The 115,343-nt window shown below is 55.6% G+C and carries 97 protein-coding genes, 1 tRNA gene, 2 pseudogenes and 1 CRISPR repeat array (1 of these 101 running past the window's edge); of the genes and pseudogenes, 50 read left to right on the top strand and 50 right to left on the bottom strand.

Translation table 11 applies throughout. From position 1 onward, the window contains the following. Positions 1–913, top strand: partial view of a helix-turn-helix domain-containing protein gene (locus tag H6G52_RS14490; protein ID WP_190529258.1) — the 3' portion only. 266 nt of this gene lie to the left of the window's left edge; the window shows 913 of its 1,179 coding nt (coding positions 267–1,179); its start codon lies off the left edge, out of view; its stop codon occupies positions 911–913. Between the two features lie 62 nt (positions 914–975). Here the strand turns inward: H6G52_RS14490 and H6G52_RS14485 are convergent, their stop codons facing one another. From H6G52_RS14485 to hemB, 8 genes are all read right to left on the bottom strand, one after another. Further along, the gene (locus H6G52_RS14485; RefSeq protein ID WP_190354517.1) at positions 976–1,662 is read right to left on the bottom strand and encodes a lecithin retinol acyltransferase family protein; all 687 of its coding nucleotides are present in this window, start codon (positions 1,660–1,662) and stop codon (positions 976–978) included. Between the two features lie 515 nt (positions 1,663–2,177). Continuing rightward, entirely contained in the window at positions 2,178–2,375 is a 198-nt protein-coding gene (locus tag H6G52_RS14480; protein ID WP_099533531.1) for an NblA/ycf18 family protein, read from the bottom strand. Between the two features lie 879 nt (positions 2,376–3,254). Beyond that, on the bottom strand, positions 3,255–4,157 hold the full coding sequence (crtR, locus tag H6G52_RS14475; protein ID WP_099533522.1) for a beta-carotene hydroxylase: 903 nt from the start codon (positions 4,155–4,157) through the stop codon (positions 3,255–3,257). Positions 4,158–4,465: 308 nt separating this feature from the next. Further along, a complete protein-coding gene (locus H6G52_RS14470; protein ID WP_190529234.1) occupies positions 4,466–5,473 on the bottom strand; it encodes a 2-hydroxyacid dehydrogenase in 1,008 nt (335 codons plus the stop codon). Between the two features lie 52 nt (positions 5,474–5,525). Continuing rightward, positions 5,526–6,761: a lipopolysaccharide assembly protein LapB gene (locus H6G52_RS14465; protein WP_190529232.1), complete on the bottom strand. Its 1,236-nt coding sequence runs from the start codon at positions 6,759–6,761 to the stop codon at positions 5,526–5,528. 25 nt (positions 6,762–6,786) lie between these two features. Further along, positions 6,787–7,545 carry a Uma2 family endonuclease gene (locus H6G52_RS14460; RefSeq protein WP_190529230.1) on the bottom strand — a complete coding sequence of 253 codons (759 nt, stop codon included), beginning with the start codon at positions 7,543–7,545 and terminating at the stop codon, positions 6,787–6,789. A gap of 86 nt (positions 7,546–7,631) precedes the next feature. After that, the gene (locus H6G52_RS14455; RefSeq protein WP_190529228.1) at positions 7,632–9,875 is read right to left on the bottom strand and encodes a choice-of-anchor Q domain-containing protein; all 2,244 of its coding nucleotides are present in this window, start codon (positions 9,873–9,875) and stop codon (positions 7,632–7,634) included. A 319-nt stretch (positions 9,876–10,194) separates the two neighbouring features. Further along, complete coding sequence (gene hemB, locus H6G52_RS14450; RefSeq protein WP_190529226.1) at positions 10,195–11,178, bottom strand: porphobilinogen synthase; 984 nt, start codon at positions 11,176–11,178, stop codon at positions 10,195–10,197. Between the two features lie 490 nt (positions 11,179–11,668). Here hemB and H6G52_RS14445 point away from each other — a divergent pair, with 490 nt between their 5' ends. The 7 genes from H6G52_RS14445 (at position 11,669) to lpxB (ending at position 19,374) form a co-directional block, all read left to right on the top strand. Then, positions 11,669–12,121, top strand: a complete 453-nt coding sequence (locus tag H6G52_RS14445) for a DUF4870 domain-containing protein (protein ID WP_190529224.1) — start codon at positions 11,669–11,671, stop codon at positions 12,119–12,121. A gap of 173 nt (positions 12,122–12,294) precedes the next feature. Beyond that, positions 12,295–13,017 (top strand): phosphoribosylaminoimidazolesuccinocarboxamide synthase, encoded by a 723-nt coding sequence (purC, locus tag H6G52_RS14440; RefSeq protein WP_099533515.1) that lies wholly within the window; start codon positions 12,295–12,297, stop codon positions 13,015–13,017. Between the two features lie 277 nt (positions 13,018–13,294). Continuing rightward, on the top strand, positions 13,295–15,511 hold the full coding sequence (locus H6G52_RS14435; RefSeq protein WP_199312433.1) for a BamA/TamA family outer membrane protein: 2,217 nt from the start codon (positions 13,295–13,297) through the stop codon (positions 15,509–15,511). A 95-nt stretch (positions 15,512–15,606) separates the two neighbouring features. Beyond that, entirely contained in the window at positions 15,607–16,554 is a 948-nt protein-coding gene (gene lpxC, locus H6G52_RS14430) for a UDP-3-O-acyl-N-acetylglucosamine deacetylase (protein WP_190529255.1), read from the top strand. Between the two features lie 220 nt (positions 16,555–16,774). Continuing rightward, positions 16,775–17,299 carry a 3-hydroxyacyl-ACP dehydratase FabZ gene (gene fabZ, locus H6G52_RS14425; protein WP_099533514.1) on the top strand — a complete coding sequence of 175 codons (525 nt, stop codon included), beginning with the start codon at positions 16,775–16,777 and terminating at the stop codon, positions 17,297–17,299. Between the two features lie 79 nt (positions 17,300–17,378). Beyond that, on the top strand, positions 17,379–18,203 hold the full coding sequence (lpxA, locus tag H6G52_RS14420; protein ID WP_190529253.1) for an acyl-ACP--UDP-N-acetylglucosamine O-acyltransferase: 825 nt from the start codon (positions 17,379–17,381) through the stop codon (positions 18,201–18,203). Continuing rightward, on the top strand, positions 18,196–19,374 hold the full coding sequence (lpxB, locus tag H6G52_RS14415) for a lipid-A-disaccharide synthase (RefSeq protein WP_190529222.1): 1,179 nt from the start codon (positions 18,196–18,198) through the stop codon (positions 19,372–19,374). The genes lpxA and lpxB overlap by 8 nt, the downstream gene beginning before the upstream one ends. A gap of 42 nt (positions 19,375–19,416) precedes the next feature. Here the strand turns inward: lpxB and H6G52_RS14410 are convergent, their stop codons facing one another. Beyond that, positions 19,417–20,043 (bottom strand): ribonuclease D, encoded by a 627-nt coding sequence (locus tag H6G52_RS14410; protein WP_190529220.1) that lies wholly within the window; start codon positions 20,041–20,043, stop codon positions 19,417–19,419. Positions 20,044–20,757: 714 nt separating this feature from the next. Here H6G52_RS14410 and H6G52_RS14405 point away from each other — a divergent pair. Continuing rightward, entirely contained in the window at positions 20,758–21,891 is a 1,134-nt protein-coding gene (locus H6G52_RS14405; protein ID WP_242026398.1) for a D-alanyl-D-alanine carboxypeptidase family protein, read from the top strand. On the opposite strand, the gene hpsE is transcribed toward H6G52_RS14405, so the two are convergent. The 4 genes and pseudogenes from hpsE to H6G52_RS14390 form a co-directional block, all read right to left on the bottom strand. Continuing rightward, entirely contained in the window at positions 21,888–23,870 is a 1,983-nt protein-coding gene (gene hpsE, locus H6G52_RS14400; RefSeq protein WP_190529218.1) for a hormogonium polysaccharide biosynthesis glycosyltransferase HpsE, read from the bottom strand. The two genes, H6G52_RS14405 and hpsE, sit on opposite strands and share 4 nt — an antisense overlap. A 129-nt stretch (positions 23,871–23,999) precedes the next feature. After that, positions 24,000–24,368, bottom strand: a complete 369-nt coding sequence (locus H6G52_RS18605; RefSeq protein ID WP_242026397.1) for a hypothetical protein — start codon at positions 24,366–24,368, stop codon at positions 24,000–24,002. Positions 24,369–24,428: 60 nt separating this feature from the next. After that, positions 24,429–24,689: pseudogene (locus tag H6G52_RS19145) on the bottom strand (methyltransferase domain-containing protein); the annotation flags it as partial. A 413-nt stretch (positions 24,690–25,102) separates the two neighbouring features. After that, on the bottom strand, positions 25,103–26,047 hold the full coding sequence (locus H6G52_RS14390) for a phytanoyl-CoA dioxygenase family protein (RefSeq protein WP_190529214.1): 945 nt from the start codon (positions 26,045–26,047) through the stop codon (positions 25,103–25,105). 370 nt (positions 26,048–26,417) lie between these two features. Here H6G52_RS14390 and H6G52_RS14385 point away from each other — a divergent pair, with 370 nt between their 5' ends. Together H6G52_RS14385 and H6G52_RS14380 are read left to right on the top strand one after the other, a co-directional pair. Further along, positions 26,418–28,406, top strand: a complete 1,989-nt coding sequence (locus H6G52_RS14385) for a long-chain fatty acid--CoA ligase (RefSeq protein ID WP_190529212.1) — start codon at positions 26,418–26,420, stop codon at positions 28,404–28,406. A 118-nt stretch (positions 28,407–28,524) separates the two neighbouring features. Continuing rightward, the gene (locus H6G52_RS14380) at positions 28,525–29,133 is read left to right on the top strand and encodes a hypothetical protein (RefSeq protein WP_190529211.1); all 609 of its coding nucleotides are present in this window, start codon (positions 28,525–28,527) and stop codon (positions 29,131–29,133) included. 123 nt (positions 29,134–29,256) lie between these two features. On the opposite strand, the gene H6G52_RS14375 is transcribed toward H6G52_RS14380, so the two are convergent. Continuing rightward, positions 29,257–30,441 (bottom strand): NAD(P)H-quinone oxidoreductase subunit H, encoded by a 1,185-nt coding sequence (locus H6G52_RS14375; RefSeq protein ID WP_099533504.1) that lies wholly within the window; start codon positions 30,439–30,441, stop codon positions 29,257–29,259. A 149-nt stretch (positions 30,442–30,590) separates the two neighbouring features. Next, positions 30,591–30,728: a hypothetical protein gene (locus H6G52_RS14370; RefSeq protein WP_190529209.1), complete on the bottom strand. Its 138-nt coding sequence runs from the start codon at positions 30,726–30,728 to the stop codon at positions 30,591–30,593. A 181-nt stretch (positions 30,729–30,909) separates the two neighbouring features. On the opposite strand from H6G52_RS14370, the gene prmA reads away from it, so the two are divergent. After that, on the top strand, positions 30,910–31,803 hold the full coding sequence (prmA, locus tag H6G52_RS14365) for a 50S ribosomal protein L11 methyltransferase (RefSeq protein WP_190529207.1): 894 nt from the start codon (positions 30,910–30,912) through the stop codon (positions 31,801–31,803). Positions 31,804–31,831: 28 nt separating this feature from the next. Here prmA and H6G52_RS14360 read toward each other — a convergent pair whose 3' ends face one another. The 4 genes from H6G52_RS14360 to H6G52_RS14345 form a co-directional block, all read right to left on the bottom strand. Next, complete coding sequence (locus tag H6G52_RS14360) at positions 31,832–32,083, bottom strand: hypothetical protein (RefSeq protein ID WP_099533502.1); 252 nt, start codon at positions 32,081–32,083, stop codon at positions 31,832–31,834. 319 nt (positions 32,084–32,402) lie between these two features. Next, entirely contained in the window at positions 32,403–33,605 is a 1,203-nt protein-coding gene (locus tag H6G52_RS14355) for a GNAT family N-acetyltransferase (RefSeq protein ID WP_190529204.1), read from the bottom strand. 262 nt (positions 33,606–33,867) lie between these two features. Continuing rightward, on the bottom strand, positions 33,868–34,470 hold the full coding sequence (locus H6G52_RS14350) for a cytochrome b (RefSeq protein ID WP_190529202.1): 603 nt from the start codon (positions 34,468–34,470) through the stop codon (positions 33,868–33,870). Positions 34,471–34,522: 52 nt separating this feature from the next. Beyond that, positions 34,523–34,666, bottom strand: a complete 144-nt coding sequence (locus H6G52_RS14345) for a hypothetical protein (RefSeq protein ID WP_190529200.1) — start codon at positions 34,664–34,666, stop codon at positions 34,523–34,525. Between the two features lie 40 nt (positions 34,667–34,706). Between H6G52_RS14345 and H6G52_RS14340 the strand changes: the two genes are divergently transcribed. Then, positions 34,707–35,306, top strand: a complete 600-nt coding sequence (locus H6G52_RS14340) for a DUF3177 family protein (RefSeq protein ID WP_190354500.1) — start codon at positions 34,707–34,709, stop codon at positions 35,304–35,306. A 271-nt stretch (positions 35,307–35,577) separates the two neighbouring features. Here H6G52_RS14340 and H6G52_RS14335 read toward each other — a convergent pair whose 3' ends face one another. The 3 genes from H6G52_RS14335 to H6G52_RS14325 all read right to left on the bottom strand — a co-directional run bounded on the left by H6G52_RS14335 (position 35,578) and on the right by H6G52_RS14325 (position 41,370). Continuing rightward, the gene (locus H6G52_RS14335; RefSeq protein WP_242026396.1) at positions 35,578–38,502 is read right to left on the bottom strand and encodes an ATP-binding protein; all 2,925 of its coding nucleotides are present in this window, start codon (positions 38,500–38,502) and stop codon (positions 35,578–35,580) included. Between the two features lie 594 nt (positions 38,503–39,096). Beyond that, complete coding sequence (locus H6G52_RS14330; protein WP_099533497.1) at positions 39,097–40,512, bottom strand: cell wall metabolism sensor histidine kinase WalK; 1,416 nt, start codon at positions 40,510–40,512, stop codon at positions 39,097–39,099. Between the two features lie 408 nt (positions 40,513–40,920). Further along, entirely contained in the window at positions 40,921–41,370 is a 450-nt protein-coding gene (locus tag H6G52_RS14325) for a YlqD family protein (RefSeq protein ID WP_099533527.1), read from the bottom strand. A gap of 371 nt (positions 41,371–41,741) precedes the next feature. On the opposite strand from H6G52_RS14325, the gene H6G52_RS14320 reads away from it, so the two are divergent. Then, positions 41,742–42,611: a DUF4114 domain-containing protein gene (locus H6G52_RS14320; RefSeq protein ID WP_190529198.1), complete on the top strand. Its 870-nt coding sequence runs from the start codon at positions 41,742–41,744 to the stop codon at positions 42,609–42,611. 283 nt (positions 42,612–42,894) lie between these two features. Here the strand turns inward: H6G52_RS14320 and H6G52_RS14315 are convergent, their stop codons facing one another. Continuing rightward, positions 42,895–43,179, bottom strand: a complete 285-nt coding sequence (locus H6G52_RS14315; protein WP_190354497.1) for a cupin domain-containing protein — start codon at positions 43,177–43,179, stop codon at positions 42,895–42,897. Positions 43,180–43,357: 178 nt separating this feature from the next. Between H6G52_RS14315 and H6G52_RS14310 the strand changes: the two genes are divergently transcribed. Next, positions 43,358–44,272: a DMT family transporter gene (locus H6G52_RS14310; RefSeq protein WP_199291456.1), complete on the top strand. Its 915-nt coding sequence runs from the start codon at positions 43,358–43,360 to the stop codon at positions 44,270–44,272. Positions 44,273–44,439: 167 nt separating this feature from the next. Continuing rightward, positions 44,440–47,091: a glycosyltransferase 61 family protein gene (locus H6G52_RS14305; protein WP_190529196.1), complete on the top strand. Its 2,652-nt coding sequence runs from the start codon at positions 44,440–44,442 to the stop codon at positions 47,089–47,091. Positions 47,092–47,105: 14 nt separating this feature from the next. On the opposite strand, the gene pgeF is transcribed toward H6G52_RS14305, so the two are convergent. Next, positions 47,106–47,894 carry a peptidoglycan editing factor PgeF gene (gene pgeF / locus H6G52_RS14300; protein WP_190529194.1) on the bottom strand — a complete coding sequence of 263 codons (789 nt, stop codon included), beginning with the start codon at positions 47,892–47,894 and terminating at the stop codon, positions 47,106–47,108. A gap of 142 nt (positions 47,895–48,036) precedes the next feature. Then, positions 48,037–48,942: a Uma2 family endonuclease gene (locus tag H6G52_RS14295; RefSeq protein WP_242026395.1), complete on the bottom strand. Its 906-nt coding sequence runs from the start codon at positions 48,940–48,942 to the stop codon at positions 48,037–48,039. 208 nt (positions 48,943–49,150) lie between these two features. On the opposite strand from H6G52_RS14295, the gene H6G52_RS14290 reads away from it, so the two are divergent. The 3 genes from H6G52_RS14290 (at position 49,151) to H6G52_RS14280 (ending at position 53,876) form a co-directional block, all read left to right on the top strand. Further along, positions 49,151–50,272, top strand: a complete 1,122-nt coding sequence (locus H6G52_RS14290; RefSeq protein WP_370567714.1) for a biotin--[acetyl-CoA-carboxylase] ligase — start codon at positions 49,151–49,153, stop codon at positions 50,270–50,272. Positions 50,273–50,442: 170 nt separating this feature from the next. Further along, positions 50,443–51,906, top strand: a complete 1,464-nt coding sequence (locus H6G52_RS19140) for a M23 family metallopeptidase (protein ID WP_370567713.1) — start codon at positions 50,443–50,445, stop codon at positions 51,904–51,906. A gap of 251 nt (positions 51,907–52,157) precedes the next feature. Further along, positions 52,158–53,876 (top strand): diflavin flavoprotein, encoded by a 1,719-nt coding sequence (locus H6G52_RS14280; RefSeq protein ID WP_099533097.1) that lies wholly within the window; start codon positions 52,158–52,160, stop codon positions 53,874–53,876. A 105-nt stretch (positions 53,877–53,981) separates the two neighbouring features. Here H6G52_RS14280 and H6G52_RS14275 read toward each other — a convergent pair whose 3' ends face one another. Continuing rightward, entirely contained in the window at positions 53,982–55,109 is a 1,128-nt protein-coding gene (locus H6G52_RS14275; protein ID WP_190529192.1) for a GAF domain-containing protein, read from the bottom strand. 4 nt (positions 55,110–55,113) lie between these two features. Between H6G52_RS14275 and H6G52_RS14270 the strand changes: the two genes are divergently transcribed. Both H6G52_RS14270 and H6G52_RS14265 read left to right on the top strand, forming a co-directional pair. Continuing rightward, entirely contained in the window at positions 55,114–55,365 is a 252-nt protein-coding gene (locus H6G52_RS14270) for a hypothetical protein (RefSeq protein WP_190529190.1), read from the top strand. A gap of 178 nt (positions 55,366–55,543) precedes the next feature. After that, positions 55,544–55,615, top strand: a tRNA-Lys gene (locus H6G52_RS14265). Between the two features lie 61 nt (positions 55,616–55,676). On the opposite strand, the gene H6G52_RS14260 is transcribed toward H6G52_RS14265, so the two are convergent. The 3 genes from H6G52_RS14260 to H6G52_RS14250 form a co-directional block, all read right to left on the bottom strand. Continuing rightward, positions 55,677–57,104: a cobyric acid synthase gene (locus tag H6G52_RS14260; RefSeq protein ID WP_190529188.1), complete on the bottom strand. Its 1,428-nt coding sequence runs from the start codon at positions 57,102–57,104 to the stop codon at positions 55,677–55,679. A gap of 189 nt (positions 57,105–57,293) precedes the next feature. Beyond that, entirely contained in the window at positions 57,294–57,716 is a 423-nt protein-coding gene (locus tag H6G52_RS14255; RefSeq protein WP_199291458.1) for an Npun_F0494 family protein, read from the bottom strand. 20 nt (positions 57,717–57,736) lie between these two features. Beyond that, complete coding sequence (locus H6G52_RS14250) at positions 57,737–57,973, bottom strand: hypothetical protein (RefSeq protein WP_143473001.1); 237 nt, start codon at positions 57,971–57,973, stop codon at positions 57,737–57,739. Between the two features lie 117 nt (positions 57,974–58,090). Between H6G52_RS14250 and H6G52_RS14245 the strand changes: the two genes are divergently transcribed. Beyond that, positions 58,091–58,924, top strand: a complete 834-nt coding sequence (locus H6G52_RS14245; protein ID WP_099533093.1) for a M48 family metallopeptidase — start codon at positions 58,091–58,093, stop codon at positions 58,922–58,924. 43 nt (positions 58,925–58,967) lie between these two features. Here H6G52_RS14245 and H6G52_RS14240 read toward each other — a convergent pair whose 3' ends face one another. Both H6G52_RS14240 and H6G52_RS14235 read right to left on the bottom strand, forming a co-directional pair. Continuing rightward, entirely contained in the window at positions 58,968–59,726 is a 759-nt protein-coding gene (locus H6G52_RS14240) for a metallophosphoesterase family protein (RefSeq protein WP_099533092.1), read from the bottom strand. A gap of 416 nt (positions 59,727–60,142) precedes the next feature. After that, positions 60,143–60,898 carry a DUF1995 family protein gene (locus H6G52_RS14235; protein WP_190354491.1) on the bottom strand — a complete coding sequence of 252 codons (756 nt, stop codon included), beginning with the start codon at positions 60,896–60,898 and terminating at the stop codon, positions 60,143–60,145. An 80-nt stretch (positions 60,899–60,978) separates the two neighbouring features. Here H6G52_RS14235 and H6G52_RS14230 point away from each other — a divergent pair, with 80 nt between their 5' ends. Continuing rightward, positions 60,979–61,701 (top strand): ATP-dependent Zn protease, encoded by a 723-nt coding sequence (locus H6G52_RS14230; protein WP_099533090.1) that lies wholly within the window; start codon positions 60,979–60,981, stop codon positions 61,699–61,701. A gap of 176 nt (positions 61,702–61,877) precedes the next feature. Here H6G52_RS14230 and H6G52_RS14225 read toward each other — a convergent pair whose 3' ends face one another. Beyond that, complete coding sequence (locus H6G52_RS14225; protein ID WP_190529186.1) at positions 61,878–62,963, bottom strand: ABC transporter ATP-binding protein; 1,086 nt, start codon at positions 62,961–62,963, stop codon at positions 61,878–61,880. 180 nt (positions 62,964–63,143) lie between these two features. After that, a complete protein-coding gene (locus H6G52_RS14220; RefSeq protein ID WP_199291470.1) occupies positions 63,144–64,796 on the bottom strand; it encodes a transglutaminase domain-containing protein in 1,653 nt (550 codons plus the stop codon). 606 nt (positions 64,797–65,402) lie between these two features. Here H6G52_RS14220 and H6G52_RS14215 point away from each other — a divergent pair. Continuing rightward, positions 65,403–65,849 carry a dTDP-4-dehydrorhamnose 3,5-epimerase gene (locus tag H6G52_RS14215; RefSeq protein WP_190529184.1) on the top strand — a complete coding sequence of 149 codons (447 nt, stop codon included), beginning with the start codon at positions 65,403–65,405 and terminating at the stop codon, positions 65,847–65,849. 134 nt (positions 65,850–65,983) lie between these two features. Here the strand turns inward: H6G52_RS14215 and H6G52_RS14210 are convergent, their stop codons facing one another. From H6G52_RS14210 to H6G52_RS14200, 3 genes are all read right to left on the bottom strand, one after another. Then, the gene (locus tag H6G52_RS14210; RefSeq protein ID WP_190529181.1) at positions 65,984–66,475 is read right to left on the bottom strand and encodes a DUF4168 domain-containing protein; all 492 of its coding nucleotides are present in this window, start codon (positions 66,473–66,475) and stop codon (positions 65,984–65,986) included. Positions 66,476–66,586: 111 nt separating this feature from the next. Next, positions 66,587–67,219: a tRNA (adenosine(37)-N6)-threonylcarbamoyltransferase complex dimerization subunit type 1 TsaB gene (tsaB, locus tag H6G52_RS14205; RefSeq protein ID WP_099533085.1), complete on the bottom strand. Its 633-nt coding sequence runs from the start codon at positions 67,217–67,219 to the stop codon at positions 66,587–66,589. A 69-nt stretch (positions 67,220–67,288) separates the two neighbouring features. Continuing rightward, the gene (locus H6G52_RS14200; RefSeq protein ID WP_190529179.1) at positions 67,289–67,630 is read right to left on the bottom strand and encodes a Dethiobiotin synthetase; all 342 of its coding nucleotides are present in this window, start codon (positions 67,628–67,630) and stop codon (positions 67,289–67,291) included. Between the two features lie 171 nt (positions 67,631–67,801). Between H6G52_RS14200 and serS the strand changes: the two genes are divergently transcribed. The 6 genes from serS to H6G52_RS14170 all read left to right on the top strand — a co-directional run bounded on the left by serS (position 67,802) and on the right by H6G52_RS14170 (position 74,496). After that, the gene (serS, locus tag H6G52_RS14195; RefSeq protein WP_190529177.1) at positions 67,802–69,097 is read left to right on the top strand and encodes a serine--tRNA ligase; all 1,296 of its coding nucleotides are present in this window, start codon (positions 67,802–67,804) and stop codon (positions 69,095–69,097) included. A gap of 216 nt (positions 69,098–69,313) precedes the next feature. Next, positions 69,314–69,742, top strand: a complete 429-nt coding sequence (locus tag H6G52_RS14190) for a J domain-containing protein (protein WP_242026394.1) — start codon at positions 69,314–69,316, stop codon at positions 69,740–69,742. Positions 69,743–70,155: 413 nt separating this feature from the next. Then, the gene (locus H6G52_RS14185; protein ID WP_158234415.1) at positions 70,156–70,326 is read left to right on the top strand and encodes a hypothetical protein; all 171 of its coding nucleotides are present in this window, start codon (positions 70,156–70,158) and stop codon (positions 70,324–70,326) included. Positions 70,327–70,703: 377 nt separating this feature from the next. After that, positions 70,704–71,213 carry an inorganic diphosphatase gene (locus H6G52_RS14180; RefSeq protein WP_099533103.1) on the top strand — a complete coding sequence of 170 codons (510 nt, stop codon included), beginning with the start codon at positions 70,704–70,706 and terminating at the stop codon, positions 71,211–71,213. A 358-nt stretch (positions 71,214–71,571) separates the two neighbouring features. Next, positions 71,572–73,065, top strand: coding sequence for a phosphatidylserine/phosphatidylglycerophosphate/cardiolipin synthase family protein (locus H6G52_RS14175; protein WP_190529176.1), 1,494 nt, complete (start codon positions 71,572–71,574; stop codon positions 73,063–73,065). Between the two features lie 306 nt (positions 73,066–73,371). After that, positions 73,372–74,496 (top strand): glycosyltransferase family 2 protein, encoded by a 1,125-nt coding sequence (locus H6G52_RS14170; protein ID WP_158234414.1) that lies wholly within the window; start codon positions 73,372–73,374, stop codon positions 74,494–74,496. Here H6G52_RS14170 and H6G52_RS14165 read toward each other — a convergent pair. Further along, positions 74,400–75,467 carry a serine/threonine-protein kinase gene (locus H6G52_RS14165; RefSeq protein ID WP_158234413.1) on the bottom strand — a complete coding sequence of 356 codons (1,068 nt, stop codon included), beginning with the start codon at positions 75,465–75,467 and terminating at the stop codon, positions 74,400–74,402. The genes H6G52_RS14170 and H6G52_RS14165 overlap by 97 nt on opposite strands. Before the next feature lie 338 nt (positions 75,468–75,805). Between H6G52_RS14165 and H6G52_RS14160 the strand changes: the two genes are divergently transcribed. Next, the gene (locus H6G52_RS14160; protein ID WP_099533078.1) at positions 75,806–76,525 is read left to right on the top strand and encodes a heme oxygenase (biliverdin-producing); all 720 of its coding nucleotides are present in this window, start codon (positions 75,806–75,808) and stop codon (positions 76,523–76,525) included. Positions 76,526–76,749: 224 nt separating this feature from the next. Here the strand turns inward: H6G52_RS14160 and H6G52_RS14155 are convergent, their stop codons facing one another. After that, on the bottom strand, positions 76,750–77,835 hold the full coding sequence (locus tag H6G52_RS14155; RefSeq protein WP_190529173.1) for a glycosyltransferase family 1 protein: 1,086 nt from the start codon (positions 77,833–77,835) through the stop codon (positions 76,750–76,752). Between the two features lie 315 nt (positions 77,836–78,150). Further along, positions 78,151–78,342, bottom strand: a complete 192-nt coding sequence (locus H6G52_RS14150; protein ID WP_099533076.1) for a hypothetical protein — start codon at positions 78,340–78,342, stop codon at positions 78,151–78,153. A 483-nt stretch (positions 78,343–78,825) separates the two neighbouring features. Between H6G52_RS14150 and H6G52_RS14145 the strand changes: the two genes are divergently transcribed. Further along, a complete protein-coding gene (locus H6G52_RS14145) occupies positions 78,826–80,055 on the top strand; it encodes an acyl-CoA dehydrogenase family protein (RefSeq protein ID WP_190529171.1) in 1,230 nt (409 codons plus the stop codon). 169 nt (positions 80,056–80,224) lie between these two features. Further along, the gene (cbiD, locus tag H6G52_RS14140) at positions 80,225–81,310 is read left to right on the top strand and encodes a cobalt-precorrin-5B (C(1))-methyltransferase CbiD (protein ID WP_190529170.1); all 1,086 of its coding nucleotides are present in this window, start codon (positions 80,225–80,227) and stop codon (positions 81,308–81,310) included. A 47-nt stretch (positions 81,311–81,357) separates the two neighbouring features. On the opposite strand, the gene H6G52_RS14135 is transcribed toward cbiD, so the two are convergent. Together H6G52_RS14135 and H6G52_RS14130 are read right to left on the bottom strand one after the other, a co-directional pair. Further along, positions 81,358–81,666 (bottom strand): DUF6464 family protein, encoded by a 309-nt coding sequence (locus H6G52_RS14135; RefSeq protein WP_190529168.1) that lies wholly within the window; start codon positions 81,664–81,666, stop codon positions 81,358–81,360. Positions 81,667–81,827: 161 nt separating this feature from the next. Then, positions 81,828–82,520: an SAM-dependent methyltransferase gene (locus H6G52_RS14130; protein ID WP_190529166.1), complete on the bottom strand. Its 693-nt coding sequence runs from the start codon at positions 82,518–82,520 to the stop codon at positions 81,828–81,830. 204 nt (positions 82,521–82,724) lie between these two features. On the opposite strand from H6G52_RS14130, the gene thrC reads away from it, so the two are divergent. Next, positions 82,725–83,828 (top strand): threonine synthase, encoded by a 1,104-nt coding sequence (gene thrC, locus H6G52_RS14125; protein ID WP_099533102.1) that lies wholly within the window; start codon positions 82,725–82,727, stop codon positions 83,826–83,828. A 116-nt stretch (positions 83,829–83,944) separates the two neighbouring features. Here thrC and H6G52_RS14120 read toward each other — a convergent pair whose 3' ends face one another. The 3 genes from H6G52_RS14120 to H6G52_RS14110 all read right to left on the bottom strand — a co-directional run bounded on the left by H6G52_RS14120 (position 83,945) and on the right by H6G52_RS14110 (position 87,644). Further along, complete coding sequence (locus H6G52_RS14120) at positions 83,945–85,426, bottom strand: tetratricopeptide repeat protein (RefSeq protein WP_190529163.1); 1,482 nt, start codon at positions 85,424–85,426, stop codon at positions 83,945–83,947. A gap of 129 nt (positions 85,427–85,555) precedes the next feature. Then, complete coding sequence (locus tag H6G52_RS14115) at positions 85,556–86,308, bottom strand: hypothetical protein (RefSeq protein ID WP_190354477.1); 753 nt, start codon at positions 86,306–86,308, stop codon at positions 85,556–85,558. 175 nt (positions 86,309–86,483) lie between these two features. Next, on the bottom strand, positions 86,484–87,644 hold the full coding sequence (locus tag H6G52_RS14110) for a sugar phosphate nucleotidyltransferase (RefSeq protein WP_099533069.1): 1,161 nt from the start codon (positions 87,642–87,644) through the stop codon (positions 86,484–86,486). 443 nt (positions 87,645–88,087) lie between these two features. On the opposite strand from H6G52_RS14110, the gene H6G52_RS14105 reads away from it, so the two are divergent. Further along, positions 88,088–89,008, top strand: coding sequence for an AEC family transporter (locus tag H6G52_RS14105; protein WP_190529161.1), 921 nt, complete (start codon positions 88,088–88,090; stop codon positions 89,006–89,008). Positions 89,009–89,015: 7 nt separating this feature from the next. Here the strand turns inward: H6G52_RS14105 and phoU are convergent, their stop codons facing one another. The 4 genes from phoU to H6G52_RS14085 all read right to left on the bottom strand — a co-directional run bounded on the left by phoU (position 89,016) and on the right by H6G52_RS14085 (position 94,413). Continuing rightward, positions 89,016–89,711 (bottom strand): phosphate signaling complex protein PhoU, encoded by a 696-nt coding sequence (gene phoU, locus H6G52_RS14100; RefSeq protein ID WP_190354475.1) that lies wholly within the window; start codon positions 89,709–89,711, stop codon positions 89,016–89,018. 1,090 nt (positions 89,712–90,801) lie between these two features. Next, on the bottom strand, positions 90,802–92,361 hold the full coding sequence (locus H6G52_RS18915) for a cell wall metabolism sensor histidine kinase WalK (RefSeq protein WP_190529159.1): 1,560 nt from the start codon (positions 92,359–92,361) through the stop codon (positions 90,802–90,804). After that, positions 92,342–93,091 (bottom strand): response regulator, encoded by a 750-nt coding sequence (locus tag H6G52_RS14090; RefSeq protein WP_190354540.1) that lies wholly within the window; start codon positions 93,089–93,091, stop codon positions 92,342–92,344. The genes H6G52_RS18915 and H6G52_RS14090 overlap by 20 nt, the downstream gene beginning before the upstream one ends. Positions 93,092–93,642: 551 nt before the next feature. Beyond that, positions 93,643–94,413 (bottom strand): DUF305 domain-containing protein, encoded by a 771-nt coding sequence (locus H6G52_RS14085; protein ID WP_190529157.1) that lies wholly within the window; start codon positions 94,411–94,413, stop codon positions 93,643–93,645. 238 nt (positions 94,414–94,651) lie between these two features. On the opposite strand from H6G52_RS14085, the gene H6G52_RS14080 reads away from it, so the two are divergent. Next, on the top strand, positions 94,652–94,921 hold the full coding sequence (locus H6G52_RS14080; protein WP_099531546.1) for a hypothetical protein: 270 nt from the start codon (positions 94,652–94,654) through the stop codon (positions 94,919–94,921). Between the two features lie 219 nt (positions 94,922–95,140). Further along, positions 95,141–95,572, top strand: coding sequence for a hypothetical protein (locus H6G52_RS14075; RefSeq protein WP_190529155.1), 432 nt, complete (start codon positions 95,141–95,143; stop codon positions 95,570–95,572). Here the strand turns inward: H6G52_RS14075 and H6G52_RS14070 are convergent. Beyond that, a complete protein-coding gene (locus H6G52_RS14070; RefSeq protein WP_190529153.1) occupies positions 95,542–96,708 on the bottom strand; it encodes a YafY family protein in 1,167 nt (388 codons plus the stop codon). The two genes, H6G52_RS14075 and H6G52_RS14070, sit on opposite strands and share 31 nt — an antisense overlap. A 185-nt stretch (positions 96,709–96,893) precedes the next feature. Between H6G52_RS14070 and H6G52_RS14065 the strand changes: the two genes are divergently transcribed. Genes H6G52_RS14065 through cas2 form a run of 11 tightly spaced genes read left to right on the top strand, consistent with a single transcriptional unit; the run spans position 96,894 to position 108,798 of the window. Continuing rightward, entirely contained in the window at positions 96,894–100,031 is a 3,138-nt protein-coding gene (locus H6G52_RS14065; RefSeq protein ID WP_199312427.1) for a type III-B CRISPR-associated protein Cas10/Cmr2, read from the top strand. A 15-nt stretch (positions 100,032–100,046) separates the two neighbouring features. Then, complete coding sequence (locus tag H6G52_RS14060) at positions 100,047–101,324, top strand: type III-B CRISPR module-associated Cmr3 family protein (protein ID WP_190529151.1); 1,278 nt, start codon at positions 100,047–100,049, stop codon at positions 101,322–101,324. Between the two features lie 47 nt (positions 101,325–101,371). Continuing rightward, entirely contained in the window at positions 101,372–102,202 is an 831-nt protein-coding gene (cmr4, locus tag H6G52_RS14055; protein WP_190529149.1) for a type III-B CRISPR module RAMP protein Cmr4, read from the top strand. A 10-nt stretch (positions 102,203–102,212) separates the two neighbouring features. Then, positions 102,213–102,599 (top strand): hypothetical protein, encoded by a 387-nt coding sequence (locus H6G52_RS14050; protein ID WP_370567712.1) that lies wholly within the window; start codon positions 102,213–102,215, stop codon positions 102,597–102,599. A 7-nt stretch (positions 102,600–102,606) separates the two neighbouring features. Continuing rightward, entirely contained in the window at positions 102,607–104,553 is a 1,947-nt protein-coding gene (locus H6G52_RS14045) for an RAMP superfamily CRISPR-associated protein (protein ID WP_190529147.1), read from the top strand. A gap of 35 nt (positions 104,554–104,588) precedes the next feature. Beyond that, complete coding sequence (locus H6G52_RS14040) at positions 104,589–105,269, top strand: GlsB/YeaQ/YmgE family stress response membrane protein (RefSeq protein WP_190529145.1); 681 nt, start codon at positions 104,589–104,591, stop codon at positions 105,267–105,269. A 38-nt stretch (positions 105,270–105,307) separates the two neighbouring features. After that, on the top strand, positions 105,308–105,913 hold the full coding sequence (locus tag H6G52_RS14035) for a hypothetical protein (RefSeq protein WP_190529143.1): 606 nt from the start codon (positions 105,308–105,310) through the stop codon (positions 105,911–105,913). Positions 105,914–105,933: 20 nt separating this feature from the next. Beyond that, a complete protein-coding gene (locus H6G52_RS14030) occupies positions 105,934–107,184 on the top strand; it encodes a hypothetical protein (protein ID WP_190529141.1) in 1,251 nt (416 codons plus the stop codon). Positions 107,185–107,227: 43 nt separating this feature from the next. Continuing rightward, positions 107,228–107,500: a CRISPR-associated protein Csx18 gene (gene csx18 / locus H6G52_RS14025; protein ID WP_190529139.1), complete on the top strand. Its 273-nt coding sequence runs from the start codon at positions 107,228–107,230 to the stop codon at positions 107,498–107,500. A 20-nt stretch (positions 107,501–107,520) separates the two neighbouring features. Then, positions 107,521–108,510, top strand: a complete 990-nt coding sequence (cas1, locus tag H6G52_RS14020; protein ID WP_190529137.1) for a CRISPR-associated endonuclease Cas1 — start codon at positions 107,521–107,523, stop codon at positions 108,508–108,510. A gap of 12 nt (positions 108,511–108,522) precedes the next feature. Then, complete coding sequence (gene cas2, locus H6G52_RS14015) at positions 108,523–108,798, top strand: CRISPR-associated endonuclease Cas2 (protein ID WP_190529135.1); 276 nt, start codon at positions 108,523–108,525, stop codon at positions 108,796–108,798. A 197-nt stretch (positions 108,799–108,995) separates the two neighbouring features. Beyond that, positions 108,996–114,000: a CRISPR direct-repeat array (repeat unit 36 nt; unit sequence GGCCCCACTCGCTGGGGCACCCACTTGATTGGAAAC). Between the two features lie 143 nt (positions 114,001–114,143). Here the strand turns inward: cas2 and H6G52_RS14010 are convergent. Next, entirely contained in the window at positions 114,144–114,350 is a 207-nt protein-coding gene (locus H6G52_RS14010; protein ID WP_190529133.1) for a hypothetical protein, read from the bottom strand. A 185-nt stretch (positions 114,351–114,535) separates the two neighbouring features. Between H6G52_RS14010 and H6G52_RS14005 the strand changes: the two genes are divergently transcribed. Beyond that, a complete protein-coding gene (locus H6G52_RS14005; protein WP_190529131.1) occupies positions 114,536–114,781 on the top strand; it encodes an antitoxin in 246 nt (81 codons plus the stop codon). After that, positions 114,769–115,175 (top strand): annotated as a pseudogene (locus H6G52_RS14000) (type II toxin-antitoxin system VapC family toxin). The gene H6G52_RS14005 and the pseudogene H6G52_RS14000 overlap by 13 nt, the downstream one beginning before the upstream one ends. Positions 115,176–115,343 lie beyond the last annotated feature (168 nt).

Raw genomic sequence — 115,343 nt, 5'->3', positions numbered from 1 at the left:
GATTGCGGTCAAAGATGCTTGCACGGCCGTTCGAGAAGCTAAAAAGGGCTTCAAAAAAGACGGGCAAATTCACAAGTGCCGTTTTCGTAGTCGCAAAGATCGACAACAAACGATCTACATCCCCAAATCAGCCATCAGTGAAAACGGTGTTTACCACACCATCTTGGGGAAAGCAGCTCTGAAAGAATCAATTCCTGATGGCTTCAGTGATGGTCGGTTGACACTTGCCTATGGTGAGTATTACCTGATCACCTCAACAGAGGTGCAACCCATGCAGTCCGAAAACCAAGGGCGAGTGGTTGCCTTAGATCCCGGTGTCCGCACATTCATGACCTTCTTTGCCGAATCCTCCTATGGATGGATTGGCAATGACTCGAACTTGTTGATTCAAAAGCTGTGCTTCAAGCTGGATCGCCTGATTTCCAAAATCACTAAGGCTAAATCAGCCCAGAAGTACCGCCTCAAGAAAGCCGCCGATCGCCTGCGTTCCAAGGTGCAACATCTGGTGAAAGAACTTCACCACAAAACCGCACGGTTCCTGACTGAAAACTTTGATGTGATTTTGTTGCCCAGCTTTGAATCTTCTCAAATGGTGAGCAAATCACGTCGCAAGATCAAGTCGAAAACCGTGCGGCAGATGTTGACCCTATCGCATTATCAGTTCAAGAAACATCTGGAGTGGAAAGCTTGGGAGTTGGGCAAGATTGCCTTGACCAACATCAATGAAGCCTACACATCTAAAACCGTTTCGTGGACAGGTGAAATCGTCAAGATTGGCGGCTCTCGGGTCATCAAGTCGAAAGTTGATGGGCGATCAATGAATCGGGATCTCAATGGTGCTCGTGGGATTTTCCTACGGGCATTGGTTGATACGCCTTGGTTGAGAGACCATCTCAACTTATGCATTTGTTAGCATCCGTTAGCAAAAAAGTATCGGCTTCAACACTCCAGAATTTAACGGAGTCGCGCAGTGGATTATGAGATTTTTTTAGCGTTCCGCAGCAATGTTTCAGTCATCTCCGCCAACCGATCGAGATCTGTCTTGAGGGTTTGGGCCCGCTCTTTGGCCGCCAACTTCCGGGCGATCGCCCGCCGCGCCACCGGCTCCCTCCCTTGCTGCATGGCCAACAACGCCACCTCATGCCAATCCCGCAGCTCATCCACAGCCCGGTTGTATTGCGGTTGCAAATTATTCCAAACCGGTTTGATATCCGCCAAGGCGCGATCGAGAATAGCCTGCACCTGGGCCTGCTCATCCCCCGACTCCGTAGGCTGATGCAGCACCTGATCAACCCAATCGGGATCCGCTTTTTCCAGAAAAGGCAAAAAGTCTTGTACTTGATGACTCACCGCCCGGCCCGTTTTGCACCAGGTGGCAAAATGCTCGCAATTATTCAGCAGCAGGCTATATTTTGTTTCCCCTAACCGACTGGCCGCGCGCTGGATCGTCGCATCGGGCAAATAGCAAGTGGCATAGCGCTTCACGGTGACCGGTTGCGTGCTGGCAAATTCCAGCAAGGATGTGCGCGTCACCTTGGGCACTTCACCGCGCTTGGAGTAATGGATCACGGTTCCATCACCACAATCAATCCCGTGATGCTCATAGGCACTTTGCAACCCGGCCAGAGATCGCATCACGTAAATTTGGTCGCCCCACGCCATGGGTCAAAATCCTCGTACCAAACCTTAAAACCAACTAACTACGAGTTAAGCGGATCACCACCGCTACAGCGATCGGGAGTGATCACCGACAGTGGCCAACGTAGCGATGATCAACGTAGCGATCGAGAACAGTTACCACCGCCCCTTAGCCCCTGAAGCCAAGAGGGGATCCGATCGAAATCGTATCCCCTCCAAGCTAGCGTTCTTTATGGACTTTCGGAATAACTTTCGGGTGCCGGGCCCGGTGTTCTCAGGAGGCAAACCATTCAACATGACATTGTGGGGTGGTGTTCGGAAGCGTTTGAACCAGAGGGCTGTGGGCAGGTCGGCGCACAGAGTCAGCAGCCAAGCTCAGCAATTCGATTCTCGGAACGGGGACAACCCTTTGGCCTTGGGTGGGAGAGCGTTACCCCAACACCCCCAGTTCGGTTCACAACGGGAACAGAGCAGGAGACGGAGGCAGCTCGCACCGAGTCGATCGGGTTGCAGCGGATGGGAACCGCTAGGGCGCTGGCCTAGGGCGCTTGAAAACGCTCGCCGAGACCCCACTCATGCTTCAGAAACTCCTTGTACATGGTTTCTTTGACGATCATTTGGCGATACAGCTCAACCAAGAATTGCTGGGCCTGCTCAAGGCTCATGTGGGCTACCTGACTTTCGAAGGAGCGGATGTTGAACTGCTGTTCGAGGCTCAATTCAAATGAATGATCCATGGTAGTCACCTCACTGGGTGTAGCGGTTGCGAAGTCCCGCGCGATCGCCGAGTTGTTGTGTCGTCGTAGGGATTCGGCTTGATCGCACCGCAGACGGTCGTTGGTTTCAGTCTTGATCCCCATGGGTGGGGCAACGTCAAGGTTGAATGACCTATCTGCCCTTTAGATTATGACATCTTGTAACGAGTGTTTGACAAAATGCATACAGTTTCATCCAGAGACTGATTGCATTTCCTCATGGTTCCCATCACGGCGGGCGGCCATCCGGATGGCTGGGCACGTTTTCCCGATCACCCTAACGGGAAGCCAAAACCTGTGACCGCGTAATGTTGGAGCGATTGGTTCCATTTTTCCCGGTTGCAATCATCGATCGCGCAGGTCTGAAAACGGCTTCGGGAGAAGAGGGCAAGGCAGCAGGACCCTGCGCCGGCCACTCAAGGCCACAGCCCGATCACAGGGGGCGATCGGGGAGGTGCTAATGATGTAGCGAATTTTTCCGAGGCAAAATGCTTGTGGCCAACAAAGAACACAGAGCCAGCAACCGATGGGTTGAGCCAACCCATCCGCCCAACAGCTCAGCCCCCGAGTCCGCCAGTGGGAGCGATCGGGCTAAAAAGCAACCCCTGCCTGGCATTGACGATCACCAGACAGGGGATTGATGCGGAACTGAGATTGAGCAATCGATCGGGAAGTCGTCAGGAATTAATCAGAAATTTATCGGGATCAAATCAGCAAATTAGTCATCAATCAGCGATGAATACCCGGGTTTCCTGACAAATCATGATGATTTGGGCCTGGCTCTTGTTTCCCGATCGCTCAATCTCGCTCAACATCGCTCAATACCGCCCGATGTTGCTCACCAACATGGCTCAACCTGACTCAGTGGCGATGGAAACGAATGCCCAAAAACACGTCATACATGAAATTCCAGAAATTTTTTTGGTCTCCCAGAATGCCCAGTGTCTGCGGCGATCCTTTCTGATCCAGCAACGGCTTCACCCGTTCATAAACCGTTTTGTAGTGATACCAAGGGATTGAGGGCCAAAGGTGGTGAATCAGGTGATAGTTTTGCCCCAAAATCAACCAATTCAGCAGAGCGCTCGGATAGACCCGTGCATTTTTCCAGCGATTGCGCTCTTCAAACGGCCGATGGGGTAAATAGTCAAAAAACAATCCCAGGGCCAACCCCACCACCAACGCGGGCGAGAACCAGAAATTCATCACATAGCCAATGAAGTCCCAATGGATGCCGGCCCACACAATGCCCACCAGCACCATCCGACTCAGAAACCATTCCAGCAACTCGTACTTGCGCCAGAGCTTGCGTTGGAAGAAGAAAATTTCGTGATAGAAAAATCGGGGTGCAATTAACCACAGGGGCCCGCAGGTGGAAACAAAGTGATCGGGGTCGTTTTTGGGGTCGTTGACATTGGCGTGATGTTGCAGGTGAACCCGTGTGAACACGGGAAAGGCAAACCCCAACATCAGGGCGCTGCTGTGGCCCAGGATGGCATTGACGATCGGGTATTTGTGGGCGGCGTTGTGGGATGCGTCGTGAATGACGGTTCCCGACAGGTGCATCGCCAGCACATTGGCACAAAAACAAATCCAGTCCGGCCAGTGCCATAGCCAATAGCCACAGACGGAGAGCACCACAATTGCGGTGGCGGCCACCATCATTAGCAGCGTGGGGTTAAACAGTTCCTGGGGTGGGTCGAGATATTCTCGCGGAACGTGCTGCACTGCGGTCGTGGGCTGCTCGGGGGCCACCGCGATCGTCATGGTCGCTCCTTGGCTGAGAAACGTTATGGTTTGTTAAAAATACTTCTAAGAATGATACGGCAACAACCCGCAATCCTTTTTAACCAATTGTTGTATTTCTCTAAAGCCTGGTCTTTCAAACCTGCAAAGTCCGGCAAGTTTCGGCCAACCGGTGCAGGGCAATGCTGATGGATCCGATTGCTCAGCATGGGCCAAATCCATGAGGGCGCAGAGGGCGCACAACTGCACGCCCCTGATCAATTAACACTGAAGGCAATGACTAAGAAGGGCAGAAAAGAACCCGAGTCGTGATCGATCAGCCGTGATCCCTAATCAGGAAGGCGCACCTCATTGGCGATCGGTTGGTGTTGCTCGAAGGCGGTGAGGTTTTCAATGGTGGTGCGAGCAATGTCCCCCAAGGCTTCGCGGGTAAAGAAGGCTTGGTGAGCGGTGATGATCACGTTCGGGAACGATTGCAGCAACTGGAAGGTATCGTCCTGAATCACGGTGTCGGACAGGTCACGGAAAAAGAGTTCGGCCTCTTGTTCATAGACATCGATGCCCAGATAGCCAATTTGACCCGATTTGATGCCCTCGATCGCGGCTTTGGTGTCCACCAATTGGCCGCGGCTGGTGTTAATTAGCATTACGCCGGACTTCATCTGATCGATCGCCTGTTTGCTAATCAGATGGTGCGTGTCGTGGGTCAGAGGGCAATGGAGGGAGATGATGTCTGACTGGGCAAACAGCTCCGGCAAGGAGACATAGCGGGCCGTCCCGATCGCTTCAAATTGGGCGTTGGGGTAGACATCATAGCCCAGCACTTTGCAGCCAAAGCCGGTCATGATTTGAGCCAAAATCAAACCGATTTTCCCCGTTCCCACAATCCCGATCGTCCGGCCGTGAAGATCAAAGCCCAACAGGCCATTGAGGGAAAAATTATCGTCCCGCACGCGGTTATAGGCTCGGTGCAGCTTGCGGTTGAGCGCTTGGATCAAACCCACCACATGCTCGGCCACGGAGTAGGGAGAATAGACCGCGACGCGAGCAACGGTGAGGCCAGAGTCTTGGGCGGCACGCAGATCAACGTTGTTGTAGCCCGTGCAGCGAAGGGTAATCAGTTTTGTGCCGTTGTCGGCCAGAAGTTTGAGGGTTTCGGGCCCTCCGTCATCGTTCACGAAAATGCAAGCGGCGGGAAATCCAACGGCGAGGGCGGCGGTGTGGGCTTCGAGGCGAGTATCAAAGTAAACCAGTTCGTGGGGATGACCGGCGTTGGCGTTGGCGGCATCCAAAAATTGGCGATCGTAGGGTTCCGTGCTGAAAACGGCAACTTTCATAGGTTTCCCCAAACTCTAAACGTCCCAAAACCCTTGAATAGGATAACCGACACTAGTGGGGCCGACTGTTGACATGCTCCCTTAATTTCTGAGCATCAGCAGAGTTGGGCCAACGCTGAAGAACGCTGTCTAGCTGGGCCCTGGCCTCGGCCCAACGATCCGACCAAACCAGGGCTTTGGCAATGCCCACTTCAGCCAGTTCCCGATCGGGATGGTCGGGCGGCAGTTGGGCCAGGGCAGCACGAAAGGAGTCGATCGCCCGTTGATGTTGGCCCCAAATCAGGCAGTTTTTCCCCAGCTTCAGGTAAAAACCCGGCCCCTGGGGAGCGAGGGCCAGGGCCCGTTGATAGGCGCGATCGGCCTCGGCCGAGTCTCCTCGGGATTGGTAGAGATCCCCCATTAGGTCTTCGACGATTGCCGCTTTAACCGCTTCTCCCAAGGAATCGAGACCCGTGTGGGCATCCACCACCCGCCGCAGGGCGGCCCGGGCCGCCGTTGGTTGATAGCGAATGGTGAGCAACGCGCCTAGGCGGTAATGCCCCCAAACCAAGTCTGGCTCCAGTTTGAGGACAGTTTGATAGGCTCGGATTGCGCCTTCGTAGTCCATTTGTCGCTCCAGAACCATGCCTAGCCCTAAGTGGGCCTGGGCAAAGTTGGGCCGCAGTTGCAAGGCGGTGCGATAGGCCTGAAGGGCGGCGGTGATTTGCCCAAGGCGATAGGAGTCGTAGGCCAGCTCAAACTGGGCGCTGGCGGCGATCGAGGGTTCCGCTCGGGTGGGGCCGCTGTAGCCATTGCCCCGCAATCCAGAGTCCGTGACCGGTTCTCCTAGGGGCGAAACCTGCCGTTCCAGGAATAAATCCAAGAAGCCATAGATCGGATCTCGCTCGATCGCTTGGTGGTAGTAATCCAGAGCAGCGGTGGGCTGTTCAGCCATCAGGTGGGCCCGGGCCAGCTTGAACAGGGCGATCGTTACGGATGCCTCGGCACTTTCTCCCAAGGCACGGTAACCGGCCAGGGCCGTTTGATACCACTCGATCGCGGTTTCAGGATGCTGGGTGCAAAGCTGCCAATCACCCAGGTTTTCCGCTGCGTCCGGGGGAAGGGTTTTGCTGCGATCGGGAGCCGGTTGCAAGTTTTGGCAATCAATCAAAACCGGCAAAACTGGTGGTTCGGACGTTGGCGAAGGCATGGCCCAGGCGATCGACTGGCCAGGGGCGATCGTCCCTAGCCAAAGTCCCCATCCCACCAAGCCGATTTTGACCCGGCCAATTTTGATCGATCGCAACATCGATGCTTACTCCCTTTCCTGTACTTTAGGGGTCGATCGTTTCGGGATCCAGCCCCAATTCTCGCAGTCGAGCCGCGAGGCGATCGGCACGCTGCTGGGCCTGTTCAGCCCGTTGGCGCTCTTCTGCCGCCTGTTGTTGGGCCTGCTCAGCTTGCTCCCGTGCTTGTGCGGCTTGCTGCTCCGCTTGTTCAGCCCGTTGGCGCTCCTCAATCAGGGTGGAAAAAGGCTGGCCGTCTGGCCGCAGGAGCGTGAGGGTTTCTTCGCCCAGTTGGAACCGAATGCCCAACCGAGGACTGACCCAACTATCCGGTTCATCCACCGGTTCCAGCGCCTCGCCTGCCCCCCGAATCAAGATGCTCAGGTCGTTGCGATCGGGGTCATAGATGTAATATTCCTCCACGCCGTGGCGGTGATAGAACATCTGCTTTTTCATCATTTCGGTTAGGCGATTCCCCGGCGACAAAATTTCAAACACCACCTGCGGAGCGATGTTGTTTTCGCGCCATTGCATGTAGGAACCCCGATCACCCTTGGGTGCGCCAAACACCACCATCACATCGGGCGCTTGGCGGGTTTTGTTGTCGCCTTCGACGGGATACCAAAGCAAGTCGCCCGCTACGAAGACTTGGGGATCGTCGGCGAAAAGGGCAGCGAGGTTGCTGTAAATCGTTTGAATCCAGCGGAATTGTTTGGTGTTGTCTGCCATCGGCTGGCCGTCGCTGTCGGGATACTCGATCGGTTTCGGTTGGATTATTCCCGGTGCGCTGGGGGTTTGGGCAATCATCGGCGGATCCTCACGATCGCAATTGGTCTCATTATGACAAGGGGCGATCGGCCAGGTTGGATTGGGCGATCGCCCCTTAAATAGTGCTAGATGGTTCCGAAGTCCGCCGGGTCAAACACCGCCGGACTCACCCCCTGCACAAAGGCCAACACCTCACTGCCAAAGCGAATTTCCGCCCCACCGCTGACCGTGGCAAAACTGAGGCCACCAAAGGCCAACGGAGCCGCCAGCAAAATCCTGTCCGTGCCGTCTTGGTAATCAGTAATCGTTTCCGTGCCCTTGCCGGAACCGATGATGAATCGATCGGCCCCTGCGCCCCCCGTGAGGAGATCGTTGCCCAAATCGCCCGAGAGCAAATCAGCCCCGTCACCGCCCACCAGGGTGTCATTGTCTTGCCCCCCAAAGAGGGAATCATCACCCAAATCACCCGAGAGCAAGTCTGCACCGATGTTGCCAAACAGGCTGTCGTTGTTTTGGCCGCCAAACAGGCTATCCGCATCACGACCGCCATAAAGCTCATCGTCACCGATGTTGCCGAAGATCTGGTCATTGCCTAGGTTGCCAAAGAGTCGATCGCGATCGCGCCCGCCAAACAGGAAATCCGCACCATCGCCACCCAACAGCGTGTCATCACCCGCATTCCCAAAGAGGCTGTCATCGCCCGCATTCCCAAAAACATTGTCACTCCCGCTGAGGGCCACCACCCGATCGTTCCCGGCCAGGGCATCGGCCGAATCGGCGTTATCGGTCAAGTTCAGGTCATCATTACCGGAAGTGAACTGACCGGTTGGGGGCGGAGTTGTGCCACCGCCACCCACACCAAACTCCGTGGAGCCAATGTCGATCGCCCCATCACGCGGCAAACTGCGCTGATCTGTCGTCACACCGGCCACGGCTTTTCCGGCGTTAATGGCCGGGCTGCCCGCTTGCAACAAATAGCCCAATTGGCCGCCGCCAATGTCTTGCAGGGGCCCCAGCTTTGGATCGGCCACGATCGCGCTGCCGGTAATTTGCGGATCTTTGCCCCCGGGCAACGAGGCGGGAAATTGCAGGTTATTGCCCCCATCGGTCAGGGTGCGGTTGGTTTGGAACGATTCGCTAAAGCTGTTGCCAGCCCGATTGTTTACGAACAAACTGTTCGTGACTTCCACCGAGGACGCATCATTTTTGAAAATGCCGCCGCCAAAGCCACTCGCGGTGTTGTTAGCCAAGGTGACATTAATTAGTCTGTTCGCCTGATTATTGGCAAAGAAAATGCCGCCGCCAATTCCCCGCAGCGGATCGGGATTCACCGCTTTGTTATTCCCGATCGTGGTGTTGATGATTTGCACTGAAGCATCTTCCGCAATCCAAACCCCGCCACCTTGAGTTTCAGCATTGTTATTGGCGATCGTGCTGTTGCGAATGATCGCATCACCCACGGCCAAGCGCACACCGCCCCCCAAACCATTCCCGCCCGGATCGGCCACCACGGTGTTGTCAACAATGATTGAATTCTCAATCAACGCCTTGTCCGGTCGGTAGGGATAGAGCGAAAGCGCCCCCCCTTGAGCAGCGGCTCGGTTGGCTGAAAAGTAGCTGCTCCGAATGATCATTTGACCACCCACCCCATCACCAAATTTGCTGGCAGCGTCAGCGTAGATGGCCCCGCCTTGGCCCCAAAAGGCCGCGCCGCCTTTGCTGGAATCGTTGCCCAGAAAACGGCTGTTTTCCACTAGCAATTCGGTTTGGATCGTGCCAATCGCCCCGCCGTTGGTTCCTTTGTTGTTGGTGAATTCGCTGTTGCGCACCACCAGCGTCGTTTCGGCCCAACTTTGCACCGCGCCGGCCCCAAACTCCACGATCGAGCCGCTATTTTTTTGGCTGGCTCGGTTGTTGTCAAAGCGGCTGTTGGTGATCGTGCCCTTCCCCTGAAACTCCAGGGACACCGCACCACCGGAGAAGTTTTCCGCCTCGTTGTTGCGGAAGGTGACGTTATCGATCGTCAGGTTGACGCGAATGTCAGTGCCAATCCCCGCGCCGGAAGTGCTGACGTTGGTGGCTCCTCGGGTGCGCCCATCGGCCACGGTCAGGTTGCGAAACGTGGCGGAACCGCCCTGCTTGCTGACATAAAACACCCGGCTGCTTTCGTTGCCGCTAATTACCAGCCCTGGCGCATTGGCTCCATCGATGATGATGTCCCGATCGACCAACAGTTGGCCACTGGTGAGGCGAATGGTTTGGTTGGCCAAGTTAGGGGCAAAGGTGATGGTGTCGCCATTGGGGGCCGCCGCCAAGGCCGCACGCAGGGAACCGGGGCCGTTATCGGCCAGGGAGGTAACGAGTGTCATAGATTTCCAGGAGAGACTTGTTGAGGCCTGTTTTAGCAGACGCAGCTTCCTCAATTCGAGTGCCGCCGCCTGTGCCACTTACCTCAGGAGCACCCTGGATCTAAACAACCAAATCTAAAAAGCCAAATTTAAGAAGCCAATAAAAAGTCCAAACCGATTTCTATAAAACCGGCTCCTCAATCATCTCATTGCTCAAAATCAGAAATCAACAAAAACAAACTCAACCAATCCCAAATCAAAAAAGACAAGGGGCTGAAGCCCCTTGCCCCATAGCAACTGGTGCTTGGTGAGTGTCTGAAAATACGTCTCAGGAATCCGCTTAGCCCTTCAGCCAGCGAGCCACATCCTTGGCGTGGTAAGTCAGAATCAAATCTGCGCCCGATCGCTTAAAGCTGGTCATGGTTTCCATCACCACGCGTTGCTCATCAATCCAACCGTTGAGGGCCGCCGCCTTCACCATCGAATATTCACCGGAAACGTTATAGGCCGCCACAGGCAAATTGCTAGCTTCCTTCACGCGCCAAATGATGTCCATGTAGGCCAGAGCCGGCTTCACCATCAACATATCCGCCCCTTCAGCAATGTCCAGGACAATTTCCTTGATGGCTTCCCGTCCATTGGCCGGATCCATTTGATAGGTGCGGCGATCTCCAAATTGCGGGGTTGATTCAGCCGCATCTCGGAACGGCCCATAGTAAGCCGAGGCATATTTGGCGGCGTAGGAGAGGATTGGAATGTCTTGGAATTTAGCCGCATCCAAGGCTTCCCGAATGGATTTCACAAACCCATCCATCATCCCCGAAGGTGCAATGATGTCGGCTCCGGCATTGGCTTGGGCAATGGCGGTTTTTTTCAGCAATTCCAAGGTGGGATCATTCAGAACTCGTCCGCTGAGATCGCCCGTTTCCAAATAGCCACAGTGCCCATGGCTGGTGTATTCGCACAGGCAAGTATCCACCGCTACCACCAAATTGGGCACGGCTTTTTTCACGGCTTCGGTTGCCTTTTGGACAATGCCGCAATCATGCCAAGCACCGGTTGCATCGGTGTCTTTTTCAGCGGGAATTCCAAACAAAATGATGGCAGGAATTCCTAGGTCATAAACCTGTTTGGCTTCTTCAACAATTTTGTCGATCGAGAGTTGATAAACACCCGGCATCGACTTTACTTCGTTCGCCACCCCTTCACCCGGTACAGCAAACAACGGGTAGATCAAATCGTTGGTGGTGACGACGGTTTCCGCAACCATGCGGCGCAGGGTTTCGCTAGTCCGCAAACGACGAGGGCGATGGGTGGGGAACATAGGGTGTTAAAGGATTGAGTCTCAAAAACAGGGAGGCCGATCGGCGTTTTTAGCGTAAAGCCTGAGGGGCCAACGAAGATGAGAGCGTAAAGATACGTAAAGTTTGATCAGGAAAAATGTGCTCAGGATTCACTGATTTGCTCGGAATTTGCTCGGAATTAGTTCGGGATTGGCTCAGGATTGGCTCAGGATTATTTGTTCAGGATGAGTTTTGGGCAGTTTGCCCGCTGCGATCGCTCCCTGGATCAGCGAGGGAGCAAAGCGGCACGATCAGCACAAATGAGTGCAAATAAACATTACAAGCCGCCAAGTCCTCAGGATGCTGTCCCCAAAAGTCGATAGAACTAAGGTATCGATGTTTTAGTTGCCCGATCGTGTTGCTGTGGCGTAGTTGCTAACACGAGTCGGTTGACCTTGGGTTGAAACGTTGAAACTCGGTTGAGACGGCCGCCGCACATCGTCGCCCGCATTGACCGGTCAGGAGGTGTTTATGGGATGGCAACTTGGGCAATGGCAGTTCGAGCCTTGGCGCACCGATTCGCCCCAACCGGATCAGTCGGATTGGCTGGCAACGTTGGCCCACTGGTCAGTGTTCCTAGGCTGCGGTTTGGGAATGGTGACCCTGGCCCCGATCGGGGTCGATCGCGCAGTGTTATTGGAATTGGTCTGCTGCGGTTTGGCGATCGCAATTATGGTGGCGGCTCCTGACCCCCGTGCTCAGGCCAACGCCCGATCGGCTGTGAATTTTCATCTCAACGTTTTGGTAGCGGCCGCCCTTTGTAGCGCCCTGGTAGGAATTCCGTTTCTGATTGCCCTGACGATTAAGGCGCTGGTGTCGCCCCTGTTGGCGGCCGCCCGCGTGGCTGAGGAACCAGGCTATATCCATCACTACGATTTCCTGTGGCAATGGCTGAACCCCGATCGCGATCGGGTGGGGATTTAACCAAACGGGACTCTAACCACGCAACAGCCGCACAGCAGTGCAGTAATCCAACCAGGCCGCCCGGCGGCCATCGAGCCGTCATGATCGCTCAGCGGCTGGCCATGGACGACAGGCCCTAAGCTGGATGGGTCGAAATTTATTGCGCTTCAGGAATTATTGCGCTTCAGGAATCCATGACCGCTCTACAAAAGCTTTACGAAGGCAAAGCCAAAATCCTGTACGCCACGGCGGATCCCACCATTCTGTTGGCCTGTTACAAGGACGATGCCACGGCGTTCAATGCCCAAAAACGAGGGACGATCGCGGGTAAAGGGCGCATTAATTGCACCATGTCGGAACACCTGTTTCGCAAGCTGGAAGCGGCGGGCGTGCCGACACACTTTGTGGACTGCCCCGCTCCCAATGAAATGAATGTGCGGGCCTTGACCATCGTGCCGTTGGAAGTGATTGTGCGGAATTTTGCCGCCGGTAGTCTTTGCAAACAAACGGGCATTGCCCTGGGTACGCCGCTGGAACCCCCGTTGATTGAGTTCTGCTACAAGAACGATGAATTTGGGGATCCGTTGGTGACGGAGGGCCGAATCTACGCCATGAAGTTGGCCACGCCAGCTCAGGTACGAGAAATTACGGAGCTGACCCAACGGATTAACGAAATCCTGCGCGACTTTTTCCAGCAGTGCGACATTATCTTGGTGGACTTCAAGATCGAATTCGGCATCGACTCCGGCGGGCGGATTGTGCTGGGGGATGAGATTAGCCCGGATACCTGTCGCCTGTGGGATGCCAAGGAAACCGACCCGATCGCCCGAGTGTTGGATAAGGATCGCTTCCGCCAAGATTTAGGAAACGTGGAAGGGGCTTATCAGCGAGTCCTGGAAAAGGTTTTGGCGAATTAGAGATCCCCTGGCCACTCTCAAGCGACAAGCTCCTGCGGTAGGATTGCACTGTTTTGGTTGTTGGTTGGGTTGTCGGTTAGCGAACCGAATTCAGATGGAGTGAGATGGCTCCCGGTGGCGCGTGGTCGATTGCAATCCTCGATCGATGTCCGACCCCTAAATTCGGAGCAACGGCGCAGCAGCGAGCCTCAAACCCATCTCAATGGCTAAATTGGACGCTAACCCGTTGTTTCCACCGCCACATCGAAAGTTGGCTGCGTCCTAAGGTGAGGAGTGTATGCGTGTTTTGCGTTTGATGATCCTGTGGCCAGTGCTGGCTGCAAGTGCCACGATCGTCTTGGTGACCAGTCCAGCAGCCCGTGCGACAGAACCACCCACGGCGACGGAATCGGCAGCAGCATCAACGGCGGAATCGGCAACGAAGCCAACCACGGACTCGGCATCGGCCACCCAGTCAACGGCGGAGCTAGCCACGGAATCCGTAGCCGCGACTCCGGAGTTGTCGCCGGTTTCCCCAGCGGTCATGGCCAATCCTGTGCCACCCGCCCCGATCGCGGTGGCCGCCGGCCCGACAGCACCAACCCCAACGGCCAACCCGGTCAACGGCCCGATCGCCGCCGGGCCCGCACAACCCAGCCCCCAGCCCTCAACCGGGGCGATCGCCCAAGGGGAACCTGCCCCCAGCCCAGCCACCGAAGAACCCGCCGCCCCTGAGCAAACCCCAACCGAAGCCAGAGTTCTGGTTGCGGAAGTGGTTGTGGCCGGCGCAGAAGCCACCTTGCAAGAGGAGGTTTACAAAGTCATTCGCACCCGGCCAGGTCAAACGGCCACCCGTAGCCAACTGCAAGAGGACATCAACCGCATTTTTGCCACGGGGTTGTTCGCCAACGTGCGTGCCGTGCCGGACGACACCCCCTTGGGGGTACGGGTCACCTTTGAGGTCACCCCCAACCCGGTTTTACAGGCGGTGCGAATCGAAGGCTCCACGGTGCTGCCAGCCACGGAAATCGATCGGATCTTCAGCCCCCTGTATGGCTCCACCCTGAACCTGAACAAGCTGCAAGAGTCGATCAAACAGCTCACCCAGTGGTATCAGTCCAATGGCTATGTGCTAGCCCAAGTGGTGGGATCGCCGCGCGTGGGTCGAGACGGCAACGTGACCCTGGAAGTGGCGGAAGGGCAAATTGAAGACATTAAAATCACCTTCCTGAACGACGACGGCAAACCCACCAACGAAGATGGCACAACGGTCACCGGCCGCACCCGCGATTTCATTGTGTTCCGCGAAATGGACACCAAACCGGGCGCAGTGTTTAACCGCGATCAAATTCAGAAGGATTTGCGGCGCGTCTTTGGGCTGGGCATTTTTGAAGATGTGCAGTTAACCCTCAATCCCGGCACGGATCCGCGCAAGGTGGATGTGTCGGTGAATCTTCAGGAGAAAAACACCGCCGTTTTGGGAACGGAAGTGGGCTTTAGCTCCACCAGCGGCATTTTTGGTTCCGTCAGTTTCCAGGAACAAAACCTGGGGGGCAATAACCAAAAGCTGGGCGCAGAAGTGCAACTGTCGGAGCGGGGTTTGGGCTTTGACCTCAGCTTCACGGATCCTTGGATTGCGGGTGACCCCAACCGAACGTCCTACACGGTGAACCTCTACAAGCGGCGATCGATCTCGCTGATTTTTGATGGGGGTGAGCGCGAAGTGGAGTTGGACAATGGCGATCTGCCTCGGGTCGATCGCACCGGGGGGCGCGTGGTCTTTAGCCGGCCCCTGTCCAGCACCTGGAGCGGCTCCTTGGGGGCAGAGTTCCAGCATGTGCGCATTGTCGATCGCGATGGCGACCTCAGCCCCGAAGACGAAGATGGCAACCAACTGGCCTTCAACGAGGACGGCAAGGACGACATCTTCACCCTGCAACTGGCCTTGACCAACGATCGCCGAAACGATCGGGTTACCCCCACCCAAGGCTCCTTCTTCCGGGTGGGTCTGGATCAAGCCATTCCCATTACCGGTATTTTCTTCACCCGACTGCGGGCCAACTACAGCCGCTATTTCCCGGTGGAATTCACCAAGTTCACCGCCGGCCCCGAAACGATCGCCGTGAACCTGCAAGCGGGCGGCGTGTTTGGAGACTTGCCCCCCTATGAAGCTTTCCCCCTGGGCGGCACCAACTCCGTGCGCGGGTTTGATGAAGGCGAGGTGGGCAGCGGTCGCTACTTCTTCCAATCTTCGGTGGAATATCGCTTCCCCCTGTTGAAGGTAACGGAACAAATTCCCGTGGGCGGCGTGCTGTTCCTGGACTTTGCCACCGACCTTGGCTCTGGGGAAGATGTGCCCGGGCAACCGGCCGTTGTGCGTGAAAAGCCCGGTTGGGGTGTGGGCTATGGGGTTGGACTGCGGGCCCGCACGCCCTTTGGCCCAATCCGGCTGGATTATGGCTGGAACAGCGAGGGCGGCAATCGACTGCACTTTGGTATCGGTGAGCGGTTCTAGGGGCAATGCAAAGGGAATTACCAACGGCATTAGAACCAGAACTGCAAGCGGAACCCCAACCGGAACTCGCAATGGTCGGGCCGTCCTCGGAGGCTATGGCGATCGCGCCGGAGATCCAGCGCCCGATCGCCCCCCTGCGCACCCTCGGCCAGGCCTTTAGTCGATCGGGCGTGGGGCTACATTCCGGATTGCCCGTGACCCTGTGGGTGCAGCCCAGCTTGGAACCGGGTATTCGGTTTGTGCGCACGGATTTGCCCGATCGCCCGGTCATTCCCGCGCGTTGGGATTTGGTTTCTCAAACGCAACTGTCCACGGAGGTTCGATCGCCCCAAGATCCGCAAGCCACCGTCCGCACGATCGAGCACCTGATGGCCGCCTTGGTCGCCTGTGGCGTGGGGGTGGCCCAAGTGGAAATTAATGGGCCCGAAGTGCCCCTGTTGGACGGTTCCGCCATTGAATGGTGTCGGGCGATCGCCCTGGCCGGTCTGCGGGCCTTGCCGAGCACCCGCACGCCAGCAACCGATCCGGCAACCATTGCTGAACCCCTTTGGATCCATGAGGGCGATGCTTTTGTGGCCGCCTTGCCCGCCGCAGAACTGCGATTTAGCTATGGGATTGACTTTGCCCTACCCGCGATCGGCAACCAATGGCACAGTTGGTCACCCGGAGCAGCCTTCTGCCCGATCGAGCCGGAACCCCAACCCGGCTCCTTTGCCCACGACATTGCCCCTGCCCGCACCTTTGGCTTAGCCCACCAAATTGAACAACTGCGGGCCGCCAACCTGATCCGAGGTGGCAGCCTGGACAATGCCCTAGTCTGTGGCGAAGCGGGCTGGCTGAATCCGCCCTTGCGGTATGAAAATGAGCCAGCGCGTCATAAAATCTTAGACTTAGTTGGCGACTTGGCCCTGCTCGGAACCATTCCGCGCGCCCATTACTTGGCCTACAAAGCCAGCCATCGTCTTCATGGGCAACTGGTGGCCAAACTGGCGGCAATGATTGGCAATGGGTCTTCGATCGAAAGTCGGTCGGCAATTGATTGATCGAACCTTGATCAGTCATCGATCGAACCTTGATCGGAACCCGATCGGCAATGAGTCCTCGAAAATCAGTGCCAGCCCAGGGTTCCGCCATTGCTCAGTCACCATCCATCCAATTGCCCAGCAGCGGATAGGCACGCCCATCCCTCACAGGAGTTCGTGACCATCCGTGGTTTTGCCCGCTCGATCGCCCACTGGCCCGTTGTTTAGGTTGCAAAGTCCTATGTCCACTGTTTCTGCTCCAGAACCCGTTGTCACCGCCCAGACCCAGGACACAACCACAACGGATCAGGCCGATCGCCCCGTTGGGCCCACCACCTTCACCGTTGAAGACATTCACCGGCTGCTTCCCCACCGCTACCCCTTCGCCTTGGTCGATCGAATCATCGACTATGTTCCCGGTAAGCGGGCCGTGGGGCTAAAAAATGTCACCTTCAATGAACCCCACTTCCAAGGCCACTTTCCCAATCGCCCGATCATGCCAGGGGTGCTGATTGTGGAAGCCATGGCTCAGGTGGGCGGCGTGGTGCTCACCCAAATGCAAGACAACCCCGGACAAGGATTGTTTATGTTTGGGGGCATTGACAAGGTGCGCTTCCGTCGGCCCGTGGTGCCCGGCGATCAACTGATCATGACCGTCGAACTGCTTTGGGTGAAGCAAAAACGCTTCGGCAAAATGCACGGCCGGGCGGAAGTGGAAGGGCAACTGGCCTGTGAAGGCGAGTTGATGTTCTCCCTGGTGGACTAGCGGACTAGTTGACGAACTAGACTTTTCAGCATTGGCTAAACGTATTAGTGTGTCAGGGCAGCGCGATCGCACCGATCCCATGAAAGCAGCGATTCATCCGACGGCGATCGTTCATCCCGACGCAGAACTCCATCCCACGGTGACAGTCGGCCCCTATGCCGTCATTGGCCCCGCCGTTTCGATCGGGGCCGAAACTCAGATTGGCCCCCATGTGATCCTTGACGGTTACACCACCTTGGGGGAACGAAACCAAATTTTTGCAGGAGCCGCGATCGGCACAGAGCCTCAAGATCGCAAATATCAAGGGGCCCTCAGCCAAACGATCATTGGCAACGACAACAAAATTCGCGAATACGTGACCATCAACCGCGCCACCCACGAAGGGGAAGTGACCCAAGTGGGGGACGGAAACCTGTTGATGGCCTACAGCCACGTGGCCCACAACTGCCTCATTGAAGATGGGGTGGTGATTGCCAATGGGGTGGCCTTGGCGGGCCATGTGACGATCGAGTCGCGGGCCACCATTGGCGGCGTGTTGGGAGTTCATCAATTTGTCAAGATTGGCCGGTTGGCCATGGTCGGCGGCATGAGCCGGATCGATCGGGACGTGCCGCCGTTTATGTTGGTGGAGGGCAGCCCCGGCCGGGTGCGCACCTTGAACCGCGTGGGGCTGAAGCGGGCCGGCTATGACGAGCTAGACAACGGCCTGACCACCCAAACCCTGAACAAAGCCTTTCGGATTTTGTATCGTTCTGAGGCCACGCTGGAGCAAGCCCTTGAGGAGCTAATGCTGCTGCCCTCCTGCGAAGCGTTGCAACACTTGATTCGGTTTTTGCAGCAGTCTAAGGAGGGACGGCGGGGCCCGATGACCGGCCGCAAACCCCACCGCAGCAGCCATGACTAAATTGGGAACGCCCGATCGCCCTTTGCGGATTTTTCTGAGCACGGGGGAAGTGTCCGGGGACTTGCAGGGGGCCCTGTTGATCCAGGCCTTGCAGCGAGCGGCCGCGGCTCGGGGTCAGGTTTTGGAAATTACGGCGCTCGGGGGGCCGCGCATGGCGGCGGCGGGGGCCCGGCTGATTTTTGATACGAGTGCGATCGGTTCGATCGGCCTTTGGGAAGCTCTGCCCTTCGTCATTCCGACCCTGAAGCTCCAATGGCAAACCAAGGCCACCCTCCGCCAGCAACCGCCCGATGTGGCCGTTTTTATTGACTACATTGGCCCCAATTTGACCATGGGCCATTTCTTTAAGCGCCAATTGCCCCAAGTGCCCACCGCTTACTACATTGCGCCCCAAGAGTGGGTGTGGTCTTTGGGCGATCGCAACACCACGCAGGTGGTGGGGCTGACGGATGTGATTCTGGCAATTTTTCCCCAGGAAGCCACCTACTATCAGCGCTACGGAGCCGCCGTGAAGTGGATTGGGCATCCGTTAATCGATCGCTTGGCCCAAGCCCCCGATCGGGCTACCGCCCGCCAACATTGGGGACTGAGCGCCGATGAATTGGCGGTGGTGTTGCTGCCGGCTTCCCGTCGCCAAGAGCTAACACTCTTGATGCCCAGCCTTTTTGCGGCCGCTCGCCAAGTGCAGGATCATCACCCCAAGGCTCGGTTTTTGATTCCGGTTTCTCTGCCCGCTTACCGACCCGCCATTGAACAGGCGATCGCTGAATTTGGTCTCCAGGCGGAAATTGTCGGTGATAGCCTGCTGGCCATGGCCGCCGCCGACTTAGCCTTGACCAAATCTGGCACGGTGAATTTGGAGTTGGCGCTGTTGAAAGTGCCGCAGGTGGTGATTTACAAAGTGAGTCCAATCACCGCTTGGATTGCCCGTCATCTGCTGAAGTTTTCAATTACGTTCATGTCGCCGCCCAATTTGGTGGCCGAACAGGCGATCGTCCCGGAGTTGATGCAGGAACAGGCCAGCCCCGATCGAATTGCCCAAGAGGCGATCGCCCTGCTGCAACCTGATCGGGCCGCCCAGCTTCAGCAGGACTACCAAGCCATGCGCGATCGGCTCGGGGGCGACGGCGCAACCGATCGGGCGGCCCAGGAAATCTTGAACCTGATTTAAGCGCTCCTAGCTTGCAGAAATGAGGGGCAACAACCGCAGCCTTTAATGCTCGAAAATATTCTCGTATTGCAGCAAATCGAGTTGCACGATCGTTTGAAGAGCCACAAAGCATTGTTGGGCCAATTCCCAACGCTCTTCACGCTGCAACATGGCCATTAATTTCTGCCGAGCACTGAGCAAATAGCGCACATCATTGGAAGCATATTCCAATTGCGCCACCGATAAATTCACCGCATTTCCCCAATCGGAACTCTGCTGGCGTTTATCCAACTCCACCCCTTCCAGTTCATTAATCAGGTCTTTGAGGCCATGTTTGGGGCTGTAGGTACGGGCTAATTTACTAGCAATTTTGGTGCAAAAAATGGGGTTCGTGGCAATCTCCAGGTGGTATTGCAACATGGCCACATCAAAACGGGCAAAGTGGAAAACCTTCTCGATCACCTCATTTTCCAAAAGCTGCTTCAGGTTTGGTGCGGCAGTTTGCCCTCGGGCAATTCGCACCACGGCCACTTGCCCCGCCGGATTACAAATCTGTACCAAACAGAGGCGATCGCGCCAGGGTTTAAGGCCCATGGTTTCCGTATCGATCGCCAGGGCAGAGGCTTGGCGATAGTCAGCTAGGGCTTCCGCTGATAAATCTTGTTCAAAAACCTGGAAATTTTCTAGCATTTTCTTCAGAAATCACGGATTAAATGAATGTTAATCGAATTGGCATTAATTGAATTGAATTGACACCAACCCAATTCCTTGAGCATTCACCCAATTGCAGCCTTTCCCTGAAACCATGGTTAGGTTCCATCACAGATGCCATGAATCAGTGATTAGGTGAACCATGATCAACCCAGGAAGGCACTCAATTCATACTAGCCAGCTTGGTACTCGCCAATTCGAAATTCACAAAATTAGCAATCCCCAAATTAGCATTAACCCAATGGACAATTCGCAAATTAACATTATTCAATTAGCAGAATTAACTCAATCTAAAGAAATAGCCTGTTCATCCACCCATAAGAGGATCTCTGAAAAGCCAAAATTGCTACTCTGTCCGCTCCAGCGATCGACGTAGACAAGGGGCTTAAGCCCCTTGCCCCCACAACTATTGGTGTTTGGCACAGGCCAAAAGATACTTTTCAAACATCCTCTAAGCGCCTAAAGCTAACGCACAGAGCAAACACCCAGAAATAGCCTGATCCAAATTCCGCAACTCCGGTGCTCGCGCTGGGATCCTGAACAATCAGTCCCTTATGGTTGCGGTTCAACTTCCGGCTGAGGGTTAAATAAGGGCTGATTTTTTGGTCTTGGGCCCATGGCGCGGATGAATATCCCTAGAATGGGGGCGTAGTTTTTGCTGCAATCGTCTAGCACGCGCCCCAGTGGTTCAGTATGGATGCTTCGGATAGGGCTGAGAAGGCTGAATCGAACCAAACTGCCAAGCCTTCCTCGGCGGCGGGAGTTGGCCCCCAAGTGTCAAAACGCTCGCGCCCCGATCGCGCTTCAGAGTTGGAAGCTGGCTTGCTGACGGTGATGGGCAGTGCCGAAGTGCCGGAAGCGGTGCGCGATGCGAATCAACAGGCGGTGAATGGGCCGGCGCGGCCCCAGGGGCGGCCCTGGCTGGGTATTTTGGGGGGATTGTTGGGCCTTGGGGCGATCGCGGCGGGCGGTTTTGCCTACCTTTGGTCAGCGCGACAGTTGCCCAATACCTGGCAAGCACGCTTAGACCAAATGATCGGTAGCACCCCCAGCCCCACGGCTCCCGCCAGCCCTACGCCGGATCCCAACTCCCTGTTGGGCCATTTGCCCTACGAAGAAGCACCCCAATCGGAACTTAGCCCCATTAGTAACGATGGCCAGATGCGATTGCGGCGATCGGCAGCTCGGGCCTATCGCTCCATGGCCGCTGCGGCTCGGGCGGATGGGGTGAATTTGGTGGTGCTGTCGGCGTTTCGCTCCGTGGAGCAACAACAGTCCGTGTTTTTTAACATCAAGGCTGCCCGCAACCAAGCGGCTACCAAGCGGGCTGAGGTGAGTGCGCCCCCCGGCTATAGCGAACACCACACGGGCTACGCGGTGGATATTGGGGATGCCAATGCGCCTTCAACCAATTTGAATCAGAACTTTGAACGAACGAGAGCTTTCCGCTGGCTGGCGGATCATGCGGCTCGGTTTAATTTTGAGTTGTCGTTTCCGGAGGGCAATCGTCAAGGGGTGTCCTATGAACCTTGGCATTGGCGCTTTGTGGGCGATCGCAACAGTCTGGAAACCTTCTATAAGGCTCGTCAGCAAGGGGTTGAACGATCGGGGAGTGGCCCCGCTGGGACTGAGGTTCCTGAATCTACGCCAACTCCAACCGATCGCCCCGGTTCGCCCTCTGGGTCTGATGAGATGGACTCCCCGATCGAGTCGCGCCCTGATGCGGTGGATCAGCAAGATCGCGAAAGCCAGGATTCTCAGGATTCTAATAACTCACAGCCTAATAACTCGCAGCCCTCTCCTCGCTCTCTGATCGATCGCTCCTAGGTCTTAGGCTTCCGAAGTCTAGGCAATCGGAGTTGCGCCAAGGGACTGAGGGCACAACCCCAGAAAAAAGCTTGGCGCACCGTGGCAGTCAGCGCGATCGAGAGATCGGCATCTTGGCGCAAGGATCGCAACTTCAGCGCTTTGTAGCCATTGGCAACCATGATTCGCAGCGCCAACCCGGGCCAGGCGATCGGGGGGGTAATGATCCGTTTGAGGGCAAAGGTCGCCAACCCACAGGCCCGCGCCAGGCGAATGAGATAGGCGCGATCGAGTCGCCAAGCGGGAATTTGGTGATGGGTTTTTAGGCGGGGTGCAAACCAAATTTCCCAGCCCGCCCGCGCCAGATACAGCAAGGGTTCATAATCATCCCCCTGCACGAAGCGGCCGGCTAATTTCCCGCTTAATTGGGGTTCCGGGGGCACGGTGGCCAACCAAGCAGCTCGATTGACAATCAACGCCGCAGCGGGCGGGAGGCGCAACTGCTGGACCAGGAAGGGGCCGGGGCGATCGGCAAACTCAGGATAGCTGCGAATGGCTAAATAGCCTTCCAAGTCACGCAGGGCCGGCGGCGGGTCGATCGCGTAGGCTCCCAAGACCTTGCCCCCAAAGGCCCCGACTTGAGGATGAGCCTCCGCAAAGGCGATTGCCTCCCGTAGCCAGTCCGGTTCCGGCCAGTTGTCATCATCCAAAAAGGCCACCCAAGGGGCCGCCGTCAACCGCACGGCCCGTTGTCGGGCAAAGGCGGCTCCCTGGCGTGGTTCTTGGCTGATATGTAAAGGGCAGCGGTTCCAAGTTTGTTGAATTTGGCGCAGTTGGGCGATCGTACCGTCACTGCTGTTGTTGTCGATCGCCCAAATTTCCCACCGCAAACCGGGCGGAATCTCCAGAGCTTGGAGCCGATCAAACAGGGCAGGCAGTCGATCGGCTCCGTTGTAAATCGGAATCGCGATCGCAATTTGGGGAGTCAAGGGCTGCGACGAGCCGGCCGCCCGTTGGGCCGCACGGGCAATGACTTGACGATCGCCCCGTTGCTCTCGATCGCGAAACCAGCGACCCATCACCCAAGGACTGGTTAGGGTGCTGATCAGGAGCGATCGCTCGCAAACCAACACCGGATCTCTCGATCGCCAACCCCCCGGATGTTGCAGCCACCAGCGCAACAACCGACGCAAATCCGACAAACCATAGAACCACGGGATCAGGAATCGGCGCGATCGATCCACCCGCAACAGCCGCACCACATAGCGACTCCAGCCAATTCCCTGAGCAAAAGAGCGGAGATAATCGGCCGTGAAGCGAGTTGCCGGCAGCCGGTGACTGAGGCGCAGGGCGGGGCAGTAGGCCACAGAGTAGCCCGCTCGTTGGAGATAGACCAGCGCTTCCAGATCTTCGGAAGTGAGCCAGGTGTTGCCCGTTCGCCCGCCCAAAATTAACCGAGGTGGCACGGCCGCCAACCAAGCGGCCCGACGCACCACCAACCCCGCCGAAGGCGGCAACAGGCCGCGCCCTGGCTCATACACAAACGGCTGATCGCCCCGATCGACAATGGCAAAGAGCGATCGAATCCGTGCAAATCCCACCGGCTCCGGCCCCTCCAAAACCGGCAGGATGCGCCCCCCAAAAGCCCCCACCAGGTTTCGATCGACCCAATCACCCTGGGCAAACTGCCACACCCGAGCCACCCAATCGGGATCCGGCACAGTGTCATCATCCAAAAAAGCCACCCAAGCCGCACCCGATCGCGCGATCGCCCGCTGCCGGGCAAAGGCCGCGCCCTGTTGTGGCTCTTGATCCCAATGAATTCTGGGTGATCGCGCTTGGAAGGCGGCCACCACCTCTCGGGTGCGATCGTCGCTATTGTTGTCAATCACCCAAATTTCCCAGTCGATCGCCTGGGTTTCCACCTGGGCCAACAACGCCTCCAGGACGATCGGCAGGCGATCGGCCCCGTTATAGGTCGGAATCGCAACAGTCAGCACAGAATTGGATTAGGAAGTTCTCGATTCAATACATTTGGCCATGGACTGAACTCGAACATCTGGAAAATGGCCCATTAACCTGCAATTGGCGATCGGCCGCACCACCGTATCTAGGGGTCAATCCAGCGCCTAGCCCCGAAAAGCATGAATGGCCGCTTCCACATCCGACCACTCCGCCGGGCCCCGATCGGGTTTCACAGGATAGTGCTCAGAATCGCGGGTAATGGCAAAAGTCCGCTTTGGCTCAACCGGCGGCCCATCATAGTCGTGCTGCACTTCGATAAAAACCCCAATTTCCTGAACAATGCCTTTGAAATAGCGCAGCGCAAAATCCAAAGACACGCCATGACGATGCAAATCAACCAACACATCGGTTGGAATCACATAGCAAATTTCCCGCAACAACCAACGCGCCTTGAGCGTCGCTTCCCAAACTTGATAATGCCAAACACATAAATGAAAATAATCATCTTCATTAATGTATTTCCGATGCCCCATGATAAATGCAGAGTTCGACCAATTGTAGGGAGTCCAAAGTTCTAACTCCGCCCCAGAAATGCAGACGCGACTAATTTCCGGAAAAATGTGCCCCGTCCAATCATTGTCTTGGACATGCTCTAGAAAGTGGGATGAGTAAACCTTGTCAACACTTCGATCGGGCAGAGGAATAGGGTCAGACGTTAGGTTTAAGACATAATCAACACCTGGCTGCGGAAAACTATCGATGCCAATCGTTCCTTCTCGTTTGCATCCACCACAACCGAGGTCAATTTTAAAGAACGGTGCTTTCTTAAGAACAGAATTAGGATGGATCTTCATAGAGAAATGAAACCAGCTAAAAATGATAACAGCCTAATCTTTGGGCAGTTGCGACTAAGATACAGCCTTTACCTACAACGATTGGTTCGTCATATTGCAGATGACCTGAAGCAGTCAGTAGCTGGGTAATGTCTACTTTGCAGATCACTTTGCCTATTCAGCGAGGTAAAGGCTGTATGCTCACCCTATCTCCAACCCCATCACACGCTCAATCATAGCCAGCTATAGGCCAATGCTTCACAATATCAGGAGTTAGAACCATTTTGACAACCCTTGAGTTGGACTCTTGATTTCAACAAGTCTTGACTGGGTTACCATCCGAATGACTTGAAGTTTTGTCAAAAACAGCAGCCTAATGGCTGGTAGGAATAAGCGAATCTGAGTCATCAGCCTGAAGAAGCATGACGAAACCTTTAGAAGAGAACCATTGAATTTGAGTTTTGAGTGGAGTTTGTGATTGATGGTTCAGACACCGGCAATTCAGAATCGGAATTGGAAGGTGCTCCCTGCGCGTTGGTCAGCTCTGCTTCCGAGGGACGGTCAAAAACAAAATATTTTGCGGGCGGATTATAGGAGGAATATTCCGCAATGATGGGCATGTCCGGTCGATGATTCACACTGGAATAATGTGTGATGATCGTAGGGCGTAGAATTTCCGGATCTTTAGGGAAACTGCCACGATGCAGCAGCCAAGCGTGCCAGATTAGCACATCTCCCTTTTTGCCACACCAGGTGACTGGTCTTGCGCCCTGGCGAATAATTTCCTCATCGTAAAGTGGATTGAGAATCTTTTCTGCGTGCCATGGCCAATCTGGGTCGTGACGCACTTCCGGCGGCAATGCAGAGAGTACCTTTTCCATGCGACATACATCCCATCGATGGGAGCCAGGGACAAATTCAAACGGCCCCGCATCGGGATGGATATAGTCCAAAGCAAACCAAACACCTGCATAGTGGGCATTCACACCCATCGGGTTTAGGTAGTCATCCTGATGCCAATTACGCTGAGTAGATTTCCAGTTGGTCAAGTTCAGGTGCATGGCCATTTCATGACCAATGAGTTCCCGCATTTTTTCTAAAAGTGGTGGATAAAGACAAAGATTCTTAATTTCATCCACTTCCAGATAGGGGGTTGGGCTAAGGTAGCCAATCTTGCCAACACTTAGAGTGTCTTGAACAAATCTCTCACAGTAGCGATCTATTAGATCGTGTGGAATAAGATTTTCAACAACAACATAGCCATATTTGCGCCAGTACTCCTGGTCGGGAGTCATATGGGCAGGTGGGCTTGAGCGGTCTAGTAGCGAACGATCGGAGTCAGGAACTGTATCTGTAAATTGGCTGAGACTGTATTCCATGGAGGATTTAAATTCAGCGATAATGGGTTGACTGGATAACCTGAGGAGGAAAATACTGAATTTTTTGCCCATCAGGCATCACGCCCAGTGTATATCACTTAAAGTTGTTTTTGATGAATTTTAGGTTAAATCATTTGTCTAATAAATACTCTGCTCAAGGTCCACCTAAATAGAGTGTTCTCGGTTAGAAGATGGCGTTTTCGGGGTTGGCCTTGGGTGGCATTTTGAATCACTGGCCTGAAGCAATGGTTGAGTTGGTTGTGGGCAAGGGGGACATTTATCCAATCGCCTGAGGGGAGTTGCTGAAGCGGCAAATGACCCGATAGGGTTGTGTTGCTTTGTTGATCGCCTGTTTTAGCACCCCTTTGCCATGATTGCTTCTGCCTTTGCCGAATCGGAGCTATTTCCCCAGGATCGGGCCCAGATGGGCCGTGCCGTGGACTATTCGGGCGCACAAAATTTGACTCAGGTGTGGGTGCGGGCAGCCCAACGCTTTGGCACGTTGCCGGCCCTGCGCGATCGCCACTCGTCACCAGCGCTGGAGCTGAATTTTGCGGAACTGCTGGAATATCTGCAAACGTTTGCGGCGGGACTGCAAACGCTGCTGAGTCCTGAGGATGCCAGTGCGCGGGAGGAGGCGGGATTGGTTGTGCCGCCTCGGGTTGCGCTGTTTGCGGACAATAGTGCTCGGTGGTTTGTGGCGGATCAGGGCACGATGGCGGCGGGGTTTGCCAATGCGGTGCGGAGTTCTTTGGCGGAAACGGAGGAGTTGCGCTACATCCTGGCGGACAGTGAGGCGCGGCTCTTGATTGTTGAGAATCAAAAGACGCTGAATCGGTTGGCCGATCGCCTGGGAGATTTGCCTTTAGTGGCGATCGTGTTGTTGTCGGATGAGGAGCCGGTGCGATCGGGCGCGATCGGGGATGATGTGTTGCTTTTGAATTTTGTGGCGTTGCTGGAGCGGGGACGCGATCGCCTGAAAACTCACCCCTGGCAACCACCCCAACAGGATCCAAAAACCCTAGCCACGCTGATCTATACCTCCGGAACCACGGGGCAACCGAAAGGGGTGATGTTGTCCCATGGGAACTATCTCTATCAGCTCAGTGCATTCCGAACGGTGGTGGCTCCTCAAGCGGGCGATCGGGTGTTGACCCTGCTGCCCACTTGGCACTCCTTTGGCCGCATCGGGGACTATTACTTGCTCTGTCAAGGTTGCGTTTTGGTTTACACCAACATTCGCCAGCTCAAGGCCGATCTGAAAACCCATCGGCCTCAATACATGATGGCGGTGCCGCGTCTTTGGGAGTCAATTTATGAAGGGGTGCAAAAGCAATTCCAATCCCAACCGGCCAGTACCCAAAAAATTGCCCAAACCTTTTTGGGGTTCAGTGAGCGCTACGTGCGGGCCAAGCGCCGCTGGCAAGGGCTGGAGTTACGATCGAAACCGGCAGCAGGTTTGGAAAAACTGCTGGCAGGGGCACGGGCGATCGCCCATTGGCCGCTGCACCGCTTGGGCGATCGACTGGTGTATCAAAAAATTCGGCAGGCCACCGGGGGCGAGCTGCAATATGCCATCAGTGGCGGCGGTTCCTTGGCAACCCACCTGGAAATGTTCTTTGAAATTGTGGGGGTGAATGTGCTGGTGGGCTATGGTCTGACGGAGACTTCCCCGGTGCTGACGGTGCGGCGCAACTGGCGAAATTTGCGGGGAACTTCTGGGCTGCCGCTGCCGGCCACGGAGCTGCGATCGGTTGATCTTGAAACCCGCCAGCCGCTCCCGGTGGGCGACAAAGGCCTAATTGTGGCCCGGGGCCCACAGATTATGGCGGGTTACTTTGGCAAGCCGGAGGCAACGGCGAAGGCGATCGACTCGGAAGGCTGGTTTGATACGGGAGATTTGGGTTGGCTGTCGCCGATCGGGGACATCACCATCACCGGGCGAGCCAAGGACACGATCGTCCTAACCAATGGGGAAAATATTGAACCCCAGCCGATCGAGGATGCCTGCATTCGCAGTCCCTACATCAGCCAAGTTGTGTTGGTGGGTCAAGACCAAAAGACGCTCGGGGCTTTGATTGTGCCCAACCAGGAGGCGATCGCCGCTTGGGCCGCAGAACAGGGGCTTGATTCGGTAGATCTCCAAAGCGATCGGGTACAGGCCTTGATTCGAGATGAGTTGGCACGGGAAGTGAAAAATCGCCCCGGCTACAAAGCCGAGGAACGGATCAGCACCTTTCGTTTTTTGGCGGAACCCCTGTCGATCGAAAATGGTCTGTTGACCCAAACCATGAAAGTGCGGCGAAATGTGGTGTTTGAGCGGTTTGCAGACCTGATTGCCACCATGTTTGACGGCTAGCCCCCTAGGGCGATCGCAGCCTCGGCCAAGGGCCGATTCCTTGGGTTGAGATCGCCCTTGAAACAGGATTCAGAAACCAGATTGCTTAGAAACCAGATTGATGTTCCAGGATCCAGCCTTGTTCAAACATTTCCTTGGGCGGGCCGCCTTGCTCTCCGTGCTGCTCTGTACCAGCGGCGTGGCCCTGGCGGGCGATCGGGCTGTGCTGCCGGATTCAACCAAACAACCGATTCAGGTCAAGGAACGGCGAGTGGAGCTTGTCCCGATCGCGGATCTGTTAGCCAATCCGCAACGGTGGGTGGATCGACTCATTGAAGTGCAGGGCCGTTTGCAACCCAGCCCGGATCCGCAAGGGGCGATCGGCTGTACCCGCATGGCCTGTCCTTTTCCCAGCAGCGCCCAGCCCGGTGACCAGCGAGATTGCAATCGCTGCCAGGGGCCCGCCGGATTGCGAGCGGGGTCTCAATGGCTAGCCCTTAGCAATTTGCGGTGTACGGGTGTTGAACAACTGACCTTGCGCCCGGGCGGTCAGGTCGATCGCATCATTCGTTGGGAAAGTGCCCGACTTGAGGATCAAGCCTGGAGCCTCGATCGGTCTTACAGTACCGTGGGGACGTTGCGGCGCAGCACTGGCCCCGGAGCCGATCGCACCCAATACGAATTTGAAATTCGATCGCTCACCGTTCTGGGTCGAGGTTCTTCTGAGCCAATCCCCGGCCTGTGGTAGCACCAATCAAGCTATTGAAAAAAGCCATTGAAAAAGGCCATTAAAAAAGCGAGATCATCTCAAAGGACGACCTCGCTCAGAATTTAATTGGAATTCAATTGGAATGCAAATGGGTTGGCAAATTTAGCGATCGACCGATCCCATAATCACGTCGATGCTGCCCAGAATCGCCATGATATCCGCCACCTTCACGCCCTTCAGCAAGTGCGGCAGGATTTGCAAATTGGTGAAGTCCGGAGCCTTGATCTTGAAGCGCCAGGGGAACACATTGTCATCACCCACGATGAACACACCCAGTTCGCCCTTGCCGCTTTCGAGGCGCACATAATGTTCGCCCTTGGGAATCTTGAACGTGGGAGCCAGCTTCTTGCCAATGAATTGATAATCAAAGCCGTTCCATTCGGACTTTGGCCCGCCCAGCATCCGTTGGGCTTCCAGGTTTTCGTAGGGGCCGCCCGGGATCTGATCCAGCGCTTGCAAGAGCATCTTGTTCGACTCGCGCATTTCCCGCACCCGCACCAGGTAGCGAGCGAAGCAGTCGCCGCCGGTTTCCCACTGCACATCCCAGTCCAGTTCGTCGTAACACTCGTAGTGGTCAACTTTCCGCAAGTCCCACTTCACACCCGAACCGCGCAGCATCGGGCCCGAGAGACCCCAGTTGATTGCTTCTTCGCGGCTGATCGTGCCAATACCTTCCACGCGGCGGCGGAAGATCGGGTTATTGGTGATCAGTTTTTCGTATTCGTCGATTTTGGGCGCGAAGTAGTTGCAGAAGTCGCGGCACTTGTCGATCCAACCGTAGGGCAAGTCAGCGGCCACGCCGCCCATGCGGAAATAGTTGTTGTTGATCAGGCGTGCGCCCGTGGCGGCTTCCCACAGGTCATAGATCATCTCCCGTTCGCGGAAGATGTAGAAGAAGGGGGTTTGCGCACCCACATCGGCCAGGAAGGGGCCAAGCCACAGCAGGTGGTTGGCGATTCGGTTCAGCTCCAGCATGATCATGCGGATGTAGCTGGCGCGGCGGGGCACTTCAATGCCGGCGAGCTTTTCGGGAGCGTTAACCGTGATTGCTTCGTTGAACATCCCGGCGGCGTAGTCCCACCGACTGACGTAGGGCACGAACATGATGTTGGTGCGGTTTTCGGCGATTTTCTCCATGCCGCGATGGAGATAGCCAATGACGGGTTCGCAGTCGATGACGTTTTCGCCGTCGAGGGTGACGATGAGCCGCAACACGCCGTGCATGGACGGGTGATGGGGGCCCATGTTCACGACCATCGGTTCGGTTTTGGTTTCAATCCGGGTCATAGGATCGATCGGTCTCCGTTGGTGGTTGCACTGGGCATCGCGTGTGGGCGATCGCCGCGTTAAACAAGTCGGTGGCTGGGCGCACGACCGGTGGATGGCGATGGAACACCGCTTGCCATTATCAACCGAAATTGCGGCGGACTGGCGGATCAGTGGGGAGCGATCGATTGTTTTTTGTTTGATCGCCCATAATCGCGGTTGCCGGTCATGGCAATTACGATGGCAGTTATGGGTGAGTTGCCCATCATCACCCCGCTGGACTCCTCTTTGGACTCCTCATCGGTCATTGGTCTTAATCAATCCTGCTTAATTCTGGTTCATGCTGATTAATCCTGCTGGATCTTGATTCTGCTCAATTCTGGTTAATGAATTCTGGTTAATGTTTAATGCCTGATGCCTGAGGAATCGCAAGGGCCATGGGACAATGAAGCGACAGAAATTCAACAGCGCCCCTTCAGGACTTGATCCATGGCTAATAGTTGGTGGGAAATCAACATTCGCTGCCACCCATTACTCGAAGACACCGTTTATTGGCGAACTCAAGATTTTGGTTGCCGAGGCACCTCTAGCCAATATAAAGGCAAGAATTGTTTGATTTCCGCCTATTTGCCCCAAGAGCAGGCGCAACTCTTAGATCTTTCTGCCCTGGCGCTTTGGTTACGCCAAGATGCCATTTTGGCCAATTTGCCTGAACCAACGGTCAAATGGAATTTGATTGATGAAGAGGACTGGTCGAGCAGTTGGAAAGAACATTGGCAGCCGCAAGAAGTGGGCGATCAGTTCTTGATTTGTCCGGCTTGGTTGGATGTGCCGGAAGCGGGTAAGCGGGTAGTAGTGCGTTTGGATCCGGGGGTTGCCTTTGGCACGGGGGCCCATCCCACAACGCAACTCTGCATGGAATCGATGGAGATGCGCTTTGATGGCAAGCCCACGGAGCAGATCGTTGCAGACATTGGTTGTGGATCGGGAATTTTGGCGATCGGGGCGTTGTTGGTGGGGGCCAAAACTGCCTACGCGGTGGATATTGATCCCCTATGTTTGCGGGCAACCCAAGAAAATATTTCGCTGAATCATATTCAGCCCGATCGAGTTCATCTGGAGCAGGGATCTTTTGAGAAGTTGCAAGAGATGTTGGGCGATCGCAAAGTGGATGGCTTTTTCTGCAATATTTTGGCGGAGGTGATTGTGGATTTGATTCCGCAATTAGAACAAATTAGCCATCAAAAGACTTGGGGAGTGTTGAGTGGCATTTTGTTAGATCAAGCCAAGGCCATTTCTGACACGTTGGAACAAAGTGGTTGGATTGTGGCCACGTTGTGGAAGCGTCAGGAATGGTGCTGTATTAATGTGCGGCGATCGTAAAGAATTTGATCGCAGATTTGATCGCAGATTACAGGTGGCTTTGGGCTGCGCAAAGTCGGGTAATTTGGCGCTTGGGACCCACGGAAACCAGGTTGCAACTGAGGCGATCGCCCTGGCCCACTTGGCTCAATTGTTGTTTGCCCGCTTGCCAATGGCTGGCCATTTGGTTGAACCAGCGCCCGGCCAGGTTTCCAGATCTGGCGGAGGCCACATCTTCAACGGTGGCCACCGCGATCGACCCCAACAAAACCATGCTCGCGATTTGAATCAGACGCTTCATAAAAACGGGCACTCCAGCGGATCGTAGCCAGAAATTGAATTCACTCAACAACACCAGCCGATCGGGGTGATTGTGCTGCGATGTTCATGGGTTGCGGCGCTCAGCGTTGAATCGCAGGATCGCTCAGCCTGGCACCACAGCCCGATCCCTGCAACACCGCTGCTACAGCCTTACTGTTGAATATGCCCTGCAACGGGACGATCGCTTCAGGTAGAAGGCCAGTTTAACAACTGCGTGAAGGTTCTGCTGCAAAACGGCTTAAAGACTTGCTTAAAGCCTTGATTAAAGTCTTGATTCAAAAATTTGCTGAAATCTGGATTTAGAGTTTTAGTTCTGGCTGAGCTTGGCTAAAGGGCAACTCAGCGTTAATGGCATCAATTTGTTGTTGTTCGTATTGGTTAATTTCATCAATATAGGTTCGCAAAATCCGATCGAGCCGGGGGTGATAAAGCCGGTGCAGACTGTGGTTAGGGGTTGCCGGGAATCCGCGCCGCCGTTTGTGTTGCCCCCCTGCGCCGGGGTCAAAAAGTTGAATTCCGTGAGCGATCGCCCAGTCGATCGGCTCGTAATAACAGGCATTGAAGTGCAGATGGTCAATTTCTCGCGTGGAACCCCAATAGCGACCGTAGAGCCGATCGCCCTTGGTGATGCAAAAGGAGAGGGCGATCGGGTGGCGATCGTCACCGTGGGCATGGGCCGTAAACAACACCACGCGATCGGCTAATTGATCAGCCAAATCCACAAAAAACTTGCGCGTTAAATATTGGCTGCCGCCCCAAAACTTCTCGCAGGTGCTGCTGTAAAAATCATAAACCTTGGAAAAATAGCCGTGAGGAATTTGTGAACCCTGCCAGGTTTTGAACTCCAAGCCACTATTCACCATGGATTTTCGCTCGCGTTTAATATTGCGGCGCTGATTGGCGTTAAAGCTCGCTAGATAATCTTCAAATGTTTGATAGTTATTACTTGTCCAAATGTAGCTGTGATGTTTCCAGGTAATGAAATCACCCAAGGATTCCATGAGTTTTTGCCATTGGGGATCCACGAACAGAAAATGACAGCCAGACACATGATGTCGGCTACAAAAATGATCGATCGCCCCCAGCATCATTTCAGTGATTGCCCGTTCATCTTCAGCGGAGTCAATTAAAAATCGATAGCCTTCCGCTGGCGTAAAAGGGGTCATTCCTAACAGCTTGGGATAGTAATCAACCCCTAGGCGATAGGACAAATCTGCCCACTGCTGGTCAAATACAAATTCGCCATAACTGTGTCCCTTGAGATAGAGGGGAGCTGCGGCCACCAACTTTCCCGATCGGCGCACAACCAAGTGGGATGGCAACCAACCTTCCTGCGGAATTGCGCTGCCCGATGTTTCCAAATTATTCAACCAAGCCCATTCCAAAAAGGGGGTTTTTAGGGGTTTGGCTAATGCATCCCACTCCTGCGGACTCAGATCCGCCATCCGACTAACCCAAGAAAGTTCGTAGGCAATTTGTTCGGTGGTTGCGGTTTGGGCCATGGTTCACAGGGCGATCGAGGGGGGCTGATCTGTTCAAAATGATGCGCAATCGGTGCTGATAGGTCAACGGTAGCGCTTTCGATACCCTAGCGCGATCGCCCTAGGCTTTCAAGGCAAGTGAGACAAATGACAAAACCCCGGAAGGCGGAGCGGCATCCATCTTCCGGGGCTTTCTCACCGGGGGCGATCGGCTTTCCTCAAATGATTAGAGGTCACTGAAGATGACTGGCGATTGCTTGAAATGACTTGAAATGACTTGAGATTACTTGAGAGCCGTTTTGGAATTGTTGGATGATGACTTCTTCCAAAAACCTGTCCAACGCCGCCACAGGGCACGAACAACTTTCCATTGATCGATCGCGTGGGCAATCACAAACACCAAAAAGCTATAGGAAAACCAAAAGTGTAAGCCACGCCCCAAATCCACCATCTCAGAATTTTGGGGAAACAGCTCCGGCACAACAATGCCAAAAAACTTGACATTATTAGGCCTCACGGAATTAGACAGAAAAATGCCCGTGACCGGAACCACAATCATGAAGCCATAGAGGCTGCTGTGCAGCAGAAATACACGCCACCAATGGGTGGACAGTTTGGGCAGCCGACGGGAATATTTTCGCCACCAAACTCGGAACAACAACAGCACCCGTCCCAACAACAAACCAATGGTTAAAATCCCGATCGACTTGTGGAAATCATAGAAACCGGGGCGAAAGGAAACCTCGCGCGGCAGTTGCGCCATGAAGGTTCCTCCCACAAACAAAATGAGATAGGCCAGCGCCATCCACCAATGCAAGGACATCAAATTTTGGAAGGCATTGTTGAGGCGGCGTTTGGGTGGAGCAACCTGGGCAGAATCAGCCATGACGTTTGGGAGTTGGTCATCATTAATTAGCCATAATCATAACGAGTACATATTAAATTGTGGGTACTCGCAGCCACTTGGGGGGATTCAGCCAAACCGGTTGGGCATCGTCGGGGCGATCGCCATCCACAGCGCGGCCCATAAGGGGAAACAGCGCGGTAGCATAGAGTGCGCCAAAGTGTGCGACACAATGCACACCAAAACTTCAAAATCTGTCGGCTCGATCGCCCCTTCCTATGGCTGAAAACTGGTTGGAATCCTTGGTTTGGACGGACTACCGCGTGGCGGTTTTGTTTACCGTTTTGATACCGCTAGGGCTGTTGCTGTGGGCGCTTGTGGCCAAGGCCGACGCGCTGCAAAAGCTGATGGTGATCTATTGGCGGGTTTCGAGCCTGCTGGCCATCACGGTGTATTTGATGATTGGCTCTTTGCCCGTGAGCTTTGTGGCGGCGCTGGGGGCGCGGGTGTTGATTCCGCTTGGGCTGTGGTTCTGGGTCGATTTAAATGAAGAAATTGACGACCAACCCCAAGGCCGGTTGAAGTTTGCGTTTAAGGCTTGGCGCTGGGCCATGACGATTTACTGCGCGATCGGGACGGTGGCGCAGGTGTTGACCTTGCCCTGCGCCCTGAAACCCAGCGAAGTGCTGGTGAAGGATGCGGCTTGCCGTGTTTGGTTGGAACCCACCTGGCTCTATCGAGAATATTTCCACAACAACACCAATCCCAGTTTTCTGGGCGTGTTGGGGGTTCTAGGCTTGGCGATTTATGTCATTTATTTGGCCTATTTTGTGGTGTTCCGGTTGGGCAAACAGGGGCGATCGGCAACGGGGATTTAGGGCCTGTCGTCAAATCGCCGGAAACTCTGACTTCACCGTTAGCAGCTCGTGGGGGACAAGGGGCTTAAGCCCCTTGTTACGACAACCGGAACATGGAAAATCAATCGTTTTCACATGATTCTAGGAAATGACGACAGGCCCTAGGATCTTGATGTTTCCGTTGCCAAATCTTGAGGGCAAGGGACTAACTGTTCTGGCCGAGGGCGATCGGGGTGTGGATTGGGATTGAGATTGAGATTGGGATTGGGATTGGGATCTGCGAGGCGATCGCCTAATCTTCCACAAATTGCCGCATTGGAATTTCAATCAAAAAGCTAGTTGAATGATTCAACTCCGATCGACAAGTTAACCGGCCCCCATGCCTTTCCACCACAATCTGTTGGGCAATGGACAGACCCAAACCGGTTCCCTTGCCCACATCTTTGGTGGTGAAAAAAGCATCAAACAAGTTTCGTTGCACCTCAGGGGCAATTCCGGGCCCATTGTCCGTAATCACAATCTGCACCGTTTCGGGATCGGCCAAGGTGGTGGTGATGGCAATTTGCGGCGGTTCCCGATCGCTCCGTTTATCCTCATCGATCGCGTCGATCGCATTAGTCAGCAAATTCATAAACACCTGATTCATTTGCCCCGCGTAACACTCAATGGGGGATAGCTCGCCGTAGTGTTTTTGAATCTGAATCGCTGGGCGTTGATCCGTGGCCTTCAGTCGGTTGCTCAAAATCATCAGCGTGCTATCCAAACCCGCGTGAATGTCTACGCTTTTCACCTCCGCTTCGTCCAGCCGCGAAAAGGTGCGCAAGGACAGGACAATTTCCCGAATGCGATCGGTTCCCACCCGCATTGATTTCAACAGTTTGGGCAAATCTTCCTGCACAAACGTCACATCAATTTCGTCCGCCAGTTCCAAAATTTCCGGCGTGGCCTTGGGAAAGGCCAATTGATAGGCAACCAACAACGCCAACACATCTTGCACATAGTTGCAGGCATGTTCGAGGTTGCCGTGAATGAAATTCACCGGATTATTAATTTCGTGGGCCACCCCTGCCACCATTTGCCCCAAACTGGACATTTTTTCCGTTTGGACCAGTTGTGTTTGGGCTTTTTTCAACACCGTCAGGGCTTCGGATAATTGGGCGGTGCGTTGTTTCACCCGCTGCTCCAAATCCTTGGCCAAGTCTTGCAGGGCGGCTTCGGCGGCCTCGCGATCGCGCACTTCCTGCTGAAGTTGCAGGTTTTGGTTGTCCAACTCCTCCTCAGCCAGTTCGCGACTCTCATCGGTCAACACCCACCACCAGACCGCAATCCCCGACAAAACCAGCAACATCGCATACAAAACCCCAAAGGTTTCCAGCAGCGGTATTGATTCGACATCGGGTTGCGCGAGGGGCAACTCAGCGATCGGCCCGAGGGTGTAAACCAGCGCAAAAATTACCCCCAGCAGGGCTGCCATGGCTGCAAACAGCCCCAAAAAACGCACCATCCGCTTGCCCAACCGCAAAGACAGGCGATCGCCAAAAATGGCCCGCGCCACAATTGGAGCCAAGCGAATCTGCTCGCCCACGGAGGGCTTGCAGGAGTCATGACAATGGGCATCCAGGCTGCAACAGAGAGAGCAGATATGGCCGTCGTAAACGGGACAAAAAGCCAAATCCGATGGCTCATACTCGTTGTCACAAACGCAGCAACTGACCAGGGTGGCGGCTGGAAAATTCAAGCGCACTTCATTGGGGCGCGCGATGTAGTAGCGGCCTTGGGTTGCCCAGGCGATCAACGGCGACAGTCCGAAGGCAATCCCCAGGGCCAAAAACGGCGCATAGGCCCGCAGTGTTTCCCCCAAAAGCCCCACAAAGGCCACCATGGCAATGGCCGAGGCCACCGCCATCGAGCCAAATCCCACAGGGTTGAAGTTGTAAAGATAGGCGCGTTTGAACTCAACGTAGGACGGACTGAGTTTGAGGGGTTTGTTGATCACCAAGTCCGCCACGATCGCCCCAATCCAGGCGATCGCCACGTTGGAATAGAGGCCCAACACGGCCTCTAGGGTTTCAAAAACCCCCAACTCCATCAACAGCAGGGCGATCGACACATTGAACACCAACCACACCACTCGCCCGGGGTGGGAGTGGGTGAGCCGCGAAAAGAAATTTGACCAGGCCAGGGATCCCGCGTAGGCGTTCGTGACGTTGATTTTGATTTGGGAGATGATCACGAAAAACACCCCCACCGTCAGCACCACTTGGGGATCGTCAAAAACGGTGGCGAATCCGGCCAGATACATTTGAATTGGCTCCTTGGCCTTAGCAAAGGAAGCCCCATGCTCGATCGCCAAAGTGGCCAAAAAGGCCCCGCCCAACTGCTTGGCTGCTCCCAGCACAATCCAACCGGGCCCCGCCGCCAACACCGCTAACCACCAGCGAATCCGATTGTTGGGGCCACATTCCGGCAAAAAACGGAGATAGTCTACCTGTTCGCCCAACTGGGCAATGAGCGAAAAAGAAACGGTGGCCGCCGCGCCAAACAGCAAGGGATCAAAGGCGGCTCCGCTGGGGGAGTTTCCGGCAAAGTGCAGCCAGCGATCGAGGGCGGCCGGTTCCTTGAGGCCCACAAACACAAAGGGCAACCCCATCAAAATCAGCCAAATTGGTTGCGTCCAAAACTGCAACCGCTCGATCGCCGTGATGCCATAAAACACAATCGGCAGCACCACCAAAGAGCAAAGGATATAGCCCAACCACAGGGGAAGATGCCAATAAAGCTCTAAGGCTTGGGCCAGGATTGCCGCTTCCAGCGCAAAGAAAATGAAAGTGAAAGAGGCGTAAATCAGCGAGGTAATGGTTGAGCCAATGTAACCAAAGCCTGCGCCCCTGGTGAGCAAATCAATATCGACATTGTATTTGGCGGCGTAATAGGAAATGGGAATTCCAGCTAGGCCAATCAGCAGCCCTACCACCAAAATTGCCCAAAAAGAATTGCTGAATCCATAGCTAATCACTAAAGATCCACCGATCGCTTCCAGGGCCAGGAAGGAAATTCCTCCTAAGGCCGTATTGGCAACTAAAAACTCCGACCACTTCCGAAAAGACTGGGGTGCATAGCGAAGGGAATAGTCCTCGATCGTCTCGGTGGCGACCCAAGCGTTATACTCTCGACGCTTCTGCACAACCTTTTTGCGGGGCATATACGGGGTCGTCATAGCAGGTCAAAAAGATGACGGAATGGAGCAATTCATATACGGAGACGATTTGAATTTCCTTGAGCGGGAAACCAATCGATTGCGTTGGTTGCCGAAAACGGGCGATCGCGGCAATGGGCAGCAATTATGAATAACCATGAATTTCATGGATTTATGGCTAAAGCCGGGTTACACCAAATTAGATGGGCGATCGCATCAGCGTTCGACATCAACGTTCGGCATCAATGCCCGAGTGAGCGATCGAATGAATGGTCGAAGAGACTGCTGCATCATAACTAGCCCATGGTTCTACCCTACCGCGCTCTAAGGACTGACGATCGGGCTGATTCTTGGCAGCAGAATTATTGATTATTTATTAATCATATCAATGATATCAATCGTTCTTCGGCTGCTTCTAAAGTGTTGCTCGATTGTCTCAACGTTGGCCATATTCACAGCGATTAAACATGCTCAACTGAGTTGTCCCTTGGTTTTAGTATTCCTTGAGACAGTTTGCTGAAGATTTATAAATTTCTCTTCATTAAAATTGCGAATTCAGGTCAGTTAGGGATAGGCCAAATGTGCCAATGGCGCGTCCCTATGGTGCGTAATTGCCTAACTGTTCTGATAGCTACCGGCCTCCAGCGGGGGTTCAACCAAGCTGGGCAGGGTGATGGTGACGGTTGTTCCCCGATCGAGCTGACTATCGAGGCGGATTTGCCCCTGGTGGACTTGCACGATCGCCTGGACAATGGCCAGCCCCAACCCCGACCCGGCAGATTGACCGGTGCGATGGCGCGATCGGGCCACATCGGCACGGTAGAACCGATCAAACAGATGGGGCAAAGCTTCCGGTGCAATGCCAATGCCGGTGTCTTGGACTTCGAGTTTTAAGGTGGGTTTGCGCAAGTCCCGATCGAGCCGCACCCAAACCCGCCCACCCGACGGCGTGTATTGAATCGCGTTGCCAATCAAGTTGGTGAGCAGCCGCGCCAATTGATCCCGATCGCCCCGCACCATCCAGGCCCGCTGATCGGGAATTTCGCTGAGTTCGGGAATCAATTCCAATGCTTGGCGGGTGGCCAGGGCCATTTGCTCCTCGATCGCCTCCAGCAGCAATTCCGACAGATCCACCATTCCCCACTGGGGTTGCACAATGCCGCTATCTTGGCGGGCCAAAAACAACAGATCGTCCACCAATTTCCCCAGACGGCGAGTTAACCGCTCGATCGCTTCCAACTGCGATCGCTCCATTTGGGGGTTGGTTTCCGCCAACGCCACCTGCACATTGGTTTGAATGGTGGCGATCGGGTTGCGCAGTTCATGGGACGCATCGGCCGTGAATTGCCGCAAGCGTTGGTAAGACTCGCGCACCGGTTCCATGGCCAACCCCGACAGCCACCACCCGATCGCCCCCACGGCCCCAATCAACGCCACCACCCCCAAGCTCAGGTCGATCGCCAACTGCTGGGCCGGCTTGGTGACCTCAAACCAAGGGTGACTGACTCGCAAATAGCCCAAGGGTTGCCCACCCAGCGCAATGGCTTGAGTGCGTTGCCGCAACACCAACGGCGGTTCCACCGGCCCCCGCCCCTCGGCTGACTTCCCGGGCCCGTCGCGCAACACTTTCACCGTTTCACTTTTGCGAGTGGGATGCAGGGGAATGGTCAAGGGTTCCGCGAAGCTGGTCCAAAGCTGCTGGCCCGTGGGGCTAAACCACTCCAAATCAATTCGATCGTCTTCCACATCATTCCAAACCGTGCCCGTGTTGTCCCGAAAGCTGGCTTCCAGGTTCACCCGGGCCCGAGTAATCATCTGCTGTGGATCGATGGCGGCCAGGTCGCGCACCTGCACCGATTCAATCACCAACGATCGAGCCACCAGTTCGATCGCATGTTCGATCGTGTCATCTACCCGATCGACCAGCGTGGCCCTCGCGTAACCATAAAAGGCGATCGCCGCCACCAGCACCAACACTGCTGTTACGGTCGCGTACCAAAGGGCCAGCCGTCGCCGCGTTGTCTGAAACACGATCGTCCTCGAATGATGAGTAGTTGCATTCTCCCCAATCGTAATTCATTCGATCGGCTTGATTTAGCCTCTAAATTGACTTGAGCTGGCTAGTTAGTTAATTTTCTGGGTAATTTTTGATTAACTTCTTGATCAACTTCTTGATTAGTTTCTTAATTAAATTAATTGACTCATTTTTTAACCAAACTGATTAATTCAATTTATTTTTAAATTACAGTCTTTACCTAGAGCGATCGGTACGTTATATCACAGATACTATGAAGCCACTATTAGGTGGACAATGCCCACCCCACAGATAACTTGATTGAATTGATCGGTTTGATTTTAAGAATTTAGATTGACTTCATCTCATAAATAATGAGCAAATCGTGGGGTGTAAACTTCACACCCCCAAAAAACGCAACCTAGTTACAGCTCACCACGAATTTCTTCAACAATGCCATCCCGTAGCAGAATTTCAACCTGCATCTTGTCAATCAAATTATCACCCTGTTGCACCTGAAACAGGCTTTCCATTTGCGTTTGAATCACTTCCTTATCCAGCTCCAAGGAGTGAACCCGATTGAGCTGTTGCAAAACTTGGTTTTTTTGCTCCAGCATTTGGGATTTCTGTTCGTTCACCTGGGCCTGAATATTTTCAATTTGGCGAGTCACTTCCGGGCCGGGCGGTTGAATGCTCTGGCGCTGAATTTCCGCGATCGCCCGCTGACCTTGGGTTTCCAGTTGCTGTAACTGGCGATCGAGCTGGTCAATTTGCCGCTGCAATTCAACCTGCGCGTCTTCCTTCCAGCGCGGCGTAACAACGGCCTTCACAATCACAGGGCGCTTGAGCCACAGGCCCGCTGAAGTCGTATCCATGGGAGTTTGCACGCTTGAGGTGTCCTGGGTGTTGATCATCGGTCTCAGTGTTTTTGCATCGGCCAGAGACCATGGCCCGGGCGCGATCGTATCGCGGGACTGTGAGCCATGGCAATCAACCCTTTGCCCCCTTCACTTCATATTGGCCCGTTAATCGGCCATTGGCTTGACCAAAAATTCATCAAAAAACTCAGGAACTGCCCCTACGATCAGGGGAGAAAGTATTAAACCTTTTGGGTGTGTCTCCGGTTTCTAGCCATCAGATCAAAGCTTCAATTGCAAGCCAAAGTGACTTTTTATACTTGCAACGATTCAGGCGAAACCGCTCTCTAACTTCGCAACCGTTCCACTCTCTGAAGTCTTCTCTACTCATGCGTAACCACATTCCTTCCTTCCTGCTCAAAGCAACCGTCACCGCCTCCGTAGCAACCCTGAGTGTTGCAGCCGGATCGGCCCAGGCATTTGACATCAATCCCCGTAGCACAGCGCCGGATTACTTCCAAGAAGTGTTGCCCTCCATGGCTCCCTTTGTCGGCAAGGAAGCTCGGAAGTTAGACCCCAACGAAATTAAATTTCGCACCTTGGATGAATCGCTGCTGCAACTGAAGCATGACCACGATGTGAAGGTTTACTTCCTCGGTGAAACGGCTGGCGGCTATCGCAACCGTCTAGACTTTGCCACCACCGGAACAACGGTTACGGCGCAGACGAAGATTTTTGGGGACACCTCTTGCAGCCCCAGCCAAAGCAAGACCTTGGTGAACTTCAGCGGCTTTTGCCAAAATCCGAACGCTGCTGTCGCAGGGCGATCGGTTCAAGACAGCCCCCTGAACGTGGGCGATTGGGTGAACCTGGGCAAGTTCAAGGCTGGCACGATCTTTGATTTCAGCCTGGTTTCCAACTGGATTAACGGCGGCATTTCCGGCAAGGATGTGCGCACTGGCAAGACGGTTCCGGGTCAGTTCCGGGCCAATGCGAAGGACAATCCCGATGGCAAGCAACATGCCATGTCCTACTTCTACGAAGATTTGCTGGTGCTGGCTTTTGAAGATCTGTGGGGCGGTGGTGACCAAGACTTCAACGACACGGTGTTCGTGATCGACTTCGGCCGCAAGAACAACCGTGAAATTGCAGGGGTAGCCACGCCGGAACCGACGATCATGATGGGTCTGGGCCTGGTGGGTCTGGGTCTGGCCGGGTCGGCTAAGCGTCGCTCGCGCAAGTCTGATACCGCATCCTAGGGCTTCAACATCTGCGGATAGCAGGAGTTGGGCTAGGGTTGCTGAACTCTCCGGGTTCTGAAGTCTGAACAGTCAGGATTTTGCAGAAATTGAACTGAGTCGAAGTTGATCAAAAGACCCCGGGATTCTCAATGATGGGAATCCGGGGTTTTTCTAATGTTATTGATCAGGTGCTTCTGATCAGAGGCGTTGAATCAGATTCTGGTCTGGGCCAATCTTGAGCCAAATTTCCTAGCCAAATTTCCTAGCCAAATTTCCTAGCCAAATTTCCTAGCCAAATTCCCTAGCCAAATTTGTAGTGCTTGCGAATGGTTTGGGTGATGTTCCATGTGCAAGCCAAACCGGCAGAGAAGGTGACCAAATCGCCTTTGCGAATGGTGACGGGTTCGCCGCCCTCGGGGGTGACGGTCACTTCACCTTCAAGGATGTAGCAAGTTTCCGCTTCATCATAGGTCCATGGAAATTCTGAAACTTGTTTTGTCCAAATGGGCCAGTTGTATACGTCCAAGGCCGCGAGTCGATCGGGAGTGGGGTGCGATTCAAGCTGAATAGTAGTGGTTGTGCTCATGGCAAAACATAGAAAAACACTAGAGAATTGATGGCGATTGTAGGACGGGATGGATTGCACTTGGCCAAGGGTCGGGATTTGTAAAGATTGGCATCCCTAAAGATCCGCATCCCAAAGAGCAAACTCAAACAATCAGCACTCAAAAGGTCGGCACTTGAAACCCTCAACTCACGCCGCTGTGAATTCCGATGCTGGACACCGGGCCCGATCGCTCCGGTGGGGAGTGCTGTTGGCGGGAATGGCGGCCATTTCAACGGGGGCGATTTTTGCTCGCTGGGCGATGCAGTCGGCGGGGCGATCGGACTGGGGGTTTGGCCTGTGGTTGGCGGCGGGACGGGTGACGTTGGCGGCGCTGGCGGTGGCTCCGGCTTGGCCCCAAACCGGGCGATCGCCCCGATCGGCCTGGCCCTGGGCCGTGGGGGCGGGGGCTTGCTTGGCGCTGCACTTCGTCTGTTGGCTCAGTTCTTTGGGTTATACCTCGATCGCCGCTTCCACCGTGTTGGTGACCACCACGCCGGTTTGGGTGGCCCTCATTACCAGTGTTATCACGCAGAAATTTGCGGGTTGGATTACCTGGGCTGGCCTGGCGATCGCCTTGGTGGGCAGCGCCGTGATTGCCCTCAGCCAAGATGCCGCGACGATCGGCAGCAATCCTCTGTTGGGGAATGGGTTAGCCTTGGCAGGAGCCTGGGCCGCAGCGGGCTATCTGCTCCTTGGGCGGGTTGCCCAAGAACGGGGACTGACCATTGGTTCCTACGCGGCTCTGGCCTATGGCAGTGCGGCCCTGTTGCTGAGTCCATTGGTGGCCCTGTGGGGCGGCGGTTGGCAAACCATCACCCCCACGACGGTGCTGGTGATCGCTCTGTCGGCGTTGGTTCCGCAACTGATTGGCCACACCAGTTTTAATTGGCTGGTGACCCAAATGCCGCCCTTGTGGGTCACCCTGGCTATTTTGTTTGAGCCGGTGGGGGCCAGTAGTTTGGGATGGGTGGTGTTTGGGGAACAACCGGGAATTGGCGTGCTGTTGGGGGGCGTGATTGTGTTGCTGGGGGTGGTGCTGGTGGTGCTTGGGGGGCGATCGGCCCAGGGGTGACCCTGAGCTATTTGGCTGAACTGCGCTGAACTCTGCCGAACTGTACCGATCACCAAGGCCATGGAGTGAGTGATGAAAGGGATAGTTCAGGGGTTGCCCAAAGGGAAACCAACGGGGGCAATCACTTAGGGGTAAAGGCACTGTCCGCAAGGATTTGAGGATTCATCGTGCTGAAGTTTTGGTCTGTGGCCGCATTTTGCACCTTTGCCCGATCGCGCTGGGCCCAAGAGCGAATCCCTGTGGGGCGCTGGTGGCGTTGGGCCCAGGCTTGGGCCGCAGCGGGCGAACCGGAAGCGGTTTTGGCCGCGCTGGAAACGGCGGTGATCCAGCGGCCTGGCTCCTTCAAATTGGTGCGGCAACTGTTGGACACTTACGGTCAAGCGGGCTATCGGCGGGCGGCCTGGCGACCGGTGCAACGGTTGGTGGCTGTGCGGCCCCGGGTGGCCGGGCGAGCCTGGGCCGCTTTGGGGGACTTGTATTGGGCGATGGGCGAGTGGTCGGAAGCCATGCGCGCCTACGACGAGGCCAAACAAAATCAGTATCAGTCCACCTACTTAGAGGAGCGGGCGGCCCGCTTTTGGGCCAGTCGTCAGGATTGGACGCGGGCCAAGGGCGCTTGGTGGACGGCGATCGCCTGGGAACCGAGCGATCGACCCGATTGGCACGAGGCACTCTGCTTTGTGCTCCTGAGCGATCGCGACTTTGACGGGGCGATCAAGGCCGGAGAAACGGCCCTGGCCCTGGGGGGCGATCGGGCCGTGACTTGGCATCGGTTGGCCCAAGCCCACCGGGAACGGGGCGATCGCCCCACGGGTAACCGCTGTTTGCGGCGGGCCTGGCAAGTGGGAGCCAAGGATCCCTGGAGTTGGTTTCCCCAGGTCAGTGAATGTGCCGATCGCCCAGAATGGCAACGGGCTTGGCAAATGTTGCAGAGTGCGCCGGACTTGGACTTTCCTGAAACGGCCGCCGATTATCGCCGCTGGTCGCAACTGGCCAGTCAGGCGGGGGATTGGCCAGCGGCCATGGCCGCCCTCGATCGAGCCTTGACTTTGGATCCGCAGGCCCCACCCAGTGATTGGTGCGCCTTGGCGGATCTCTGCGCGCGATCGGGACAAGACCACCTGGCCAGCCTGGCTTGGCAACGGGCCTTAAGCGCCGGAGCCAATCAGGGCGGGGTCTACTATGCCTATGCCGAATCCCAGCCCCGGTCATCATTGCCCGATTGCCTGGCCCTGTGGCGGCGAGCCATGCAAGATAACCCCACCGATCCCCGGGTGTATGACAACTATGGCCAAACCCTGGAAGCGGCCAACCACCCGATCGCCGCGCTGGCCGCCTACGGTCGAGCTATTCTGCTCGCCGGCCGACGTTTGGATATTCCCTTTCGACAAGGGGGAACCCTGTTGCAACAATTGGGTTGGTGGCGGCTGGCCTGCTGGTTTTGGGATCAAGCCAGTCTGCTCGCCCCCGATAGCGTTTGGTTCCAAGCGGAGCGCCAAGCGGCCCTGGCTCGTCGGGCCCAATCACAGGGGCAATGGCAACGGGCGATCGACCATTTCATGGCCGCCCTACGCTATCAGCCGGAATTTTGGCCCGCCTACGACGGCATTCAAGCCGTACTGGCGGCCGCCGGATTGCCGCCGGCCGATCCATCGCCCACTTCCCCGAGCCTGTTTTGCCAACTGCCTGATGGTCTGGCGGAAGCGACCAGCCTCCTGGCCACCAATTGGCAGGGCGTGGCGGCCGAGCTGCCGGGGACAGACTGTTTTCCCGCCTTTGAACCGGAAACCCATCCCCTCCGCGATTCCCAAGGCTTGGGCGATCCCCTGCCGGAATTACAGGCGATCGACCGTACCTTGGATGCGCCGGCCGCCTACACCGTTGCGATTCCCCAAGGGCGAGCCTGGGGCGATAACCTGTGCAGCGTGGTGTTCAATGCCCAAAATCAAGTGATTCGTGACTGTTCAACGGGTTACAGCGCCATCGTTGCCAGTTCGCCCCACCTGCCGCCGCCCCAACACTTCGCCGGAACAGTGGCTTTTTTGGCCACGCGCTGGGGCAAGGTCACCTATTTTCACTGGATGTTTGATCTGTTGCCTCGGTTGGAGGTGTTGCGGCGATCGGGCTTTGCGTGGGACTCGATTGATCGCTTTGTGGTCAATCTATATGAATTGCCCTTTCAGCACCAAAGTTTTGAGCGGTTGCAAATTCCCCTCGAAAAAGTGGTGGCCTGCTGCCATACGGAATGGTTTGGTTCCGTGGATCCGGTTCAAGGGCGAATTCCCCACTTAACGGCCGATCGGCTGTTAGTGCCAGCAATTCCCGAGTTGCGGATCTATCGGGGATCGCGCTGGGCCCATCAGTTTTTGCGCGATACCTTTTTGGAGCCGGCCCGCATTTCCCGCTTTCCCGATCGCCTCTACATCACCCGCCGCAGCGCCGCCTACCGCCAAGTGCTGAACGATCGGGAGGTGATTGCAACCTTGGAGCAGTTCGGCTTTCGGGCGATCGACCCGGCCCGCCTGCCGCTGGTCGATCAGGCAGCGGCCTTTGCAGCGGCCAAGGTGATTGTGGCGGTGCACGGGGCCGGGCTAACGAACCTGGTGTTTACAGAGCCGGGCACGAAGGTAATTGAAATTTTCCAGCCCAGTCACCGCCAAAACACCTACTGGCTCCTGAGCAACTTGGGCGGCTTGGAGCACTATCACCTCACGGCGGATCTAGCGCCCGGCGCGGAACAGGCCACCGCCGTGCAACAGAACATTACGATCGACCTCGATCGCCTGAAGGCCCTGCTGAAGTTGGCCGGAATTGATTAGGCCTCTTGCATCAATCAAGTGCTAACAATTCCTGACCATTGCACCGTCTTCGTACCGTCGCGGCGATAGGAAAAGAACCGATCGCCCTCGCAATAGGTACAGTGGGGCGCGATGGTGACCTGCTCCCGATCGAGGCCTAAGTTCAACACCTGTTGGACGATCGTTTGGCGCACATCCAACCGCGCCTTCCCCGGTTCCGGATCCGGCAACACGGGCGGCTGTTCCCAGCCTTGGGCCTCCTTCAGGGGCACAGCCAGCGAGGCCACCACCTCTTCAGCCACCGCTTCCGTCACTTGATAAACCGCACCGGAAATGGCCGGGCCCAGCGCCACCCGCAAATCCGCCAGTTGACTGCCCTGTTGGCGCATCCGCTCGATCGCCTTGGGCACAATGGCCGCCGCCGTTCCCCGCCAACCGGAATGCACCGCCGCCACCTGACCGGTTTTTAAGTCCGCAATCAAGGCCGGGGTGCAATCGGCGCTGCAAACCCACATCACCTGCCCCGGGCGATCGCTCAACAGGCCATCGGCTTGGGGATAGGTGGATTGTTCGCTGGCGGTGGCCGTCGCCTCTTGGAGCACGGCCCCTGCTGTGATTTCTGCGATTTCCGCCGGAGCCACCACCCGATCGCCATGCACCTGCTTGACTCGGAAAGTTTGGGCCGCTTCATCCAGCACCGGGGCCAACTCGGCCGGCGGGCGGGGGGCAAAGTGCCGGGTAAAAAAACCGTGGGGAATTGGCTCCAACAGGGAGCAGGTGAGATAGGGCAGTCCTTGCCAGTTGCGCCAATGCCAGCCAGTCACGATCGAGCCTCCCAAGGGTTCTGAGTTGGCATGATAGGTGGAATGTGCAATTTCTCCTAACTTGAATGCTGGAAAGTTTCAAGGGTCGGGAGATGGTTCAGGCGATCAAAATTGGCGCTATGCGTACAAAATTGATGCGTCTTTATTCGTCGGTCTCCAGTTGTCGCAGGCGCTCCCGTAATTCTGCTAATTCTGCCAGCGCGGCTTCTTTGGCTTGACGTTCTTGATCGCGTTCTGTCGCTGCTCGATCACGTTCTGTCGCCGCTCGATCGCGTTCTGTCGCCGTTCGATCGCGTTCTGCTGCCGCTTGATCGCGTTCTGCTGCCGCTCGATCGCGCTCAGCTAACACATCACCGATCTCGTCTGGCATCGGTAGCCATTGCCCTGTGGCCTCATTAAAGAATCGCAAGAGCGGCCCACAAACTTCTAAGCGCAACCCCAACACAGCACTTTGGTTGTCTGTGATGGGTAAATATGCCTCACAGGGGTCACCGTCTGGTGTGCGACTCGGCCCTAATTGATAGCCGCGTAATTGGCCCTCAATCCACTCGTTTTTGGGGTCAAACAGCCAGTATTCCTGTACCCCCATTTGTTGATAGAGCCAATGTTTATGGTGTTGGTCTTCCTGACGAGTGCCGGGGGAGGTGACTTCAAAAATAACGCTGGGAATTTCCCCCTCTTCCCAGATTTTGTAGTTGTCTCGGCCACCGGGAGCCACATTAAAAATCACCATCACATCGGGAGCCACTCGCAGCCGGGGATAGCCTTGGCTGTAGTAGAGAAACTGATCAGCTAAAACAGTCGCTTGCTGACCACACAAGTGAAATTGCAGTGCTTTTAAAATTGCAATGATTGCGTTGAGGTGAAGGTAAGTTTCAGCCAAGGGTTTTCCATCAGCAGAGGGGTAAACAATATCAGCCGGTTGGGGTTGATGGATGGTGACAGTCGGTAGCGCCAAATCGTTGGGGGCGATCGCGCTGTCAGGGGTGGACTCCTGGGCAGTGGACAAGCTCGACATCGGCGGGGCGATCGGACGATCGCGGGTCAATTCAATCCCTATTCTAGAGATCCCAATTCTAGAGATCCCAAAAATGGCTGGTGCTGGCTGGCTGGGGGCAAGGGGTTTAAACCCCTTGGCTGGCTGGGCTGGAGAAATGAAATGGGGGCGATCCGCTGGGTGACCCGATCGCGGTAGGGTAAGGGGCGATCGCCGCAAGCATGACCTCAAAAATCAGCAAGCAATTAGAAAACCATTGGTGTTGAAGCCCACCCCGATCGACCCCGCAGAATTCAGCGCCGCCGTGTTGCGCGAAACGGCGCGGCTCGGTGTTCGGTTGCCCAGGTTGCAGGTGCTAGCAGAGACCAGCTCCACCAATCAGGTGGCCTGGGAGCTGGCCCAAGCGGGGGTCCAGCCAGGGACGATCGTGATTGCGCTGCAACAGTCGGCGGGGCGGGGGCAGTGGGGCCGCCAATGGTCGTCGCTCTTGGGCGGGTTATATCTCTCGCGCTATTTTGCACCCCAGTTGCTGCCGGAGGATGGGGCCCAACTGACCTTGGCGGCGGCTTGGGGTCTGGGGCAAACCCTGCGCGATCGGGGTGTGCCGGTGGCGCTGAAGTGGCCCAATGATTTGGTGGTTCGGGGGCGCAAGTGGGGTGGGCTGCTGACGGAAACCCGATTGGTGGGTGGCAAGATTGCCCGCGCGGTTACGGGGTTGGGATTGAATTGGGCTAATCCGGTTCCCGAGACGGGGATCAATGCCACAGAGTTGTTTTCAGAATTGGAGTTTCCAAAATTAGGGTCTCCAGAACGATCGCATGATCAATTGGATCAATCATCAGATCAATCAGTAGATCGTCAATTAGTAGGTCGCCCAGATCCTTTAGATCCTTCAGGTCATTGGGTCGATCGCTCATTGAACTCGTCCAAGATTTCTGATGGCTCTAATTCGCTGCATGGGGCCAGTGCATTGGCGAATCAGGCGAGTCAAATGAACACCCCGCCCCTGTTGCCGCCGACTGATTTCCCTGCGGAGGGTGGGCCACCGATTCGATCGCTGGCAGAGTTGGCGGCCCTGGCGATCGCGGGTTTAGACCGGGGCGATCGACAACTCCAAACGGGCGGCATCGAAAGTTTTTTGGCAGATTATTTGGAACTGCTGGAAACCTGCGGGCGATCGGTGCAAGTGGGCGATCGCACCGGAATCGCCGTGGGCATTACCCCGCGCGGAGAACTCCGGGTCAAGTTTTCCGATCAACTGGCTGCGGAATTGCATCTCCCCCCCGGCGCAGTGCGCTTAGGCTATGCCCGATCGCCACAAGCGCCTGAACCCCCCGGCCCAGATGGTGGCAAGGTTACGGATTTTTTAAAGAATCCTTGAATAGTCTTTTCGATTTCCGCGAGGTTGTGTTAAGCGCTTTTGCTTTTTCCCTTGCTATCATGACTGAGGACTGAGCCGGAACCCCCTGACCCGTCATTGCCATTCCTGAAGAGAGCAGTAACGTCCTCAGGCTTTGGCAACTGTCCTGGCTCCAAAGCCCCGGTCAAAGGGTGCGTCAGCCGTTTTTGGCTGTGATTTCAGACCGTGGCTCAACATTTTCTGAACATTTTGGGCGATCGCGCCGTCTAAGGCTCGGTGACGCTTCCCTAGCGGCTCGTCCGCCCGAAGCCCACTGCGCTCCTTCTGGAACCAGGTCTTTCACGCTGTTTTTGCTGTCCCCGTCCCATTACGCCATGCATTGCGCTCCCAACCGCGCCATGAACCACCGCCCCAACTTCCCCACCCGTCTCCAACGCCGTCGCCGTCGCATTTTGCAAGGTCTCGGGTGGGTTGGCGCAATGACCAGCTTGCTCGGCGGACTGGCAACCCCAATCCGGGCGATCGACGCGGCCCCCAGCGGCGGTTCCGCAGACTTGGCCCCGGAAGCACCCGCTGCACCGCCGGAACCGAAGCCCGCCGCGAATCCCGATCGCCCAACCCGAATTGAGCGGCCCGCACCGGCCGTGGAGCGGACTCCCCAACGGGAACTGCCGAACGTTCCTCGCCTGGCCCCTTCCCCGGAAGAGCGCTCCACCAGCCGCGGCCCGATCGACCAGTCCAATGATTTCAACTTGGGAGCCACCCAACGCCAGGCCCCGCCCAGCGAAATTCAGTTCACAGAACGCTCCACCGGTTGCGCCAGTGTGGGCGGCCGCCTCAGCGCTGGTTGCACCGTGACCCGATCGCCTGGGCAACCCGGCCAAGCTGGCCACCCCGGAATTGTGGCCATTCCCACGGGCGATCGGGGTTCCCACCTCCAAATGGGCAGCCCCATGCGCCTTGGTTCCGTGGGCAGTGCCCTGCCGGCCCAATCGCCCATCTCCGTCAAAATCGGCCCCCTAACCGTGGGCTTAAACGGCGTGAACTTCGATGCCAACAGCTACTATTTCCGCAGCGGTCGCCCCAAGGGCCTGTTGGGCAATGGCAACCTAAAAATGCTGTTTCCGCTCACCAGCCTAGCTCCAATTTCCTCCTCCTTTGGTTGGCGGGTGCATCCGATCTTGGGCTACAGCCGCTTTCATGCGGGCACTGACCTTTCGGCTCCCTTGGGCACACCCGTGGTGGCGGTGTTGGATGGCAAGGTCTCGATCGGGGGCTTTTTGGGGGGCTATGGGCTAACGGTGGTGTTAGATCATGGCGACACGCAAAAGACCCTTTACGGTCACCTATCGGAAATTTTTGTGAAACCGGGAGCTACGGTTAAGCAAGGGGAGGTGATCGGTCGGGTGGGCAGCACGGGCATGTCCACGGGGCCGCACTTGCACTTTGAAGTTCGTCAGCTCACGGCCCAAGGTTGGGTGGTGACGGATCCAGCAAAGTTCCTGGCAGGCGCAAGCAGCCCGATCGCCGCTGCTGACAAACCCAAAGATCCCTTTGAAGCGTTGATGGCCGCCACGATCGAGGCGGTGAAGTCTTCCTACAAAGTCCAATACGCCGTGATCGACGAAACCAAGGCCGCTGCTCAAGTGCAATAGCCCGGCGATCGAGCGATCGAGTGGCAGATCAAGCAGCCCAGCTCCACCCAGACAACTCGCATAGCACTGTGACCTATCAGTAAACTTGAAGCGCTTCAGGTTTACTGATAAGCCATGTCAATTTTCAGCATCACGACTGCAAACGATCGCCCCGCCCGATCGCCCAGTATTTCTGTATCCCTTGTGTCAAGATAGGTAAAACAACTTAACAAATCCCCCATCCAGATCGGTCAAGCCCAGGAGGTGCGAGCATGGTTGTCGCCACAGAACGTCCGCAAACCGAGAAGCGGTTGACGATTCAAACCGCCGAGATTGCCGCCCAAACCCTGACGATTCGATCGCTGGACTGGGATCGCGATCGCTTTGATATTGAATTTGGCCTGCAAAACGGCACAACCTATAACTCCTTCCTGATTCGCGGGGACAAAGTGGCCCTGGTGGACACCTCCCACGCCAAATTTCGCCAACTTTATCTGGATACCCTGAAGGGCGCGATCGACCCGGCCCAGATTGATTACCTGGTGGTGAGCCACACGGAACCGGATCACAGCGGCTTGGTGGCGGATCTGCTAGCCCTGAATCCTAATATCACCGTGGTGGCTTCCAAGGTGGCGATTCAGTTTCTGGAAAATCTGATTCACCAGCCCTTCAGCAAACTGCTGGTGAAAAGCGGCGAGAGCCTGGATTTGGGCCAAGGGCATGTGCTGGAGTTTTTGAATGCGCCCAATCTCCACTGGCCAGACACGATCTTTACCTATGACCACGGGACGCAGACCCTCTACACCTGCGATGCCTTTGGGATGCACTATTGCAGCGATGACCTGTTTGATGCGGATTTAGGGGCGATCGAGCCAGATTTTCGGTTCTATTACGAGTGCCTGATGGCCCCCAATGCTCGATCGGTCTTGGGAGCCATGAAGCGGATGGATGCCCTCCCCGGCTACCACACGATCGCCACCGGCCACGGCCCCCTGTTGCGCCACAACGTGGTTGAACTCACCGGTCGCTATCGCCACTGGAGCCAAACCAAGGCCGAAGCGGAAACCACTGCCGCCGTGTTCTATGTGTCCGACTATGGCTACAGCGATCGGCTGTCCCAGTCGATCGCCAAGGGGATCACCAAAACCGGCGTGGCGGTGGAAATGATGGATCTGAAAGCGGCTGATCCTCAGGAGTTGCGGGAGTTGGTGGAGCGATCGGTGGCGCTGGTTTTGGCTGCGCCGCCCCAAGGGGAATGCGAAGCGGCGATCGGCACTATCTTGACCGTGGCCAACAACAAGCAGCGAATTGGTGTGTTTGAGTCTGGCGGTGGCCAAGACGAGCCGAGCTATCCCCTGTTCAACCGCTTCCGGGATTTGGGTCTGAAGCCAGCCTTTGACGTGATTCGGATTAGCACCAAGCCCCAAGCGTTCACTTACCAACTCTGCGAAGAAGCGGGCACGGACTTGGGCCAGGCATTGATGGTTAAAGAGACCGTCAAGCAAATGAAGTCCCTAGATTCCGATTTGGATAAGGCCTTGGGCCGCTTGAGCGGCGGCTTGTATATCATCACGGCCAAGAAGGGCGATGTGGCCAGCGCCATGTTGGCCTCTTGGGTGGTGCAAGCCAGCTTCCAGCCCCTGGGAATCACGATCGCGGTGGCCAAAGACCGGGCGATCGAGTCGCTGATGCAAGTGGGCGATCGCTTCGTGCTGAACATCTTGGAAGAGGGCAACTACGGCCACCTGATGCGGCACTTTCTGAAGCGGTTTGGCCCCGGTGAAGACCGTTTTGCCGGTGTGGAAACCCAGCAAGCCATCAACGGCTCCCCCATCCTCAGCGACGCGCTGGCCTATCTGGAATGCCAGGTCAGCAGCCGGATGGATTGCGGGGATCACTGGCTGGTCTACAGCGCCGTGGATAACGGTCGGGTCTCGAAGGAAAATGCCCTCACGGCCGTTCACCACCGCAAAGTGGGTAACCACTACTAACCACCAGGACTCCGGGGCGCGATCGGGTCAAGGGTTAATCAACAGCCGGTAGGGTGGGCAATGCCCACCTGGCCCGTAGACCACTGGCTAATTCAACAACTCTCCCTAAACAGTGTTGCCCGTGCGATAGGGCGATGAATCGACCCGGCGCACCATGCCAATCACGCCCGGTTCACCGGAAAAGTGAATCCGCTCACCATACAAGTCGAGGCCAATCAACCGCCCCGATCGATGCAGTCCCGGCAGCAAGCAGCTTAAGGGGCGCTGGTTGTCGCGAATGCAGTCTTCCAGCTTGTGAACCAGCATGGCTTGATAGTCCACGGGAATTAAATCCAGGATGGACTCCACCCGTGCCAATTCACGCCGCCGATAGCCAAAAATTTGAGCAAAGCAGCGGTTAACGTAACGCAACCGTCCTTCAGCGGTGGTGATGTAAAGGCCGGTTTCTTCGAGGCCGCGGGCTTCGCTGGCGTTGACGGCACTTTGGATACTGCTGGGGAGAATGTTGGAGCTGGCGATCGAGTCTTCAAAGGGGTTCGCCAAGGAGGGCAAGGCGTTGGATTCGCCCGCGAAGGACGGCGCTTCGTGGCTGAGGGGATCCTCTTTGCTTTCGTTTAGGGTGCTGGTGAGCTGGTCATAGAGCAAGGCGTTTTCTAAGTTGAGGGCGATCGCGTCGGCGGCAAATTGGGCCTGCTCCACACGCAAGGGGGTGAAGTGGTGCGGTTGGCTATGCATGAGGGTGGCCAGCGCCAACAGCCGTTTTCCGCGCTGGATGGGGATGCAAAGGGCCGATCGCACCGTGTAGGGCTGGTTGGGCAGTTGCAACCACCGCTCATCGGTCATGGTGTCCATCACGATCGCGATTTGTCGGTGCTGAATCGTCCAGGCTGCCAGCCCTTCTTTCAGAATTTGGTTAACGATTTCTCGCTTTTGCTCCCGAATGGTGGAGCCTCGGGCCAACAAACATTCCGTGGCTTGCAGGTGCTCATCGAGGAGAAAAATACTGCCCTGTTCTGCCTGGCACAGGGATTGCAGGGCTTCCAAGATCTGTTGAGTCAGGGCCCGCAACACCAAGCCGGTGGCGGTGGTCATTCGGGCTGTCACGATCCAACTGCCCAACAGTTCCTGCTGAAGACGAAGGGCAGCATTGTGGGCATTGAGGCGATCGATTTCAGCATTGAGTCTGGAAACCTCGGGACTGGCCAAGATGCCGGACCCATCGCGATCGCTCATAACCTTGCTCTCCCAACTCGCCGCCGTGAATGCCAACTCTAGCCAAGGTATCACTCATCCCGAATTGCGGGGCCCCGATCGCGGAACTGGCCGCTTTTCGCCACTGGGCATCGCCGCCAGCGGCTGCCAAGGAACGATCGGGCAGCGGATTGGGCAGGGTGCGCGGGGGTTGGCGGATGCTGGAGATGAGCCGATCGGGAAATGCCAAGCTTGGAAACGGCAAACTAACCCTATTGTGCTTTGGCTGAGAATCTAGCGCTTGAGAGTCTAGCGCCTGAGAGTCTCGCCGCTGAGGGGCTAATTTGCTGGCCGATCGCGATCCTTGGCGGGGGCGATCGTGTTTTCCATTCCCATTTTGGGTGAATTCTGGCAAAGGTGCTTGAACTTTTTCAGCATCTTTGGCAATATAAACAAGCTTGACCCACAAGCAACCAGGGTGACTGGCGCAACGGCAGCGCATCGGACTCTTAATCCGCTGGTTCTGGGTTCGAATCCCAGGTCACCCATTTTCTGAAGCAACATCCTGAGTTGCGTCTTGAATCGCTCATTCTGTTGCGTTATTTTGCGTTATTTAAAGTGAAGGCCGATGGCGGCCCAGAGTCGATCGAGATTGATATTGACCGCCACATCGTCGGCCAGTGAGTCCAGCAACATATCCCGGTGCTCCCGGTAGTCGGGAATTCCCGTGGGCAAGGAAGACAGACCCCGTTGGTGGCGCAAACGGTTGAGCCAAGCCCGCCGCCACGGACTGCTATCAAAAATGTCCGTGAGATAGGTTCCCCAAACCAGTTGGCTGCTGGACACCACGCCCAGTTTGGAATCATCAAAGAGGGATTGCACACTTTGGCTGTCCAAAATTTGGGTGTAGCTTTGGCGAAATTCGCGACTGGTGACCGGTAAGCCCGCTTGGGGATAGTTGGAGGTGGCCTGGCGTTCTCGATCAATCCAGTCGCCCGTGGTGATGCTGGAGATGGGTAACAGATCCAGCCCCATCAGTTCTTGGGAAGCGGTGTCTAGCCCTTGCAGTTGCACCACCTGGCGACCCAGCATCTGGAATCCTTCGCCAATGCCCAAAATAGTACCGCCCGCGATCGCGTATTGCTGAAGATCTTCCGCAAAGCCGGATTGGTGCAGGGCCTGGAGATCTTCGGCCAGGTTGTTCGATCGCGGCAAAACCACCGCGTCGGGATAGCCCAATTCTTGACCCAAATCAATGTAGCGCAGGGAAACCGTTGGCTCGGCCGACAACGGATCCAAGTCGCTGAAGCTGGCGATGTGGGGCAAGCGCACAGCGGCGATCGTGGTTTCAATGTCCGATTGACGACGACGGCGAGCAAACAGGTCGATCGACTCGGGCGAAGGGAAGAGGTTCTGGAGCCAGGGCATAACTCCCACCACGGGAATTCCGGTGCGCTGTTCCAACCAATCGCGACCGGGCTTGAGCCGATCGGGATTGCCCCGATATTTGTTAATGATGATCGCCCGTACCAATGCTTTTTCGGTTGGATCCATCAGCTCCAACGTCCCGATCGCGCTGGCCAACCAGCCCCCCCGATCGGCATCCACCACCAACACCACAGGCGCATTCAGGGTTTGCGCCAAGTGCAAGTTACAAACATCCTGCCCCGTCAAATACGCATCGGCCGGGCTGCCCACCCCATCGGCCACCAACACATCAAAGGCCTGAGTTAACCGCTCAAGGGATTGTTTGAGCACCGCCCAGACCCGTTCCGGAGACTGATCACCGGAACAGCGGGGATTGAAATCCGCTTGGGGTTCCGTGCGGGCCGCCCAGGCTTGCACCGCCTGGAAATAGGCGATTTGTTCCCCTTGGTTGGTGGTGTAGAGCATCGAGGAGGTGCTTTGGGCTTGGAAGGGAGCCACCTTCAGGCCCCGTCGATACAGCAGCCGACCGAGCGCCGAAGCCAACAGCGACTTCCCGGCCGCGTTACCTGTGCCGATCAGCAAAATTGCTTTGAGAGCCTGTGTGTCCATAAACTTCAACTTCGGAACCGATAAACGATCGGTTATCCCAAATACTGCGATTACTGAAATGTTTTAAGGGGCAAGAGCCTTCACCACGGCGGGGAAGGATTCATGCCGAAGTTCGCGTCGAAATCCGGGCCGAAGCCGGGCGACAGAACTGGAAGCTGAAACTGAGCAATGATCACGAGAGACCGAAACTTAGAGCGGCCATCGTCCCCAGCGCCACAGACCATTCCGCAGGCGATCGCCCCATCGGCCCTGAGTCCAGGCGGCGGGGTTCGCCTGCCACCGATCGAGCAACAAAAACCCCAGGGGCGTGAGCCGGAATCGATCGGTCAAGCCTTGACCATCAACCTCCCGTCGTAACATCCCCACCTGAATTAGCCACATCAGTTCGTTTTCTGCGGCCAACTCGCCCAAGGGTGATCGGGTCATTGATTGTTGCACAGCCGCCACACCCACCAACTCCGCGATCGCCACACTGCGACTGCGCATGGACTCGTAGAACTTCACCCCAAACGGCGCACAACGGACAGCACGCGCGGCTCGATGCACCGTTTTCTCAGGATAGGTGATTTGGATTGGGTTCACCTGCTGATTTGCTTGCTCCGCTGTTTCCACGCCAATACCTCAATCCTTGCCTAGCTGTTGGTTAACCCTTGTGTTGGAAATGCTAAATCCTGGAAATGCTGAATCCTGGGAATTTTCAATGCTGAAGAATGTTGGAAATGCTGAAGAATGCTGGAAATGCTGAAGGTGGAAAATGTTGGCGATGGGAATGGTTGAATTTGGGCAATTTCGACCGCTAATGCACCCCTGCTGATTTCTATCTCCAAAGTACAGCGTCGTTGGATCTTGAGAATGGGAAATTCCGTCATTCAGAGCAGCCTAGTTCAGGATTGGTCGATCGCGTCAGTGGCCGATCGAATCCCGCAGTTTTGAGGCATCCCGGTCAATGATAGATGGGAAAAGGGATCGGCAAAGGAATTGAAGCTATGACTTTCCTCACCTCCGGGCGATCGCGCCGCTGGATTTACGGTTTGCTGGCCCTTTGTGCGGCCGTGATCACCACCCTCAGCACGCCACCGATCGTCCAAGCGGTCGATTGGTTAGACCTGCTCCGACGCGGCTTTGAAGTTTATCAACTCTCGAATCTTTCCGATGCCCAAGAAGTGGATTTAGGGCGACAGATCGATCGGGAACTGAGCCGCCAATTACGATTGGTGAATAACAGTCCCCTCAATCGGCTGGTGGACTCGATCGGGCAGCGCCTCGCCGCCGTCAGCAGCCGCCCCAACATTCCCTACACCTTTCGGGTGGTCAACAGCCGTGATATCAATGCCTTTGCCACCATGGGCGGTTTTGTTTATGTCAATTTGGGGCTGATGGTTGCGGCCGAGAACGAAGCGGAACTCGCTGGCGTGATGGCCCACGAAATTGGCCACATCACCGAGCGCCATGTGGTGAAAAACCTGCGGAGCCGGGCCCTGTCGGACGGAATTTTGAGCGCCACGGGTCTCGATCGCCGCCGGGCCACCAGCCTGGGTGTGGAGTTGGCGTTAAATTTGCCCCGCAGTCGCCAAGCGGAATTTGAGTCCGATCAAGTGGGGGTAACCCTGCTGCAACGGGCCCAATATGCCCCGATCGGGTTGCCCAGCTTTTTACAAAAACTTCGTAGTCGGCGGGAACCGCCTGCCATCCTCAGCACTCACCCCAACAGTGATGAACGGGTGGCGCGATTGCTGCAACTGATTGGCCCCAATGGCAGCAATGGCATGGGGCTGGACAATGCGGAATATCAAGGATTTGTGCGATCGGCCCTGCGCTAACGGCCAGGCGCTAAAAACGGGCACTGAAAACAGGCGATCGCCCCTAAAATCGACCCACCACGGCCTCTGGCATGATCGAAATCGTCGCTTCCGCCAGGGGCCGAATTCGGGTTTCACTGCGATAAATATTGACCTGGTAGACCATTTGCTGAGTGAGGTCAACGCCCGTCAACCAACCGCTGCGGGGGTGATAGGCTCCGGTGTCAATGTCCAGCCAGCCGGGCCCCCGAGCCAGTTGCCCCGGTTCAATGCCCGGGAGCGTGAAGGTGATGGTGTGGCCCGTCACGATCGTTTTGTCGTTGAAGTAGGGCTGGGGGAAGCTGTGGAACGAGTCACGGATCCAACAAAATTGCTGAATACCTTGCACATCTAAAGGCAAAGTGGGATCCACCCCCGCATGGACGATCCAATAGTCACCCCAATCAACGTAGAGGGGGAGCGATCGCATCCAGTCAAAGTGCGCGTGGGGAATTCCCGGCTCGCCATAAAAATCTTGGTAGCTCACCAGGGTCATTTGTCCACCGCTGAAGAGCCAGGCTTGCAGCGGTTGTTGCAGCACTTGACCCTCGTGCAAAATGTCCAGCAACATGCGTTCGTGATTCCCCAGCAAGCATTGGTAGGGGCTATGCATCACGAAATCCACCACCTGGGCACTTTTGGGGCCGCGATCGATTAAATCACCCACAAAGCAGAGCTGATCATCCTGGCCAGGTGCAATCAAGCCCAACAAGTGCATTAAGCCATCGTATTGTCCGTGGACATCACCAATGACAATTTTTCGAGTCGCTGAAGTCGCATCCATACCTATTATCTTGACGTGCGATCGCCCCAACATGCCAGTTCACGATCGCGATCTGATGGGGGATTTTTTCGCAGACCGCCGTTAATTCGACTTACAGCTTAGCGCCATCGGGTTTTGACCGCTTAATACCTGATCCACGATCGCCCGTGAGAATCGTCACAAGTTACGGTGACGAATGTAGCTGATCGAGCCGATCCAGCCGATCGCATTGAACCGATCCAACCGATCAAGCTGCCGCTGCTCGATCGTGGGGACAAGGGGTTTAAACCCCTTGTCCGGATGGGTTGGGGTTAGAAGAATCAGCCATCGCGGCCGGACTCGATCGAACCGATGGCTTGTGTTCAAACCCGCTTCCCGCTCCCCTCGTCTTCAGTTCGTTGATTAACCCAATGGCAAAGGCCCGAACTGCGGAAGGTCTAGTTGCTGAGGGCCTTCAGGAAATTTTGCAATTGCCCCAGGAAGCCTTGGCGCTGGGCCGCCGCATTCACGGCCGCGTTGGGGCTGTTGGTGTCCTCGCCGCCAGTGGCTTGCAGCAAGATTTCATCCAAGGCCTCGCCAGCGGGCCGTTGGGGACGGGTGGCCACCAATTGATAATCAGCATTCTCGTCAGCGGGTTCTAGCCACACTTCCCACTGGCCCGGGAAAGCCCGGCGCACGGCTGCTCCTTCGATGGGGCGCAGATAATAGGCCGTGACGATTTGGTTTAAGAACCGATCGCGCAGTTGCCGGCCCGCATAGCCAATGCCAATGATCGCCAGGTCTTCCATCCGAGGATTCAGGAAAATCACGGGTCGATCGCCCGCCTCTTGGCACAGTTGCTCCACCTGAGTCACTTCCACGGCCGACGGTTCAATGAACAAAAAGATGCCGTCCTCCGGTTGCACCTTGCCAGTCATGGGAGTGCGCCCCGATCCCACATCAGTGATCCGAAAAGGGCGATCGCCCCAATCGCGCCGAGCCAAGGCGGCCGCCCCCGCATCGGGGAAGAAGATTTTGAGCCGATCGCCCCAGGGTTCCAAGGCCGCGAGGAAACTTTCCGCCACGGGCATCACTTTCAGCTCCGGCAAAACCAATTCCACCTGAATGAGCGTTAGCCCCTCATCCAAAGCGGCAAGGGTGGCACTGCGGGCTTGGGCGATCGCCTCGGCTAAATCCTGGGGAATTCCGCTCATGATAGGGGTTTCTATGAAAAAACTATTAAGCTACAAATACTGTTCTTTATACCGTTTTTGGCCGCTTTGCCACCGCCGCTATGGGAAACATCACGCTCAATCTGGTTGCGATCGGGGTGTTTGTGGTCACCTTGTCTAGCCTGTTTGGCCCCTTGATTGCCCTCCCGGCGGAAGTGCCAGCCCTGTTCACCGCTGGCTTTTTGGGATTGGCGGCGGTCGATCGCTTTGGGTGGCAAGGTCGGGGCGGCACGTTGCTGGTGGACTGGTTTGCCAACCGATCGACGGCCCACCGCGATCGCATTTTGCACCACGAGGCGGGCCATTTTTTGGTGGCCCACTTGTTGGAAATTCCCGTTTCTGGCTATGCCCTCAATGCTTGGGAAGCATTTCAGCAGGGCTATCCCGGTTCCGGTGGGGTGCAATTTGCCGATCAGGAACTGGCCCAATGGCTCGATCGCGGTGAAGTGCCGGCCCGCATTCTCAGCCACTACGCCACCGTCTGGATGGCGGGCATTGCTGCTGAACAGTTGGTGTATGGCAATGCCGAAGGCGGCAGTGATGATCGCCAAAAGCTCCTGAGCCTTTGGGCCCAACTCAGCACCCAGGGCCAAGGCAACCGCCCCAACGCCACCGCCCAAATGAATTTGTCGATTTTGCGAGCCAAGACGCTGCTGCAACAAAATGAGCGGGCCTATGGTGCTTTGGTGGCCCAACTGCGCGATCGGGGTTCGATCGACCAATGCAAGGCTGCGATCGACCAACACAAAGTTTCCCCGATCGATCAACCCTCCCAAGCGGCCTAGTAGCGTGACAGGCTTAATACATTGGGTCAAAATTGCGGAGCCAGTCGTAGTAACAAGGGGCTTAAGCCCCTTGCTGCCTAACGATTTGGTAGCGGTAACAGCCATATAATTTAACCCAGCGAATTAAGGCCGCTACGCTACTAGGTTGGCTGAATCGCGTGAGTTGCGCAGCGGGATTAGTCTGGGCCGATCGGGAAGGCCCGCAATCGGGGGCTGGTGATTTTGAGATCCACCCGATCACCCGGTTCCAGCTTGCACCGCCAGTCCGTGACCACTTGCAACCGCTCGTCACTGGGTAATTGCACCAGGTAAACATATTCCCGTCCTAGGAATTGGCGCTCCAGCAGTTGGCCGTGGCCTTGGGGATCGGCTTCCAGGGTCACATCCGTTTGGCGAATCGCCAGCTCCACCCGATCGCCCGGAGGATCGTTGCCCAGTTGTTCCGGCAAAATTAGCCCCAATTCCGTTTGCCAACCTTGGGCCGATCGGGTGGCGATCAGGAAGTTCGTTTCTGCCACAAACCCGGCCACAAACCGGGAATCCGGCTCCCAATAGAGACCTTCAGGGCTGTCGATTTGCTCGATTTGGCCCCGACGCATCACGGCCACTCGATCGGCGATCGCCATAGCCTCTTCCCGATCGTGGGTGACAAAAACGGCAGCGGCTCCGGCCCGTTTCAAAATGGCTCGCACTTCCTGGCGCAACCGTTGGCGCACCCGGGCATCCAAATTACTCAGCGGCTCATCCAACAAAATCAAGGACGGCTGCGGGGCGATCGATCGAGCCAGGGCCACCCGTTGCTGTTGGCCGCCCGACAGTTCGTGGGGATAGCGTTTTTCCAGGCCTTCTAATCCCACCAGGGCGATCGCCTCGGCCACCCGATCGTGTAATGCCTGGGGAGCCTGTTTCCGCAATCGATCTAGCCCAAAACCGACATTTTGGGCCACGGTCAGGTGGGGAAACAGGGCGTAATCCTGAAAGACCATGCCCAGTTGGCGGCGCTCCGGCGGAACCCAGCCGCCCGGCCCCGCCACGGGCCGCCCTGACAACACGATCGCCCCCTCATTCGGCATTTCCAACCCGGCAATGAGTCGCAGCAAGGTGGTTTTGCCGCAGCCGGAGGGGCCCAACAATGCCAGAAGTTCGCCCTGCATCAGGGTCAGCGTTACCCGATCGACCGCAGCCGGCCCGGTTTGATAGCGACGGGTTACGCAGTCTAAATGCAAAATGGCCAAATCCAAACGGGCGGCAGCGTCGGTCATGGTCGGGCAATCCACAAGGCAAAGGGCAAGGTCAGCCACAGGTCATCCTATGACGTTCGCTTGCTTCTTGCCAATCACTTGCAAGTATCAGCGCAAAAATGGAACCTGTGGATCCGATGCAGATCTCGTGTAGATCTATTCCCATGAGATCTACACGAGATCTCGCGGATGCCGTGGACTTTAGGGGCGATCGAGTGGATCCAGCTCTTCCAAAATTCGGAACCGCACATGGTTGAGCGCCAAGTCACCCACCTTCAGATCCGACAATTCCGCCAAGGGTTGCCCACCCAACTGGATTCCTTGGAATCGAGATCCCTTGGCAATTTCCACATGGTTCCAAGGCAGGGCCATGAAATAGCGAGTGGGATAGGGGCCGCCCTCTTGGATGTCGTCGGGGTTGGACTCCATGGGCACCCAGCCAAACCCGGGAATGAAGAACTCTAGCCAAACGTGGTTGTAGTCGGGATAGAGCGCCACTTGGGTGCGATCGGCCGGTTGTGGGCACTTGTAACGACCTACGGTGCGGGTGGCGATGCCATTCAGCCGAGACAGGGCCAGCAACACGCCCACATATTCACCGCAACAGCCATAACCGCGATCGAGCACCGCATCGGGCGGTTCAATGCTGCGACGAATCCGATAACCCAGGCGATCGTACACATAGTTCCGAATGGCCAACATTTGCCGCAGCAAGTTGGTTTCGGTGCCGATCGCCTCGCGGGCCGCCGCCCGCACCGAAGGCTGATCCATCGCCAAATTGTCGTTATCAACTAAATATTTTTCGGTGTAGTCTGCGGGCAATTGGCAGTCTGCCAGGGAGGGCAACCGTTCCACATCCGGCGGTGTGAGTTGGTAGCGAATGCCCCGCACATCGATGATCGCTTTCCAACCAAACAGCCGCCCTTCACCCCGCTCGATCGAGCCAAATTTGAAGACCGCCACCTGCTGACCGTCAGGCAACAGTTCAATTTCAAAGGGCATCCCCACGGGTTCGACGCTTTGCACCGTTTGCCGATCGGTGTTGGCCGGCAAGGAAATGCGCCACTCCAAATCCTTCAGCAGACTGAAATCCACCCCTTCCAAGGGTGACAGTTCTTCCACATAGAACATCTCAATCCGGTAGCCGTTGGAGAGGGCATAGCCCCGATCGGGATAAAAGCCATAGTCCAGGGGGCCGATCGTCACCCGATCGCGGAACGCCACTTGCAGGGGTTCCGGATCGTTGGGGTTGTCGCGGATGTAGGGTTCTTCGCCCGAGTAGGCCACCCAGAGGGTTCCCGCTTGATCAAAAGCCAAAGCCGTGGGCGATTCGTAGGGAGTCAGGACGCTGAAATTCACCAGCCCCGTCGCCCGATCGAGACAATAAACCGTTTGCTCCAGGCGATCGCACACCCAAAGTTCTTCGCCCCTTGCCACCAAATTTTCTACCCCAATCCCGGGGGCATAGAACCGGGTAATTTCACGTCCTGTGTTCAAATCCAGCACATAGATACAGCCCGATCGCTGGGAGGACACGTATAGGGTCGATCGATAAATCGCCACCCCTTCCACCCACTCGGGTAGGGTGTACATGGGTTTGGGTTCCCACTGGCCCCAATTGCAGGCGAGCACTTCCCGATCGCGCGTGAACCAGACCGAGGGCACATCAGCCCCGGCCAACGGCGGCCCAATGGCCAGCCCGATCGCATCCAGAAAATCCCCAACCTGATAAACATTCAGAACTTCAGTGCAGTCGGTTGCCAAGTCCACCAGCAGCAGATGGCCCCGGGCCGCATCCAAGGCCAGCACCTGATCCTGATGAATCGCCAGGCCGCGCAAGGCATAGGTCGCCAAGGGACGACAAAGGCGATGGCGGCGATCGGGCGGGGCCGGGGAGTCGGTGGCCTCGGCGTTGGAGCGATCGGTATCATGGGGCGATCGAAATGGCGACTGACGAGATTTCGCAAACACGGTTTTTAGGGGGCAGCCTCAACGGCGGCGGCGCGATTAATTTGTACGATAACCCGTTCTCGGAGACTGTATCAATTGCACCGGATTGGAAACCTTCCAATACTGACAGATAGGCTTGGGGTTTGCCATCGACCATTCCCAAAAACACTCCCAAATTTTCAGCAGACTTTTTAGAAAACCTTCAGAATCAATCGCGATCAATTGCTCCCCGATGTTTACCATTGCGTGGCTTATGTCATGCCTTTGCTGACCTTTTGGGGGGCGCGAATCTTGAGCTTTGACCCAGAGCCTGTGTTGGCATTTAACTGGAAAGTTTCGCCTAAGAATTTTGCTGAGAAATCTTGGGTCAATGGAAATTTTGTATCAAAAAGATCAAAAAATTAAAAAATAGCCAAAAAAAACCAGCTCCCACGGCTTTTAAAAAAATGCGTTAGACTAACCGCCAGCGCCATTGTGATCGATCGCTCAAATGCTCTTGAGGTACAGATCATGGGACTTTCTCAAACAATCCAAGTGAAGCGACTCGACTCCATGAAGTCGGGAATGGCAGAGTTTTACACGCCCCAATCCTGCCATGAAACAATGTTGGTGCAAGTGCCGGCCATGGCGCGGGATGATTTATTTGTGCATCGGTTTCAGACCGATCAATTGTTGGTGGTGCGGGGCAATTTTGTGATGGTGGTGTTGCACAACCGTCGCTATCAATACATTCCTTTGAGCGATCGTGTGCCGGTGGTTTTAACCATTCCGCCCGGTGTGCCCCATGGTGCTTTGAATTTCAGCCAAGATCCCTGTTTGGTGGTGAATGCTGTGGTGCGTCACGGAGCAGCCCATCGCCTTGACTATCGACCCATGAAACCACCCTTTGCCTACGATTTGGCAGTGGCGGAACAATCCTTGGCAGCTCTGTTGAATTGTGTGGAAGCGGCGGCTTAATCGCCCGCTCGAATCGCCCGCTCGAATCGCTCGATCGAATCGCCCGATCGATCAGTTGTTGGCTCGATCGCTACATCAGGACTGACGCAACAGATAGATCACTTAGATCACTGATTTCAACTAGATCGCTGATTTCAACGGGGTTCAGCTTCCAATTCCTGAAGCCTGGCTGCAATTCGTTCTCCAAAATCGGGATCGTTGTTCGCCAAGCTCAGGAGTTGCACATATTCCTGAGGTTTCAAACCCGCCTGCTCGATCGCCTCGAAAGCCTCCAGCTCAATTTCCTGCTCCAAGCGGCTGGCTTCCGGTTCAGTTTCCGCTTGGCGCAGCTCTCCTTCCCGCCGCTCCAACAGGGCCAGCACTTGCAAATAGGCCCGCACAAATTGGGTCACCTTTTCGGCCGGCACGGCGCTGGCATCCGGTGAAATCGGGGCGGCTGACCCGGGCGCGGCCAGCGGGATCGGTTCCGTGGCGGCCCAGGCGGGGATCAAGGCGCTGCCCCAAAGCCCGCCGATTAGGCAACCAATCAACCCGATCGAGAGGAAAAGTTTGCCCACCGATCGCCCGGCTTGGCGGAGGCGATCGCCCCAAGGAAGGCGCGAAAACTGGCTCGATCGATTGGCCATGGGTCTGCCTGCGGTTGTGCTGATGGGCTGGAGCTGCTGATTGGTTCTAGCTGATGAAGTTGGGTCGTTTATTTGAGCCGATCGATGGCGCTGAGATTGCGGTTGATCGCCCTATCGATCGACCGGATGTTGGCCATAGTGCGGCAATACCGTGGACCAATGGGGCCGAACGTCCTTTGCCCAATCCTGTTGGGCCAGTTGCAAAAGGGCGATCGCGTCTTGGCCCAAATCTGCCTCCGCCGTCACAATCACACAGGGAGCCGGTTGCTGGGCGATTGTGGTTTCCCACTGTTCCGGAGCCAAGACCCGATCACTCAAATGGGTCACCAAGCCCGCCGCCGTAACCTCATAAATGCCCCCATGCCATTCTCCTCGTCGGGCCGGCATTTGCACCGCCAGCCATTCACCCGGTTGGGCTCGTTGGCGCTGTCGCCAGGCCGCCGCCGCCAGGGTGGAATAGCCAAACAGCGGGAGATCCAACTGTTGCGCAAGGGTGCGGGCCGCCACCACGCCAATGCGGGTGCTGGTGAAACCGCCGGGGCCGATCGCCACCGCCAAAAGCTGTACCGCCGACCAAGGCAGGGGATACACAAACTCCGACAGTCGATCGTGGAAATCGCTGGATAGTTTTGTGCCCAATTCCCAAACCCGCCCCACCATGTCACGGGGCGAGTCTCCCTTAGCCAATCCCAACTGGGCGCTGGCGGTGTGGATGGCGATGCCCCAACGGTTCCCCTCAGTCATGCGGCAATCTTGTGCTCTTGAAATGCTGTTGAAATGCTGATGTTGAAATGTTGAAAGACTGATGAAGTTCTAATCTTGCCAGCTTCCGGCAAAGATGCTGCCTGCGGCCCGCGCGATCCGCTCCAAGTCTTCATCCAACAGCGGCGGCCAGTTCACCCCCTGTCGATCGCCCTGTTCATAAGCCTCGCGACTTTCTACCGCAATCCGATAGAGCGGCCCGGCCAGCTCCCGGCTGAGGCTGGGAGTTCCTTCCAAAGCGTTGTAGACCATTTTCAGGGCCAACAGAATGGAGGTAACTTGTCCGGGAATTGGGGGTTTGCCTGCCTTCAGCCGATTCAAAAATGCATCGGCATTTTCAGAACTCGCGTTGCCTTGGCCAATCAAAAAGCCGCGGGCGGTTTCGTAATCCATAGACAGGGTTGGGTTGAATCAGTTGAATCAACGGATAGCGTTCATGCCAACAGGGCCAGCGGTTAATTAACCCAAGGCAACGAGAAATGGGCCGGGGCGATCGAGCAAGGGTAAACCAGCCGATAGAATGGTTGCACCTCAAGATATTACTGAAAACAGCCCCCATCGATCGTGCTAGACCTGAAGCTACTGCGTGCGAATCCTGATGATGTCCAAGCACGCCTGAACCACCGTGGCCAATACGACATTGCTCCGATTTTGGAACTCGATCGGGCAGTGCGTGACTTGGAACAGCGGCGCAATGATCTCCAGGCCCGCAGCAACGAAATTGGCAAACTGGTGGGCCAAAAGATGAAGCAAGGGGCCGATCCCCAGGGGGCAGAAGTGGCGGCCCTGAAGGAAGAAGGCAACCAACTGAAGGCCCAATTGGCAGAGCTGGAACCCCAGGAACGGGACTTGAAAGCGCAAATTGAAAGCGCCCTGATGACCATTCCCAACTTGCCCGACCCCACCACCCCGATTGGGAAGGATGAGGACGACAACGTGGAAATTCGGCGGTGGGGCGAGGCACTGATCCCCACGCGATCGGACATTTTGCCCCACTACGAAGTGGGTGAAAAGTTGGGTTGGTTGAACTTTGAACGGGCCACCCGCATTGCCCAAAGCCGATTTGTGGCGTTGATTGGTGAAGGGGCCGCCCTAGAGCGAGCGTTGATTAGCTTCATGCTCGCTCGCCACATTGCCGCCGGTTATCAGGAAGTGTTGCCCCCCATCCTGATTAACTCCGCCTCGTTAACCGCTTCGGGCCAGTTGCCCAAGTTTGCGGAGGAAAGTTTCAAGTGCGATCGCGATGATCTGTGGCTCGCGCCCACCGCTGAAGTACCGGTCACTAGCCTTTACCGCGATGAAATCTTGAACGATGATCAGTTGCCGATTTACCACTGCGCCTACACGCCCTGTTTTCGGCGCGAAGCCGGCAGCTATGGGCGCGACACTCGCGGACTCATTCGGTTGCACCAGTTCAACAAAGTGGAGCTGTTTAAGTTTGTGTCGCCGGAAACCTCGGAGGCAGAACACCAACAATTGCTCCAGGATGCAGAGGGCGTGTTGCAGGCCCTGAAGCTGCCCTATCGGGTGTTGCAACTTTGCACGGGAGACATGGGTTTCTCGGCCCAAAAGTGCTACGACTTGGAAGTTTGGCTGCCCTCCCAAAACAAATATCGAGAAATTTCCAGTTGCTCGAACTGTGGTGATTTCCAAGCCCGTCGGGGGAATTTGCGGTTTAAGGAGGCGGGCAAAAAGGGAACCCAATTCCTGCATACTCTCAATGGTTCCGGGCTGGCTGTGGGCCGAACGATGGCGGCAATTTTGGAAAATTACCAACAACCGGATGGGTCGATCGCCGTGCCGGAAGCCCTGCAACCCTACCTGGGCGGCAAAACGGTGCTGGGAGCGGCAACCCGTTAACCGCTCAACACAGCACCACCGCAGCACCACCGCAGCGCCACCGCAGCAAGGGCGGAGAGGCCATCACAGTACAATCAGGAAACCGATCAAACCGGAATCTTGGTTAGCGGCTATTGACCGTTGATTAACCCTGATTCAGCATTGGGTTCATCAAAATTGGGTTCGTCAACTATGGCAGGCGATCGAACGGCACAGTCTGGCTCTCTTGATCCCAAAATGACCTACTACGACCTTTTGGGGCTGCATCCCTCGGCGGATGTGATTGAAATTCGGCGGCAATATCGCGAACTGAGCAAGGCCTATCACCCGGACACAACCGAGTTGCCGCTTCCGATCGCCACGGTCAAATTTCAAGAGTTGAACCAAGCCTATGCGGTGTTGAGCAATCCCGATCGCCGGGAGCAATATGACCTCTCGATCGGCTATTCCCGCTGGACGGTGGTGCAGCCCTGGCAAAATTTGCAGCCCCCCAGTTCCTTCGAGTCTTCCAATTTGTACTTGGATCCGACCGATCGCCCCCTATCCGGCGGGGAACTGTTTGCCCTGTTTACGCTGGGCCTGTCCTTTGTGGGCTGTTTGGCGTTGGTGTTGGTGGTGGGAATTTTGCGGGGAGAAATTTCCCTCACCCAAATTGCTGGATTGTAGGTTTGGTCAAGTTCCCAACACCAACCCAGCCCGGGGACTTGCTACGATGATCGGCACGGTGTCTCCCGGCGGCCCGATTTGACTGGATGAATCGATCGCCCATCGAGCTGGTGGCGGCCCAAGCTGGGTTGTGAGGGGTGGGTTTTCTGCCCGATCGACCCGCAGCCACGGCCAAACCCAGCCCCCGATCGCTGGTTTATTCAGCGGAGATCCGATTGCTGATTTCAGACTTCCCTATGGATAGTGACGGTAGTAGTCGTCCGCTCGAACCGCTTTTGCATTCTGCCTTCCCCCTCCGTTCTCCATCCAATCGCACCCTAAAATCGCCCCAAAATTCAGCCTCAGCCTCTGTCCTAAACTCAGCCTCAAAATCTAACGATCCTCCGTCCCCCGTTCTGTTGTCGCGTCCGGCGATGTTGACGGAACCCCCTTCGGCGGTTTGGGCCCGCTGTTTGGGAACGACGATCGCCCTGTTAACCCTGACCTTGCCTTGGATGGCGGTGGTTTATTCCAATTGGGATGCGATGCCCTCCACTGCCCTGCCAACGCCAGCGGTCTTCCGCGCGGAACAGCCGATGCCTTAATCGCTCAAGCGAGCTTTGGGCCCTGGATAGATTCGCAAACTGGGCAGATTCGCAAACTGGACAGATTTGCAAAATAGATTCGCAGTGCTCAGGATCCTGAGTGTCGATCGTTCTGAGCGACCAATTCCGCCGCCCGATCGCCGGTTGCTACCCCTGGGGTCGCGCTCCATGCAATTATTGGAGGGCCAAAAGGGGCGCTCCGATCGCGCCCGGTGTCTGTCAGGATCGATGCCCAACCCTTGATCGCCTGAGGGTTAAGAAGCTGGGCCCCAATCCAGCCATTGCAGGGAGTCAATGATGATGGACGATCGGGCGCGATCGATTGGAGTTTGCTCTGGCGCAAGCAAGTATTCAAGCAAGCTTTTAGGATCGAGACCATGGATCTGTCGCGCATTCCTGCCCAACCGAAGCCCGGAATTGTGAACGTGCTGGTGGAAATTCCCGGTGGCAGCAAGAACAAATACGAGTTCGATAAGGATATGCAAGCCTTCGCCCTCGATCGGGTGTTGTATGCCTCGGTGCGCTATCCGTTTGACTATGGCTTTATTCCCAACACCTTGGCGGATGATGGCGATCCCCTCGATGGGATGGTGATTATGGATGAGCCGACCTTCCCCGGTTGCGTGATTGCCGCGCGTCCGATCGGCTTCCTGGAAATGGTGGATGGGGGCGATCGGGACGAAAAGATCCTTTGTGTTCCCGCTGCGGATCCCCGCTATGCCGGTGTGAACTCCCTGAAGGACATTCACCCCCACCGCTTGGAAGAAATTGCTGAATTCTTCCGCACCTACAAGAACCTGGAAAAGAAGGTGACGGAAATTCTCGGTTGGCAAGAGGCGGACAAGGTGGCGGCGCTGGTTGACAAGTGCGTGGCTGCTTACCAGTAATTGCGCAGTTAACCTGGCCTAATTCAAGTTGGCTGAATTCAGGTTGGCCTAATTCAAGTTGACTGAATTCAGGTTGGCTAAATCTAAGTTGGCTAAATTCAGGTTGACTTACAGCCCTTACCCCGATTACTAAGCACAGTTGCCCGTAGGGTGGGCATTGCCCACCAAACCGTTGCTTCATGGCATCTGCAATATGGCGTGCCAATAATTCTAGGTAAAGGCTGTAACTGCTTAAGTTGACTGAATTCAAGTTGGCTTGATTTGGCTCAACTCGTGTGGCTCAACTTTGACTGGATGAGTTGCTCAACAGCTCAACAGTCGTTGTGGACTAGTTGCCGTTCAACGGGCGATCGGGGTGATGGAAACGAACGGATGGGCGATCGGGCGGTTGAAATCCTGGGCGAGTCTTTGGACGTTTAGCCTTTTGGGTGCGATCGCCCTGTGGGGTTGCGGGTCGGCGGGCCCCCAGTTTCAAGGGGGATCCTTGCCGCCGGCCGCTGAATTCAACAACTCAGCCGGTTCCGCCGAAAGTCGTCCTTCCCCGATCGCCCAACCGGGCCCCGTGCGGGCATTTTTTAATCACAATCCTGCTAGCCAATATCGCGATCCCTACCGGGGCATTGAGCGATCGGGCGATGACCTTGAAGGGCGAATGGTGCAGTTGGTCGCAAGTGCCCGATCGACCGTGGTGGTGGCCGTGCAGGAATTGCGCTTGCCTCGGTTGGCCCAAGCCTTGGTCGATCGCCACCGGGCCGGCCTGCAAGTACGGGTAATTTTGGAAAACAGTGCCAGCCGTCCCTGGAGCAGCTACAGCCCGGAGGAGTTGGCGCAACTGAGCGATCGGGAGCGATCGCGCATTGAAGATTATTTCCGACTGGGCGATCGCAACGGCGATGGAACCGTCAGCGAGGCGGAGGTGCTGGCAACCGATGCCATGGTGATGTTGGCCCAGGCCGGCGTGCCCACCCTCGACGACACCGCCGATGGGTCTAAGGGATCGGGCCTGATGCACCACAAGTTCATCGTGGTGGACGGCAATCGATCGATCATCACCTCCGCAAACTTCACCCTCAGCGATGTCCATGGCGACATGGGCCGGCCCGCCAGTCGCGGCAATCCCAATAATCTGTTGGAAATTGACAGCCCCGTGGTGGCCGGTTGGCTGTTGGAGGAATTTGGGCTGATGTGGGGAGATGGGCCCGACGGCCAGCCCGACAGCCGCTTTGGCACAAACAAGCCCCTGCGCCCCCTGCGATCGACCCAAGTGGGTGATGCCACCATTGGCATTCAGTTCTCGCCCATGAAAACCGCCGTTCCCTTTGCTGAACGCACCAATGGAGTGATTGCGGCCACCGTGGGCCCAGCCACCCGATCAATCGATGTGGCCCTGTTTGTCTTTTCTGAGCAGGCGATCGCGGATGCCATGGAAACCGCCCACCGCCGAGGAGCCAAAGTGCGTGTGTTGGTGGATCCCAGCTTTTTGGCGCGGGACTATAGCGAAGCGCTGGATCTGTTGGGGGTGACCCTGCGCCGCAGAACCTGTGAACTGGAACCCAATCAGCGGCCTTGGAACCCGCCGATCACCACCGTTGGTTCTCCGGAGTTGCCCATGGGCGACCTGCTGCACCACAAATTTGGCTTGGTGGATGGGCAAACGGTGGTGACCGGTTCTCACAACTGGTCGGCGGCGGCCGATCGCCTCAATGATGAAACCCTGTTGGTGGTCAAGCACCCGATCGTGGCGACCCTGTTTCAGCGGGAGTTCGATCGCCTCTGGAGCAACGCCACCATCGGCCTCACCCCGAAGCTGAAAGAGCGCCTCGCAGCCGATCGGGCCCGCTGTGGTTCCTAGGGGTTGCCTCAGCCCATTCAGTAAATTCAGCCTATTCAGCAAGTTCAGCGCATCCCGAGCTGATTCACCGCTTGACCCAGCCCGTTGCGGTTCTTGCGGCTTCCTCCATGCCCCGATCGTGACCCCTCAAAAACCCGATCGAAAACAATCACGAATTGCGTTTTAGGCGGATTGGGCCAATTCCGCGTGAACTTCAGAAATGGGGAAGACAATCAGATCTACCAGATCTACCAGCAGCCCCAAGCCTGAGGCTATGCTCAAGGCACGATTTCTTCCCGGTTTAGTTGATTTCTGATGGCCCCACCCATGAATGCCGTCCCCACTGCATCGATTATTATTCCCGCCTATAACGGGGCAAAAACCATTGCTGAAACGATCGAATCCGTCCTGAATCAGACTTTGCGGGACATCGAAGTGATCGTTGTAAACGATGGTTCCACCGACAACACCTCCGACGTGGTGCGGCAATTCACAGACCCCCGCCTGAAGCTGATTGAACAGGAAAATGCTGGTGTGGCCGCTGCCCGCAATCATGGGGCCATGGTGTCCCGAGGGCGATATCTAACCTTTATTGATGCGGATGATTTGTGGACATCGGACAAGGTAGAGGATCAGGTTAATGCCCTTGAAGCCAACCCAGAAGCCGGAGCCGTTTACAGTTGGATTGATTGGGTAGATGAGGAGGGAAATTATATTCGTGACGGGGGCTTTATTGACACGGAATATAACACCTACTTACAGATTTTATTGATTGACATTGTGCAGTCGGGATCAAACACAATGATCCGACGCGATGCCTATTTTGAACTGGGAGGCTACGAAGGATCGCTGCACCCGGCCGAGGATTGGGATTTTTGGTTGCGCTTGGCGGAATCCTATGAGTTTATTTGTGTGCCGAAATTACAGGTACACTATCGCCAGGTCAGGGGTTCCGCCTCCACCAATGCGATCAAGATGGAGCAGGTGAGCTTGGCGATTATTAACCGAGAGCGCCAACGCCTCAGTCAAAATCCAGCCGATCGCAAGCGTTTTGGCAAGCTGGTGCAAATGACCCTGAATAATCGCTATAAATTTCTGCTTTATAAGGCGATGGATGGGGGAATTCACCGCAACCGTGCTTTTTTGGCCCTGCGCTATTTGGCCTATTGGATTTGGCGCGATAATTGGGAATTTGTGCGGGAAAACCGTGATTGCACCATCAAGATTTTGACCAAGATTTTGGTCTTTATCTTTTTGCCCAATCGGTTGGCTTGGAAGTTTGTTTATCGCTACCGATCGCACCTGGAAATTGAAAAGGCAGTGCTCTGGACAATTAAGGTCAAACTGCCCGAGTTCTATGAAAAATTGCCGCCGGAAGATGTGCCAATTCGAGTCAGCCAAAAGCGCTTGGCCCGATCGCGATCGACCGCCATGGACTCTTCTCGACGGTAGGGAGAAGGGGGCATGGTGCGGATGATGTTGTCTAAGTCCGCCAGCACTTCCAGAGCGCTTTGGTAGCGATCGGCAACGGCCGGTTGCAAAAGTCGATCGAGCACCAAGCCCAACCCCTCACTCACCGAGTCAGACACCGGCAAGTGCTTCCGTTGGGACGCATCTAGCGAATCTCCATTGCCCGACAGCTCATCTCGCCATTGGGCCAACTGTTCTCGCCAAGGCCACTGGCCCGTCAGGGGGTTGTATAGCTCCTCCGGTTCCACACCGGTCAGCAGAAACACGCAGATCGCTCCCACGCTGTAGAGATCGCTGGCGGGATAAGCCTGGCCGCCGCGCAATTGCTCATCGGGGGCATAGCCAGCCGTGCCGATTTTCGTGCCGGGGCGGCTTTGGGTGTTGGCTTCCAGCACTTTGGCCACGCCGAAATCGATCGGGACAATTCGCTGATCCCGCTGACGACGAATCAGGTTCAAGGGCTTCAGATCCCGGTGAATCGTGCTGCGATCGTGCACAAATTGCAACACGGGCAGCAAATCCCGCAGGAAAGCCAGCAGCTTGGCTTCGCTGAACGGGCCCGATCGTTGCAATTCCCGATCAATGGTTTCCCCGGCGATATATTCCTGCACCAGGTAGAGGTAGCCCCCTTCTTCAAAAAATCCCAACAGGGCGGGAATTTGGGGATTGTCGCCCAAATCTCGCAGCCGCAGGGCCTCGCGGGTGAACAGCTCAATCGCCTTGTCGCGGCCGGCAGGGGTCTTGGCACTGGGCAAAAATTGCTTAATGGCGCAAGGGGTATCCAACCGATCGCGATCGATGCCCAGGTAGGTACGTGCAAATCCGCCACGGCCCAGGGGGCGAATGGCGCGGTAGTGTCCCCGCAACAGCAAGGGAGCACCGCAATTGAGGCAAAAATTCCCCTGATCGGGATTGTGCGGGCGATCGCACTGGGGGTTTAGGCAAAAACTCACAGTCAGGGATTCAAGCGAGGAGAGATACGAAAATGATTGATTTGATCAAACCCGATGATTTTGGTGCTTGTCATGATTCTTAACCATAACGTTCAGAAAATCCCGCTAATCTAACGATCGAGTCACCCAGCGATCGAGACAGGATTTTGCTTTGGCCGTCTTTCGCCGTGGTTAAGTGCTGCCCTGTGTCGGCAACCGTCGCAACCTAACTGTTTTCAACCTAACTGTTTTAGGGGCCCGCGTTCGGTAGGGGGTGTGGATTTCTCCCCCGCTGCCTTTGCCCAGGAACCGCACAAAATTGGCAAACTGGTATTCGCAGACTTCTCAACTTCTTTAACATGAGCGTCAATTTAGCAACCAAACTACGCGAAGGCACGAAAAAATCACACAGCATGGCAGAGAATGTCGGCTTCGTGAAGTGCTTTCTGAAAGGCGTAGTCGAAAAAAGCTCCTATCGCAAACTGGTGGGCAACCTCTACTTTGTCTACACGGCAATGGAAGAGGAAATGACGAAGCACAAAGATCACCCGGTTGTTGCGCCGATCAACTTCCAAGAGTTGTATCGCAAGAGCAGCCTGGAGCGCGATTTGGCTTACTATTACGGCTCCAATTGGCGTGAAGAAGTGAAGCCTTCGACCGCCGCCCAAGACTACATTGCTCGGGTGCGGGAAGTGTCGGCCACGGCTCCCGAACTGTTGGTGGCCCATTCCTACACGCGCTATTTGGGTGATTTGTCCGGTGGGCAAATTCTCAAGAACATTGCCGTGAATGCCATGAACTTGACCGATGGCCAAGGAACGGCTTTCTATGAGTTTGAAACCATCTCTGATGAGAAGGCTTTCAAGAACCAATATCGGGCAGCATTGAACGAATTGCCGATCGATGAAGCCACGGCCGATCGCATTGTGGATGAAGCCAATGATGCGTTTGGCAAGAACATGAAAATGTTCATGGAATTGGAAGGCAATTTGATCAAGGCGATCGGGCAAATGTTGTTTAACACCCTGACCCGCCGCCGCAGCCGGGGCAGCACGGAAGAGCTGGCCACCGCTGAATAGGCTAAGTCAATTGGCTTGACTGGGTAACGGACACTGGGGACAATTTATTACAATTTACTCAGGAAACCAGCATCCAGATTCAGGGGGCGATCGGGCGATCGTCCCCTGAATTGTTTGAGTGCTTGGCGTGGTGAAGAATGCGCAGACCAGTGGCTATTCCAGCACCTTGGGTTCGCTGGTTTTGTAATTACCAGCATCTTGCCTTCAAGGGGGCTGAAATTGCCTTAAAACAATTGCCTCAAAACGGCCTGAGTTTGGGCTGCGGTTTTGGCCCAACTGAACTGACTGGCGCGATCGAGGCTGCGTTGGTGTAGCTCCTGCCAAAGTCGGTCATCAGTGGCCACCTGCACCATCGCATCGGCAATGGCACGGGGCTGCTCCGGGTCAATCAACAACGCCGCATCACCCGTCACCTCCGGCAACGAAGCCAGATTGGAGGTGATCACGGGCGTACCGCAGGCCATGGCTTCCAGGGCCGGAATCCCAAAGCCTTCCCAGCGGGTGGGAAAAACCAACGCGATCGCCTGGTTCAGCAACACCGGTAATTGCTCGATCGGCACATACCCTAAAAAGCGCACCCGATCGCCCAAACCCAATTCCGCAATTTGGGCCGCCAGAGCCGGTTGATAGCGCGGGTTCATGGGCCCAGCAATCCAAAATTGCCAGTCGTTGGCCGGAGCCGCCCGCAAAAATTGGGCAAAGGCCGCGATCGCCCCCGGTAAATTTTTGTAAGGATCATTGCGACCCACATAGAAAAAATAGGGGCGGCGCGGCAGGTTTAAAAATCGATAGCGATCGGCGTTGTGGGCTAACGGAGTGACAGTAATTTTCTGGGCAGGAATTTGGAAAAAACGGCCCAAATCATCGGCCGTAGCCTGGGAATTACAGAGCAAATGGGTGGCCTGTTCGGCAACACGGCGCACATAATATTTGCTGTAAAGATGCAGGCGCGATCGGGGCGGAAAAAACCGCAGCGGAATCAAATCATGCACCATCACCAGGGTGCGCAGGGCCCGAGTGCCAAACTGAATTGGGGCCTCGGGAACCGGACAAAACAGCAGCTCAACACCCGATCGACGGCACAGTTGCGGCAAGCGAAATTGCGTCCAAAACAGTCGCCGTAGATGACCCTTTGCGCCTAAATCTGAGGTCATATTGGCGGGCACAAGCTGGTTACGAAACCCCGCCATTTCCCAGGGGCTAAATAGCAAAGGATCCCGCGATCGCAAATAGGGCAACAGTTCGATCGCGTAGGTTGCCAAGCCCGTTGGTTCGGGAATCGCAAAGCTCAAATTAATCGCAAGGGTCATGATGCAAAAACGGGCAAGCGGAAAAATTGCCCCCCAGGTTCATTGGGGCCAGAAACCAAAAGCACGCCCCAGAATCGGAGCGTGCTTTTGGTTATACAGTAGTTTGCGGAATTAAAAGAGTGATCGCTAAAAAAAGGCGCGATCGGGCATTCAAGAAAGGAATTGAAAAAGCAATTAAAAGGAAAGAAAAAACAAACAACTGAGTTTTGATTGCGCTTTAAAAACCACTCCGAAGAGCGTTTTTATTCAGATTGTTATGGTTTGTCGGTGGCGAATCACCAAGCCCCTTGATCAAGATGTCTTGACCAAAGCACCTTAGCCCAATTGCCGCGATAGCATTTTCTCGACGGTTTCTTGGGTTTCTCGCAGCAAGCGATCACGGTTTTCTTCCGCTTGGCCCGATGAAGGAACCAGGTTTCGCGCTTGCAAACTCATGTGCAATTGCAATTCGGCTACATAATCGCTGAAGCTTTCACGAACCGGTGCATCGCTTTTGTGGGTCAACATCGCTACTGCCAGAGAAGTAAAACGGCGTGATTCAAGCAGGTTGGCAAGCGGAGCCACTGTCTTCAACATCTCACCAATTTCTAATTGATGCGGTCAACCAGTTTGATCAGTAATTTACGAAATTCACGATCAATAGTTCACCAATCAATTGGTATTACCCATCAGTTTTAGGAAGCGCTCATGATTAATCTGCGATTAAATTGCAATTATCTTGAACTAATCTTCCGATGTTAATTTCAGCAAGCTAATTGACCGAAATTAAGGTTCCGAATGGGTGGGGAGATATTGATGGCGGTTGGCGCTTTGCTAACCGAGAAGAAAGTTATCACGGTGCGTTTCGGGCGGCCTCGTTCGTGCAAGAAACCTTAACTTTAGAGTTAACATTTCGTTGACAACGCTGCTCAAACGCCGCTGGCCAGGGGGCGAAAACTCCCGGCCGTAGCACAATAGCCGTAAACCACTACTCATCCCCGATCGACCAAGGTGGAGCCATCTCAAGATATCAGCCCCAACAACACCGGCCCTCATGACACCAACGGCGAAGTCATCAACCATGCAGAGACCAACCACACGGAGACCAATCACGCAGAGACCAACCCGGTGACCTCGGCGCTGGCCGCGACGGACGGGCCCAATTTGCCTCCTTGGCTAGAGCAAGCGGCGGCCCACTTGCTGACCACCCTGGGGCCCCAGGCCGATTTGCTCGATCGCCAGCCAGAAGCCCTGACCGCGGCCCTCCAATGGCTGGGGCAACAGGGTTGGTTAGCCCTAAAAGTGCCCATCGAGTGGGGCGGCAAAGGCCTGAACGAAGCGGAATATGGTTGGTTTCGGGAGCAACTGGCTCGCTGTTCCGGTGCTTTGGCCTTTTTGCAAGCCCAGCACCAAACCGCAGCGGCGCTGATTGCCTCCGGAGACAATGACGACCTCAAAACCCAATATTTACCGGCGATCGCGCGGGGCGATCGACAATTGGGCATCGCCTTTTCGCATCTGCGGCGGGCGGATGATCCCCCGATCGAGGGGCGTGCCGTGGCCGGTGGCTGGGAAATTACGGGCACGGCTCCTTGGGTGACCGGGGTGGGGCACTTTCCCGAGGCGGTGTTGGCTGTGCCGACGGCGGCCGGGGTGCTGTTCGGCATTGTGCCGCTGACGGCGGTGGAATCGGGAGATCGCAACATTCAGCCGCAGCCGCCCATGGTGTTGGGAGCCATGAACGCCACCCACACAGCAGCAGTCACATTCGATCGCTGGCTCATTCCCGAAGCGGCCGTGATCGGCCTCAAGCCGATCGATTGGATTCAGCAACTCGATCGCCGGAACGCCCTGCAAGGGGTCTACTTCGCCCTCGGTTGCACCCAAGCGGCCCTCGATCGGCTAACGGTGTTGTTCCAGGAAAAACGCCTGCTGACGATCGCCGTTGCCCACGACACCTTGCGCCGGGAGTTTGACCAATTGCGGCAACAGGTCTATGGCCGCCCGATTGACAAACCCTATGCCCAAAAACTGCAACTGCGGGCCCAGGCGATCGCCCTGATGGGCCGAGCCACCCAAGTCGCCCTCGTGGCCCAAGGGGGGCGAGGCATTTTGGCCACCAACCCCGCCTATCGATTGCAGGGCGAGGCTAGCATCTTCGCGACCAGCGGCCAAACGCCCGATATTTTGGCGGCAACGCTGGGGGCGATCGTGGGTAAATCGCCAATGGCCATTGATTAACGGTTATGGATTAATGGGCATTAATTAATAGGCACTGATTAATGGGCATTAATTAATAGGCACTGATTAATGGGCATTAATTAATAGGCACTGATTAATCGCCCTTTCATCCATAATCAACCACAATTCAATCGAATGACTGTGGATGAGAGTCATTTTCAGGAGCACTATGGCGCGATCGGGCTACACCTTACCGGTATTTGCAGCAGCGGCGGCTCGGGGGGCCCTGTTGCGGTTGCAAGGCGATCGCCCGGCGGTGGTCACCCTGGATCTGTTGGACGGACAAACCGCAGAAATCGCGCTGGAGTCGATCGCCCCGTTGGATGAGCGCACCGCCTTGGCCATCACCCGCAGCGATCCGGGCGATAACCTGGATCTGACCAGAAATACTCCCGTTTGGGCTTGGGTGCAATTGATTGATCGCGTCGATCGCAAAGGCCCGCCGCTCCGGCTGGAAGGAGGCGAGGGAATTGGGCAAACGGCTGAGGGGCCGGCGATCTATCGCTTTGCCCGATCGCTCCTAGAACATAACCTGTTGCCCCTGGTTCCGCCCGATCGCGTGGCGGTGGTGCGGTTGATTTTGCCAGAGGGTCGCGACTTGGCTAAACGCACGTCTAACGAGGCTTTTGGGGTTTTGCAGGGGCTGTCACTCCTGGGAACCAGTGGCATTTCCCAGCCCCACACGGCGACGGATCAACTGGACGCATCGCGCGATCGACTGGCAGCGGTTCTGGCCCACGATCGCCATGTGATTTTCTGCATTGGCAGCAACGGACAGCAGGTGGCCGATCGCCTCGGTCTGTCCGCCGCCGCCCTTGTGCCCGTGGGGAACTGGATTGGGGCCATGTTGGTGGAAGCGGCCTTGCGGGGAGCAGAATCGGTGTTGCTGCTGGGATATCACGGCAAATTGCTGAAGCTAGCTGGGGGAATTTTCAACACCTCCAGCCACATTGCTGACGGCAAATTGGAAATTTTGGCAGCGGCGGCCCTGCGATCGGGAGGAGATGCCACCTTGGGGCGATCGATCTTGGCCAAAAGCACAGTGGCCGAAGCGGTGCAAGATTTGCAACGGTTGGGCTGGAGTCAGCGCGTTTTGGGGCAACTGGCCGCCGCCATTAGTGAGCGATCGGCCGCCTATGCCCAAAAATACGCGGATCGCTCTTTGGCCGTGGCCGTGGCCCTGTTCGATCGGGCAGGCAACATTCTGGCCACGGGCGGCCCTTGCGATCGCTGGTCAATTCCAACGGCTGATTAGTTGATTGGTTGATTAGTTAATTGGTTGATTAGCTGATTAACCACCTGCTAAGGGGTGGCTTCAAACCAATGGCAACCCGCACAGGGGCCACTGGGATTTACAGCACAACGCAACTGGGGCGATCGGGCATTGAACCGACAGCTCAAATTGCCAATGACGTAGCCCGCGCCCGGAATGTGGGTCAGCTCCGGAGGCTGAGGCCCTGGGAAGGACGGCCGGGGCGATCGGGTCGTCAGGCGGGCCCGGGTAACCGTGGTTTGCACCAGGGCTTCATAGCGGCGAACGGCCCGCAGGGACAGCAACGGTGGCAGCAGGGCGATCGAGAACAGGATCAATAGCGCCAAAGCAGTAACCATCGATAACGAAGCAAGGGGTGGCACATCATCCGATCGATAGCACGCTTTTGGGAACTTGTCCGGTGGTTGGTTCCTGGCCCTGGCCTCGATCACGCCAGTCTCGATCGCACTGACGATCAGGCACTGACGATCAAGTGCGGTTTTTTGTCCGCTGGCTCTGGCTAGGGTGTGCGCCAAACTCGCAGCAGCTCATGGCCACCCCGCTGAAATTCGTAGGTGGTGGGCAAAATTTCCACCCGCAGGCCCCGATCAACCAAGTGATCGATCGTGGGTTGCACATGGGGCGATCGGGTCACCTGATAGTTTTCCAGCAACGGAAACACCCGCACTTCCTGCGCCACCCGGGCTAATTCCACGATCGATTGCTGATGAAATTCCAGGGAAAATTGAGCGGAGTAGGTAAAGAGCAAATGGGAGCAGAGCGCCAACTCAAACTCCCCATCCCCAAAGGGCAAATTTGGCAAGCTGCATGGTTGGTAGCGCCGTGCTTGCAATCCAGCAGGAAAATCCGCCAAAAATTCCCCCATTGCTTGCAACCGATAGTCCGCCAAAGCTTCCGGCGTGGGCAATTCCGCAGACCACACAAACCAATCGTGGTTTTCGTGCAATCCCGCCACGATTTTGGGACAGGTTTCCTCAATCCGTTGGGCAATTTCCGCCGCCGAAAACTGATAGATCGGGTCGCAGGAAATCACCCGTTTTCCCAACCGATGCATCGTCGCATTAAAGCTGGCCGGCCCACCGGCACAGTCGAGGATCGATCGCTCCAAATCCTCCCCCGTGAGGGAAAACATTTTCCGATAGTCCGCAAACGATCGCCCCCAAGGAACCACCTGCGTCAGTTGAAAGGCCATATTCTGTTCACCTTTTGCTCACCCTTTTCATCACCATTTGCATCATTTCAACGGCCATGATTCAATTTTTAGACCCCAGCTTTTGATAGGTTCGTCGTCACCGCGTTCGGGCCTGTCAGGTTAAACTGTTTGGGTAATCTGCAAGCACGTTGGAGTTGTAGACGCTCTGTGACCGCTCGTTTACCCGTCGTCGAATCCGCCTCAATTGTTGATCCTCGCACGGCCAGTACGGCACAGGTTCCAGCGCCCCCGGGAGGCTGGCGCGGCCTGATCGAAACCTATCGCCGCTACCTCCCCGTTACCGACTCCACGCCCGTTGTCACCCTACACGAGGGTAATACACCGTTAATTCCCGTCCCGTCCGTGGCCGATCGGATTGGGCGTGGCGTGAAAGTTTACGTGAAATATGACGGTTTGAATCCCACCGGCAGCTTCAAAGACCGGGGGATGACCATGGCCGTAACCAAAGCCAAGGAAGCCGGAGCCAAGGCGGTGATTTGTGCCAGCACGGGCAACACCTCCGCCGCCGCTGCTGCCTATGCCCGCCGGGGTGGCCTCAAGGCTTTTGTCTTAATTCCCGATGGCTATGTGGCTTTGGGCAAGCTGGCCCAAGCCCTGCTCTACGGCGCTGAGGTGCTGGCGATTCGGGGCAACTTCGATCGGGCGTTGGAGTTGGTGCGTCAAATGGCCAACGACTATCCGATCACCCTGGTGAACTCCGTGAACCCCTATCGGCTTCAGGGGCAAAAAACCGCCGCCTTCGAGGTAGTGGATGCCCTGGGCGATGCACCGGACTGGCTCTGTGTGCCCGTGGGGAATGCCGGGAACATCACCGCCTATTGGATGGGCTTCTGTGAATATCACCAGGAGCAACGATGCCAGCGGTTGCCCCGAATGATGGGCTTCCAGGCGGCCGGGTCTGCGCCGTTGGTGGTGGGCCGTCCGGTTTTGGATCCACACACGATCGCGACGGCTATTCGCATCGGCAAGCCCGCCAGTTGGGATAAGGCGCTGGCGGTGCGGGATGCCAGCCAAGGCGGCTTTGAGGCGGTCACCGATGAAGAAATTCTGGAGGCCTACCAACTGCTAGCGGGCGAAGAAGGTGTGTTCTGCGAACCGGCTAGCGCGGCTTCCGTGGCGGGGCTGCTGAAGGTGCGCGATCAAGTGCCCGCCGGGGCCACGGTGGTTTGCGTGCTGACGGGAAATGGGTTGAAGGATCCGGATACGGCCCTGAAAACCTCCCAAAACCAGTACCACCAAGGTATTGAGCCAGAGTTGGCGGCGGTGGCCCAAGCAATGGGTTTCTAGGACGGGTTTCTAGGGCGAGTCGATCGCCCGGCTGGCCCCTCTCGTGAGTCGTTAGTCTGGCGGAGGGAATTGCCCGGATGCCATATCTTGCGAATCGGCTATTTTTGGGGCGTTGGTCATGGGGCCAGCGCCCTTTGTATTTGGTCAAAAACCGCCGCCCAATCCCCAATTTTCGGTTGGCGAAAGAGTCGGGCCGTGGGATACCAACGAGTGCGATCGGTGTTCAGCAGCCAGCGCCAATCGGGCACGGCCGGCAACAGAATCCAAACCGGTTTGCCGATCGCCCCGGCCAGGTGGGCCGTGGCGGTGTCTACGGTGATCACCCCATCCAGTTGGGCGATCGCGTGGGCCGTGTCCGCAAAATCCGTGAGCCGATCGCCCAAGGCGGGAATGCCCCGATCGGCTAGCCAGGCCCGCTCCTCGGGGCTGGTTTCCGTTTGCAAACTCAAAAACTGATAACCGGGCGATCGCAACAGGGCCGCCCATTGGGCCAAAGCGGTCGATCGCTTGCGGGCTGTGGCTCCTGTTTTGCCGGAAGCCCAAACAAATCCCCACCGTTGACCCGCTGGCGAGGCAATTGGTGAAGGTTCCGGCTCGATCAGCCCCTGGGTTGACGGTGGAAACCCTGGAAGTGACTGCGGCGACTGAAGCGATTGGCCTAACTGAAAATAGGGAATATCCGCTGGAATGGTGGCCGGCGTGGTGCCAAAGGCGGCCGGCAAACTCATCAACGGCGACCAATAATCGAACGGCGGTGGCGTTTCCCCCCGAATCACCACCTGCGCCACACCCGTCACCGTCCCAAACAGCCGAGCCAGGGGCCTCGGACATTCCAGCAGCACCCGCGCTCCTCGGGCCGCCAACAGGGGAGCATAGCGCACAAAGTTCAGCGCATCCCCAAAGCCCATATCTGAGTAGAGCAGAACGGTTTTGCCCACCAGCGGTTGCGCTCCCGTCCAAACCGGTTGAGGAAAGGGAACCGGCGGCAGCCCTCGCGCCGTTTCCACACAAAACCAACGGTGCTCATAGTCCACCAGGCCCTGTTCCCATTGGCCGAGGGTCATTTGCACCATGCCCCGATTGGCGATCGCCTCATGGAAATCCGGCTCGATCGCCAAGGCCTGGTTATATTGGGCGATCGCGTCCTCATAGCGCCCCTGTTCCCAAAGAATATTGCCCAAGCTGTGGCGGGCTTTGGCGCATTGGGGCAACGCTGCCACCACCTGCCGAATATGGATTTCGGCGGGAATTAGGTCGCCCAGCTTTTCCAAAGCATTGGCCAAGTTGCGATGGGCATCCCAATGATTGGGATCCAGGGCGATCGCCCGTTCATATTCCGCCACGGCCGCCGGGAGCTGTTGGGCCTGTTTGAGGGCTGCTCCCAGGTTGACCCGCAAGCCCGGATCCGCCGGCCGCAAAGCGATCGCCCGTTGATAGCAGTCGATCGACTGGAGCCAATGCCCCGATCGGTAATAGGCAATTCCTAAATTCTTCCAAGTGGCCCCATCGTGGGGGGCCGCCGCCGCCATCTGTTGCCACAGGGCGATCGCTCCCGACCAATCCCCTTGGCGGGCCAAACTCAACGCCCGATCGTGCATCACCGCCCCATGATCAGGAACGCATTGCCATCACCGGCCACCCACAGGCCACCCACCGTCATTTCCCGATCGCCACCCAAACCTTGCAACTATCTCGCAAAAGCCTAGAACCGGCCCATCGCTTGCTAATTAGTAATCGTATTCCACAAAATCCGCCGTCCCCGGCTCCCGGCGCACCGTCTGATCCTGACGGGCCCGAGGTAAATAGGTAGGAACCACTCGGATGGGGTGGAACGGTTGCGGGCTGTGGGGCGGCGCACCATAGCTTCCTCGGTTTTGCCGGGCCATGGTGGAAATCACCCCCGCCATCACAATGCTGCTGACCGTCAGCACCATGCCCCCCAGGGCCCAAAGGATGCCGTTGCCCCACTGGCCCGGGGGTTGCTGTTCACCCCGGTTAGCCGCAATTTGCGCCAACTTGTCATCCAAGGCCATGGAAGTGAGGTTTTTTTCCTGGCCCTGCACGGCGGTGCTCAGTTTATCCACCGCCGCCGTTAGGCGCTCCCGATCTTTGCGGTCTTCTCGCAAGTCCGCTTGAATTTCCTTCAGTTGGTCTTCGCTTTTCCGCAACCGCTCCTCAATCTTGGCGATCGTGCTGTCGCCTGTGGGAGGGGTGGCCGTCGCATCAGCCGCACCATTCGCGGCGGCACTGGGGCGGGCAGCGGACAAGGCCGTGGGTGGCGGCGAGGGCAGCATGGTCACCGTGGGGGCCGGGGGCAGTTGGCCACCCCCTTCAAGCAGGGGAACCCCACTGGGATTTTCCGACAGCCCGGGAACCGAGGACGGAGGCGCGCCCACCGCAATCCATCCCTTCGCGACCGCAAATGCCAGCGATCCCGTAATGGCGCAGCCTGCTAAAAACGCTACTCGACCCTCGGCCATACTGATGCCTGTCTAAAACTTCTCGCCAATGCTAACTGACAATCCTGCAAAAGGGTAGACGGTCTTTTGCAGACCCGATGGGAATTTCCTGGATTGTCGATCGGGAAATTCCCGCAGCCGAGTTCACTTCAGGGGCTGGCTTGATCGGGGCCCGATCCCGATCGCCCTCCTTGGCTCACTCCAACTGCAACAGCTCCGCGATCGCCTGGCCTTCCTCCGTGGGTGTAGCAGGCATCACCTGTCTGGCATCCGTAATCAGCCAATCCAGGGCCGCCGCCTGCACATCGATCGTCGCGCCCGTCTTATCCACACAATAGCGACCGAACACCAGTTTATCCACCAGTCGCACGCCCGGCCCCAAGCGGGAATATTCAAAAATCACGCTGTTTTCCACCGTGGCCCCGCTGCAAATGTGGCAGTTTTGCCCGATCGCCGTGGGGCCAATAATCTTTGCCCCATCATCAATCCGGCTCATGCCCCCGATATACACCGGCCCTTGGATCTCAACCTTGTCCCAGTTGACCGCCACATTCAGCCCCGTATAAACCCCCGGACGCACCTGCCGTCCAGGAATGGCCACGTTTTGCACTTCCCCTAACAGCACACTGCGAATGGCCCGCCAGTAGTCCGGCACTTTTCCAATATCCACCCACTGAAAGTCCATGGTGATGCCATAGAACGGCGCACCCATTTCCACCAGCTTGGGAAACAAGTCGCCCCCAATGTCATACTCACAGCCCGGGGGAATGTAGTTGAAAATTTCCGGCTCAAAGATATAAATCCCAGTGTTGATGCTGGTGCTGAGGGCTTCTTCCACGGCGGGTTTTTCCTGGAATGCCTTGATCCGGCCGTCCGGATCCGTCAACACCACCCCATAGCTGGACACCTCATCGCGGGGCACGGATTTCATGACGATCGTGGCGAGGGAGCCTTTGGCCTTGTGGAATTTGACGGCGGCGGTCAAGTCCAAATCAATCAGCGCATCGCCACAAAGCACCACAAAGGTGTCATCAAAGAAGGGGGAGAAGTCTTGGATTTTGCGCAGGCCACCCGCAGACCCGAGAGCTTTGCCAATCAGCTCGCCGTCTTCCACAAATCCTTCAAAGGAGTAGGCAATTTCGACCCCAAATCGCTGGCCATCGCGGAAATAGTCTTCAATTTCCTTGGCCAGGTGGCTGACGTTCACCACCACTTGATCAAAGCCGTGTTGGCGCAAAAGCTCGATCAGGAATTCCATCACTGGCTTTTGCAGGATGGGGATCATCGGCTTAGGCACGGTGAAGGTGATCGGCCGAACACGCGTGCCTTTGCCTGCCGCAAGGATCATGGCTTTCATGGTTTAGCTGGCTTCTCCCCGGGAATGCTTCACGTTTTATTTAACGGTGCGATCGTCGGATCAGCAAGCCAAGGGAAATGGGCGAGGCTTGCCAGATTCTGACGTGGCTTATTTGGTTTTCGACACTGTAGCGCTTGCCATGGGGTTCGCGAAAGAGAGGATGTGATCGATCGAATGGCGATTGCCCAAGTGTTTGGCGGCAACGGCGGCCGGTTGGAGCGCTGTGGGGATGGGTTTGATGGAAATCGGGCGAGTTTTTGTGGAATCTTGGCCCGAAACTAAACCGGACTGAATTTGAACTGACTTTGAACTGAATCTGAATTGGGTCTGGATTGGATCGGGATTGGATCGGGAACTGAATTTGAATTGAGTCTGAATGGGATCTGAATTGGGTCTGCAATTGGAGCTGAATTGGGAACTGTTGGGCAAAGGCAGGGAAACGAATGGCGTTGAATGCAGTTGTGTTGGGGAAGTTATACGCCACCTTGGCCGGTGGGGTGGGTTTGGGGGTGTTGTTGGGCCGCTGGCTCCCGGCGCGGGTGTCCGGGGCGATCGGGCAAGGGTTGTTTTGGGTGGGCGTGCCCCTGAGCTGCGTGGCCTTTTTGCGCCAAACCGATCTGAGCGGCCAAGCTTGGCTGGCTCCCTTGGTGGCTTGGGGGTCGATCGCTCTGGCCGGCTGTCTTGCTTGGGGATGGCTGCACTGGCAAGGGGTGACCGCTCCCCAACGGCGAGCCAGTTTTTGGCTGGGGAGCATGTTTGGCAACACGGGCTATTTGGGCTTCCCGATCGCCCTGGCCTTGGTCGGGAGTGGGCAATTTGCCTGGGCCCTGTTTTTTGATGTGGCGGGCACAACCTTGGGGGCCTATGGGGTGGGTTCGGCCCTGGCGGCTCGGCTGGGGGGCCAATCGAGCGACGGTTGGGGCATGGTGCGGGCGGGCTTGGTGAATCCGACGGTTTGGGGGGCCCTGGCGGGCTTGGGGTCGCGATCGATCGCCCTGCCCCAGGTGATCGATCGAGGGCTGACGGCCATCGCTTGGACTGTGGTGGCCCTGGCCTTGGTGTTAATTGGAATGCGGCTCAGTCAGTTGCGTTGGGGCAATGCCACGGCTCCGGCGATCGCCCTGTTGGTGATCAAAATGGCGATCGTGCCCCTGGTGGTGGGGTTGACCCTGCGGGGTTGGGGATGGCAGGGGCCAACCCTCTTGGTTTTGGTGTTGCAAATGGCCATGCCCCCCGCCTTTGCCTGTTTGGTCATTGCCGAAGCCTACGACCTCGATCGGGACTTGGCCGTGTCTAGCGTGGCCCTGGGAACCGTGGTTTTGCCCTTCACCCTGCCCCTCTGGCTTTGGCTGTTTGGGGCTTAGGGGATGGCTAGGAGCGGTGACCCGTCACGATATAGGACGCGCGTTGGGCAATATTGGTGGCATGGTCGGCCATGCGCTCAATGTGGCGAATGGTCAGCACCATCAGCAACACCGGCTCGATCGGGCCCGGCACATCCCGCTGCGTGGCCAACAGGCCATAGAGGCGATCGTAGGCCTCATCCACCACATTGTCCGCCGCTTGGAGCCGGGCCCCCGCCTCGGGATCTGGCTCCACCAACGCCGCCAAACTCATGCCCAACATGGTCAGGGTTTGGCGAGCCATGGCTTCCACCTCCTCCAGATGGGGATGGGGCCCATAGGGAAACAGGCGCACCGCAATATCCGCCAAGTCCTGGGAATAATCGCCAATGCGTTCCAAGTCCCGCACCAACTGCATCAGGGCACTCAGCCAGCGGCAATTTTCCGCCACCGGAGCGTTCAGGGTCATGGTGACCACGCAGTCGAGTTCAATTTGGCGATAGAACTCATCGATGCGGTCTTCGAGGGCATTGATCCGCTCGATCGTGGACAGGTCGCGGGCAAACAGGGCTTGCTGAGTGAGGCGAAACGAATCCTCAACCAGCGCTCCCATCCGCAGCACATCTTGGCAAACTCGCTTGATTTTGCGTTCGATCGCCGTCGGTTTGGTGGCCGCACCCGAAGCAGTGGAAAACAAAGATCGTTTCACGTCTACAGCAATCATGGAACCTTCATAAACAACAGAATGAATCAACAGCTCGTCCCAACCCTACTTTGGAAACCGTGATCATCGGCTCATGATGATGTCTTGTTGATGATTTCCTTTTGAATTGAGACCTTGCCCCGCAATGACGCTGCCCGCTCAGTTCTATTGAAAACACTCACTTCAAGGAACCAAAATTCCAATGCCCTAAAAGCCTACGAGCTACATTGATCGATGAGAAAAGATGAGAAAAAGAGTTAGAGGATGGAGGAGTCACGAATGGCGTGATCGGTGAAAGTGAAGGCTCAAAACCATGAATTGCACTATGAATTCTTGATGAATTACTGGTTCTTGGTTTGGGGGCTAGCAAAGAAAGATGAGTGCGGCTTAGGGCCTTGGCGCTTGGCTATGAATATTTTGGGCAGAAATTCGGGCAGAAACTTGGGCAGATATTCGGGCAGATATTTTGAACAAAGCCGATCGTGCCGAGAGTTTGATTGCCAGGGGAAGACTGATCCAAAGGTGATGGAAAAACTTCCGGGAAGTTTCTGGGAAGCTGCTAGGAACGGACAGCACTAGAATTAGGAACTGTTGGGTCAAATCCCAATCGATCTTGATGGATTTGACGATTTTTGAGCAATTGGGAAGCTAGCAAGGAATGACAACGGAACATCGGCGGGGGTGATTAATGACTCATGCTTAATGACTCGTGCTGTTGTCTGATCAAAGGTTCATGAAAGGACAATCTACACAAGATCAATCTAGGATTAATCGAGGCTGCCATGGGACTAATTGGCGATTGTCTGATGGATAAGGATTGGAATAAAAATGCCTCGGTAAAAAGGGGAATGGAAATGAGAAATTAATGGATGCATTTCAAAAGATTGCCTTTCCTTTATATCTTATATTTTCTTAAGATGGGGGTTCCGGCTCAGAAGTTTAGTGGGAATTTAACCAAACTTTAGTGGGCTGATCTGCCACAATCCCGAGGAGCATCACCCCTGGGATGATTGTTCAAAATTTTTGCACCGATTGGGGTGCTGTTGGCTACCAAACAGCTCGATCACCCTGGTTATCGGTGTTTTTGGGGATTGCTCCCCATCGTCAAGCACTACAAATCATCCAGGGGTTGGCGGATGGCCCGAATCGGCAGGGCTACCCGCAGCCTTGCGCCGCCGGTTTTGGGGTCGTTGCTGCCGGTAATTTGCCCCCCATGGGCGATCGCAATTTGCCGGGCGATCGCCAGCCCCAGGCCGCTGCCGGTGCTGGGGAGTTGGGGCGCAATCATGGCATCGGTTTCGCGGGTGCGGGAAGCGTCGCCGCGATAGAGCCGCTCGAAAATGTGAGGTAAATCCGTGGGCGAAAATCCGGGCCCCATATCAATCACATCGGCATAGGCCCAGGTGGCGATCGGGTCGTTGTCTGGGTCGGAGAGGGGGGTGGCGGCTTGGGGGTTGGGCTGGGGCGCTCCGGCGGCCCAGTGCGGGTCAGGCTCCGAGGCGCGATCGCCCGACTGGTTCGCCAAACCCAACTCCTCCGCCAAATCTTCCGCCAACTCCCCGGGCGGTTGGGGCAAGGTCAAGGCCGGCGCATCTTGGGAAATGTGCAGCCAAATTTGCCCACCTTCTGGGCTGTACTTAATCGCATTGTCCAGCAAATTCAACAGCAGCCGATGGAGCTTGGCCCGATCGCCCTGGAGCCAGAGATGATCTAACCCATCCCGATCGAGCACCAGCGCCACCGATTTTCGTTCCGCCAAGGGTTCCACCGACTGCCAAGCCGCCTGGGCCACCTCCACCAAGTCCAACACCTCCAGGCGCAAAATTTGCCCCGGATTCTGTTCCATTTGGCTCAAATCCAGCCAATCTTGCACAAAGCGCACCAGCCGTTTCACTTCCGGCATGGCTCGATCGACCCAATGGCTCAGGGGCGGCTCCAGTTGCTTTTGCAGGGTTTCAAACACCAACTGAATGGACGTGAGGGGCGTGCGCAACTCATGGGCCAAGTCATTGATCCACCGGTTGCGACTGCGGGCTAAATCCACCATCTGCTGGCAATTTTCCACAAAAATCGCCACGTGACCATGGGGCAGCGGAATTCCCCACCCTCGCAGGGCCAACCCCACCCCCTTGGTGGCGGTTCCCGGCCCCGGCAAGGGGGGATCGATCGTCCCGTGGTCGCTCAACTCCGGGCCCTCCGTCGATTCCGTTGGCTCCGGCCGCGGCTCTCCATAAAACGTCCAGTCCCGTTGGCAAGTGAGCCGGCCCCGCCGGGTTTGTTGCACCAACTGATCCAAATCGTAGGAGCGCACCACCTCAATCAAGAGGCGGTCTTGGTTGGGTTGCCACTGACGGATGGCGAACAGCTCCCGCGCCCGGTCATTGCACCACCGCAAGCCATCATCGCGATCGACCCACAGAAAGGCGATCGGAGCCGCCACCAGGGCCTTCTCCCAGATTTCGAGCTGAGACTCCAGGGCTACTTCCCGATCGAGCGCCGCCACCACCCCGCGCCGCACCAAGGACTCCAGCCCCAACGGAATCGCCACCTCATCGGCCAAAATGGGCGCAAAAAGCTGCATCAGGCGAGAACGCAGCCGCGCCTGTTGCCACACCCCAACCCCTAGCCCCAGTCCTAAACCGACTAGGACACTAACCAAATCGATAGCCAAAGCCGCGAATGGTGACGATGTATTCAGGCGTGCTGGGATCTAGCTCAACCTTTTCCCGCAGCCAGCGGATGTGCACATCAACGGTTTTGCTGTCGCCAATGAAGTCAATGCCCCAAATTCGCTCCAGCAACTGTTCCCGAGACCAAACCCGCCGGGGATGTTGCACAAACAATTCCAGCAGTCGAAATTCCTTCGGCGACAGGTTCACTTCCTGAGTCCGCACCACCACCCGGCATTCCTGGGGATAAAGTTCAATATCCCGATAGCGCAGCACTTCCGGCTGGGCCGCGCTCACGATCCGATTGCGCCGCAGCAGGGCCCGACAACGAGCCACCAACTCCCGCATACTGAAGGGCTTCGTGAGGTAGTCATCGGCCCCCACTTCCAACCCCAACACCCGATCGGTCTCGCTGCCCTTGGCACTCAGCATCAAAATCGGCACGGGATCTTGGCGCTGGCGCAACAGCCGACACAGATCCAGCCCATTCACCCGAGGCAACATCAAATCCAGAACAATCAAATCGGGCGGGCGGTTCATGTCGCCAGGATTGTTGAGATTCAACAGGTTCAAGGCCGCAGCCCCATCGGCCGCCACTAACACTTCATAGCCCTCGTCGCGCAGGGCCGCAGCCACCATATCGCGGATTAGTTCTTCGTCTTCAACAATCAGGATGCGGCTGGGTTGCCCCGCATCCAGGGGATTAAATTTCAGGGCGCGATCGCTGGCCAGCATACGGTGAAATTCTTGAGGAACAGATTCGGCGGTGATGAATCGATCGAGCAGTTCGGTGGCGTGAGCGAAACCCCGCAAAGCACCAAAACAGCGCCAAACTAGCGCTAAAACGGCGCAAATATAACGTTAGGAAGTAAGCTTCCTGATTTATTTCGTATTGCGGTATACGATTTATATCTCCACGATACCAAGGTTCCCGCCGGCCGGCGATCGCCCTCCTGTGGAATTTGTAAAAATTTCCTGACGGTTTTTTCGGCTCAGAAAATGCCCCCTGGGCGTTGGGTTGTCCAAATTGTCCCAGAAAGTGCCAGGGCCATTTCCTCAGAAAATTCGTTGAAGTTGTGGCGAATGGCTGCTTTTTCCTTAGCCATTTCTTTAAGAATCAACCGTAGTCAACCAAAATCGATGGGCGATCGGGATGGTGATCCCATGCCATTCCCGATAGATGCTGGCGGCCGGCCCTACACGGCCCCTGCTGGACTATTGACCCAGATTAGTCATAGCGGCGAATCACCACGGTGCAAACCCGATGGCGAATCCCACAGAGCCTAAAGCTGTTTTCCATGGTTCATGCCGTGGTTCATGTTCCCGTGGTTCATATTCCCGTGGTTCATTAACCCGTTGCCCGTGGAATCCGCCGCCGTCGATCGCCCGCATTGGCCACCATTCGGGAACCAAGCCCCCAACCAGGTCTGCATCTGACCAATCTCCTGGCTTTGGGTGCGAATCACATCCTGAGCCATTGACTGCACTGGCGGGTGTTTCACCAATTGGCCTTGAATCAGGCTTTGGGCCATCATTACCGCCCCTTGGTGGTGCATCACCATATCTTGCAAAAACTGCTGATCCAGCGCATCGCCTTGCAAGGGTTCCAGGGGACGCATCATGGGCTGATAGGCCTGGGTGCTGGTTTGGTTGGGATACCAGGTTTGCAGCCATGTTTTCATTTGGCTCACTTCCCGGCTTTGGGCATCAATAATCGCCTGGGTAAATTGCCGCATTTCCGGCCGTTGGGTGCGATCGCGCACGAGCTTGGCCGTGTCGATCGCCTCCTGGTGGTGCGGAATCATCTGACTAATGAACTCAAACTCGCTGCTCACCTGCATCGAGTGCATATGATGCGCCATGCCGCCGGCCGCGTCCCCACCAGGCGGACAAAGGGCGGGGCTAGCCTGGGCGGTGGTGGTGGAGCCTGGGGCCGTTGCGGCGGGTTGTTGGGCCCGCCATTGGCTAAATCCCCAACTCCCGATCGCGGCGGTACTGGCGATCGCGAGGGACAATCCCGCGAGCCATGGGCCTTGTTTACCAGTCCATTTCATTGAATCTTGCTCCTACTTGCTCCTGAATTGATCAAAATTCATCAAAACCAAGACCGATCGGGTCAGGAATGCCCGATCGACCAGGGGTTACCTTCAGCATAGGAGTTGGAATCTGAATTGCGGGCGAGGAAACGGCGTGGTGAAGAGGCGTGGTGAAGAAAAGCTAAGGAAAGCCCACAGCGACCCGCTTTGAAGTCTAGAACGGAGCCGTATTCTGCAATTTTGGGATGTACCCCCCATGTCGGACGATTTGTTTAGCTTTGTGGTCACCAACAACACAGACCAAGCCATCCTGGAAATTTGGGTTTCGCCCGATGATGAGGAATGGTCGCAGTTCGATTTGCCAGAAGAGGGAATTGCTTCTGGAGAGGGGGCAACGGTCACCTGGGCGGAGCATACGAATGATTCGCCCTGTGAGTGGTACATCAGCTTTGTGTTTGAGGATGAGTCGGAAAGCGAAACGGTGTTGGTGAATTTCTGCGAGGAGCCAAATATCACGGTCGGCTAGAACGCGCGTTAGCCGATCCACAACCTGGGGCGATCGACTGAAACCCGCCTTGTTTCGCGGAGGTTGTGGATCGGTGGATCGGGCAAACCGACCCTTTCTGATCGCTTGGGCCGCCATCATTCTCTACACGATCGCTTGCTGTGGCTCCTTGGTGTCACACTGATCTGGCCATGCCCATTCCCGATCGGCAATCCTGAGGTTTTGTTCTTTGATCCGATCATGCAAACCATGCGATCGCTGTTCCTGAGCCTGGCCTTGCTCTGCCTTGGCACGCCCGCCCTGGCCACCACCTGTGAAGAAAGTTTCGACAAAAAAGGCGATTTTTTCAACGGTTCCGCCTATTTTGCCCGCGTGCAAGTCCAAGGCCTATCCGTCGAAAGGGCCTTTTTTCAGTTGCGGGTGATTTTGGCCCGCGAAGGCATTCGCACTCTCAGCACTGATGTGGCCGGCGGCATGATGCGAGCAGAAAACCCCGCCACTGCCTTTCAGCGGGCCTTGCCGATTGATGTGTTTGCTTTGGCGGAAAATAACCAAACCACCGTTGAGATGGTTTTCACGCTGCCCAGTGGTGTGACTGCCAGCCGCGAAACTGTCAAGAAATATATCTGCGGGGCGCTCAATCAGCTAGAACCGCCTGCCCCAACTCCATAGGCCAGGGCCAGGGCGATCGCCATTTGCCGAAACCTCGCGACCAACTCCGGCGGTTCAAGTACCACCGCATCGCTCCCATACCGCCGCACCCATCGCTCAAACTCCCCGAGCGATCGCCTCGGTAGCTTCACGGAAAATTCCAGCCCACTTGGCTCGCCACTCGTCTCCGACTCCCAGGTCAACCGTTGCGTGGGGTGGCGGTGATCGCCCTCTGCAATGAACCGCGCGGTAGGTGGCCGAAAGCGCACCACCACCAACTGCAACGGTTCCTGGCCCGCCAATTCCCGTATTTGATCCGCTGCTTCGCCCAAAAATAAGCCCCAACCGGCCGAGAGCAGACCCGTTGCTTTGCGCAGCCGTTGCCGTTGGATCCGCAGGCCTCGGGGCGGCATCGGCAACCACCGCACCTCCGCACTCAGCCGATCGATCCGGCGCGTGGCAAACTGACCTGAATCCAATTTTTCATAGAGCAAATACCAGCCCACGTCATAGAACAGCAGTTGCAAGGGATAAAGCCGCTCCCGTTCGCCCCGATCATCCAGTTGGGGTGAGCGTGCCACTTTCAGTTCGATCGCCTGCCCCGTCAAAATCGCCTGCTCGATTGTCACCATCTCCCCCGCCAGGGAATCCCAGGGTTGTCCCTTAGCCATGCGAGTTGCTGGATCCAGCTCGCTCACCGGCCGCGACAGCGATCGCCGCAGGGGATAGCTCAGTTGGCCGTCCAAGTCCGCGTCCCAAGCCTTTAGCCGCCGCTCGATCGCCGCCCACCCCTCGGCCACCTGGGGATCGCCCAAGTCGATCGCCAACAGCCGCAACCCATTCAAGGCCGTGGTCAACTCCGCCACGGTCAGGGCCCCCGCCCCCAGGTAATAGCCCCAGCGATACATCCGCTCGCCCAACAGTCCATAGTCGCGCAGGGTGGCCAAGTCCTTCCGCAGCGTCGGAATCGAGGGGTAATCCTCTGGGAAGGGCCGCCCCAAGGCCGCCGCCCGATCGCGCAGGGCCGCCGCGATCGCCTCCAAGCCTCCCGCTGCGATCGCCCCGCTCCCCGGATCCTGTGCCAACAGGGCCACCAACAACATCAGGCGATCGAGAGCCATCGTTTCTTCATAGCCATGGCGCGATCGAGTCGCCATTAACACATCTCCAGCCGCCTGCCTAATGGAAAATAATATTTTCTGTTGCCAGGGGCGATCGCACCAAACTCAATAATACAAAGACTTACAAGCATTCATTTTGCTTAACGAACAATATTAAAACTTACCCCTGCCTTGGGGGTTGAATCCTTTAGGATAGGAGCCAAGGCACAAGCGTGAAAACAATGGCGACTATCAGTCGGATTTATTGGCAGGCCAAAATCTGGGGACTATTGCACGATCCTGCACTCAAGACATTGCGGCCCGTTCAAAATCTCTCCGATGAAGGGCCATGGCATGTTCTGAAGTGCATGGATGATTGGTATTCCCCCAAAGTTAGCGATAGCCAGAGAAAACAGCATCCTGAGCGCTATGACTCCAGCAAAAATACCCTGCAAGGCAATTGGCTGAAACATGTTGCCAAATGCGATCTGATTGCGTCAGCAAGCGATCGCACCAGTATGGGTCGCCTACCTTATGAAATTTCGGTTAGTTACAAAGCCAACGATGGTCTAGAAATCACCCATCTGATGTCGGGGGCACCCCAAACCCTGCGATTCGATCCATCCTTCAAAGTGGATGACATTCGCCAAAGTGAAATCGACTGCATTCCCGCAACGATTCGTGATTGTCTTGATCATCGAAAAGTTTTTTGGTGGCTGTGGCGTTGCTATCCGGCGGCCTTGGCCCGGAAGTTGGGGGAGCAAGTGCAGTTGCTGCCGGCGGATACACGCATTCCTGATGCCAGCCTTTGGAGCCATGTTTCGACCACATCAGCCCTGGCTGGGGCCTTGGCTGGTCGCTACCCCAACGACGCAGACTACCCGCAATACAAAAAGCAGAGTCAGCGCCCAGAGTCACGGCCCCATGTCCTGTCTTTCACTTTCACGCCCATCCAGGAATTTGTTGTTGCCAGCCGCAAGTTGCGAGATCTGTGGGCCGGGTCTTGGACGTTGCACTACTTATCTGCCAAGGCCTGCTGGGATTTGGCTTGGAACTATGGGCCCGATGTGCTGCTCTATCCCTGTCTTTACGAGCAGCCGCTAATCGATTACTGGCTGCTGCAAACTTACCCTGATTTCAAAGATTGGATTGAGCAACCCAGCGATCGAGCCTTGCTGACGGCGGGGTTTCCCAATGTGATTGTGGCGATTTTGCCCGATAACGGCCAGCGACATGCTGACGGTCAGCCTCAGGCCCACAGCCCGATCGAAGCTGCTGCTCAATCGCTTCAGCAGTCCGTTCGTGAGCGGTGGTCAGACATTGCTGCTGAGTCTCTGGCGATTTTGCAGGGACGGGATGGGCGATCGACGGGTCAAACCTGGAAAGCGATCGACCAATCCCTCTGGAATACCTGGATTAAAGCCCAATGGCAGCCCTATTGGGTGGCCCTCCCGATCGGCGATCCCAATGAAGACTTAGACCGGCGACCGGTGACCAAAAATGATCAAGACGGAGCAACTTTTAGAAATTGGTGTCAGCAGCAAAACCAATTAGCTCAGGCGGGTTTATTAGAACCCGCAGAAGCCAAGTTTGTAGAAGTTATGTTTGGGTTAATGCCCGACTTGGAAGACTCTGAAGACGAAACAGAGACGACGCTCCCAAGGGCTACTGACGAGCAACGCAGCAAAAAAGCATACAAGCAACCCAACGTGAACGTGGGGTCTTGGTGGGGCAACTTGTTTGATGCCACGCGATCGACCCTGACGGCGGTGAAAAATGCGCGGGTTTGGCAAATTCCCACGGCGTTTGGCCCGCGATCGACTATTTCTGGCATTGGGCCAGCCGTGCGATCGCCCCTCAATTCCCACAATCCCAACTGGGCTACAGAAGACGACACGCGCGCATTTTGGGAAAAAACTTTGGGTCTGTTCAACGGGAGCGAACAGCTCAACCCCAGCGAAACCACCAAGCGAGTTTTGCCGCGATTATTACCAAAGTTCTTTCCTCAAGCAAAAGAGTTGCGAAACCGCAGCGCTATCTATCAGCCAGATTTGACGGCAGGGCTAGCCGGTTGGTTAAAGACAACAGCAGAACGATCGCCTGAAAAGTTTGACGAGACCTTGCTGCACTATCAAGCAGCTTGTCAGGCAATCATCACGGAATTTGATTGGACTCAAGAGGCTGCCGACACCGATTGGGGAATTCCTTGGGTTGATCGCGATCCTGAAAAAGATACTTGGCCCAATCCCCGCCTAGTGAATGCTGGCTGGCTGGTGGATGATTTTTCTGCTGATAATTCCGTTCTTCGTGCTAACAAGCGCAGGGAAATTGCCACCGAAATTACCAAGTTTTTCCCCAGCAATAACCCGACCGATTGGTATGTGTTGGCTCAGGGTGATGGCGACAGTATGAACCAATGGTTGAAGGGAACGAAACTTACGAAATATCGAGATTATTTGCCCAAGGTACTGTTGGACAAGCTGAAAACCTATAAAGACCCCGTGATTAAAACCAGTTTTGAAAGCTTTACCCATGAATGCAAGCGGATGGGCCCGGCGACGCACTCGGCTCTGAGCCGATCGCTCCTGGATTTCTCGAATCGACTAGTGCCTTATCTGACTGAAGATCGCTATGCGGGCCGACTGATTTACAGCGGTGGCGATGATGTGCTGGCCTACTCGAATCTTTGGGAGTGGGATCGCTGGCTGTGGGATGTTCGCCAATGTTTTCGGGGTGACGAAGATCCTCAAGGCGAATTTAGCAATGCTGGTCATTATTGGAGCTGGCAAGGAGCTAGTCATCCCCGAAACTTGCCTAAGCGTCCGCTCTTTACCTTGGGTAAAAAAGCCTCAATTAGCTTTGGGGTGGTGATTGCCAATCAAGGCGTTCCCCTCGCGATCGCCCTAGAGCAACTCCGCGCTGCTGAAAAAGCGGCTAAAGATCATGCCTATCCCAATCCAGATCCAAATGCCAAGCCGCGTCAATTTGTCAAAGATGCGGTTCAAGTTCGTGTGATCTACGGCAATGGCAATATTCTGCAAGCAACTGCTAAATTTGACACTTTTTCTCAGTGGCAAGCCCTCTTGAACTTTGCTGATCAACATCCCAATTTGGATGCAGCGCTATTTGAGCAAGCAGCGGAAATTTGGGATCAACACCCACCACCAATCGATGAGGCAATTACTCCTTGGGTGGAAGGGTTTCTCAGCCGCCGTGATGCATTTGCCCAAAACGATGAAAGCCGAGATCAATTCAGTCAAACTTTGCAGTCATTTCTCAAAGCTCTTGATAAAACCACTGCGTCTGAGTTGGTTAATCGGGAAGTGCAGGCTTGGCTCAAATTGGCAGCATTCTTAATCCGTAAGCGACAGATCCGCTGAGGAGATCAGTGAACCATGACTGAGAACCAACCTATTTTCTACTGGTATACCTTGAGTCCGTTGGATGTGTGGATGTTTCGGGATGCCAAGCCCTTTTCGCCAGGAGAGCGAGCGTGGGCCGGTAGCCAATTTCCCCCACCCAGCGCCACGATTGTGGGTGCAATTCGATCAATTGTTTCGCAAGCCAATTTGACCCTGATGGGGCCATTTTTATGTCGCCAGGAGGAGCTATATTTTCCACGCCCGATCGGCTACTACAAATCCCATCCACTGGTGCCACCGGAATGGCGCAGCAGCCATGATCAAACCAGCAATGACCAACAGAGTCGTAATCAACCGAATGATAATTGCCAGCGCAGCACCTATCTTTATGCGCGCTATCCCGACAATCGACCAGGCGCATTAGTCCGGCAAACTGATCCCACAACTCAGAAAAATCGGCCGCGACGCTGCGGGGAGGAAGACTTAGACGATGAGGAAGACGGCAACGAGCCTGATCGTCGTCCCTATCGGGATTGGCTACCCAGCTCAGTGATGCTGAAGTATCTGAAATCTGGGGCGATCAACTCAGAGGATTGGCTAGTTTCTGAGCATCGACCTGATGAGAAAGAACCCTGGACTGAAGAGGTTCGGCCACACAATTCCCTAGAGCCAGGAACCCGGCAAGTTAAGCAAGAAGGGGGCTATTTTGTGGAAACGGCGGTGCGGCTAAAGGAAGGTTGGAGCTTGGCAATCGGGGTTGACTCGCACACCCATCAATTGCTAATCAAAAATGATTATGGGTTGCCCCTGGCGATTCGATTAGGTGGTGAAGGACATCGGGCGATTTTGCGCCGTGCCGAACAGTTGGATGCGGTTTGGCTTGCCTTGAAGCAACAATCGGAGACGAATTTTAAGGACTCTCAGGGCAAACGGGCGATCGCCTATCTCGCCACGCCAGGAGTCTTTGAACGCAAGCACAATGGCGTGGCAACCTGTCGTCCTTGGCCTTGGGAGTGGAAGCTAAGGCGATCGGCTAGTGATGGCACTTTGGCAGGAGTTGCCACAGCTAAACCTGTCCCGATCGCCGGTCGAATTCGCGGCAAAGCTGATGATCAACCAAATGCTAGTCCCAGCATTCCTGCGCCCCAAGTTTTTGCCGCCGCTCCGGGGAGTCAGTATTACTTGGAACAGCCCGATCGACTGTTTGCCGAAACAGAAACCAACTCCAGAGCTAACCGCTGGCGACAGCTAGGCTACTCCGAACTCCTCTGGATTCCCTATCAAGAACCCCCGTTGCCTCAGCAAGCTTAACCCTCTTTATTGATTCCCAACGATGTATTTATCGGAGTAAATTGATCATGCCTACTGCCGCCCCTAGCATTACCCAGATTACCAATTTATCCCATCTCTATTTACTGTCGCCATTGCATACTGGTGGCACAACCCAAGAGGGCAACTTGCTGGGAATTGCTCGTGAAGCCCACACAGAGTTTCCCTATCTCCCTTCCAGCACTATTCGCGGACGGCTACGGGCCTCTGTTTTCACTGACCAGGGCCAAGACATCTGCTATCGACTCTTTGGCAATGAAATTACCGACCAACGAGAATCTCTGACTCAAGGCAGCATTTGGGTTGGTGATGGTTCTATCTTGTGGTTCCCGATCGCCTCACTCAGCCACGGTGTGCTGTGGGTCAGTTGTCCTATGCTGTTGCGGCGGTGGTCAACTTATCAATCGGAAAAACCACCGATCCCTAACGCCTACGCCACCAACCTCAACAACAGCAACCAGATTTGTTTGAAGGATGTAATTCTTCAGAAAAGCGATTTGATTCTCTGGTCTGATTGGAAGAAATTTATTCCCAAAGGCTCAGAAACCGAATCTATTGAGCGAGTCCTAGTTTTGCCTGACAAGTATTTCGCAACTGTTGTCCAAATGGGACTTTGGCGACAGGTCAAAGTTAAGCTGGATGAGCATAAGACAGTGAAGGATGGCTCTTTTCGCTATGAGGAAGCAATTCCGCCTGATGCAGTGATGTATTTTCCCTGGGGAGTGACGACACAACGTAAGTCAGAGCAATCGACCTTAACCGAAGAGTTTCAAGACATCCTCAATAGCTACTCGATCCTGCAAATTGGTGGGCAGGAAAGCCTTGGTCGTGGTTTTGTTCAACAATGGTCTGTGAATTAGGAGAGCTAATGTGATTTTTGATTCTCGCATCATGGGCAAATATGTCTATAAAGCTCTGAGAGACTTGAAAGCTCAGGCTAAAGATGAGGCTGAAAAACAAGAGCAAAAGAGTCAATCAGTTGAGCTATACACTTACCTTTCAACTTGGGGACTTCTGCGCCTTAAAGCTGAAGAAAATGCTTTGAGCCAGGCAGGTCGCAAAGATGTTGTGAAAGCGTTCTTTTCTTGTTTGTCAAAAATTAGCTGCCAACCAGATCTCAGCAAGTTAGACAATCCAGAGCTTTTGTTGCAACTGTCACCAGATGACTATTTAGGGCTAACTGGTGTGGCGCTAAAGCTGGCGCAAGAGTTTAGTTTTTGGGCGAATTCAATTTACTGCAAAGGTGATAAGGAGTAATTGAGCTATGAGTCCTAATCCTTGGGAACGGCCGAATTCGCCTAAGCGTCCTGTGAAATCTCCGAAGACTGGGCAGGCGGGCGATCGGGGCGATCGTGCTGGTCAACCCTCTCAACGAGGCGGTGGTGGCGATCGGGGTGGACAGCAACGTGGCGGCGGCGGGGATGATAACCCTGGACAGCCTTCGCCCTGGCTGAATCCTGCGAATCCGCCACAGATCCAGAATTCTGCCAGCTTTGTGGAATATCTACGTTGGATGCGATCGCCCCATCCTAAAGGGAGTCAGGAGTCTAAAAATCTTGATCCTGGTACCAAGTTAGAACTGCTGGAAAAAGCGCAGACCAACTCAAGTCAGTACAACAAGCAACATCTTGCGCGTTGTCAGCGCCGCCTTGAGATGCTGGCTAAGGGTGGTGTGATCTTTCAGGCCGCAGCCCCGTGGCGAATTCGAGTGGGCGGCCATCGTGGGCCAGAGAGCACCTTATTGCCAGCGTTTGACGCGCTTGGAATTCCTTACATTCCCTCCAGCACTTTGCGCGGTGTGGCTCGTGCCCAAGCTATCCGCGAATTTATGAGCATGGGTTGGGAGAAGGCTAATTTACATGTGGCCCGGTGGTTTGGTCACCTGGATGCTTCAGATGGCGATCGAGTAGGCAAAATTGTTTTTTTTGATGCCTATCCCTTACCTGGTCAAGATGGGTTGGCGATCGACATGGCTAACAAGATTTGGAATTGGGAAGGAGAAACACCAAAATACAGCCCCAATCCCAATAGTTTTCTTTCTCTCCAAAAACCAACATTCTTGTTCGGGATGAAGCTTGCTTCTGGCATTGATGATCAACAGTTGCTTGAAAAAGTTAAATCTTGGCTGATTCAAGGATTGCAATCAGGAATTGGCTCACAGGTCAACTCCGGCTATGGAGAGTTAAAGGTAAAAGACAAGAAACAGAAATTATTAGGCTTTTTTGAAGTGAATTTTGAAGTTGAAGGACAGCTAATTCATGGTTGTCAGGAGCTTACAAAATGGAATTGGAACGAAGGAAAAAATCATTGGGAAATGAGAGGAAAGCCTCAGGCAGAGGTGCGTCCAATTGCCTTTAAGTCAATGCTTCGCTACTGGTTTCGGGTCTTATCCTTGGGTGTTTTACCTGTTGACAATGTAAAGGATTTAGAAGCCTGCATTTTTGGCAGCATTAATCCTAAGACCATCTGGGGGTGGGTGCGAGTTGTGGTGCGCGATGGCAAGGTGACACAATGCGAACCACAGCCAAACTTCAAAGGTAAAAATGATAAATGTGGACAACAAGAAGGCAAACTGGTCATTTTTCTCAAACCTAGTTGTCCTTCTGACCAAGCTAGTAATGTACAAGTCCTCCTCAAATCTTTAACGTGGTTGATGTTTCACCTGGGAGGCATTGGCCAGGGTGCACGGCGACCTTGCTACTCGCGTAAGACGCGCGATCGAGCACCTTGGTATCGTGGTTCAACGCTCTTTGTAGAAGAGAATACATTTTGGGAGCTTCCAGAAACAACTGAAGAATTTCAATCATTGTTTCGTAAGCGTCTCAAGAATTTTTATGCTGCTCTGAGTGATTTATCCAAGACAACAATTAATCCTAATCAACCATATGCTGTCAGGATAGATGGCTCAATGCAGTGGACTGAAGCCATTGATCGAAACTGCCATATTGCAGTGTGCTCGGGTTCTGGAAGATATGGAAAACCTTTTGCTCTGGCAACACTTCATGACCAAGCTTTCAAGGTTAATAATAACTATGATGGGAACTTGTGCGGCTCAGTTAAACCTGTGGTCAAGCCATCGCCTGTTTGGATTGCTAATCATGATGATTATCAAGTGGTGACAGTTTTTGGTTCTACCTCTGACCCCAGGAAAAAGTTTCTTCGGAAGCTGAAGGAGGATGCAACGAGCTATCAACAGCTATGGCCGTTTTGATCGTTGTTTTGCATCAACCTTGGAGGAATCTAGTCATGGCAGATAATACGCTTCTCAATTTGGCGAAACAGGGCAAGCCAGGGGCGATCGCGGCGATGCTGAATCGATCGTTCCAAAAAGAGGGCTGGACTTGCAAGGGCCGCACCAATGGCAACGAACTGAAGCTGACCTTTGAGGGCGAAAATCCACCCCAACTTGAGCAAATTCGCGATCGCCTGATGCGCGGTCTAAAAATGATTCAGCCAGAGGGTATCGAAGTCCTGAACCTTGAAGCCAGAAAAACTGGTCAACTTCGACCTGCATGGAATGAAATTTTTTATCTAAGTAATACCGAAAATAGTGAAGATCGATTTAAGTTTTTGAACCACGAAGTTGCACAACCTAGTGGACAAAATGACCTGGTTTATGATCAAAATTTTGCGATCAGAACGGCTGAAAGACTGCATGGAAAAGCACAATCAATCATTATTGTTTTCTGTATTGTTGGTGCATTTTTTGGATTCTCTGTTGGTTTTGGATTAGGGGCTGTAATTGGTGGAATTGTGGGTGCTTTTCTCTTTGGTGCTTTGTGTGGTTTTGTAGGCTGGTTTATAGGGCAATTCATTGGCATGTCATTAAGTTTATCTATTGAAGGACAAGCTCAGTTGCTCTATGCTCAAATTCAGACGGAGATTAATACGAGGAAATTTAGAAATGAAAATGCTACTGAATCGTAACTATTTTGCGCATCGCCTAGAATTGGCGAATTAATCTCATGCCCTATAGTAGCTTCTCAATTGCCCAAATTAAAGCAGCATTTAGCCTTGAAATTCACGATCGCTCTCATCTTTTTCGCGATCGGGAACCTCATCCACCTTCAGAAATCTTGAAAACCCTGCTCGAAGAAAATGCCGCGCTTGCTGCCACCCTCAGTACCGAAAAGGCACGATCTGAGTTGATTATTGCACCTGTTTTGCTGGAAGTTCGCCGCCTCAAAAACTACCAAATTGGCTTTTTTTCGGGTGTGAACTTTGCCGTAGAGCCAGAATTAGATCTAGTCGGAGAATGCGATTTCATTTTGACTGCCGAACCGGAAGCTTCAATCATCACTGCGCCAATTGTGACCTTGGTAGAAGCCAAAAACGACAACATGCGATCGGGCTTGGGTCAGTGTATTGCCCAAATGCTTGGTGCTTGGCGATTTAATCAGCAGGAAGGTTCTCCTCAATCAACAGTTTATGGGGCAGTGTCTACGGGAACAGTTTGGCGATTTTTGCAACTTCAAGAAACTCAAGTTTTGATTGATTTGGATGAATATTACTTGCCTCAAATCGATCAAATTCTAGGAATTTTGCTGAGTTTTTTGGAACTAAAAATCTAATTTTTGGAGCATACCTAATCATGAGTAGTGTTGTTTTGTCGTTTGTGGGCAATCAAGATCCGTTTGCAGCCACCGAAACGGAAGGATCAATTATTAGCCTCCTGCGATTTTTATTAAACCAAGGAACAACGATCAAGAAAGTGGTGTTGCTGCACACAGAAGGTACAGCGAAAAATGCTCAAGACACCCAAGAACACATGGAGTCAGAGTCGCAATTATCTGGCTTGGTGGTGGAACTGATTCCCACCAGTTGGGAATTGTCGAAAGATCCCACTGATTTGTGGCTGGCGGCGCAAGAAGCAAAGCGCGGTTTGGAGTGGGTGCAATCGCAGTTGGAACCGGGCGATCGGGTAGATTTCAACGCATCGTCGGGAACGCCAGCCATGAAGTCGGCTTTCAGTTTGTTGCAGGCGGCAGGCTACGCCAGCAATAGCCAAATTTGGCAAGTTCGTAACCCGAAGGAGATGAAACCAGGCCAAGATCGGGTTTTTCCAACCAATGTTCTGGCGTTGCGGCAGGAGTTTGATCGCAAACGCATTGAACAACAAATTGCGGACTACAACTACAGTGGTGCTTGGTTGGAATTAACAGCCAGCCAGTTAGCAACAGATCGCCTCAAGGGCTTGTTGGAATATGCCCGTTGTCGCAAGGCATTTGACTTCAACGGAGCCAGTGACGCGATTCAAGAGCTTGCGGGAGCTATTGATGATCGCTGGGCTAAAGACATTGCCAAGTTGCGATCGGGACACAAGCCCACAGTTTTGGCGGAAGCCTATTTCAATGCAGTTTTATCGCTGCACAATCGTGACTATTTCACCGTTTTTACGCGGGTGTTTGGCATCCAAGAAAATGTGCTGAAATACGCGATCGGGCAGTTGGCTGAGTTTCCTAAAGATGAGGCCGATACCGATCGATTTTGGCAAGAGGTCAAGGCCCTCAAATCGGGTGAAGTCTATCGCGCCCTAGAGAAGGCAGCCCCCAAAAATCGTGCTGTCCGCACCAGCTACTTTCCAAATCGCCTGACCATGCGGCTGATTTTAGATTGTGATCCTGACTCGAAAGAGCTACTGGGAGATTTAGACAAAATCGAAAAACTCTGCGCCGATCGCAACCAAATGGTGCATGAGTTTAAGGGCATTTCCCGCATGGAAAATCCCGAAGAGGTGTTGAATCAACTGCGGCGCATTTTGAAGGGAATTGTCACGGTTTCGCTGACGGATAATCCGTTCGATCGCCTGAATGCCGAAATTCGATCGGCTTTGACTAGCTAGTTTTGAACCTTTAGACCTTGCCCGCTGATCCTCCCTCAGTCCTATGTACTTTGCCCCTGGAACGCTCCCCAAACGCCGCCAAGCGATCGCCCTCACCAACAGCAGCCTGACCCTGATTATTTTGCTGATTGCCCCTTTGGGGTTAGCCGCTGTCTTGGTCAACACGCTGCTCGTGGGTTTAGCGAGCTACTACACTTGCACGATCGCCGATCGCCTTTGGGGCCAACAACTAACTCGCTCGCTGGATGCCAACCCTGATCCCCTAGCCGAGCTAGAACGACTGTCTGATCGCCCCGGCCCGCTCGATCGCCCCTAGCGCCATATGCCTCGTCCCCCATGCGATCGCTCTATCTGTCCCAGCAAGGGAGTCGCGTCACCGTCCGCGCCGATCGCCTGACCGTGCAGCAGGGCGACGAACCCGCCCAAACGATCGCCCTGCCGCTGTTGGATCAAATTCTGGTGTTTGGCAATGTGCAGCTCACCACCCAAGTGCTGCGGGCTTGTTTGGTGCGGGATGTGCCGGTGGTCTACCTGTCGCGCATGGGCTACTGTCACGGTCGCCTCACGGCTATCCATCGCGGCTACCGAGCCCTGGCGCGTCACCAAGCGGATCTCAGTTTTGGCGATCGCCTATTGGTGGCCCGGGCGATCGTGGCCAACAAGCTGCACAACTCCCGGATTTTGCTGCAGCGCTATCGCCAACGGGGCCACGACTTGGGCCCAGATCTCGACCAGTTCCGCCACCTAGGCGATCGGGCCCGCCAGGCCACTAGCCTTGATGCACTGTTTGGTTTGGAAGGGGCGGGGGCTGCGGCCTACTTTGGGGCCCTGCGATCGATTCTGGCAGACTCAGGCCTGGGCTTTCGCGATCGCAACCGGCGACCGCCCCAAGACCCAATCAACGCCTTCCTCAGTTTTGGCTACCAGGTGTTGTGGAACCATCTGTTGGTGTTGGTGGAGCTTCAGGGACTCGATCCCTACGCTGGTTGTTTGCACGAACCGTCCGATCGCCACCCGGCTTTGGTGTCGGATTTGTTGGAGGAATTTCGGGCACCGTTGGTGGATGCGGTGGTGTTGGGGCTGGTGAATCGGGGTCAGGTCGATCGCACTCAGCACACGGAACAGCGGGATGGGGGCTGTTTTCTGAATGAAGCGGGTCGCAAGTTGTATCTGCAAGCGTTTATCGATCACATGGAAGGGGCGATCGACCAAGACGAGGGCGGTTCGATTCCCCGGTGGGAGCTACTGAGTCGGCAAGTGCGGGCCTACAAGCAATTTGTCTATCAGCCGGTCTACACCTACCAGCCCTATCGCCTGCGAACCTAAGCGGCCGAACCTGTGTTTTATGTGGTTGCTTACGACAGTCCAAATCAGAAGCGGCGCAGCAAAATTGCGGCGACCTTGGAGGGCTATGGCCAGCGGGTGCAATACAGCGTGTTTGAGTGCTATCTCTCTCCGAGTCACTATGCCCAACTGCGGCGGCGGCTTCGCAAGTGGTTTAACCCGGAGGAGGATTCGATTCGGTTTTATCCCTTATCGAGTCAAATGCTGGCCCAGGTGGAGGTTTGGGGCGGGCGGCCCCTGTCTTCGCCGCCGGGATCGGTCATTTTGTAACGCGATGTATCGGAAATCTACAACCTGGGGCGATCGGCTGGAACCCGCATTCTGTCGTGTAGGTTTTGGATCGGTTGTGGGGCAAGGGTTTTGGGGTTTTTCCACAGATAAAATGTTTGGGTTTTGTCCGGGTCTGAGAGGGGTTGTAGATCTAGCCACTTGTAACCCTTATGCAGCAAGGGTTAGTTTAGGGGGGAGGCCCCACTCGCTGGGGCACCCACTTGATTGGAAACCGAGGAAGTTGCACAGGGAAGGAAGTAGGACAGGGTACTGGCCCCACTCGCTGGGGCACCCACTTGATTGGAAACATTAACCGATTTTGTTGATCGCTGTTTGGCTTTGGGGGCCCCACTCGCTGGGGCACCCACTTGATTGGAAACCCAAGCCGATTCACAGAACTTAAGGAAATCAGCCTGGCCCCACTCGCTGGGGCACCCACTTGATTGGAAACTCAAAAGGAATTGGAGACCCAATCGCAGATTCACGGCCCCACTCGCTGGGGCACCCACTTGATTGGAAACCACTGAAGGTCTATAGATGTAGAGCTTAAGATGCAGGGCCCCACTCGCTGGGGCACCCACTTGATTGGAAACTATCCCATTGAGACTTGTAGGCATCCTGAAAGCCAGGGCCCCACTCGCTGGGGCACCCACTTGATTGGAAACTAATTACTCCCCTTTCGAGTTTGTAGCCTTTAAATTCAGGGCCCCACTCGCTGGGGCACCCACTTGATTGGAAACGTTCGCCGCTTGCAAGTCACGTGGGACTACGAATACGGCCCCACTCGCTGGGGCACCCACTTGATTGGAAACTGATGGCTATGAATTTTTTCGGCTTTAGCGTTTAGTGCGGGGCCCCACTCGCTGGGGCACCCACTTGATTGGAAACACCAGTAATTCAGTAATAAGTGCCAAATGATGGATATAGAAGGCCCCACTCGCTGGGGCACCCACTTGATTGGAAACAGTGGGGCCCTACATGAACGAAATGGATGCCATTGTTCAGAAAAGGGCCCCACTCGCTGGGGCACCCACTTGATTGGAAACTTGGCGGCTGTAGTTCATGGCGATTTTACTGCTGAAGAAGGCCCCACTCGCTGGGGCACCCACTTGATTGGAAACGTTCAATCACGTCCAGAATCGTTCCGTTTCTTTTCGGCCCCACTCGCTGGGGCACCCACTTGATTGGAAACTTGGATTGGTGGATGTGCGCCCAACACCTTGGGGCCCGGGCCCCACTCGCTGGGGCACCCACTTGATTGGAAACTTGAAATCAACATCGATACTGCAAAGATATTCCCCTATGGCCCCACTCGCTGGGGCACCCACTTGATTGGAAACTTGGGAGCGAAGCAACGAAAGGTTAAGTTAGTACCAGCTCTTTCAGAGGGCCCCACTCGCTGGGGCACCCACTTGATTGGAAACTCCTACTCTGACAGCAGCATCGATACTTGGGAGTTTAAGGGCCCCACTCGCTGGGGCACCCACTTGATTGGAAACACCTGGATAAGCGCTTGCCACACCCCGGAACGACAGGCCCCACTCGCTGGGGCACCCACTTGATTGGAAACTGCCGAGCGGTGGATGCCTTACTGGCGGTGTTTGAGGCCCCACTCGCTGGGGCACCCACTTGATTGGAAACAGGCGATCGATCTTGGTAGAAACCAGATCGCTGCGACTCAGGCCCCACTCGCTGGGGCACCCACTTGATTGGAAACAGAAACCCAGGAACGCCTGGGGTTATGGACTTTCAGATAAGGCCCCACTCGCTGGGGCACCCACTTGATTGGAAACAGTCCCAAATTTCAATGCCCAGTCGCACTGATCAATGAGGGCCCCACTCGCTGGGGCACCCACTTGATTGGAAACCGTATCTTTACGACCGCCCATTTCTATTGGGACTTCTGAGGCCCCACTCGCTGGGGCACCCACTTGATTGGAAACGGCACACCGTTGGTTGGATCCTCGCAACCGCTCACGGAAGGCCCCACTCGCTGGGGCACCCACTTGATTGGAAACGCGGCGCTGAAGTCCTCGAACAAACAGCTAGTTCCAAGGCCCCACTCGCTGGGGCACCCACTTGATTGGAAACTTGTCGTTGCCGCTTGCCTTGACCCATGTTGCTATCGCTATCGTTTCGTGGCCCCACTCGCTGGGGCACCCACTTGATTGGAAACCACACTCCGAGAGGTGGTTCTTGTCCGAACCTGGAAAGGCCCCACTCGCTGGGGCACCCACTTGATTGGAAACTCGTTGCAGAGGTGGTTTTGACCGCACCCGTTCCGGGCCCCACTCGCTGGGGCACCCACTTGATTGGAAACTCCGCTAAAGGTGGAAGCCTACGGACGGGCGGCTGAACGGCCCCACTCGCTGGGGCACCCACTTGATTGGAAACGAGTCACAAGGAACGATGATGCGATGAATTTCTGGGGGCCCCACTCGCTGGGGCACCCACTTGATTGGAAACTCCGAATCCCACATGGCGGTGACGTAGCATTCGGGAAGGCCCCACTCGCTGGGGCACCCACTTGATTGGAAACAATAGCACCATCCTCAAAGTAGACAATCAATAAGGCCCCACTCGCTGGGGCACCCACTTGATTGGAAACCGCGCTGTTGGGCCGCTGAACCTGTTTGGCAAGCTAGGGCCCCACTCGCTGGGGCACCCACTTGATTGGAAACACCAATCACCGCCCCGATTGCACTGCCTACAAACCGGAGGCCCCACTCGCTGGGGCACCCACTTGATTGGAAACCAGGTTTGTGTGATTGCGCTCACCAACATCCAGCCAAGGCCCCACTCGCTGGGGCACCCACTTGATTGGAAACAACGTTAGCCAGGGCAGCCAGGATGTCAAAGTTAAAGGCCCCACTCGCTGGGGCACCCACTTGATTGGAAACTCAGCACTCGCCCGCAACTTAAGTGCCCAATTTTTGGCTTGGCCCCACTCGCTGGGGCACCCACTTGATTGGAAACCTCGGAGTGTCCGAGGAAGGGGTGACTCTTGGGCGAACGAGGCCCCACTCGCTGGGGCACCCACTTGATTGGAAACTCGGACGCGATCGCCACCCGTGTGATCTCAATTACACTCGGCCCCACTCGCTGGGGCACCCACTTGATTGGAAACATCGCAAACAAAAATAGGCGGAATGGGTCGGGGCCCCACTCGCTGGGGCACCCACTTGATTGGAAACGCAAGCTGCCGACGTTCATCTCCTTGGGTTTTGTCGCGGCCCCACTCGCTGGGGCACCCACTTGATTGGAAACGAAGAAAAGATGAGGGTAGCGAGTTTAGGACTCGCAAGGCCCCACTCGCTGGGGCACCCACTTGATTGGAAACTAGGTCAATCTCCCTGATCAATTCTGTGCCGATTTTGGCCCCACTCGCTGGGGCACCCACTTGATTGGAAACCGCCCGGTCGGCCGTGGTGTGGCGTTGCCGGTGGAACGGCCCCACTCGCTGGGGCACCCACTTGATTGGAAACTCAACGATCGCGTTAATGGCGTGAAGCGTAGAATCGATGGGGCCCCACTCGCTGGGGCACCCACTTGATTGGAAACCCACACCGCCACTGCAAATAGCCACATTTTGCCCCGATCGCGGGCCCCACTCGCTGGGGCACCCACTTGATTGGAAACTCCACCGACGATCGGCTAGTGATTGTTCCAGGTCTTGGCCCCACTCGCTGGGGCACCCACTTGATTGGAAACCGGGAAGATCGCGGGTTCCGATGATGGCTAGACGCATGGCCCCACTCGCTGGGGCACCCACTTGATTGGAAACTGGTCTGAGCGTAGGTGGCCTCGTAAACTGCAACGTGGCCCCACTCGCTGGGGCACCCACTTGATTGGAAACGTTAGTTGTTGGGCTACCTTATGAGACATGATCTTTCCTAGGCCCCACTCGCTGGGGCACCCACTTGATTGGAAACCAAAATGGCATTCATCATCAGAGCGTTTACTCACTAGGCCCCACTCGCTGGGGCACCCACTTGATTGGAAACCACGTCTCCGCCAGCGCCTCGAAATCGAACTTGGCGGCCCCACTCGCTGGGGCACCCACTTGATTGGAAACCCGCCAAACAGGTCAACGAAATAGCCGGAGGGGATGCCTAGGCCCCACTGGCTGGGGCACCCACTTGATTGGAAACTCAAGACGCGGGACGGGGACAAGAGGAAATCAGGCCCCACTCGCTGGGGCACCCACTTGATTGGAAACACCTAGAACAGCCTTGCGAACTGTTTTTCCTGAGTAGCTCGGCCCCACTCGCTGGGGCACCCACTTGATTGGAAACTTCCGGGAACTACCGCACTGACTTCGATTGCACCGCCTTCGCCATGGCCCCACTCGCTGGGGCACCCACTTGATTGGAAACCGCGTCTACTTCCCAGAACAGTTTGGAGCGCTGGGGGCCCCACTCGCTGGGGCACCCACTTGATTGGAAACCTGGCCGCTCCTGTCCCACGCCGTGCCATCCGATTGTTTGGGGCCCCACTCGCTGGGGCACCCACTTGATTGGAAACAAGCGCCGTAGCGTTGTAGCGACCATCCGAGAGGTAGTGAGGCCCCACTCGCTGGGGCACCCACTTGATTGGAAACTCAAGCAGGAAGTCATCGGGGCTGACCTTGTTCGCGGCATGGCCCCACTCGCTGGGGCACCCACTTGATTGGAAACAATTTCAACCAATTGAAACTTAAGAAGCGGTAGACGTTCAGGCCCCACTCGCTGGGGCACCCACTTGATTGGAAACTCCGTCGCGGTCGAAATATGTTGAACTGCAGTGGACCCTGCGGCCCCACTCGCTGGGGCACCCACTTGATTGGAAACGGGATACACCTCAGAGGCGATCGCCTCTAGAACGGGGCCCCACTCGCTGGGGCCCCCACTTGATTGGAAACTCAGCGTTGTCAATCGCCTCAAAACCATCTTCGTGATCGGCCCCACTCGCTGGGGCCCCCACTTGATTGGAAACGTCATCACGTTTGACCAGCGGCAGATTATTCGACTCCGAGCGGCCCCACTCGCTGGGGCACCCACTTGATTGGAAACTAGAGCTTTTTCGCCACGATGCGGATCTCCTCAATCCGCGGCCCCACTCGCTGGGGCACCCACTTGATTGGAAACACTTGAACCTGAACCTCAATCTGGCGAGCGGTCGTTCCGTGGCCCCACTCGCTGGGGCACCCACTTGATTGGAAACTCGCAAAAACCGATCCCGCGTTGCGCAATCGCATTGATTGGCCCCGTCCCTCGGGGCCAACCCCCACCATCCGCCCCCAAAACCGATCGCCCCAATCACCCCGCCGCTCCAAATTAAGCCAGGGTTAATCAACCGTTTGCGAGCTACGATCGCCCTAAGGACAGATCCACCCCCAGCGATCGAGCGAGGAAAAGCCATGGGTAGCCGTAGGGTGCATGGGAGCACGCTCGGCCGTCAATGATCGTTGCCCCTAATCTCCCATGCACCGCCACCCATGTCGCATTCACCGACCATCCCCGATCGGTTGAGTGGCGCTCAATTCTCGGTGCATGGGAGTACAAATCAACCATTTCGTGACCCCTTGGCCTTGCTCCCATGCACCCTACCCGTCGGCCATTGACGCAGGCAAGCAACTCGCGATCCCCAGGGGCGATCGCCCCATCCCAAGACCCGCGCTACCATTGAAACAACGCAATCCTGAACGTCCTGCACCCACGATTAATGACCGCCAACACCATCACCGAAGGAATTCTCGATGGAACGAGTCGAAATTACTAAACAAGATCAGGGCTGGACAATCATTTTGCCCGAGTTGATCGACTTCCTCGGCGAAGCGGTTTATCTCAAACCCCTAGGCAGCGCTCTGATTTTGTTGCCCGCTGCCAATCCCTGGCAAATTTTGTTTGAGAGCCTCACACTCTTTTCCGAAGATTGCTTCGAGGACTGGCCAGAAACTCGCCCCCAAGACTTGCCCCAAGAACGCGAGGAATGGTTTCTATGAAATTCCTCCTCGACACCAACATTTGCATTTACTTAATCAAACACAAACCGCCCCAAGTTATTGATCGCTTCCGCGCCTGCGAACTCGGCGATATTGCCATTTCGAGTATTACCGTTGCTGAACTCGACTACGGCATTGCCAAAAGCCAACAGCACGATCGCAATCAGGCCGCCCTCGATCGCTTCTTGTTGCCCTTAACGTCCCCTTCGATCGCACTGCCAGCCATCACTATGGCGAACTTCGCTACAGCCTCGAACGCCAGGGACAATCGATCGGCAACATGGACTTACTGATCGCGGCCCACGCCCTCAGCTTGGGCCTGACGATCGTGACCAATAATGTCCGAGAATTTAGCCGCGTTCCCTACCTTGCCATTCCAAACTGGGCAGAATAATCCTCGGCTGAACTTCTCTCATCCTGCAACTACTCAACACCCCACCCGAAACCCCGTAGATACTGTGTTCCCCGGATAGACGCAAGGGGCTGAGAGTGAAGAAAGGTAAAGCTTAAGAGCCAGGAGCTGTGGCGACCGCTAGTTGGCTGGGGTCAAACGGTCTGCCAT

It is taken from the genome of Limnothrix sp. FACHB-881 (assembly GCF_014698135.1).
Classification (GTDB): Bacteria; Cyanobacteriota; Cyanobacteriia; order CACIAM-69d; family CACIAM-69d; genus CACIAM-69d.
The sequence above is the reverse complement of the archived record's forward strand: the minus strand, read 5'-3'. Positions and strand labels throughout refer to the sequence as shown.

What these genes read in the sequence shown, in the direction of transcription:
- H6G52_RS14485 (WP_190354517.1), bottom strand. Translation starts at nt 1,662, where the DNA reads ATGGCGTGGGGCGACCAAATTTACGTGATGCGATCTCTGGCCGGGTTG.
- H6G52_RS14480 (WP_099533531.1), bottom strand. Translation starts at nt 2,375, where the DNA reads ATGGATCATTCATTTGAATTGAGCCTCGAACAGCAGTTCAACATCCGC.
- crtR (WP_099533522.1), bottom strand. Translation starts at nt 4,157, where the DNA reads ATGACGATCGCGGTGGCCCCCGAGCAGCCCACGACCGCAGTGCAGCAC.
- H6G52_RS14470 (WP_190529234.1), bottom strand. Translation starts at nt 5,473, where the DNA reads ATGAAAGTTGCCGTTTTCAGCACGGAACCCTACGATCGCCAATTTTTG.
- H6G52_RS14465 (WP_190529232.1), bottom strand. Translation starts at nt 6,761, where the DNA reads ATGTTGCGATCGATCAAAATTGGCCGGGTCAAAATCGGCTTGGTGGGA.
- H6G52_RS14460 (WP_190529230.1), bottom strand. Translation starts at nt 7,545, where the DNA reads ATGATTGCCCAAACCCCCAGCGCACCGGGAATAATCCAACCGAAACCG.
- H6G52_RS14455 (WP_190529228.1), bottom strand. Translation starts at nt 9,875, where the DNA reads ATGACACTCGTTACCTCCCTGGCCGATAACGGCCCCGGTTCCCTGCGT.
- hemB (WP_190529226.1), bottom strand. Translation starts at nt 11,178, where the DNA reads ATGTTCCCCACCCATCGCCCTCGTCGTTTGCGGACTAGCGAAACCCTG.
- H6G52_RS14445 (WP_190529224.1), top strand. Translation starts at nt 11,669, where the DNA reads ATGGGATGGCAACTTGGGCAATGGCAGTTCGAGCCTTGGCGCACCGAT.
- purC (WP_099533515.1), top strand. Translation starts at nt 12,295, where the DNA reads ATGACCGCTCTACAAAAGCTTTACGAAGGCAAAGCCAAAATCCTGTAC.
- H6G52_RS14435 (WP_199312433.1), top strand. Translation starts at nt 13,295, where the DNA reads ATGCGTGTTTTGCGTTTGATGATCCTGTGGCCAGTGCTGGCTGCAAGT.
- lpxC (WP_190529255.1), top strand. Translation starts at nt 15,607, where the DNA reads ATGGCGATCGCGCCGGAGATCCAGCGCCCGATCGCCCCCCTGCGCACC.
- fabZ (WP_099533514.1), top strand. Translation starts at nt 16,775, where the DNA reads ATGTCCACTGTTTCTGCTCCAGAACCCGTTGTCACCGCCCAGACCCAG.
- lpxA (WP_190529253.1), top strand. Translation starts at nt 17,379, where the DNA reads ATGAAAGCAGCGATTCATCCGACGGCGATCGTTCATCCCGACGCAGAA.
- lpxB (WP_190529222.1), top strand. Translation starts at nt 18,196, where the DNA reads ATGACTAAATTGGGAACGCCCGATCGCCCTTTGCGGATTTTTCTGAGC.
- H6G52_RS14410 (WP_190529220.1), bottom strand. Translation starts at nt 20,043, where the DNA reads ATGCTAGAAAATTTCCAGGTTTTTGAACAAGATTTATCAGCGGAAGCC.
- H6G52_RS14405 (WP_242026398.1), top strand. Translation starts at nt 20,758, where the DNA reads ATGGATGCTTCGGATAGGGCTGAGAAGGCTGAATCGAACCAAACTGCC.
- H6G52_RS18605 (WP_242026397.1), bottom strand. Translation starts at nt 24,368, where the DNA reads ATGGGGCATCGGAAATACATTAATGAAGATGATTATTTTCATTTATGT.
- H6G52_RS14390 (WP_190529214.1), bottom strand. Translation starts at nt 26,047, where the DNA reads ATGGAATACAGTCTCAGCCAATTTACAGATACAGTTCCTGACTCCGAT.
- H6G52_RS14385 (WP_190529212.1), top strand. Translation starts at nt 26,418, where the DNA reads ATGATTGCTTCTGCCTTTGCCGAATCGGAGCTATTTCCCCAGGATCGG.
- H6G52_RS14375 (WP_099533504.1), bottom strand. Translation starts at nt 30,441, where the DNA reads ATGACCCGGATTGAAACCAAAACCGAACCGATGGTCGTGAACATGGGC.
- H6G52_RS14370 (WP_190529209.1), bottom strand. Translation starts at nt 30,728, where the DNA reads ATGACCGATGAGGAGTCCAAAGAGGAGTCCAGCGGGGTGATGATGGGC.
- prmA (WP_190529207.1), top strand. Translation starts at nt 30,910, where the DNA reads ATGGCTAATAGTTGGTGGGAAATCAACATTCGCTGCCACCCATTACTC.
- H6G52_RS14360 (WP_099533502.1), bottom strand. Translation starts at nt 32,083, where the DNA reads ATGAAGCGTCTGATTCAAATCGCGAGCATGGTTTTGTTGGGGTCGATC.
- H6G52_RS14355 (WP_190529204.1), bottom strand. Translation starts at nt 33,605, where the DNA reads ATGGCCCAAACCGCAACCACCGAACAAATTGCCTACGAACTTTCTTGG.
- H6G52_RS14350 (WP_190529202.1), bottom strand. Translation starts at nt 34,470, where the DNA reads ATGGCTGATTCTGCCCAGGTTGCTCCACCCAAACGCCGCCTCAACAAT.
- H6G52_RS14340 (WP_190354500.1), top strand. Translation starts at nt 34,707, where the DNA reads ATGGCTGAAAACTGGTTGGAATCCTTGGTTTGGACGGACTACCGCGTG.
- H6G52_RS14335 (WP_242026396.1), bottom strand. Translation starts at nt 38,502, where the DNA reads ATGACGACCCCGTATATGCCCCGCAAAAAGGTTGTGCAGAAGCGTCGA.
- H6G52_RS14325 (WP_099533527.1), bottom strand. Translation starts at nt 41,370, where the DNA reads ATGGATACGACTTCAGCGGGCCTGTGGCTCAAGCGCCCTGTGATTGTG.
- H6G52_RS14320 (WP_190529198.1), top strand. Translation starts at nt 41,742, where the DNA reads ATGCGTAACCACATTCCTTCCTTCCTGCTCAAAGCAACCGTCACCGCC.
- H6G52_RS14315 (WP_190354497.1), bottom strand. Translation starts at nt 43,179, where the DNA reads ATGAGCACAACCACTACTATTCAGCTTGAATCGCACCCCACTCCCGAT.
- H6G52_RS14280 (WP_099533097.1), top strand. Translation starts at nt 52,158, where the DNA reads ATGGTTGTCGCCACAGAACGTCCGCAAACCGAGAAGCGGTTGACGATT.
- H6G52_RS14275 (WP_190529192.1), bottom strand. Translation starts at nt 55,109, where the DNA reads ATGAGCGATCGCGATGGGTCCGGCATCTTGGCCAGTCCCGAGGTTTCC.
- H6G52_RS14260 (WP_190529188.1), bottom strand. Translation starts at nt 57,104, where the DNA reads ATGGACACACAGGCTCTCAAAGCAATTTTGCTGATCGGCACAGGTAAC.
- H6G52_RS14250 (WP_143473001.1), bottom strand. Translation starts at nt 57,973, where the DNA reads ATGACGGAATTTCCCATTCTCAAGATCCAACGACGCTGTACTTTGGAG.
- H6G52_RS14245 (WP_099533093.1), top strand. Translation starts at nt 58,091, where the DNA reads ATGACTTTCCTCACCTCCGGGCGATCGCGCCGCTGGATTTACGGTTTG.
- H6G52_RS14240 (WP_099533092.1), bottom strand. Translation starts at nt 59,726, where the DNA reads ATGGATGCGACTTCAGCGACTCGAAAAATTGTCATTGGTGATGTCCAC.
- H6G52_RS14235 (WP_190354491.1), bottom strand. Translation starts at nt 60,898, where the DNA reads ATGAGCGGAATTCCCCAGGATTTAGCCGAGGCGATCGCCCAAGCCCGC.
- H6G52_RS14230 (WP_099533090.1), top strand. Translation starts at nt 60,979, where the DNA reads ATGGGAAACATCACGCTCAATCTGGTTGCGATCGGGGTGTTTGTGGTC.
- H6G52_RS14225 (WP_190529186.1), bottom strand. Translation starts at nt 62,963, where the DNA reads ATGACCGACGCTGCCGCCCGTTTGGATTTGGCCATTTTGCATTTAGAC.
- H6G52_RS14215 (WP_190529184.1), top strand. Translation starts at nt 65,403, where the DNA reads ATGGGACTTTCTCAAACAATCCAAGTGAAGCGACTCGACTCCATGAAG.
- H6G52_RS14210 (WP_190529181.1), bottom strand. Translation starts at nt 66,475, where the DNA reads ATGGCCAATCGATCGAGCCAGTTTTCGCGCCTTCCTTGGGGCGATCGC.
- tsaB (WP_099533085.1), bottom strand. Translation starts at nt 67,219, where the DNA reads ATGACTGAGGGGAACCGTTGGGGCATCGCCATCCACACCGCCAGCGCC.
- H6G52_RS14200 (WP_190529179.1), bottom strand. Translation starts at nt 67,630, where the DNA reads ATGGATTACGAAACCGCCCGCGGCTTTTTGATTGGCCAAGGCAACGCG.
- H6G52_RS14190 (WP_242026394.1), top strand. Translation starts at nt 69,314, where the DNA reads ATGACCTACTACGACCTTTTGGGGCTGCATCCCTCGGCGGATGTGATT.
- H6G52_RS14185 (WP_158234415.1), top strand. Translation starts at nt 70,156, where the DNA reads ATGTTGACGGAACCCCCTTCGGCGGTTTGGGCCCGCTGTTTGGGAACG.
- H6G52_RS14180 (WP_099533103.1), top strand. Translation starts at nt 70,704, where the DNA reads ATGGATCTGTCGCGCATTCCTGCCCAACCGAAGCCCGGAATTGTGAAC.
- H6G52_RS14175 (WP_190529176.1), top strand. Translation starts at nt 71,572, where the DNA reads ATGGAAACGAACGGATGGGCGATCGGGCGGTTGAAATCCTGGGCGAGT.
- H6G52_RS14170 (WP_158234414.1), top strand. Translation starts at nt 73,372, where the DNA reads ATGAATGCCGTCCCCACTGCATCGATTATTATTCCCGCCTATAACGGG.
- H6G52_RS14160 (WP_099533078.1), top strand. Translation starts at nt 75,806, where the DNA reads ATGAGCGTCAATTTAGCAACCAAACTACGCGAAGGCACGAAAAAATCA.
- H6G52_RS14155 (WP_190529173.1), bottom strand. Translation starts at nt 77,835, where the DNA reads ATGACCCTTGCGATTAATTTGAGCTTTGCGATTCCCGAACCAACGGGC.
- H6G52_RS14150 (WP_099533076.1), bottom strand. Translation starts at nt 78,342, where the DNA reads ATGTTGACCCACAAAAGCGATGCACCGGTTCGTGAAAGCTTCAGCGAT.
- cbiD (WP_190529170.1), top strand. Translation starts at nt 80,225, where the DNA reads ATGGCGCGATCGGGCTACACCTTACCGGTATTTGCAGCAGCGGCGGCT.
- H6G52_RS14135 (WP_190529168.1), bottom strand. Translation starts at nt 81,666, where the DNA reads ATGGTTACTGCTTTGGCGCTATTGATCCTGTTCTCGATCGCCCTGCTG.
- H6G52_RS14130 (WP_190529166.1), bottom strand. Translation starts at nt 82,520, where the DNA reads ATGGCCTTTCAACTGACGCAGGTGGTTCCTTGGGGGCGATCGTTTGCG.
- H6G52_RS14120 (WP_190529163.1), bottom strand. Translation starts at nt 85,426, where the DNA reads ATGCACGATCGGGCGTTGAGTTTGGCCCGCCAAGGGGATTGGTCGGGA.
- H6G52_RS14115 (WP_190354477.1), bottom strand. Translation starts at nt 86,308, where the DNA reads ATGGCCGAGGGTCGAGTAGCGTTTTTAGCAGGCTGCGCCATTACGGGA.
- H6G52_RS14110 (WP_099533069.1), bottom strand. Translation starts at nt 87,644, where the DNA reads ATGAAAGCCATGATCCTTGCGGCAGGCAAAGGCACGCGTGTTCGGCCG.
- H6G52_RS14105 (WP_190529161.1), top strand. Translation starts at nt 88,088, where the DNA reads ATGGCGTTGAATGCAGTTGTGTTGGGGAAGTTATACGCCACCTTGGCC.
- phoU (WP_190354475.1), bottom strand. Translation starts at nt 89,711, where the DNA reads ATGATTGCTGTAGACGTGAAACGATCTTTGTTTTCCACTGCTTCGGGT.
- H6G52_RS14085 (WP_190529157.1), bottom strand. Translation starts at nt 94,413, where the DNA reads ATGAAATGGACTGGTAAACAAGGCCCATGGCTCGCGGGATTGTCCCTC.
- H6G52_RS14080 (WP_099531546.1), top strand. Translation starts at nt 94,652, where the DNA reads ATGTCGGACGATTTGTTTAGCTTTGTGGTCACCAACAACACAGACCAA.
- H6G52_RS14075 (WP_190529155.1), top strand. Translation starts at nt 95,141, where the DNA reads ATGCAAACCATGCGATCGCTGTTCCTGAGCCTGGCCTTGCTCTGCCTT.
- H6G52_RS14070 (WP_190529153.1), bottom strand. Translation starts at nt 96,708, where the DNA reads ATGGCGACTCGATCGCGCCATGGCTATGAAGAAACGATGGCTCTCGAT.
- H6G52_RS14065 (WP_199312427.1), top strand. Translation starts at nt 96,894, where the DNA reads ATGGCGACTATCAGTCGGATTTATTGGCAGGCCAAAATCTGGGGACTA.
- H6G52_RS14060 (WP_190529151.1), top strand. Translation starts at nt 100,047, where the DNA reads ATGACTGAGAACCAACCTATTTTCTACTGGTATACCTTGAGTCCGTTG.
- cmr4 (WP_190529149.1), top strand. Translation starts at nt 101,372, where the DNA reads ATGCCTACTGCCGCCCCTAGCATTACCCAGATTACCAATTTATCCCAT.
- H6G52_RS14045 (WP_190529147.1), top strand. Translation starts at nt 102,607, where the DNA reads ATGAGTCCTAATCCTTGGGAACGGCCGAATTCGCCTAAGCGTCCTGTG.
- H6G52_RS14040 (WP_190529145.1), top strand. Translation starts at nt 104,589, where the DNA reads ATGGCAGATAATACGCTTCTCAATTTGGCGAAACAGGGCAAGCCAGGG.
- H6G52_RS14035 (WP_190529143.1), top strand. Translation starts at nt 105,308, where the DNA reads ATGCCCTATAGTAGCTTCTCAATTGCCCAAATTAAAGCAGCATTTAGC.
- H6G52_RS14030 (WP_190529141.1), top strand. Translation starts at nt 105,934, where the DNA reads ATGAGTAGTGTTGTTTTGTCGTTTGTGGGCAATCAAGATCCGTTTGCA.
- csx18 (WP_190529139.1), top strand. Translation starts at nt 107,228, where the DNA reads ATGTACTTTGCCCCTGGAACGCTCCCCAAACGCCGCCAAGCGATCGCC.
- cas1 (WP_190529137.1), top strand. Translation starts at nt 107,521, where the DNA reads ATGCGATCGCTCTATCTGTCCCAGCAAGGGAGTCGCGTCACCGTCCGC.
- H6G52_RS14010 (WP_190529133.1), bottom strand. Translation starts at nt 114,350, where the DNA reads ATGGTTGATTTGTACTCCCATGCACCGAGAATTGAGCGCCACTCAACC.
- H6G52_RS14005 (WP_190529131.1), top strand. Translation starts at nt 114,536, where the DNA reads ATGGAACGAGTCGAAATTACTAAACAAGATCAGGGCTGGACAATCATT.